Source organism: Streptomyces hyaluromycini (genome assembly GCF_002217755.1).
In the GTDB taxonomy this organism is placed as follows: Bacteria; Actinomycetota; Actinomycetes; order Streptomycetales; family Streptomycetaceae; genus Streptomyces; species Streptomyces hyaluromycini.
In genome coordinates this window covers 1-115,343 of sequence record NZ_BCFL01000035.1, presented here as the reverse complement: position 1 = coordinate 115,343, position 115,343 = coordinate 1, and the positions used below count along the sequence as shown (strand labels likewise).

The window sequence follows — 115,343 nt, the reverse complement described above, 5'->3', positions numbered from 1 at the left end:
CCGCAGAGCGTCCACCACCGCTCCCCTGTCGCGCACATCCGCGTGGCGCCAGTCGACACCATCGGGGACGGGCGGCGGCGTACGGTGGGCGGCGGGCAGGAGCGCGTCGAGCACGCGTACCTCGTGCCCGGCGCCGGTGAAAGCGCTGACGATGTGCGAGCCGATGAAGCCCGCACCTCCGGTGACCAGAATCAACATGCCCCGACGCTAAGCCTGGCTGTGCGAGTGCGGATGCCGGGACGGGAATCCGTCAGGAGTTCGTAAGCCTTCCGGACCTGCCGGACGCCGCGACGGTCAGCAGACCGAAGCCCACGGCGAACGCGAGCATGGTGAACACGCCGCGGGGCCAGAAGATGTGGCTGTCGAGGAACGACCAGCATGCCCCCAGCACCAGCACGGCACCGGGCAGCACCCGGACGCCGTGGCGCCACAGCAGTACCGCGCCGGCGGCGAGAGCGGCGAGCGTCAGCGCGTACACCCCTGCCCGGCCCAACTCGTCACCGGTCGAGAACAGCCACCCCACCGCCCCATGCACCCCATGGCTCGCCACCGTCCCGGCAGAGATACCGGCCACCGCGTCCAGCCCTGAGTAGTAGGCCGCGTAACCAAGACACCCGGCCCAGGTCACCACGGTGAGTGCGCCGTCGAGGTCACGCGCCGGTCTGCCCCACAGCGGCACCAGCAGGCCGAGCGCCAACAGAGGGAAGACGGGCAGCAGGGCGACATGCAGCGCCGCCCAATGAGCGGCCGTCGACGCCGTGAGATGCCGCGGGTGGACCAGGCCCGCCACAGCCAGAAGCAGGGGCGGCGCCATTACGAGGGCCACTGTACGAAGAGTTCGCATGGCGCCAACGTAGGAATGCCCTGAGCCGGGCGTGGCCCGTGCCGAAGGTGCGTAAGACACCCGTAAGACGCCATCGTTACGAAGGTGGACGCCGTCGGCTGCGACGGACCTCCTTCGCCACCACCAGCAGGGCCGTGACCGTAGCCACGCCCACCAGGGTCAGCAACCAGTTGCGCGGGTAGTCGAGCGGCAGCACCGTCGAGTTGGCCCGCGGCCCCGGCCGCAGCAGCACCGGCAGCGCCACCGCGGTCAGGGCGCCCGCCACGAGCAGCGCCCCACGGATCGGCCCCCGCACCCCACCACGGACCAGCACCAGCCCGACGAGCAGCACCAACGGCGCGATCAGCGCGTCGTGCAACACGACCGCCCCGCCGAGCCACTCCGCCACACCCATCAGGTCCTGCACGTCCAGCAGCAGGGACGCGCCGACACCCATCAGCGCCAGCCCGGCCGCGCCGGCCAGCAGTCGCAGCACCTTGGCCCTCATGACAGCACCTCCAGTCGGCCGACCCACTTGGTCTGCAGTACGCCCGGACGGTTCGGAGCGATCAGGCGCACCGGGTATCCGTGGTCGGGCGACAGCTCCTCACCGTTCAGCCGAAGTGCGAGCAGGGTCAGCGGGTCCCGGGCGTGCTCGTGACCCATCTCGGAGACCCGGTAACCGCCCCGGGTCTGCAACGACACCACTCGTACCCGCGCATGGACCGGGGCTCCCACCCGCTCCAGCAGGTCCACGACGCGCACGCCCGTCCAGTGCGCCGACTTGCTCCAGCCCTCCACGCAGGCGATCGGCAGCTCGACCTCGTGCTGGGGCAGTGCGCGCAACTCATCCAAGGTGAGTGTGTAGGGCTGCGGTCCGGCGACGGCCAGGCGGTAGCGCTCGGCGGGGATCAGGCCGACGCCGGCCGCGGCGGCGGTCCGGTTGACCGGCAGGCCCTCGGGACCATGGTCGGGGTGGCGGGGTGCGAGGAGGGTGAGGTCCTTCAACGGGGTGAAGGACTGCCCCACCGTGGTCACGGTGACGGCGCCGACCGCCGCTGCCACCGCCGCGAGCAGGGAGCGTCGATCGGGGCCGTCCTCGGCCGGAAGGGCCAGCGTGCCCGGCGAGCGACGACTCCAGTGTGCCGCGATCTCGGGTGCCTTGACCGCGATGTGCAGTACCAGCGCTCCTACCAGCAGCCAGGCCACGGCGTAGTGCACTTGCACGAAGGGGAAGGTCCACGGGTACCACTGGGCGGTGTTCAGCAGGCCGGTCGCCAGCTCGAAGAGGGCCGCCGCGACCAGGACGGCTACCGACACCCGTTCCAAGGCGTGCCGCACCGAGCGCACCGGGGGCCACTCGAACAAGCGGGGATACACCGTCCACAACTTGGCGAGCAGCAAAGGGATCGCCGCGATACCGGAAGCGACGTGGAGCCCCTGCGTGAACCGGTAACCCCACACCGGGCGGCTCGGCAGCTCGTTGGCCAGCCATCCCGGCGGGTGCTGCATGAAATGACTGATCAAACCGGTGCAGAAGCACACCGCGAACGCCAGGCCGAGCCACCGCCCGATCGAGGTCGCCGTGCGGGCATCGTGCAGTCTGCCCTTGAACACGGGCGGAAAGGAGCGCGATCTCATGCCTTCCATCCCACCCGGAGGAAGGCCGCCATGGAACGTCTGACCGCCTTACGGAACAGGGACGTCTTGCGGCCACGGGGCACGCACAACTTCCGCGGGACTCCGCCCGTCGCCGTCCTGACCACTGCGTGCGTCGGCGCATTCCCCCGTGTTCGGCATTCAACGCGCACGGAACCACCGAGAGGATCAACGGGCCGCGTCCTCTGCTTCTTTCGGGACCCCTCGACCGATGATCACGGCGCGCACCACAACTGGGTGGTGACCGGCCGACAACGCAGCCCTGCATCGCATCGCCTTCGCTCAAGCCACCACCCCGAGGCCCGCACCCACCTCCAGCGTCGCAAGGAAGCCGGCGAAACCGGCACCGAAGCGCAGGCCGGTCGAGAGCCCTGCTTCTGCCGCCGCGAGCACAGCGAGCGGAAATCTTGACGATCCCCTAACACTTCACTACCGGGTCGTTGACGTAACTTTGACGGTGGTGTGCCGGGAAGTCTGGTCGGCGAAGTGTCCTCAACGAGATCCGTCCGTCAGGACGTCCAGGAAGGTCTTCGCGTGACCCTCTCCAAGGCGGCTGCCGCCACCTCCGCGCCCGTGTCCACGGGCATGCGCACACCCCGCCGTTCAGTGCTCTTCTTCGCGTTCGCCTTCGCGGTGATCGCCGACCCGGTCTCCTCGGTTGCGTACGCCATCGAGGCCGCCCTGCGCGCCCTGCACGGCGACCTCGCGCTGCTGCTGCCCACGATGAGTCTGGTCATCGGGCTCGTCGTGGTCGTCACCGCGAACTACTGGCAGCTCGTACGGCGTTTCCCCAAGGGCGGCGGCGCGGCGGCCGCGGCCGGGCGGGCTTTCGGCGCCCGCTGGACGTTCCTGCCCATCGGTGCACTGGTCGTGGACTTCGTCCTGACCATCGGCATCTCGATCGCGGCCGCGGCCAGCGCGGTCATCGCCCTGTTCCCGGGCCTGGCCCCGATCCGGATCCCGCTCGCGCTCCTGCTGCTCCTGGTCGTGGCGGGACTGACCTGGTTCGGGCACGGCGGGCGGCTGCTGTTCGCCGTCATGACCGTGGCGTTCGTGCTCATCTCCGTCGCGGTACTCGTCCTGGGCTTCGCCTCGCCCCATGCCACCGGGCAGGCCCCCGCCACGGCCGACCCCGGCCGGCCCGCCGTACTCGCCGTCGTCCTGGCCTTCCCGGTCGCGATGGCGCTGGCCACCGGGATCGAGGCGCCCTCGACCGCCATCGCGCAGCTCGGCCAGCTCGACGACACACACCGCCGCCGCTTCGGCCGGGGCACGCTCGCGCTCCTGCTGATCATCGTCGGCGGCCTGACCCTGGCCCTGACCGCCCTCGCCGTACAGCTGCACGTCGGCATTCCCGGCGCCGACTCCACCCAGATCGCCGACATCGCACACGCCGCCGCGGGACCGGGCCGGCTCTACGACGCCTTCCAGCTGACCAGCGCCCTGCTGCTGCTCGCCGCCGCCAGCTCCTCCTTCCAGGCCGGCCCGGGGCTGCTGAAGGCACTGGCGGGGACGGCCGACCGGCCCGGAGTGCTGCCGCCGGTCCTCGGCCGGTCCAACCGGCACCACACCCCGTACTGGTCCGTGGTGGTGTACCTGGCCGCCGCCGCCCTGATCATCGTCGCCGCGGCCGGTCAGGAGCAGGAACTCGTCCTGTTCTACGCCGTCGCTGTCTTCGTCAGCTTCCTGGTCGGCCTCGTCGCCATGGCCCGCTTTGCCCGCCAGGAGCGGAAGACGGCCCTGGCCTGGCTGAACGGCCTGGCCGCCGTGGCCGTCGCTTTCACCCTCGCGGTGAACCTGCTGCGCGGCTGGCCCATGCTGTCCCTGGCCGCGGCCCTGCTCATCGCCGGTGGCTTGTACGCCCGATGGACGCAGGCGGGACGGCCCACCGGCATCGAGGACGTCGAGGCGCACGCCGAAGCCGACTGACCCACGAATCAGCGGGCCACCAGAACCGCGCAGACGGCATGCTGCACACAGTGCCGGCTGACCGGCTCCAGGAGCATCCCGGCGAACGCACCATGCCCATGGCTGCCGACGACCAGCAGCTCGGCGTGCCGGGCGGCCTCGATCAGCACGGGTGGCGGATGCCCCCGACGACTCGGCCACTTGCGAGGCGTATGACGACGCCGACGGAGGCGTCGGCGAGGACGCCCGCTGAGCCCGCCGCGCATCACCGCCTGGCGACTGAAGAACGAAAAGGGCGTCCTGGCCCGGGCCACTACCCGGAAGCACCGTGTGGTGGTGAACCCAGGGCTGATCTACGGCCGCTCCGGCGGCCTGACGCAGCCGTTCTTCGTCGAACCGGGGCGCCTGCGCCGTGCCCTGCATCGGGGACGGCTCCCACCACTGGGCGCTGGTCCAAGTCGACGACATCGCCGAGTTGTACGTCCTGGCCCTGAACGCCCCGGCCGGTTCCGTCTACGCCGGGGTCAGCCAGAACCTCCCGCTGGCGGACATCACCCGAACCCTCAGCCACGCCGCCCGGTGCCTGGGCAGGAACGAATGGCTGACCCGCGCGGAGCTCGCGCGGCTGCGGCGGGAGAACGCTCAGCTCAAGAAGGACAACAAGGAGCTGGCCATGGAGCGTGACGTGCTCAAACGCTGCATGGTCTTGTGGGTGAAGTAGCTGCGGCGGACCCGGCCGCCGTGGTCGGGGCGATCAGCGACTGCAAGACCGAGGAGAACATTCCGTATCGCATCGCCTGCCGGGCGCTCGGCGTGTCGGAGGCGTGGTTTTACAAGTGGCGCCGCAGACCGTCCGAGCCGACGAAACGCGAGATCAGACGCGCAGAGCTGACCGAGAGGATCCGCTGCTTCTTTGACCGCTCGGGCAAGACGTACGGCTCGCCGAGGATCACACTGGATCTGTGGGAGGAGGGCTGGCAGGTGTCGCAGAACACCGTCGCCGAGATCATGGCCGAGTTCGGCCTGCAGGGCCGCAAGCCGCCTCGCCGACGCCGCTCGCTCACCCGCCCCAGCAAGCGGAAGACCGCTCCTGACCTGGTGCGACGGATCATCCAGGAAGCGCGAGCCCGGACCGATCAGGAAGGCCGGGCCGCATAACCAACGTCTCTACGAAACCCGGGGATTGACAATCAGGCACTCCGGCCGATTCGTTGTGCCCTCAGGGAGCGGCCACGTCAGCCCCGTCGGTCGTTCGACCGTCTCATTCTCGGCGTCGGTGGGCCAGTGTCCCGGTTGTCTGCGAGGCCCGGGCCCACGACCGGCACCTACGTACCGTCTAGGGAGACGGGCGCGCAGGATGAGTCATCCGCGCTGGTCCGCCCCCTGACGGCGTACACGCGGCCGTCGTCGATTCATGCCGGGGACCGGTGTTCGGTTCCTTGCGGTGCGGGCTGCTGCCCGGCATCGCGGATGGCGCGGGCGGCGTTGATGAGTCCGATGTGGCTGAAGGCTTGAGGGAAGTTGCCGAGGGCCTCTCCCGTGGCGGGGTCGGTTTCCTCGGCGAGCAGGCCGACATCGTTGGCGTGTGCGAGGGCGGTCTGGAACACCTGCCGTGCTTGGACGACATGACCGGTCAGGGCGAGAGCGTGGGCGAGCCAGAAGGTGCACAGCAGGAAGGCTCCTTCCGCTTCCTCGATCTCGTCGCCGAGGTAGCGGCGGACCAGGCCGTTGCGGTCGGTGAGGTGGGAGGCGATGGCCAGCACGGTCGACAGGACGCGCGGGTCGTGCGGAGGCAGGAAGCCGACGATGGGCAGCATCAGCGCCGATGCGTCCAGCTCGTCACTGCCGAACGCCTGGGCGAAGGCCCCCAATCCGGCGTTCCAGCCGCGCTCTTCGACTGCTCGGCGGATGTTGTCCCGCTCATGCCGCCAGTGGGGTACGCGTTCGTCGGCCTGAAGCGCGGGGGCCATGGCAATGGCGCGGTCCAGGGCGACCCAGCACATCAGTTTCGAGTGCAGGAAGTGTCTGCTCGGTCCGCGTCTCTCCCAGATGCCCTGGTCGGGCTCGGTCCAGCGACGGGCGGCCGTGTCGGCCGCCTCGACCAGGAAGGCGCGGGTGGGTTGGTCCAGGTGCTCTCCGGGTGGGAGGGTCTCGTGGGCGGCGTCGAGGAGTTCGCCGTAGACGTCGAGCTGGCGTTGGCGCCAGGCGTCGTTCCCGGTGCGCACGGGGGTGCTGTCGCGCCAGCCGGCCAGGTGGGGCAGCAGCCGCTCGCTGAGGTCGTGTTCACCGCCGATGCCGTACATGATCTGCAGGTCCATGCCGCGGTGGAGCTGGGTTGCCGCAGCGCGGGCGAGAAATCCGAAGAACTTGTCCTTCTCCTTCTCGCAGGCAGCTGTGCCGAGTGCTTGGAGGGTGAAGCTCGCGTCGCGGACCCAGGTGTAGCGGTAGTCCCAGTTGCGTGTGCCGCCGGGGCGTTCGGGCAGTGAGGTGGTGGCCGCTGCCACGATGGCTCCCGTAGGGGCGAAGGTCAGTCCCCGCAGCACGCGTCCGCTGTGTGCCACCTCGTCCTGCCAGGGGCCGACGTAGCCGCGGTGCTGCCGGGACCACGAGCGCCAGCCTTCGATGGTGTCGTTCAGGCGCCGCCGGACGCGCCCCGCCCGCCAGCGCACCGGCTCGCTTCCCCACGCCGGCCCGACATGCAATGCGAAGCCGAGGCGGTCCGACGCCCGCAGGCTGAACCGGCCGTTCGCGGTGGAACCGCTCACCGTCAGCTCGACGGGGCTGGACAGCCGGAGCACGTGGGCGCCGCCGTACGCGGCAAGCCCGCCCCGGACCGGTGACAGGAGCGGATGGATCAGCCCGAACTCCGGGCGTGGCGCGTAGGCGATGTCGAGGCTCACCTGTCCTTCGGTGCAGGTGACCTGACGCAGCAGAATTCCGGGGGAAGCCTCGCCGAGTGCATGTCCACGCTCGCGCCGTCCCAGGGCGAGCGCGTCGCGTACAACTGCCGTTCCTCCAGTTGCCCGGAAGGTCGTCTCCAGGACGAGGGTCTCCTCGACGTAGCTGCGGCTGACGTCGGCGGGTCCGACGGTACGGATGGACCAGTGGCCGGCGTCCTCGTCGAGGAGCCGGGCGAAAATCGCCGGGCTGTCGAAGCGGGGAAGGCACAGCCAGTCCACCGAGCCCTCGGAGGTGACCAGCGCGGCCGAGCGGCAGTCGGACAGCAGGGCATGGTCACCGATCGGTCGCGCGCTCACCGACCGCAGCCCGTCTGCCCCGGACCCGGCCAGGACGGTCCGAGCCGCCGCCATCGGGGCAGGCCCACATCATGTGCCAGTCGGTGATCCATCACAGCCTCCCTGCGCAGCGAACTGACCTCACTCAAGCGGCACCACCGGCGGGCCGCACCTCCCGCCGCCGCTGTTGTCATGACCGAGTGCCACGATCCGACGAGGCCACCTGCTCGCTAGTCACCGGAGCCCGACCGATGTCCTCGCAACCGAATCGCCGATCCCCCGTCAGCTGGGACGCCCCCGGGCAGTGCACTGAGGGCTGAGCGCAAGGAAGCTCCGGTGATCGCTCCGCCACTCGTCGGTGACGCCGAGGCCGAGTTCTCGCGCGATGCGGCGGAGCGCCGGAGCGCCCAGACGTGCCCAGGGAAAAGGTGGACCCCGATGGCCATGGGTGTCTTCCACCCATGCGGTACAGCGCTCTGCCACGTCGATCTGCTCGACCTCGACGAGCAGGACACCCGTCGGTGCGATGAGCTGTGTACACCGTCGGAGCAGGGCCCGGGGGTCGCCGCCGATACCGATGTTCCCGTCGGCCAGCAGGAGGGTTTGCCAGGCTCCCTCACCAGGAAGGGGGGCGAACACCGACCGGCACAGTGCCGTCCCACCGAGAGCGATGGTGCGGGCGACCGCCCGCGGGGCAACGTCGATACCGACGGCGAAGATACTCCGGTGCAGGAGTGCCCTGCACAGCCGGCCCGGTCCGCAGCCGACGTCCAGAACGGGGCCGGCGCAGCGCTCCAGCAGGGTTTCGTCGGCCCTGGTGGGCTGTGCGTACCAGCGGTGCACCGGCAACCAGGTCCACCGTCCGTCCGTCAGCCGTAGGTACACCGGCCCGCCGCCGGTCCGCAGGGCCAGTGCGTAGGGGTCCCGGCGTGCGGGTCGGTTCTCCTCGGTCGTCACGGGGGGCCGTCACGATCGGGCGGTGGGCGTTCCTCGTCGGCGCGGGCGGCCAGGAGGACGCGGCGCAGTCTGAGTGCGAAGGTCAGCGCCGAGGCACCGAAGAGCACACCGGTGATCGCCAGCCATCGGCCGAGATAGACGCCTTCGTGCAGTCGCGTGTCGCCTTGGTAGGGGATCGCCAGATCCAGGACGAGGGGGAACCAGACCAGCAGCAGCACCCCGGACAGGAAGGCCGGGACACGCAGGTAGTTGATCCACGGCACCTGCGGTACGCCGCCCGAACGGTGCCGCAGGACGGAATGGGCGGACAGATCGGCGAGCGAGTACAGGGGCAGCAGGATCAGATCGTGGAGGATCGCCGCGCCCACGAACCAGATCGCCACGTCAATCGGCCTGACGGCGAACAGGCGCACCATGGCGTAGCCGGTGAGGGCGAGCGAGGCGATCAGGACGAGCAGGTGCAGGGGGCCGGAGCCGTACCAGCGGACGAATCGTGCCATGGTCACGCCCTGAAGGTGAGCCGGTGGACCCACTTGGTGTTGTTCACGCCGGGGTTGGCCGGGACGATGATGCGGGCCGGGTAGCCGTGATCGAGCGAGAGGGCCGCGCCGTTGACGCGGAGGGCGAGCAGCGCTCGGGGGTCGCGGATCTGGTTGCCGCGCAGCACCACCCTGGTGAAAGGGCCGGGCGGCTGGATGGACTGAACCAGGACGCTTGCGGCGTCAGGCATCCCGGCCAGGGCGGCGAGGTCGGCCAGCCGCAGGCCGCTCCAGTGCTGGTCCTCGGTGGACCATCCCTCCACGCAGGCGATCGGCAGTGCGGCGGCGTGCTGGGGCATCGCCAGGAGCTGCTCGCGGGTGAGGATCCGTGGCGCTCCGCGTCCGTGCACCTCCAGCCGCCAGCTCGGTCCGACGAGCGCGGGGGTGATGCCGACCTTCGCCGCCGTCTTGTTGATCTGGAAGCTGTTCGGGCCGCTGCCGGGGTCGCGGTTGTGCGGTGCGAGCAGTGCGGTGCCGCGCAGCCATCCGCCGATGCTCTGTCCGGCGGTCACGACGAGGAGGAGCAGCGATCCCGCGCCCACCGTGCCGAGTGCGCCGCGGCGGGTCATCGTCGGCGGGGCGGGGGCGGCCGCCACCAGGCCGTCGGGATCGGGGGGTTCGGGCGCGGTGTGGGCGAGGTCGGTGCGTAGTTCGGTGCTCAGGCTGCGCGAGCGCAGGGCGCGGGTCATCCGGCCGAGTCTGAGGCACACGTGGACGACGAAGGCGGCGATGAACACCCAGGCGCCGTAGAAGTGCAGGCGGTAGAACGAGCCCGGGAAGACGTAGTAGAGCTGGATGTTCAGGATGCCGGTGACGAATTCGAAGATGACGCCGCCGACCAGCATCAGCAGGGACAGCCGCTCCAGGCCGTGGGCGACGGAGCGTACCGGCAGCCATTCGAACAGCTTCGGGATCACCGACCACAGCTTGGCCAGCAGCACCGGGACGAGGACCACGCCCAGCGTCACATGCACGCCCTGGAGCAGCCGGTACAGCCAGTACGGGTGGGTGGGCCAGCTGAAGAGGTAGAAGCCCAGGATGCCCTTGTCGGGGGTCTCGTCGTTGAGGGGGCTCAGATCGGGGTTGTAGGCGGCGTAGGAGAGCAGTCCGGTGAGGAAGAGCAGCGGAATGCCGACCAGGAGGACCAGGCCGAACACCGAGGTCAGCCAGGGCCCGCGGATCGGACTGCGCCAGAACCCCGTCCGGAACGGCCCCGGGGGCGGAGGCAGCTGCCCGATGCGCTGCGCCGCCGCACGGGTACGGGCGGCGGCCACCGACACCGCAGCCGCCCCAGCGGTGCGCACACGCTGCAGCCGCTCCCTCACACGCTTCTCGGCTGGTTTTTGGCGTCGCGATCCACTCGATGGGGTCGAGCCCGACGGCCGTCCGCCACTTGCCATCGGCGTCTCCTCCCATCGGCGAGCGACTTCCGCGACGGGGCACGTCGCGACTGGTTTCTGAACGAACGAGGCTCATGCAGGCCGACGCGGGCCAGGTGAGCTGTCTGCTCCCCGGGGCGAGTGGATGCCCGGCCACTGGGGTCGCTATCGATGTTCGGGGTTTTCGTAGTCGCGGCGGCAGCCGGCGTCCCAGGCGGTGCGCTGGTTGCCGTAGGCGGGAATGCCGCCGAGGTCCTTCAGTGCCCGGGCCAGGTGCAGCAGGTTCCAGGTCATGAAGGTGGTGTTGCGGTTGGTGAAGTCGTTCTCCGGGCCGCCCGAGCCAGGATCGAGGTACGAGGGGCCGGGGCCCGCCTCACCGATCCAGCCGGCGTCCGCCTGGGGCGGGATGGTGTATCCGAGGTGCTGCAGGCTGTAGAGCACGTTCATGGCGCAGTGCTTGACGCCGTCCTCGTTGCCGGTGACCAGGCAGCCTCCGACGCGGCCGTAATAGGCGTACTGTCCCGCGTCGTTGAGCAGACTGGAGCAGGCGTAGAGACGTTCGATCACCTGCTTCGTCACGGAGCTGTTGTCGCCCAGCCAGATGGGGCCGGCCAGCACGAGAATGTCGGCCGCGAGGACCTGCTGGTAGAGGTCGGGCCAGGCGTCCCTCTCCCAGCCGTGCTCTCTCATGTCGGGCCACACACCGGTGGCGATGTCGTGGTCCACCGCCCGTACGACATCGACCTGCACGCCCTGGGCGTCCATGATGGCAGCGCTGCGGTCGATCAACCCCTGGGTGTTGCTCGTCTCCGGCGAGCGTTTGAGGGTGCAGTTGATCACCAGAGCACGCAGGTCGTCGTACCGGGCCGGCGGTGCGTCGGTGGTGGGCGACGAAGCGGTCACACAGTCCTCCCAGAGCCCTGCCGCCGCACGATGCGCGGCGGCACGTCCACATCCAGAGCCACCGTGCGGGCCGAACGCGGCAGCCGCCACCGCAGCGCACCCAGACGGACCTGGCATTGACCCGATGCGTGAGCTGAGGCTGCTCGGGTCGATACCCGCCGGCGGCCACCCCCGTTCGGCGCCGGATCAGTGGCCGGGGCAGGCGGGCGTGCCTACGTTCGTCTCATGGGCACCGAAGGCGCTAGCGAGTCGCGGGACACAGCAACAGTGGAGGACGTCGCACACCTGTTGGTGCGCTGTCTGCGGGCCGAGGGCGTGGAGTACGTCTTCGGAATCCCCGGCGAGGAGAACATCCGCTTCGTCGACGCGCTGAACGGCTCCGGGATCCGGTACGTCCTGGTGCGCCATGAGCAGGCTGCCTCGTTCATGGCGGAGATCTACGGGCGGCTGACCGGTCGGGCCGGGGTGTGTTCGGCGACGCTGGGGCCCGGCGCGATCAACCTGCTGCTGGGCACGGCGGACGCCATGACCAACAGCGCGCCGCTGGTGGCCCTGGCGGCTCAGGGGTCGCTGCGGCGTATCCACAAGGAGTCGCACCAGGTCATCGACCTCGTGTCGATGTTCGCTCCGGTGACCCAGTGGTCGGCCCGTATCGAGTGTCCGGACGCGGTGCCCGAGATGACACGCAAGGCGTTCAAGACCGCGCAGAGCGAGCGGCCCGGCGCCGTGTTCCTTGCCGTGCCCGAAGACATCGAAGCCGAACGGCCCGCCCAGCCGCTCGCGCCCCTGCAGATCGACGCGGTGCGTGCCGACGCGCCCTCTCCCTCCCAGATCGCACGGGCCGTCGAGGTGCTCGCCGCCGCACGGCACCCCGTCGTGCTGGCCGGCCACGGCGCCGCCAGGGCAGGCGCCTCGGCCGCCCTCGTACGCTTCGCCGAACAGTTGAACATCCCGGTCGCGACCACGTTCCACGGGAAGGGCGTCTTCCCCGACGACCACCCGAACGCCCTCGGCGCGGTCGGCTTCATGCGCCACGACTACGGCAACTTCGGCTTCGACACAGCCGACGTGCTGATCTGCGTGGGCTACGAGATCCAGGAGTTCGACCCGGCCAAGATCAACCCGAACGGTGACAAGCGGATCGTGCACGTGCACCGCTTCCCCGCCGAGGTGGACGCCCACTACCCGGTCACCGTGGGCGTGGAAGGCGACCTTTCGCAGGCGTTGGACGCACTGGCGGCGGCCCTGCCCGACGGACTCGGCTACGACCCGTCGAGCAGCGAGAAGATCCGTACGCTGCTCGACGAGGAACTACAGTACGGACGCGACAACGACGCCTTCCCGCTGGTGCCCCAGCGTGTGGTGCACGATGTCCGCACCGCCCTGGACCGCCGGGACATCGTGCTCGCCGACACCGGCGCCGGAAAAATGTGGATGGCCCGCCTGTACCCCACCTACGAACCGGACACCTGCCTGGTCTCCAACGGCCTGTCCACCATGGGCTTCGCACTGCCGGGCGCCGTCGCCGCCAAGCTCGCCCGGCCGGACCGACGAGTCCTGGCGATGATGGGCGACGGCTCGTTCCTGATGAACTCCCAGGAACTGGAGACCGCCGTCCGCGAACGCATCCCGCTCGTCGTCCTCGTCCTGGTGGACGAGGAATACGGCCTGATCACCTGGAAGATGGAACTCGAACTGGGCCGCCACAGCCACACCCGGTTCACCAACCCCGACCTGGTCGCCTACGCAGAAAGCTTCGGCGCACGCGGCTACGCGATCGAGGCCGCCGACCAACTGCTGCCCGTACTACGCCGCGCTCTCGACGACGACACGGTCTCCGTGATCGCCTGTCCGGTCGACTACTCCGAGAACCTGCGCCTGACCGACAGGCTGGGCAGCCTCCACGGCCCGTTCTGACACCTGGTCGACCACCCTGAACCGCAGTGCAAATTCACCCCCGTAACACTGGTGTGGCAGATGCCACCACCTCGCCACTTCTCTGTCCCTGAGAGAAATCTGGGAGAAGATCTTCTCCGGCCCCCTCGGCGACCACCCCAGACCGACGGCCCGGTTGCCCTACATAGCGGAGCGAGGGGAATCCCCTCGAAGATTCCCTTCGAGGCGAGGATCATGGCGGGATGGCTGCGTACCTATACGACCGGCTGGTGAAGGAGGACGAATACCGACAGCGCATCCGCCGCCATCGTCCCAGCTCACTGCTGCCACTGATCGCCGCGGCGGCAGCCCGCTACGGCGCACCTGAACAGCCACAGCCCTGTCTGAAAGGCCCGTCGATGAACTACACGCCCTGGGCTAAGGCAGTGCTAACGGGAATGCCCCGCCAGAACAGCGAGTTGCAGCACGAACTGTTCAGCCCCGAGCGCATCCGTGCCACCTGGAGTGGTACCGCGAGCGTCGAGGACGCCGCCCAGGCGTTCGGCATGTCGAGATCGAAGGGCTACGACCTTGTGCGTCGCGGGGAGTTCCCTTGCCACGTGCTGCTGATCGTCCGCGCAGCCCGCGTCGTCTCCGCCTCGCCCCTCCGCGTACTCGAAAGCGGTGAGCCCGAGTACAACGGAGCCGTCAGCACGAGCGCCAATCCATCCTGACCAGCCGCACGACGAAGCCCCGCCATAGACCGGCGGGGCTTCGTCGTGCTGTCACAGCCCCTATGAGCAGGGTGCCGACTGTAGCTGTTTGACCAGGTGGAAGACCTCGCGGGCAGCGTAGCGTTTGAGGCAACGGACGATTTCGCGTCGGGTCTTGCCCTCCTTGATCCGGCGCTCGTAGTAGTCCTGGGTACGCGCGTCGACCCGCAGACGGGTGAACACGATGCGGTGGAGCGCGGCGTTGGCCTGCCTATCGCCGCCGCGGTTGAGGCGACGGAACTGCCGGCGTCCCGAGGAACGCTCGACAGGGCTGACTCCGCACAGCGGGCGCGCTTCATGCTCCACTTGCGCCGCACCATCGCCGCCACAGCCGGAATCCCCCAACGCCTGCTCCACAAGGTCGCCCGCGTCTCGTACGCCAAGGTCGCCGAGTACCAGCGGCGCGGACTGATCCACTTCCATGCTGTGATCCGCCTCGACGGCCCCGCAGGCTCCTACCCCCCACCACCCGCATGGGCCACGCCCGAGACGTTGGCCGATGGCGTCCACACTGCCGCCGCCCGCGCCCACGTCGACGGCCCGGAAATCGACGGTCGGGCCTACTCCTTCAGCTTCGGCAAGGAGCTGGACGTCAAGGTCATCCAGTCCACCGCCTTCCAGCCCGGGACCACGATCACCGAGGGCAAGGTCGCCGGGTACGTGGCGAAGTACGCCACCAAGGGCGCCGAAAGCGCGGCTGGCACCCTCGACCGCCGACTGAAGCTGATCGCCGAACTCGGCCAGGAGACCATTCCCGAGCACGCCGCCCGCATGATCCGCACTGCTTGGGCCCTCGGCGCCCGCCGCGACCTCGCCCACCTGAAACTGCGGGCCTGGGCCCACATGCTCGGCTTCCGCGGCCACTTCTCCACCAAGACCCGCGCCTACTCCACCACCCTCGGAGCGCTCCGGGCCGCCCGCGCCGCCTGGCAGAGCCGTCACACCCCCGACCCCGAACCGACCACCCTCGTCCTCGCCCACTGGGCCTACGACGGCACCGGACTCACTCCCGACCACGAACGCCTCGCCGCACTCATCAGCGGCAGCGCGGCGCGCGAACAGGCGGTGACAGTCGGTGCGTGACGACGAACTCCTCACCGTCCCCGAGGCGATGGCCCGTCTCAAGATCGGCCGCTCCGCCCTCTACGACCTCCTGCGCACCCGCCGCCTGGCCTCCCTGACCATTGGCCGCGCCCGCCGCATCCCCGCCCACGCCCTCGCTGACTACGTTCAGCGCCACCTGGAAGAGGCCACCCGATGACCGCGCCCAAGCGCAAGAAGACTCGCGCCAACGGCGACGGAACCGTCTACCAGCGCAAGGACGGCCGCTGGGAAGCCGCCGGATACGTCCTCGCCCCCGGCAACACCCGCAAACGCGTCCGCGTCTACGGCAGCTCGCGCACTGAGGCGCTGGCCAAGCTGACCGAGAAGATCGCCGCCAGCAACCGCGGCGTCCCCATCGTCACCGCACAGGGCAGCCTCGCGGCGTACCTGACGTACTGGCTGGAGAACGTCGCCGCCCACCACCTCCGCGAGACCACCCACACCCGCTACACCGCCGTCGTCGAGCAGTACCTCATCCCTGGCCTCGGCCGGAAAAAGCTCGCCAAGCTCACCGCCAAGGACGTCCGCACATGGCTCAATGCTCTGCGGATCGTCTGCCAGTGCTGCGAACGCGGCACCGACGCGGGGCACGACCCGCAGGCCCAGGCCAGCCGCCGTCCGCGCTGCTGCGCGATCGGCCAGTGCTGCCGCAAGCGCCTCTCCCCGGTCACGCTCGCCTACATCCACTCCGTGCTCAAATCCGCCCTGGAACACGCCGTGAGAGAGGAGGAAATACCCCGCAACGTCGCCCGCAACGTCCGCACCGGAACACCCCGCCCCCGCCGCTTCAACCCACTCTCCGCCGACGAAGCCCGACGCTTCCTCACCGCCGCCCAAGGCCACCGTCACGCCGCCCTGTTCGAACTCGCCCTGCGCACCGGACTGCGCAAGGGCGAACTCCTCGGCCTGCGCTGGGAAGACCTCAACCTCGACGCCGGCACCGCCACCATCCGACGCACCCTCCAGCGCACCCGTACCGGCGGTCTGACCACCCTGCCGACCAAGACCATCAGCTCCGAACGCCGCATCGCGCTGCCTGTCTCCTGCGTCGCCTCGCTTCGCGCGCACCGCGGCCATCAGGCATGCGAGAAGAAGAAGGCGGGCGCGGACTGGCAGGGCAGCGGCCACGTCTTCACCCGGTCCGGCGGACACCCGATCGAACCCGCCACCCTCACACGCCACTTCAACGCCCTACTCCGCAACGCCCGCCTACGGCCCATCCGGTTCCACGACCTCCGCCACTCGACGGCAACCCTGCTCCTGGAGCAAGGCGTCGAACTCGTCGTCATCAAGGAACTCCTCGGCCACGCCCACATCGGCGTCACCGCAACTGTCTACGCCCACGTTCGCCTCCGACTCCAGCGCCAGGCCATCGACCTCCTCGGCCACACCCTCGGCAGCCTCAACGGCACCGCCGCCGAGGCCGACGACGGAGACGACCCGCCGCTTTATGCAGCTCCCGTCCGCTGACGTTGCCGTCAACTACTGCCGTCAGAGCCTCCAGGAACACCGTAGCGGCCCCATCGGTAACAAATCCGATGGGGCCGCTCGAAATCTGGACGCAATTACGGCTTAAGTGCCTTAGAAACCAAGAACTCCAGGAATTCCTGGTTCTCAGGAATCACTTCCCTAGTTTCGTGATCAAGAAAGGTCACCCGATCCAGACACGCGCCATTCTCGACCATGAATCCCCAAAGATCTCCAGTTCCAACTGGAGAAAATGCCACGAAATCAGCATCCCACCAGCGTTCAGTGTTGACGGACTGAAAGTCCTCTACACTTCCTTGCCGCGGACCCAGCGGGAAGATGTCGAGGAATCCGAATCCACCGCCACCCACGGTTGCCATGAAGCACCTATAGGAGAGAGGCAGGACTACTCGAAAGTTGGCCTCAATATCGGCGATTTCCTCTTCAGAGGCCCGCCACCCTTCAAAGCCTTCAAACCAGAATGGGTGAGTCGATCTGACCTGTTCAAGCAAGGTCTCAAACTCCGAGTAGTCCACTTCATTCCAGCCCTTCTAGCCGCCGTCAGGGGCCTCCCAGATCCTCCGCTGGCCAGTTATCGAACCATGCCTCCGGACCGTAGGCGCTTCCCCAGCCTTGCTCCATCGAACGATACCACCAGTGCAACTGTGTATCTTGGCGACGCATCGGGCCATCCACACCTTGATTAAAGGGGTTGCGGTGAATGTCTGCATTGAGGTGGAAATCCTGATCCAGCTCATGGATTGGCGCCCCAGGCATCTGGTCAGCATGGTGAATCTGAAGACGATCACCAAGCTGATTCGGGCGAAGTCCACGCGTTCCGCGCCCAATATCGTTCTTCGTCCAAGGCCCACTCACCCGCGTGGCATCATCCGCCGGGCCATACCCGGTTCCTTCTGCATCATCATAATTCCCCAGCTTGGGGCAGACATTGTGCACAAGAATTGGCGTACCGCCCGCCACCACATAGTACGTGTGGAGTTGCTGGACGGTGAGGTTCCAGCGATCTGCCGTACCGGGGGTGGGACGGGTCGCGACGACGTAGGCGTGACCGTTGGCGGCGGTGTTGAGGGCGTCGCCGCGGTGGAGTAGACCGGCGGGGACCCAGGTGTGGGTGGTGTCGTCCCAGAAGGGGTGCTTGGCGGTGGTGTGGAGGGTGGCGGTGTGGCCGTTCTTGGTGCGGATGGTCAGGTCGAGGAGGTCGTGGTCGTGGTTGATCCATACGTGCTGGACGGTGCGGGTGCCTTCGTGCTTTCCGGTCTCGGGGTCCGCGGCTTCGACCTTGTCGCCGGGTTTGATGTCACCAATGGGTTTGGTATGGCCGTTGGCTATGAGTGGGCGGTTCGTGAGTTGATGTCCGTTCCGGACTTGGTTACTGCTTCTTGCTGAAGGTGCCGGGCTCGGCTTCGGTGAGGATTCCTATTGTGACCAGGCGTTTCATCTTGGCGCGGGTGCGTTCGACGTGTTTCGGCAGGAGCTCGAAGTCGAGGGCCTGACAGATGTCGCGGGCTCTCAGCGGACCGGTGGTGTCGTTGAAGACGGCGAGGATGCGCGGGTAGTCCGGGTGCTCGGGCAGCTCCAGACTTCCTGCTGGGTCGACCGTCTGGGCCGGGATTCGGTCGGCGAGGCCGGTGATGGTCGTGCGGGTGATGGCGAGGTGTTCCAGGCGTAGCTCGGCCTCACGGAGTTGGGTCTGCAGGGCGTCGATCTGGGTGCGGAGATCGTCGGCCAGGGCCCGGGCGGCGTCTTCCTGAAGGTCGAGTGCCTGGAGGAGAGGGTTCAGGTTCACGCGCCGGCCGCCCGCGGATCGCGCCAGGTGAGCGTGTTCGTGTCGGTGAGCCGACGGGCTATGACGTGGGTCATGGCCCAGTAGACGCGTGAGGCGGAGGAGGCCGGGCGGTGTTCGTAGTCGCGGACCAGCCGCCGGTGCAGTATCAAGATCCCGAACGTCTGCTCCACCCGCCACCGTTTCGGTTGCGGAACGAATCCCTGCTCCTCAGGGTTCCGCTGGACGATCTCGACGTCGATACCGAGGGCGGCCCCGTGCGTGACGACCTGGTTTTTGAAGCCCTGGTCGACCAGGGCTTTGCTGACCGAGCCGCCGGCCGCGACGGCGACCTGGTCGAGCAGAGTGATGCCGGCGGCGTTGTCGTGGACGCTCGCGGCCAGCACGGTGACGGCGATCACCAGGCCGAGGACGTCCACGGCCAGTCCCCGCTTGCGGCCCGGTACCCGTTTCGCGGCGTCTTTGCCCGTCGTGGCCGCGGGGACCCCGGTGGCCGCCCGGACACTCTGGGTGTCCAGGATCACCAGGGTCGGGTCCTCTAATCGCCGGTTCCTCTCCCGCACCTGGCAGCGCAGGAGTTCATGGATCTGCTGGTCGGTGCCGTCGTCCCGCCAGGCGGCGAAGTAGTAGTACGTCGCGCTCTTCGGCGGCAGGTCGTTCGGCAGGAGAGCCCACTGACAGCCGGTCCGGGACTGGTAGAGGATCGAGTTCACGATCTCCCGCATCGAGTAGCGGCCCTGGTGGCCGCTGGCGGAACGGTGCCGGTTCTTCCAGGCCGTGAGCACCGGCTCGATCAACGCCCATTGCTCGTCCGTCAAGTCGCTCTGGTACGGCTTGCGTTCACTCACCCCACCGATCCCAGCAGGCCACCGGCATCGGACCGGCACGTTCCGCCTCCGTCCACACCATCAGGCGACACCAGAATGTCCCATATACTCACGAACCGCCCTCTCAGAGGGCGTTTATGCAGGTCAGGCCCTATATGTGGCTCTCATACCTGCCCCGCTCTGAGGGTTTTCATCCCGTAGGCGGCGAATGGCCTTCGCTGGAACGGAGAATCGGTCGTCCATCTCGTTCGCTTCCGTACCCGGAAGTCCGTCTGGTTTGAAGATGCCACGGAATCGCCTGATGGACAGCGGAACCGAGCCTTCCGGCTCGCCCGCGATCACGCTACCTCGTGAGCGAGCGCAAGCCGTACCCCAGCGACCTGTCCGACGCCCGATGGGCCCTGATCGAGCCGACGCTGACGGCCTGGAGAAAGGCACGGCTCGACCGCAGACCAACCGGGCAGCCGGCCAAGGTCGATTTACGCGACGTCTTCAACGCGATCCTCTACGTGAACCGCACGGGAATCCCCTGGAAATACCTCCCGCACGACTTCCCGAGCCATGGCACTGTCTATGCCTACTACGCCGCGTGGCGCGACGAAGGGATCTTCGTCCAGCTCAATTACGACCTGACGGGACTGGCCCGGGTGAAGGAGGGGCGCAAGCCCGAGCCGACCGCCTCCGTGATCGACACCCAAAGCGTGAAGACCTCCAGCAACGTGCCCCTGACCAGCCAGGGAACGGATGCGGCCAAGAAGATCGTCGGGAGGAAGCGCGGCATCCTCACCGACACGATCGGCCTCATCCTCGCCGTCACTGTCACCGCCGCCAGCCTGTCGGAGAACACTCTGGGAATGCGCCTCCTCGACCAGGCGAAGGAGAAGTACCCGACCATCTCCAAGAGTTGGGTCGACACCGGATTCAAGAACGCCGTCGTCGAACACGGTGCCCGACTCGGAATCGATGTCGAAGTCGTCAACAGAAAACCGGATACCCGTGGGTTTCACGTTGTGAAGAGGCGCTGGGTGGTCGAGCGGAGTATCGGTTGGATCATGATGCACCGCCGCCTCGCCCGCGACTACGAGACCCTCACCGCCAGCTCTGAAGCCATGATCCACATCGCCTCGGTCGACAACCTCGCCCGGCGCATAACGGACGAGACCACCCTCACCTGGCGAGGAACTTACTAGGGCATCAAGGGCAATCTGCCTACTTCAAACGCCCTCTCAGAACGCAGCAGCGGGCAGCTGGAGCAGCATGACGCTGATGGTCCAGTCACCCAACATGAACGACGCCTCCCAGTGGAACCAACTCGCCTACGGCGGCGGCGCCAGCATGTCGGTCACCTACAGCTACCGGCCCAGGCTCAAGAACGGCACCGGCACCCCGGCCATCAAGCCGTCCACGGTGAACCTGGGCAAGACGATGACCACCACCCACACTCCGACGCTGTCCGCGCGCGCGGTGGATCCCGATCTGGCCGGCGGCAGCGAGCTGGTGCGCATCGAGTACAACGTCTACAACTCCTCGGGCACCCTGATACACCAGGGCTTCGGACCCAGCACCGACTCCAAGAAACGCGCCCGGTACAACACCAACGGCAGCGACTGGACGACCCCGAACCTGCCCGATGGCACCTACACCTGGAAGGCCACCGCGCAGAACGCCGCGGGCTACTGGGCCGGAACCGGATCGGGCACCTGGACCAAGACCCAGACCTTCACCGTGGACACGACCGCGCCGCCCATGCCCACCATTACCTCCAGCCAGTTCCCGGCCGGACAGATCGGCGCCGCCTTCGGCGACAAGGGCACCTTCACACTCGGCAACAACCACACCAACAACATCACCGGTTACCTGTTCGCTCTGGACGCCACACTCGGAAACACCGTCTACAGCAGCAACAACGTCACGAAGTTGAACTCCACGACCAAAATCACGCCGGGCCAGGCGTACTACGTCACGTCGGACAACGGCCCCGGTACCGGAACGTCGGTCGTCAACGGCAGTGCCTCCCCCGCCTTCGCCCCTGGCACCACAGGTCCTCACAAGCTGTACGCCAAGGCGGTGGACCAGGCCGGCTCGACGTCCGTCCAGGCGACCTACGGCTTCTACGCCGGAACCAGCACCCCGACCTATGCCTACGGCGACAAGATGATCAGCGGCTGGACCGCGACCAACACCGACGGCACGACCACCACCGTGCCCAAGGCGACAGCCACCACCAAGGGCGGCCAGCTGATCAGCCAGGCCGCCGGCAGCGGCTACGAGTTCGCCGACGGCTACCAAGCCTGGCTCGCCAACAAAAGCACCACCTCAAAGGTCGTCTCCGGCGACAGCGCCACCTTCAGCTTCGACATCCCCAAAGACGGTCCATGGAGCTTCGGGGCCAACCTGACCAAGGCCAAGGACTACGGCATCTACCGGCTGGTCCTGGACGCGGGCAAGAGCACCCAGACAACACTGCTCAGCGGCTACGACGCCTACAGCTCCTACACCACCACCCACTTCGTCGACCTCGGCATGCCCAAGGACGCCAACGGCCAACTGCTCACCCTCAAACAGGGCGTGCACACCCTCACCCTCACCCTCACCGGCAACAACTCCAAGTCAGTAGGTTTCCAGGCGGGCATCGACGTGCTACGACTCGCCCCGGCACTGACCTGCGCAATCAACGACACCAGCAGCTGCCTGAACAACACCGCGACCAGCACCTTCACCACCACGACCAGCCCCGCCGACGCCGACGGATCCGGCAACAGCATCAACTCCGCCGACTTGACGAGCACCTCGGGCTGGCAGAGCGGCAAGACAGTGACCGTCGACGGCGCCACCATCACCCTGCCGAAGTTCGGCACCGGCACCTACGACAACATGCTGGCCTCCGGCCAGACCGTCACCCTGCCGGACACTGGCACAGTGAACACCGGTGACGCCCTGGTCTTCCTCGCCTTCGCCACCGGCGGCCCCGCCAAGGGCACCAACGGCACCATCACCTACGCCAATAACAACTGCCGCCCAGGCGGCGACCCCATCCAGCCTTACCAGCTGGACACTGTGCCCGACTGGCTCAGCGGCCCCGCCTCCGCTGCCGCGCTCACGCTGGTCCACGAAAACCATCACGACAACACCCAGACCAGCCCGACTGCCGGACCCAAGATCTACGCCATCAGCGTCCCGCTCCAATGCCCAGGTTCGGTCATCAGCAGCATCACCCTGCCTCTGTTCACCAACGGCGTCCAGCAGAACCAGCCGGCCCTGCACATCATCGATATGGGCATACGACCGATGGCCCTCACAGGCAGCGGATCCAGCACCCAGCACTGGGTCGGCACGTGGTCCTCCGCCCAGGACACCGCCAAGGTGCAGCAGTCCGGCGGCAGCACGGCCATTGCCAACGGGCAGCAGACCCTGCGCATCCCGGCACACGTCAGCATCGGTACCGACGACAGCAGCGGTGTGCGCATCCATCTGTCCAACGCCCTGGGCACCACACCCGTGACCTTCGACGCGGCCTCCGTGGCCCTGCAGGACACCACCACAGGCGGCGCCACGACGGCCGCGGCACCCACGCCCCTGGCCTTCGGCGGCCATGCGTCCGTCACCATCCCCGCAGGCGCCGACGTCACCAGCGACCCGGTGAACCTGGCCCTCGCGCAGCAGGGGACCGTGTTGGTAAGCCTGCAGGTGCACGGCTCGGTCTCGGCTTTGCCCGGTCACGCCACGGCGCAAACACCTGTGTGGATCAGCGACCCAGCAAACCGGACGCTTGACACCTCAGCCGCGAACTACACGCAGACGACGTACACCGGTCTGCCCTACGTGACCGGAATCGACGTCACCACCCCCACCTCCACGCCTACCGGCTCGGTGGTGCTCTACGGCGACCAGAACATCAACGGTGACACCGCAGGCAGCGGCAACAGCCCGTACCACCTCAGCGATGCCATCACCAACGCCCTGGTCAGCGACACCAACGGGGACAACTCTGTCGATTACGGCGTCCTCAACGCGGGCACCAACAGCGTCAGCCTGAGCAATAACCTGCTGCCACAGATCACCAACAACGCCACCCCGAGAAACGCGCTCAACCCACTGGACCGTAACGTCCTGTCCCAGGGCAATGTGCGCACCGTCCTCGTCTCCACCGGCGCCGCCGACCTGCTCAACTGCACCGGTACCGCCGACACCTGCGCCACAAGCGTCGAGAACGGCCTGCAGTCGCTCAACAGCCAGCTCATCTCGTACTACACCGACGACGGGCAGCCCTACGACGACCATCAGCCGGTGGCGGAGAACTCCAACATCACCGTCTACATCGCCACCATCCCGCCATTCACCGCCGCCCACCCGGGAACAGCGACGCAGGAAGCCGCACGCGAGCAGGTCAACAACCGTCTGACCGAAGACTTCTCGGGCCGGCTCATCGACTTCGCCGCGGCGGTCTCCACGGACGGCACGGCAACGTCCGCCACCGTCAAAGCCGCCGACCTGACCAACGGCAACCCTTCCAGCACCTACTACGACGACCTGGCCGCCCGCTACCTCGGCGACACCAACAACCCTGATGCGATCGCCATCGCGCCAAACCTGATCGTCCCAGTCGCCACCGGCAGCGACACCCCCGACAACGAATGGGACCTGGCCGCCGACGGAACCGACCAAAGCGGCGACAACCCGTTCACCGCGGTCGGCGGCTCGAGCTTCAACGCAGCCGGGCCCGACGCGGTCAATGCCCCCGCCGCCGCCACCTCCTTCGACGGCAGCACCGGCTTCCTGGAAAGCGACCACACCGCCGTCAACACCCTCGACGACTACACCGTCTCCGCGTGGGTCAAGCTCGACTCGGCAACCGGCCCCGCCACCGCCATCTGCGAAGGAACCAGCCAGCACCAGGCGTTCTACCTCGGCTACGACCGAGGCAACCAGGGCTGGATGTTCCAGACCACGACCACCAACGACGACACCTCCGACTTCCCCACCGCGGAAGGAGACGCCGGTACCGGAGCCCTGGGCACCTGGACCCACCTCCTCGTCACCTACACCGCACCCGTGGACGGCGACGACAGCACCGGCGTCATGTCCATCTACCAGAACGGCACCCTCATGGGGACCGCCACCAACCTCACCCCGCAGTACGACTCCTCCATGCCCCTCACCATCGGCGGCTGCGTCAACGACCCCACCGCCAACTCCCCGTACAACGCCTTCCCTGGCTCCGTCTCTGACGTCCAGGTCTACCCCTACGCCATGCCGGCCGGCGACGCCGACGCGGCCAGTGTGATCGTGCCCAACGGTTGGCAGAACGGCATGCCCGAGGACGACTGGAAACTCGCCGCCAACGGCACCGACACCGCCTCCCTCAACCCGCTCACCCCGACCGGCGGTGCCACCTTCAGCACCGACGCACCCAGCGGAATGTCCGGCAGCGTCTCATTCGACGGCAGCACCGGCTTCCTCAAAAGCAAGCAGAGCGCGGTCAACACCCTCGGCGACTACACCGTCTCCGCCTGGGTGAAGATCAACTCAGCCCTCGGCACCACCGCCGTCTGCCAGGGCACCACCCAACACCAGTCCTTCTACCTCTCCTACGACAAGCCCAGCGCCGCCTGGATGTTCCAGACCACCACCACCAACGACGAGAACTCCGACTTCCCCACCGCCGAAGGCGACCCCAACAGCGGCCCGACCGGCACCTGGACCCACCTCGTCGCCACCTTCCGGGCACCCGTCCCGGGAGGCTCCACCACCGGCAACATGGCCCTCTACCAGAACGGCACCCTCATCGGGACCGCCACCAACCTCAGCCCCCAGTACGACTCCTCCATGCCCCTCACCATCGGCGGCTGCATCAACAGCGCCTCCGCCACCACCCCGTACCTCGCCTTCCCAGGCTCCGTCGCCGACGTCCACATCTACCCCCGCACGCTCTCGGCGACCGAGATCAGCGCACTGCACTGACACCCCACGCCAGCCCAGGGCCCGCGCCGACTCCGACAGGAGCGGCGCGGGCCCGCCCACGTCCTCGGCGGCGGCCACACCCAGCCGGCGAACGGACCGACACCGTCGAGCGTCCCCGAAGACCAGCTTGCGGAGACCACCCACGAGATCACGCCCGCCAGCGCAACCCCCTAGCACAGGCGCGTTGCCGAAATCGAAGCGGCACACCACAGGCGCATCCACCGGGAAGCCGCCACAGAAGAGGCCCGCATCAAGTACGTCGAGACTCAGCGCGCGCTATCCACCATCGCGCCAGCCATGCCGCCGAGCCAGACCAAAACACAACCAGCCGACGGGGGCTTCGTCGCGCTGCCAGCTGTCACGGGCGAGTCACGAACCCCGTGGACACCCTCTCGGCACAGGATCTCAAAACTGGACATATATGCCCGCATAAGACTGGATGGACGGCTCTGGACGGCTTCTACGACATGTGCCAGGTGGTACCAAGCGACGGTCCCAAGATCAGGACCGGAGCGTCTTCTGGCCCGTCAAAGCGGTATTGGAGGGTGTTCGGTGGTGTCTCGCTCACCCGTCAGACCCTCTCATCTCTCACGAGACCTCACATGGCCGGTCCCAACCTAAGGGCTCTTGGCCCTCTCGCTACGACCGGCCCGGCACTGCCGGAACCCTCCGGGTCCAGGTATGTGTTCTCCGGCGCGTACACGTGATCGTGTCGACAGTGGATCCTCCGGGAGCGTGATCTCCCCCGGTCCCGGCGTCGAAGAGCTTCCTCACGCGTCACGGCTTCCGGGTGATGCGGGTTGCAGCAACGAGCGTGGTGGAATCCCCGTGGCACAGCGTGACTCACCTGAAAGCCTTCCGGGATCTCCCCAACCAGCAGCTGAAACCCCACATGGTGAACGAGTTCCGTCTTCTCCTGGTAGGCGACGGTGCGGTAGCCGGACGCGCCCTCCCGATTGCAGCTACCGGCCCACAGCCAGCAGCCGAACTCGGGTCCACCTCGATCTTGCGGGCGGATCGCGGCAGCCCTCCCCGTCCGACCTCCCACCCCGCTCCTCCGCGGTCCGGGTGGGACACCGCGCCGCACGCGGCACACCGAGCGGCGGGAGCGGATCGGCAGCGCGGAATCGGGCCACGCCGGGGGCGTCACGTGGCGTGCGGACGGGTCCGGTCCCGGCCGGCGGTCATCCGGGGTCCGGCCCGGTGGACGCGGTGGCTGTGAACGTGGTGCCACGGTTGTGAGGATGCGGTGGTCGCCGCACACCCCTGGGGTGAGTCCGCGCCCCGCCCCCGGCTGCGTCACGCCGCCCCCGGCCGACCGTCAGCCCTGGCGATCGCCGGCGTCGACCGCCCGTCGCCGGCCGGTCACGAGGAGGGCCCGTGGTATCTCGACCCCGTGCCGTTCCACTCCTCCGGGTCCGCGGCCCGGGAGTGGTGGTTCATCGTGCCGGACGACGGGTGGTTCGCCGCTCCGCCCACGGGGGAACCGACGATGACGGCGGCCAGGATGAACGGCAGCGCCAGGACGGCGGCAAGCAGGGACTGACGCAGCGGAACGCCGGATTTGCATCGCTTCACTTCATGTATCCGTTCTGGTGAGTTCTGCGCCGCGTGCCACCGGGCCCGCAGCGATTGGCCATGCTGGCAGGCCGTGATCAATGGGTGATCAATGTGCAGGTCGGGCGGTGAATCGGTGGCTGCTGCCCAATGCCCCGACGGCCGCCTCCGCGACGGGAGCACCTTCCCGCGGGCCGTGAACGACGTCATGGAGCGACGCTCCGGTCCGTCGTCAGGCCACCCATGATGTCCGCGTCGTCGGCCAGGATCGCCTGGTGCAGCGCATGCAACTGCCGTCCGGGGAAGATTCCCAGGTCGTCGGCGAGCAGCTGGTACGCCTCGCGATAGGTGGCCAGCGCGGCGTGGCGTTGGCCGGACCGCCACAGGGCCATCATGAGATCCGCGCGCAGTCGTTCCTGGTGCGGATGATCAGCGACCGTGGCGAGGAGTTCGGGAATTATCTCGAAGTGCTGACCGTCCGCGAGCTGCGCCTGGAAGTACTTCATCAGCAGTCCGAGCCGGAACTGTTCCAGCCTGGCCGCCTCGGCCTGCATGACCAGAGTGTGGGTGAGCCCGCTCAGAGGCTTGCCCCGCCACAGCCGGATCGCCTCACGCAGCAGCCTGCCGGCCTCCTTGGGCGCACCGTTGTGGAGGCTTTCCTGGCCGAGCTGCCACAGTTGCTGGCACCGCTCCAGGTCGACCTGATCGGACTCGGCCGTGAGCTGGTACCCGTCGCTGGTCGTGATCAGACGGACGCCGGTCGCGTAGGCGAACTGCCGGCGCAGGCGGCTCACGTACAGTTGGATGTTCTTCTTGGCGCTTGAGGGTGGTGCCTCTCCCCAGACAGCCTCGATGATGTCGTCGACCGAGACGTGCCGGTTGGCATGGAGACACAGGTAGGCGAAGAGGATCTGCGGCTTCGCTCCTCCCGGGGACACGGTGACACCGGACACGAGGATCTCGAGCGGCCCTAAGAGATTCAGCTGAGTGGGGCCGGTCTCGACCCCCGCGTCCGGGTCGGCGTCCGAACGGGACGTTCCGCCGCCCTGCCACGCTCTGCGCATGAGCTCCACTCCTACCCCCTTACGAGAAACAAGGACCATCCGGGGAAACGGCGACGCGTCCTGATGACGGGCCACGTGTCAGACGAGGGGCAGGGCATAGACTCATCCGGATTCCTATTTTATGAACTCATCGGCGACCCGGGGCGGCCACGAATTGATTTGCAGTATTCCCGTCGAGTAGGCGAGCGCGATCAGCGCCACCCGATTCGGCATGCCGAACTGCCGGAGCATGCGCGAGATGTGGTAATCGACGGTCTTGGGGCTGATGAATAAACGTGAGGCCAGGAATTCTGATGTCAGTCCTGCCGCGGTTCCTTCGAGGATTTTCGCCGCCATCTCACCGATGACCAGACTCTCGCTGACGGTCTTCGGCCCGGCGGGGTCCGTGGGGTGGAAGAGCTGTATGACCACGGCCCTGTTCGGCGAACTACCCCACAGGGCTGTCGCCGTGAGCACGGCCCTGAGCGGTGTGGCAGACCGTCGCCGCAGTGCTATGCGATGACTGAACTGGTCCCGGTCTCCGACGAGCAGCTGGTTCAGGTCGCGATCGAGAGCCTCGCGGAGGTCCGATTCTATGAGGTAGCGAAACGGCTTTCCGTACAGCTCCTCGCCCGACCCGCCGAACTGTCGGAAGAATTCAGGACTCCCGTACTGCATCTGGTGCTTGCGGTCGAGAAAAACCAAGACCTCTCTGTCCGTTGTCAGCGCAGAATGACCCATTCGTGCTCCTGTGGCTTTCGACTGCACCCTGCCGGCCCGATCGACGGCGACTCGCAGGGCAGACCTGTCGTAGGCGCCGCTGGGCATGGAGCGCTGCACGCGCCCGACCTGTTCGGTTACGGCCATACTGGCTCACGGCGATCAGCGCACGATCAGTGCGGAATCGATGGGTGCGGGCGCCGCCCGCACCCGGGTGCAGCGAGCGGAGCGGCACCGGGCGCCGGCGGACCGTCCGGTCCCCGGGCCGCTACGACGACGGGCCGGCCGGGGTCCTCGGACCGGTGCCCGGTGTCAGCACGGCTCCGGACGCCCGGTGGCGACCGGTGCGGCCTCCGGCGTCGGGACGCGCGGGATCACCGCGGATCGGCGTATCCGGCGGCCAGGTCACCGAGCGAGACCGGTGCACCGGGATCGGGCAGGGCGGCAAGCCTGGTCCGCCTCGCGTGGTCCACCAGGTCCTGGGGGGTCAGACCGGCCAGTGCCTTGCTCACGTGTTCGAGCATGGCGGTGGCGGCGGCGAGGACGGCTTCGTCGTCCAGGGGACGCGCTTCGACGTTCATCGCCCTGGCCGTGAGCTTCTGGAGGCTGCGGAACAGATCGCCCTTGTGGACCTCACGGATCGTCAGTGACAGGTGCACGGACAGGCCGCCGCTGCCGACTGCCTCGTGGGCGAAGGCGCGTGGGATGTACAGGACGTCCCCGGCATGCACGGTGGCGCGCAGCACCTCCGCCGGCTTCTCCCCTTCCACACTCCCCTCGCGCCATTCACCGTTCGCCGGTCCCTCGTAGACACGCCAGTCCTTGCTGCCGGCCAGTTGGAGAACGAGCACATCGGCGTCGTCGCGATGCAGTGGAGCTCCCTGGGCGCCGGGCGGGGTGACGAAGCAGAACGCCTCCACCGGCCGCTGGAGTTCGGCCGAGAGGCGGGCCAGCAGATCGCGGGTGGGGCGGTGCCACTGGTCGACCCGGTGCATGAGCAGGGTCGCGCCCTGCTCGATCAGTCCCCGTATCTTCTTCTGGTCGGCGAACCCCGGGTGGGAGACGCCTCGGACCGAACGTGCCGAGACGTAGGTGTCGGTGGGCAGGGGACCCTCGGCGCCGGTCATCTCCAGGTAGGGCTCGTGCAGGAAGCCGCTGGCGAGGGCGTCGTCCACGTCGGCCGGCGTGAAGGGACTGACGAGGGAGCCGTCGGGAGTGAAGACACCGGGACGGCGGCGCCAGTGGTCGGCGGCGAAGGCCGCCGGGTCGCCGACCCACCGGGACAGTGTCGTGGAGTGCGCAATGGTCATGTCGTGCGTTCCTCTCTGTGCTCGGACGATGTGCGCCGGGGCACGTGGGGCCGGAGAACGGGCAGGTCGCCCCGCTCGAAGCGCTGTTTCGTCTCGGAGATCCGCACCTTGCCGCTGGTCGTCACGGGAAGGCCGCCGGCGGGCAGCAGGGCGACCTCGGAGACGTACAGGTCGAGGACCTGGGCGAGCCGGCGCCGTACCTGGGCGGCCACCCGCGCGGGGGACGGTGCGCCGGAGCCGCCGGTCACTTCCGACACCAGGCACAGGAGTTCGCCGGCCGCCTCGTCCTCGACGGTGAAGGCGGCGCACCGGCCCGGTCTGAGGCCCGGTACGGCGGCACAGGCCGCGGTGATGTCCGCCGGGTGGAAGTTGCGGCCGCGGTGCACGAGTACGTCGTCCGTCCGTCCGAGGACGAACAGCTGGCCGCCGTCGAGGAACCCGAGGTCCCTGGTGGGATGCCAACGGGATCGCCGGACCGGCCTGCGCCAGTAGCCGCTGAAGAGTTGCGGGCCCCGGATGTGGATCTCTCCCACGCGGTGCGGGTCCTGGCGGCCGTCGCCGATGCGTACCCGGGTTCCCGGCAGCGGGACGCCCGAGGAGAGCAGGGTGGTGGAGGGGGTTCCCCGCCCGGCGCGGACCACGCGGCCCGCACGCAGTGCTTCGGTGCTGACGGCGAGGCGGAGCGGCGGGAGTTCGGGGGTGGTGGCGGTGACCGTGAGGGTCGCCTCCGCCATCCCGTACGAGGGACACAGGACCTCGGCCCGGAACCCCGCTGCCGCGAACCGGGCGGCGAACCGCTCGGCGGTGGCGGTGCGGACCACCTCACCCGCGCTGCGCGCGACCCGCCAGGCACGCAGGTCCAGGGTGGCCATCTCGTCGTCGGTGGTCTTGCGCGCGCACAGGTCGTACGCGAAGTCGGGAGCGCTGGACAGCGTGCCGCGGCAGACGGTGAGAGCGGAGAGCCATTCCGCCGGACGGCGGGCGAAGCGCTCGGTCGGCAGGAGCACGGACTCGTATCCGCTGAACAGCGGCCTGAGGATTCCGGTGATCAGACCCATGTCGTGGCTGAGCGGCACCCATGTCACGGCGACGTCGGCCGGGCTCTCGCGGTAGCAGACGGCCGCCTGGCGGCAACTCGACCGCAGGGCACGGTGATCGATGACGACGCCCTTGGGAGAGCCGGTCGATCCGGAGGTGTACTGGAGAAAGGCGGGTGTTCGCGGGCTCACCCGTACGTCGGGCGCGCCGCCGCGCTCCGGCACGGCGGCGGCGACCGCCGGCAGCTCCTCCCAGGTGCGGATCCTGACCCGCGTGGCGGAGTCCTCCAGCGCGGGGCGCACCGTGTCCCGCCACGCTTCCGTGGTGATCACGAGAGCCGGGCAGCAGTCCCGAACGACGGCACGCAGTCGCTGCTCGAACGCCTCCGCGCGCATCGTGCGCGGGCCCGGGGCGGGAACCGCGACGAGTCCGGTGCCGATCACGGCCAGCAGGACGGCGGCGAACGTCTCGTCGTTCGGCAGCACCAGGACCACCCGTTGTCCGGGTTCGGCGTCCAGGCCCCGCAGCGCGCGGGCGACGGTGTCCACCAGCCGGTCCAGTTCCCCGAAGGTCGTACGGCGCCGGATCTCCCCTTCGTCCCAGCTGGTCAGGGCGATGGCTTCCGGCCGCTGCCGGGCGTGGTGCCGGAGCCATCCGGTGGCTGTGACGGAGTCGTGGGCCGGTCCTTCGCTACCGGGGGCCACGCGGAGCGCTCCGGGCCAGGACGCCGAGATCGGCCCGCCTCAGCTTGCCGCTGGGCGTACGGGGCAGGGAGCCCGAAACCGCGAGCACGACGCGCGGACAGGGCAGGTCCAGTTCTTCCGCCGTGGCCTCGATGGCGGGCACCGGGTCCTGGAAGTCGGCACCGTGACCGTGTTCCACGAAGCACACCGGTCGGTCGCCGGCGCCGTCGAGGGCGGCGGCGTCGGTGACTCCGGGCAGCAACCGGATGTCGTGCTCCAGTCGCGCCATCCGGATCTCCCGCGGGCTCTCGGCCCGGCCGAGGACGAACAGATGTCCCTCGTCGTCGAGATGGCCCACGTCCCCGGTCTTCAGCACGCCGGTGTCGGTCGGATCCCGGTCGGCCGCCCGCAGCCGGATGTCTATGTCCCCGGTCTCGCCCGCGGGCACGGGCCGGCCCTCCCGCGAGATCTCGACGCGGATCCCCGGCAGGGGCCGTCCGACGGATCCGGGCCTGGCCAGCCACTCCGCCGTGGTGATCTCGGTGATGACACCGTGGGAGGTGCCGTAGTACTCGTGCAGGACCGGCCCGAACAGGTCGATGGCCGCGCGCTTGACCCCGGGTGGGCAGGCGGCTCCGCCGTGGAAGACGACCTGGAAGGGGTGGCTCGGTGCCGCGCCGGCCTCGACGAGGTCGGTCAGGCGGTCGGGGCTGAGCATGGCGCTGTCCGCACGGTGACGGTCCGCCAGTTCCGTGAAGGCGTCGCAGGACCAGCTTCGCTGGACGACGACCGTGCTGCCCGCCTGCAGCGCGTACAGGGCGGGGCCGAGAGTGCCCAAGTGGTAGGTGGGGTTGGCCATCAGGTGCGGGCCCCGGCCGGCTCCGGCGCCGTAGCGTTCGACGACCGCGACCCCGCGGTACGGCCTGCGTGGACGTGTCCGCGCCACGGCCTGCGGCAGTCCGGTGGTACCGGAGGTGGCGAACACGAGGCGGCCCGCGGCCGGCGGCGTCGCGGGCGTGGCGGGGCCGTCCGTCCGGGCCGTCAGCTGCGTGTCGGTCACGACCGGGCAGGGCAGGGCGGGTCCGTCGGCCCAGGGCCGCGCACTGATGTGTACGGCGGTGGACACCGAGGCGAGCAGGGACGGTCCCATGGGAATCCCGAGCAGCTCACGGTCGATGGGGAAGAGACCGAAGCCGTGTCGCAGCGCGGCCAGGGCCAGCGCGAAGAAGGCCGGTCCGGTGGGAATGTCGGTCGACACGACCGCGCCGTCCGGGATCCCGTGGGCGCGCAGCCCCCGGGCCAGGGCGTCCGCGCGGCCGGTGAGATCGCCGTAGGTGCTCTGCTCGCCGTCGGCGATCACGGCCACGCGGTCCGGGTGGGTCCGCGCGGTGGCCCAGGGGTCCCAGAGATAAGGCTTCATGATTCCTCAGTGCTTGGCTGTCGACGAGGCGGGAGAGGTCTGCGCGAGCGCGGCGGCGAGTGCCGCGAGGTCGGGGAGGCTGACGACCAGTTCGACATCGACCTCGACGCCCAGGCTCTCCTCCAGACGGAGGCTCAGTTCGACCGCGGTGATGGAGTCGCCGCCGAGGGCGAAGAAATCGTCCTCGGGCACGACCGGCCTGCCGAACACCTCGCTCACGGCGGTCAGTACCTCGTCGATCGGCGTGTCGGACATGGCGCCTTCTCTGCTGGGGGCGTGGGTCGGAATCGGGTACGGCGGGGAGGCGGACGGCCCTCACGGCTCCTGCCCGGTCATCCGGCGGGCACGGTGGCCGCCAGGCCGGCGAGCATGTCGTCCAGGACCGACTGTGCCAGCCGGCGGTCGGCCCGGTGCCCGTCGTAGAGGAGGTCGACGCACAGGCGGTCGCGGAACTCGGTGCACCGGAGGTGAAGTGCGAAGGTGTCGTGAAAGGTGATCCTGTGCAGCGGGTAGGCGTCAGCCGTGATGCGCAGACCGCCGATGTCGTCCGCGACCGCGGAGTTCCCTTCGAACCGGCGCAGGTTGACGTAGATGTCGCGGCTGACGGGTGCGCCGCCGGTCTCCTCCGCCTCCCGGGTCAGCGCGGTGAGGTCCTCGGCGTCGAGCCTCTGGTGCCGGAGCCCGTTGAGCAGTTGATCACGCACCTGTGTCCGCACGGAGAAGGCGTCGGCGCCGGCGTCGCGCAGGGTCAGCGGGCAGGAGCCGGCGAACATGCCCACCACGTCCGTGTCCCGGGACGCACGCGAGTCCATCGAGGTCCACAGTCCCACTTCGGACCTGCCGGTTCGAGTGGCAAGTGCGGTGACGAACAACCCGACCGCCGACTGCAGGACGGTGAAGCGGAACTCGGCGCACAGACCACGCAGCGCCGTGACCGTCACGGCCGGCAGTTCCGCGCTCACCATGCCTCCTTCCGCGGTGTCGGCCTCGGCGGGGCCGGTCCGGGGCCAGGAAACGCGGGTCATGAAGGCCAGGCGTTCCCGCCAGTTCGCCTGCGCCTGCTCGCGCAGCCGCTCGCTCGTCCGCTCCCGCTGCCGGACCGCCGCGTCGGCGAACGAGGGGGCGGTGTCCGGCGGGGACCCGCCGTCGCGCAGGGTCTGGTAGTCGCGCCAGACCTCATGCCCGAAGAGGTGATGGGCCCGGCCGTCGAAGACGAGGTTCTGGAAGGTGGCCAGCAGCGCGTGGTGGTTCTCGTCGTAGCGCAGCAGCCTGATGACGAACGGCCGTTGTGTGCCGTACGACCACGGGGTGACGCAGTCGCGGGACAGCAGGACCGAGGCGTAGTGGGAGAACTGTGCGGGCGAGGCGGCCTTCACCTTCACCCGTCGGACGACTTCCTCCTCGGCCTCGATGCCCCGGGTCCACTGCAACGGGTGCGGGCCCGGCACCGGATCCATCTGGAGGTGCAGGGCGTCGTGCCGGACCACGAAGGCGCGTACGGCCGCGGCGAGGGCGTCCGTGTCGAGGTCGCCCAGGATCTCGAACGCGAGCTGGGTGTTCTTGTGGGACCAGCCGCTGGAGAGGGTCTTGGTGTGGAACCACTCCTGCTCGTAGGTGAGGGGGAACGGGGTACGCACCCGTGAGGCCGTCAGGCGAGGCACAGGTACTCCGTTCCGCTCTCCTTGAGGACGGCGGGGGAACCCGCCTCGACGATGCGTCCGTCGCGCATGACGACGACCTGGTCCGCCTCGTCCATCACCGTCAGGCGGTGGGCTATGACGACGACGGTGATTCCCGCGTCCAGCAGCCCCCGCATGATGGATTCCTCGAGAGCCGGGTCGAGGGCGCTGGTCGCCTCGTCCAGGATGAGCAGTTCGGGCTTCTTCGCCAGCGCCCGGGCCAGCACGATCCGCTGGCGTTGTCCGCCCGACAGCCCGTGGCCGCCGGGGGCGACGAGGGTGTTGTACCCCATGGGCATGGCTTCGATCTCCTCGTGGATGTGCGCCAGCCCGACCGCCGTGATCAGATCCGACTTGCTGATGTCGTCGCCGCCGAAGAGGATGTTGTCCCGGATGGTGCCGCCGAAGAGGTGCGCGTTCTGGTTGACGTAGCCGATGCGCCGCCGGTAGGTGGGCCGGTCGAGTTCGGCCAGGTCGGTGCCGTCGACGGTCAGGGTGCCGCCGGTGGGTGTGTACAGTCCGGCCAGCAGCATGCCGAGGGTGGACTTCCCGGAGCCCGAACGGCCGATGACGGCCATGAACTGCCCTGGTTCGAGTTCGAAACTGACGCCGTCGAGGGTGGGCCGCGGAGCTCCCGGATAGCGGAAGCCGACCGCTTCGGCCTTGATCCGGCCAGGTCTGGCCACGCCGGTCCCGGCGAAGGCGCCCCGCGGTTCGGGGGCCGCTCGCAGGACGTCGTCGAGTTTGGCGAGGGTGGGCCGGACCGCGGCCAGCTGGGAGCCGGCGTCGAAGAGGCCTTCCAGCGGGATGAACAGGGCGATCGTCAGTGTCATGAAGCCCATGGCCTCGCCGAGCGAGTAGCGGTGGCTCAGGACCAGCCAGATCCCGGCGACCAGCACGATCAGGGGCGCGGCGAACTGCAGCGTGCGGCTGAGGGACGCGAACAGGGCGAGGTCGCGGCGGGCGCTCAGACGCTTGTTGACCTCATGGACCAGGGTGTGCGACCAGCGCTCCACCGCCCGGCCGTCCATGCCGGCGGCCTTGAGGGTGGTGATGCTCTCCAGCATCTCCACCAGTTCCTCCTGGGCCTTGGTCTGGCGTTCGAGGACTTCCTGGCTCAGTCCGGTCTGCCGGCGCCAGGTCAGCAGGAGGATGGCGGTCTGCACGACGACCAGCACGGTGACGAGAAGCGACAGGAGCGGGTTCGCGACGGCAATGGCGATCAGATAGACGACGATGAGCAGGCTGTCGAAGAGGGCCGAGACCGCGGTGAGGCTCAGGACCTGGACGAGCACGTTGCTGGTGCGGACCCGTAGCGCGAGATCACCTGAGTTGCGCACGGTGAAGAAGTCGTAGGGCAGGTCCGCCATATGCCCGACGATGCCCAGGGTGAGCCGTTTCTCGATGACGGCCTGGCGCCTGGTGACCAGAAACGATCGCGCCACTGACAGGGAGAAATAGAGGACGACCAGACCGGCCAGGATGGCGCAGGCCGTCCACGCTCCGCCGGTGGACCGGTTGCCGAGGACGCGTTCGACCAGGAATCCGGCGGTGAGCGGCAGGGCGAGTTCGAAGGCCATGAGTCCGGCGGAGGAGGCGAGGATCAGCGCCAGTTCCCGGCCGTGCGGCAGAAACTGCCGCAAGCGGTGCCAGGGGCCGGGGAGTTCACTGCCGCGTCGGCGCCGGCCGGAGCCGGCTTCGAGCGGCTGCTCGAACTCCAGGGCCACGCCCGTGAAGGACTCGGCGACCGTTGCCATGGTGAGCCTGCGGCGTCCATGGACAGGGTCGACGACATCCACATGGTCTTTGCCGGCTCCCTCCAGGACGACGAAGTGGTTGAAGTTCCAGAACAGGATCGAACCGGGGGACAGCCGCGCCAGGGCTTCCGTGCCGGCGCGTACGCCGCGGCCCTTGACGCCGTATTCGCGGGCGATCTCCAGGAGGGTGCGGGCCGATGCGCCATTGCGTCCGGAACCCGCACGCGCGCGGATCTCGTCGAGGGACACGTCCACGCCGTGGTGGCGCAGCACGGTCACGAGAGCGGCGGGACCGCAGTCGCTGACCTGGGTTTGGAAGCAGACCTGCAGCCGCGCTCCGCGTGTGCGTCGTCTGAACCGCTCGCGGACCGCCGTGATCCGCTCGGCTGCTCCCTTGGGCCGGGTCACGGCAGGAGCGTGACCGAAGACCGGTCCAAGGCCATCGCTCCTGCGATGGTGTTCGAGCGCCTCGGCGTTGAAACGCGAATCGCCAGGCATGAGTCCCTTCCCGTTGTGAGTCACTGGCCTGTCTGCCCGCGACAGGACGTCCGGACGTGAGCCGTCGGCCCGTCCGCCGAAGAAGCGCAGGCCCCCTCGGCGGACGGACCGCGGACTTCAGATCGTCAGATGACGCAGGTGAGGGAAATCCCGAACTGGCCGCCGACGATGTCGTCCAGCTCCTCTTCCGACAGGTCGGAAATGTCGATGTCGTCGAAGTTTTCCATGACTTCTCTCTTTCGCAGGGGCTTCTTCGCATCCGTGGATCGGATTCTGTAACCAGAGAACTGTGTCGAGCCACACCAAGAAATCACCGAAAAGCGATGCCCGGACGAAATCCACTACAGGCACCGAACCACCTGACGAGAGGAAGCACAGGGGATGTAATGCGTTCACTTCACGTCCGGATGACCGAACGACTGAACCGTAGAGAGCGACTTTCGATCAGTCAAGCCTCGATTTCCCGTCCGCCGACACTGTGAACTGAATAGGCTGGGCAGGAAGGGAAAGGTTCCGCATAAACGTCCACACTCATGGTCGCATGAAAATCGACTGGCAGAACGGCGGCCCGGAAAGACTAGTGGATTCCCTAGATCTTCGAGTTCCCCGCCCCGTTCGGGCGCCGGGCACGCGCACCTCCGGCCGCGGGACGCGGCCGGAGGTGACGCGGCCGTGACGACGGCCGCCGACAGGTCCCGGCCACTCGGGGGAACGCCGGCCGGCCCGCTCGGCCGGTCGCAATTGGCCCGGACGTGGCGCCCGTTGGCTCCCCGGCGATGCCGAGCGGAAACGCCCTGATTGGTAGACTCCCGCAGGCCATGGTCTCCTGCAGCCTCAGCCGGGAGATGCTCTGAGCATGCGCCGTATTCGTGGAGGAATGATCTCGGTGTTGACGATGCAAGAAGCACTGCTGGTGCTGAACAAGTACTGGACCGAACACGGGTGTCTGGTCGTTCAGCCCATGAACACCGAGGTGGGTGCGGGCACGCTCAACCCCGCTACGTTCCTGCGGGTCCAGGGACCGGAGCCGTGGCGTGTCGCATACGTGGAACCGAGCGTCCGGCCCGACGACTCACGTTACGGCGAGAACCCGAATCGGCTGCAGACCCATACGCAGTACCAGGTCATCCTCAAGCCCGAGCCCGGAAACGCGCAGGAGCTTTTCCTGGGCAGTCTGCAGGCACTGGGCATCGACACGGCCGCACATGACATTCGCTTCGTCGAGGACAACTGGGCGTCCCCGGCGCTGGGCGCCTGGGGGCTCGGCTGGGAAGTATGGCTCGATGGTCTGGAGATCACCCAGTTCACATACTTTCAGCAGGCAGGCGGCATCACCCTCGACCCGGTGTCCGTCGAGATCACCTACGGCATGGAACGCATCCTGATGGCGCTTCAGGGCGTCAATCACTTCAAGGACCTCAAGTACGCGCCGGGTGTCACCTACGGCGAGGCGTTCGGCCAGGCCGAGTACGAGATGAGCCGCTACTACCTCGACGAGGCCGACCTGGAGACCCAGCGGAGCCTTTTCGAGGCCTACGCGGGCGAGGCGCGCCGCATGCTCGACGCGCGTCTTCCCGTTCCCGCGTACTCCTTCGTCCTCAAGTGCTCGCACGCGTTCAACGTGCTCGACGCGCGGGGCGCCATCTCCACCACGGAGCGGGCACGTTCCTTCGCCCGGATGCGCGGGTTGGCCCACGAGGTCGCCGAGTTGTGGGTCGCACGGCGCGAGGAACTCGGTTTCCCTCTGGGCCGCGTGTCGAGCAGCGACTCCGCCCCGGCCGACACCGCGGTGAGCGAGGCTCCGGGCCGGGCGGCGGCCGCGGAACCCGTCGGGGCCGAGCAGGGCACGGTGACCCCGCCGGCCGAACCGGGGCCGGCCACCCTCGTGGTCGAGATCGGCGTGGAGGAGATGCCGCCGGCCGAGGTCACCCGGACCTCGCAGGCGGTGCGCACCGCGTTGACGGAGAAACTGGGCGCAACCCGGCTGGGACACGGTGAGATCAGGGTCGACGCCAGCCCCCGACGCGTGGTGGCCACCGTCCTCGGCGTGGAACCCCGCGAGGCCGACTACGAACAGACCGTGCGCGGGCCCCGGGTCTCGGCGGCGTTCGACGCGGAGGGAAACCCCACCAAGGCGGCCATCGGCTTCGCCAGGAGTAACGGCGCCGAACCGGCGGACCTCGGTCGCGTCACCGTCGGGGCCAACGAGCATGTCGCGCTCACCCGGCAGGTCGTCGGGCGCTCGGCCGAGGACGTCCTCTCCGCTCTCCTCTCGGAGGTCGTGACCGGACTTCGCTCCGAGAAGAACATGCGGTGGAACGCTCCGCGGCTCTCCTTCACCCGTCCGATCCGCTGGATCATGGCTCTGCTGGGAGAGCGGGTCGTCCCTTTCACGGTGTCCAGCCTGACGTCGGGACGTACGACGCAGGTTCACCGTGACGCGGTGCCCCCCACGGCGGAGGTGCCGACGGCCGACGGGTACCTGCCCTTTCTGAAGGAGCACGGAATCCTCGCGGACGCCGCGGAGCGGCGGCGCCTCGTGGTGGACGGCGCGGCGCGACTCGCCGAGGCCGTGGGCGGGCACATCCAGACGGAGCAGTACGGCGCGCTGATCGACGAGATCACCAACCTGGTCGAGTCCCCCACCCCGATCCTCGGGAACTTCGACCCGAAGTACCTCACGCTGCCCGCGGACATCCTCGTCACCGTCATGCGCAAGCACCAGCGCTACCTTCCCGTGGTGGACGCCGACGGCAGCATGCTGCCCCACTTCGTCGCGGTGGCCAACGGAACGTGCGACCACGACGTCGTCCGCCACGGCAACGAGGCGGTGCTGCGCGCCCGGTACGAGGACGCCTCCTTCTTCTGGAAGGCGGATCTGGAGACCCCGCTGAGCGAGATGAGAGAGAAGACGCACCTCCTCACGTTCGAGGAGCGTCTCGGCTCCATGGCGGACCGCGCCGACCGCATCTCGGCCATCGCCCGCCGGCTGGCGAAGGTCATCGGCCTGTCCGGCACGGACCACGACGTCCTGGAACGGGCCGCGGTCCTGACCAAGTTCGACCTCGGCTCCCAGATGGTCACCGAACTGTCCAGCCTCGCGGGCATCATGGCGCGCGAATACGCCGTGCGCGCGGGCGAGAGCCAGGCGGTGGCGCAGGCCCTCTACGAGAACGAACTGCCGCGTTTCGCCGGCGACGCGTTGCCCGAAACCCTGCCGGGGGCCCTGCTGGCCCTGGCGGACCGGCTCGATCTGCTGGTCGGACTCTTCGCGATCGGGGCCGAACCCACGGGCAGCTCGGATGCGTTCGGGCTGCGCCGCTCCGCGCTGGGCGTGGTCAACATCCTCCTCAGCAGGAGCGACCTGGCCGCGATCAGGCTCGGCCAGGCGCTGGCCGTCGCGGCGGAGCACCAGGCCGTCACGGTCGAGCAGAAGCATCTGGAGGACGCGGCCCAGTTCGTGCTGCGCCGCTTCGAGCAGCAGCTGATCGAGCTGGGGCACTCCACCACCGACGTCCGCGCGGTGCTGGTGCGCGGCGACTCGCCGCGGCTGGCCACGCGGACCCTGGAGGAGCTGGAAGGCCTGCAGGGTGACGACCGGTTCGCCACCGTTCTCGCGGCGTTCCAGCGGGTACGGCGCATCGTGCCGGCCGGGCTGGAGGCGGTGTACGACCCGGAGCGGCTCCATGAGCCCGCCGAGCAGGCTCTGCACGCCGCCCTGGTCAAGTGCCGGCAGGTCCTCGACGGGGAGACCTCGCTCGTCCGCTTCAACGCGGAGACGGGCGAGCTGGTCGACGCGGTGAACATCTTCTTCGACAACATCCTGGTGATGTCCGAGGACCCCGCAGTCCGGGCCAACAGGCTGGGCCTGCTCGCCGGAGTGCGCGACCTCGCGGAGGGCATCGTCGACTGGGAGTCACTGGTCTGAGAGGTCCGGCCGACCACTGACGGTTCATGAGCGGGTGCCCGTACGGGCACCCGCTCATGTGTTCCCCGGAGCCGGTCTCCCCTGCCCCGCAATCCCGGCGGCCTCACGTTGTATGCACATTTTCGAGGATGAACCGACGCGATTGATAGGCTGGTTGACAGCCGACGGCGGTCGGCTGGCCACTTCAGCGCACAGGTGATCGATCCAAGCGTGAGCCGATCCCCACGGTGAGTTCGTGACCATGGTGGTGACGACGGCGTTCGGAGTGGTCGGGCAAGGAGGGCCTGGGCGAGGTGACGGAAGAACTGCTCTTCGCCGTTCTCGGGGCGGTTCGTGCCTACCGGGGCGACGCGGAACTGCACCTCGGTCCACCCCAGCTCCGGGCCATGCTGGCGGTCCTGCTCCTGCGACCGGGGCACACCGCGTCGAAGACACAGCTGGTGGACGCGTTGTGGGGTCCCACGCCCCCCAGCAAGGCCACCACCACGATCCGCACCTACGCCTGGCAGTTGCGCAGACTCCTGGAACCGGACCGCTCCACGCCGAGCGTGCTCGTGTCGGTCGGCGACGGCTACCGCCTGGTCGTCCCCCCGTCCTCGCTCGACGTGGGGCAGGCCGAAACGCTCACTCGTGAGGCGGCGCAGGCACGTGCCTCGGGGCGGCTGGAGGAGGCGAGCGACGGGCTGGTCCGCGCACTCGACCTGTGGCAGGGAGAGACTCTGGCCGGAGTGCCCGGCCCCTTCGCCATGCGGCAGCGTGACCGGCTCGAGGAATTACGCATCGCTCTGCTGGAGGAACGTTTCGACGTCGACCTGGCCCTCGGCCGCCATCGCCAGGTCATTCCCGACCTGGCGGACCTCACGGCCGTACACCCCCTGCGCGAGCGTCCGTACGGCCTGTTGATGCGCGCGCTCTACGGGGCGGGCAGACAGGCCGACGCGCTCGCGGTGTTCAGCGGTGTCAGGAAGCTGCTGCTGGAGGAGCAGGGCATCGATCCCGGGCCTGAGCTGACCGCCGTCTACCGGCAGGTCCTGGAGAACGATCCGGCCCTCTCCATAGCGGCCGTCGAGGAACCCGCGGTGCCCGACGAACCGAAGCCGGCCGAGCCCCTCCCCGCGGCCGCCCGGGACCGGGAACCGCTGCCCGTTCCGGCACAGCTTCCGCCGCTGCTTCCCGACTTCGCCGGCCGCACCGACGCCGTCAGCGACATGCACACCCTGCTGACGACGCCCGGACGGCGAGCACCGACCGTCGTGGCGATAGCCGGGATGGGCGGCAGCGGGAAGACCTCACTGGCCCTGTTCACGGCCCACGGCGTACGGCACGCCTACCCGGACGGGCAGCTCTACGCCGATCTGCGTGGAGCGGACGACAACCCCGCCGAGCCCGCCGGCGTCCTGACGGGGTTCCTGCTGTCGCTGGGCGTCGCCGCCGAGGCCGTACCAGAGACCCTCGAAGACCGTTGCAAACTCTTCCGTTCGATGCTGGACGGCCACAGGGTGCTGATCGTCCTGGACAACGCACGTGACGCGTCGCAGGTCCTGGACCTGATGCCCGGATCGGTCGGCTGCGGAGTCATCGTCACCGGCAGGTCCCGTCTCTTCGGTCTGCCGGTCACCAAACAGCTCAGCATAGACACCTTCAGGCCCGAGGAGGCCCTCTCGCTGCTCGGCGCGGTCATCGGGCACGAACGGCTCGACGCGGAACGGGAACAGGCGCTCGAACTGCTCCGGCTGTGCGGATTCCTGCCGCTGGCCATCCGGATCGTGGCCACCAGGCTGGCGTCCCGGCCGCGGTGGGCCATCGCGACACTGACCGCCCGGCTCGCCAACGAGCAGCGACGCATCGAGGAACTGCGCGTGGGTGACGTGTCGATCCACGCGGTCTTCGAACTCGGCTACCGGCAACTGCCGCCCGAGCAGGCCCGCGCCTTCCGGCTGCTCGCCGTCCCGGGGTCCCTGGACTTCGGTCTGCCGGTGGCCGCGGCCGCACTCGCGACGGACGAGGAGACGGCGGAGGAACTGCTGGAAGCCCTGGTGGACGCCGCCATGCTGGAGTCCCCCGAACCGGGCCGCTACCGCTACCACGACCTGCTCCGCGCCTTCGCCCAGTGGGCGGAGCCGGAACACCAGGACGACACCCGGCAGGCCTTCGGCAGACTGCTCGACTACCTGCTGGCCACCGCGTGCAACGCCTTCGCGCAGGCCGTGCCCGGAGACCCGGTGGCGAACTCCCTCGGCCCGCTGCGGTCCCAGGGGCTGCACTTCGGCGACGTCCACACGGCGCGTTCCTGGATCACCGGCGAGATCGGACTGGTGACGGCGGCCGCGCTGCACACCGTCGGACGGCGGACGGAGCCCTACGACGGCCAGTTGCGGACCGCCGTCGACCTGGTCATCGCGGTCAGCCCCTTCTGCGCCGACGTCCGGTTCGAGGGGCTGCGGTCCGCCGCACTGGAGCTCGCGCGGGAGGCCGAGCTAAGGGGCGACCAACGGGTTCTGGGCCGGGCGCAGTTGCTGTGCTGCAGCATCGCCCTGCAGGCCGCCCGCCCGTCCGACACCGAGGAGCACGCGCGCCTGGCCGTCACGGCGTCGAGGAACACGAAGGACACGGTCATCCTCCGGCAGGCGCTCAACAACCTCGGTGTGGCGGTCATGTTTCTGCATCGATACGACGAGGCGGTGGAGTGCTTCGACGAGGCGATCGCACTCGCCCGTGTCCTCGGCCACAGGTCCGGCGAGGCGGCGACCACCATCAACGCCGCGCTCGCCCGCGTGCGCAGCGGCCGGGCCGCCGAGGCGATCCCGGCCTGCGAGACGACGCTGGTGACCCTGCGGTCCATGGGCGACCTTCCGGGGATCGCCTACGCGTTGTACGTGCTGGCTCTGGCGCTGCACGAACACGAGCGGTTCGACGACGCCGTCGCCCGCTACACCGAGTGCCTCGCGGTCTGCCGGTCCGCCGGCATCCGGGGGCGTGAGGCCCACGCCCTGTACCGGCTCGCCGAAACCCTCCGCAGGACAGGGCGGTACGACGAGGCGGTGCGGTACGCCACCGAGGCCGTGGCCCGGTGCGAACAGGTCGGAGCCGTACGGGACCACGCCTACGCGTTGATGGTCCTGGGCCGGGCCGAGGCCGATCGCGGCGGCGTCGACACCGCCCGTGTCCAGCTCGGCAAGGCGCACGAACTCTTCACCGGTCTCGGCCTGCCCGATGCCAACGATGTCAGCCGGATCCTCGATCATCTGCCGGGCGGCTCCGCACCGACGGACGAACCGTGACGGTACCGGTCGCCGGCCCATATCGGCACATCGCGTCACGTCACTGAAATCCCCCTCGCGATGGAGCGGGAATACCGAAAAGGCGAGGCGCACGTCGAATATACCAGGGATGGACCACGTATATTCCCCGGCGTGCGAGAGTGAGCGCCAGCGGTCGCAATATGCGCACAAAAAGCCGTGGAGCAATCAGTAATTCAGCTCCGGGGCCGCGCGGACCGAATTCGGCCCTTTCTTAGGAGGCGTTTGAATGCCCAAACCTCGCGAACAGAAGGACAACCACCTCATCTACGCCGACGCCGTGGGGTCGCGCGGTAAGTCGGGCGTGTGGTTCGGCGAGCGCGAAGACTTCAAGGCCAAGCAGGTCAGCGTGATGGACGCCGTCAAGGAGCGGATCGAGTGGGTGCCGGTCGAGGACGCCGTCATGGCGATCAGCCTTGACCCGCCCGGCATCGTTCTCATGGCGCCCAACCCGTCGCTGCCCGGCATCATCGTCCTCGCCGACGGTGCGACGTCCGAGAACACCGAGCATCTCAAGAAGCACTACACCGAGATCGTTCAGGGTGTCCTGAAGGACGCGAACATCGCGCAAGAAGACTGATCGATCCATCCTGCTGCGGTGTCATCGGCAAGCGACGGTGGCACCGCAGCGGGCTTCTCGCTGTGCGGTTCGTTCCGACGCATGGCTGGTTCCGTTTCTTTAGGAGTTCACCGTGACGAACGATGCCGATCGACTCTGGAACAAGTATTTGCTTGTCGCTCAGGGGGCGGAGGGTATTGTTTTTGATCCCGTCTCCCTGGGGAGCGCGAGTCTCACCGCCGATGAGATGAAGCGGATCCGCGACGACGAGCCCCAGATCCTGGCGGAGATGAAACAGCTGGGCTTCACTTCCGAGCCGCCGTCCGCACCTCAGCGTGATCTCATCTTCGACCGGCTCAACGGGCTGGGGATGACCGGAAAGCCGCCGCGGATCAGCGGATACCGCATCGTGGTGACCGACCGCTGCAACATGACCTGCACGTACTGCTTCGTGGACACCAACACGGGCGCCGACGACATCACCATCCCCGACCTCCGCGAAGGGCTCGAGTACCTCTTCGAGCAGAACGCCGGCCAGGAGGAGGTCACCATTCAGTGGTTCGGCGGTGAGCCGACCACCCGGTTCGACCTCATGCAGTACGGAGACGAGTACGCTCTCGAACTCGCCGAGAAGCACGGCGTGGGGCGTGTGCAGTTCACCGTCGTCACCAACGGTGTCCTGATCAAGGACCCCATGATCGAGCACTTCAAGAAGTTCAAGTACGGCGTGGGCGTCTCCTTCGACGGGGCTCCGGACGACAACAAGGTCGAGCGGTTCCTGCTGTCGGGCAAGCCCGCCGACCAGCGGATCCACCGGAACATCCAGCGGCTGATCGATGCCGGGGTGCACGTGGGCTGCAACCTCACCCCCACGCCGATCAATGTGAGCAACCTGCCGGACACCGTCGAGTACGTGCTGTCCCTCGGCATCAACTTCATCTACGTCAACACCCCCATTCCGATCTCCGGCCGCTGGCACGTCGACGGCGAGGCGCTGTGCCGCGCGGTGTTCCGTTCGCGGCTTCTGGCGCTGTCCCGCGGTGCCATGCTGTTCTCCTCGCTCGACCGCATCTATCAGGCCCTGGACACCCGCCTGCCGAAGATGTACGAGCACATCCAGCAGGACGGCGGCCTGAACGCGGCTCTGCTGTCCCGCGGGCGCATCTCCATCCTCGACCTGAACTGGCGCGACGATTCGTTCGTCTTCCCGATCAGCCGGCTTCGGGAGCAGCCTGAGCTGCTGGCGGGAGCCGCCAAGAACCTCCTGCCGGCGAAGCAGTGCGGAGAGTGCCCCGCCGCCGCCGTCTGCGGTGGTCCGTCCCGCAACGACGTCTCGCTCCGGAACAACCCCGAGCCCGATCCGCAGATGTGCGACTTCTTCCAGGTGGGTCTCGAACTCGCCCTGACCGACCACACGGGGTTGCAGTGACCGACAGCCTCGGAGCACTCCGCGGAGTGCTCGTCTCGACCGCCGACAACTGCGAAGTGAACTGCCGGTTCTGCTTCCGGGCCGATGTCGGACGCGACGTCCTGAGCCTCAGCACCTACGCCCGGGCACTGTCGCGGCTCCACGAACTCGGCGTTGACGAGCTGTGCTTGTCCGGCGGCGAGCCGACCGACCACCCGGAGTTCCGTCAACTCGTGCGCGTCGCTCTTCAGTTCGGGTTCCGCACCTCGGTGGTCACCGCCGCCAGGACCGGCCCGCGACTCGATGCCCTCGCCGGTGTCGCCGGCATGCTCAGTCACGTCACCGTCTCCGCCGACAGCCGCAGAGCGGACGAGATCGGCCGCACCGGCCGCACGATCTCCTCGACGGCGAAGGTCTTCGAGGCGTTGGGACACCGTCGGGCGAGCCTGCATGTCACCGCATACGAGCTGGACGAAGACGACCTGAAGGCCATCGTCTCGGTGGTCGAGACGGCCGATGTCCCGGTGGAGGTAAGCCCGCTGCTGCCGTCGCCGACGTTCCGTTTCGAGAATCCCCACCTCAAGCGCGACCTGGCGTTGATCGACACCTTCTTCGGCATGTCGGAGCAGCTGAGGACAGTGGTGTCGGACTACCACGAGTGGCTGCGCGGCCCGGTCGTCCGGTCCTGCCAGTCCGCGCGGCTGTACCTGTCCGCGGACGGCTTCCTGCGCCGCTGCCCCTACGACAGCTCTCAGCAGGTGTCGGTCTTCGCGACGCGGCAGGAGATCGGCGAGGCGCTCGAGCAGTCGTTCTGCGAACCACCGACCACCGGTCTGGCCTGCATGGCGATCTGCCGTTCGGAATCCCACGAAGGGTGAGTCGTCCATGAACACGATGCAGGATCAGCCGTCCGTGGTGATCGGCACCATGCGCTGCTCGGGGTCCTTCAACGGCCTGATGGTGCTGGGGCGCGACGCGGACGAGGGCCGGGAGTTCGTCGAGGGTGCGATCGCCCAGGGCTTCACCACGTTCGACACCTCGCCCGTGTATGCCCGCGGGAGAGCGGAGGAGGACCTCGGCGCGCACCTTCCCGGCGACGCGTCGGTCTGGACCAAGGTCGGGATCGACACCACCACTCCCCTGCCCACCCTGGACTACAGCCTCGAAGGAATGACCAAGTCGCTGCAGGGAAGCCTGAAGCGGCTCGGGCGGGACCGCGTCGAGGTCGCCTTCGTGCACAATCCGGAGCCGAGGCGGGTGTCGGACATCGACTTCGCCGGGTTCGCCGGGCACTGCTCACGGACGGGGCAGGCGGATCTGGTGGGCGTCAGTGTGCTGCTGCCGGACGTGAGTCTGCCGCAGATCGCCGGCAGGCTGCCCGCCGGCAGCGTGGTCATGTGCGAGGCGGACCAGCTGGATCCGCAGGACACGAACGTGACGCGCCTCCTCGCCGACTACCGTCTCGTGGTCCGCAGTCTCTTCTCGGGCGGCTCTCGGCTGCGGGCGGTACCGCCCGAGCGCAGGGCGGAGGCGATCGCCGCCAGGATCTCCGAGATCCACGAGATCTACCGCCCCGAAGCCGTGGTCATCGGCCCTCGGACCAAGGAGCAGCTGGATGACTACGAGGCGGGGCCGGCCTGGCTCGCGTCCGCTGCTCGGCACTCCGCACCCGGGCGGTCCCATGTCACTCGATGAGGCGGAGGTCGCGCAGCAGCTGCGGGTGTTCGGATTCGCCCGCCTCCGGGGGGCCGCCGCGGACACCGTGGAGGAACTGCAGCGTGCTTTCGGCCGGCTGATCGATCTGCCGGCGGACGGTACGCCGAACGAGAGAGTCACCAGGTTCGACGCCCTCAACGAGATGCCCGAGCTGGGGCTGATCTCCGGATCGGCGTGGGTGGGCGCGATCTGCGCGGCGTTCTTCGAACGCAACCACCAGGTCATCACCAGCGATGCCAACGCGCTCGTCGGCGACTCGTACTGGCACTCGGACGGTTTCTACACCACGCCGTTCCTGCGTTTCGTTCTGTACCTGGACGCCACCGCGCACGACACGGGTGCCCTGCGTTTCCTTCCCGGTTCACATCAAGCCGACAACGGCTGGCTCGGGGAACCGACCCAGCACGTCATCAGGCACGGGGAGGACCTCGGTCTCACCGGTGGCGACGTTCCGGCGGTGGTCGTCGAGTCCGAGCCCGGCGACGTCATCGTCTTCGACACGAACGTCCTGCACTCGGCATGGCACGGCGACATACGACGGCAGCTGGCGTTCAACTGTGTCGGTGACCCGGTGACCGAGACCGAGCAGCGCGACACGCGTCGCTACTTCCTCAACCGCTACGTCTCCGGATCGGTGTCAATCGGATGAGACTCACCTCTTTGTCGGTGACCGACGCCGAGGTCACCCGCTTCAGGACGTTCGGGTTCCTTCACCTGCGCGGTGTGCAGAACGACGTCGTGCCGGCCGTCGCCGACGCCTTCGAAGACGTCTTCGACAACTTCCCGCAGGTCGGCCGGCAGGGGCGGGCGGGCGTCGCCCGGATCGCCGAGCGCAGCGAGGTGCTCCAGAAGGTGCTCCTGGCCGACGACCGGTGTCCTCAGGTGGCACGTCGGCTGCTGGGCACGGATGTCGTCTACGTCGGCGGCGACGGAGTCCGCTACGACGGTGCCACCTACTGGCACCGGGACGGGAACCACCGCGCTCTGCGGCTCCTCAAGATCGTCCAGTATCTGGAGCCGCTCGACGGCGGCACCGGAGCGCTGCGGTTCATTCCCGGCACCCACCGCAGAGGCGGGAGCTGGGACTCGTTCGCCGCGGAGATGGAGAACCCGATGCGTCGCCTCGGGATGCGGCCCGAGGAGGTGCCTGCCTTCACCGTCGACTCCTCCCCCGGTGACCTCATCGCCTTCGATCCGCACTCCTACCATGCGTCGTTCGGCGGTGCCGACAAGCGGCGGCAGATCACCACGACGTATGCGGCCGTGCCGGAGTCGGCGGAAGCGCGTCAGGAGCTGACGAGCTATCTGCTCGCCGACCGATCGCTCCTGTAGCCCCTCCCCCGGTACTCCGTCAGGCTTATGAAGCGCGTGAATTGAACGGGTTGGTTTGTGATGGACAACGTAACGGCGGAGACCACGGTGCCGCAGATCCCGACGGACCGGGAAGCGGAACCGGTCAAGTGGTTCGACGAACTGCGTGAGTCGCACGGTGTGCACTGGGACGAGAGCACGAACACGTGGTACGTGACGCGATACGACGACGTGTACGACCTTCTGCCTGATCCCCGGCTCGGCGCCCAGGTGGAAACCTACTGCCCGCCCTCGCTGACGGAAGAGCAGGAGAACACCTACTGGCGGGTGACGGAGTTCATCGACCGCTGGCCCGTGTTCTCCGATCCGCCGCGGCACACCGGTATGCGGCGTCTGCTCCTGCCGCTGTTCACGCCCGCCGCCGTTCGGCAGATGGTCGCCGCGATGACGGATTCCGTCGCGGCGACGAGTCCCGCGGTGACGCCTGACAGGCTGTTCGCCGATGTCGTCAGGCCGGCTCTGGCAGCCGGCCTGAGCGACCTCCTGGACGAGGAGCCGGACGGCCTGGCACAGCTCGCGGACTGCGCCACCCGGATCCTGGCCGTAGGGCCGATCGAGACGTACGACCCCGGCATCGGGCGGCTCGCGGAAGAGGCCCTGGACGAGCTGACCGGGCTCGTCGCGCAGCGCTGCGCGGCTCCCCGGGGGGTCCTCGCCTCGGCGCTGAGCCGCGCTCTGTCCGACGGGACGCTGGATCTTCTGGACGCGACCGCGATATACGCCCAGCTGGTGAGTGGCGCGCTGGAACCCACCGCGGCGGCTGTCGCACGCCTGTTGGAGGCGTTGACCGGCCCGGAGAGCGCCGCCGTCGACCTGAAGGAAGACGTCGACGGAGCCGTGGACGAGGCGCTGCGGCTGGTCACGCCCTTCCACTTGGCCACCAGGCGCGCGCTGTCCGATCTGACCCTGCACGGTCACACCGTACGGGCCGAGTCGCGCGTGGTCCTCGTACTCGTGGCGGCCAACCGCGACCCGAGGCGGTTCGCCGACCCGGGCACCTTCCGTGCGGACAGGACCGGGGCTCGCCATGTCGCCTTCGGGCGGGGCCGGCACGCGTGTCTGGCCGCCGGACTCACGCGGCAGGTCATGAGGGAGATGATGCTGCAACTCGCGTCGACCGGCCTGTTGGAGGAGCTGCCTCGGCTGACCGCGGTGTGGAAGGGGGACTTCGGAGCGCGTTTCGCCGACGACCTCGTGGTCACGCGGGACACCTGAGGCAGGCCCCAGGGGCGCGGACCGGGCCGTCGCGGTCCTCTGTGCCGTGACGAGCGCCGGCAGGGTCGTGTGGACCGGCGACCGTCGCCCCTCGTCGGCCCGCTCCGCCGGCTCCTGAACCGCAGCGACGCGGCGGTCCGCGTTCCCGTCGATCCCCGCTTCCAGACAAGGCATCACGATGATGGTCGAACCGAACAGCCTGACAGCCCTGCGCCCGGACAGCTTTCAGCCTGATGCGGAAAGTTCGGAGGCCGGACACGCCAGAAGTTTCGAGGAGACGTGGGACTTCCTGAAACCACTGCTGCCCCGCGTCCCCGTCACGCGCGTGTACGACACCACCCCCCTGGATTACATCAGCTCCCCCGTGTGGTCGGCCGTGACCCCTCTGGCCAAAGACCTGATGGTGAGCGCGGGAAAGGGGGCGACGCCGATCGCGGCGAAGCTCAGCGCCGTCATGGAGGCGATCGAGCGCGTCTCGGCCGAGGAGATTCCGGCCCGCCGGATCGTCAGGGGTTCCTACGAGGAACTCGCTCCCGCCGCTGCGGTCGACCCGGAGGACTTCAGCCTGCCGCAGGACACGACGTACCGGCCCGACGCCGTTTTCTCCTGGACGGGGGCGTACGACCTGGCGCAGGGGGGCCATCATCTGGTGCCGACCGACCTCGTCCTCAATCCCTCCACGGAAGGCATGACGGCTCGGATCGAGACCAACGGGCTCGCCTCCGGAAATACGTATTCAGAGGCGGTCCTCCACGCGGTCGGTGAGCTTGTCGAGCGCGACGCGGTGTCGGAGGAAGCGTTCTACTCCGCTCACCACGACCCGGTTTTCTCTCCTCGTCGACCTTTGAGGGTCATATCTCCGGAGTCGGTTCCAGCCGGAACCGCGAAGGAACTCATCGACGCGCTGACCGGTCAGGGTCTGGTTGTCCGGATACAGGATCTGACCAACGTGATCGACATTCCGGTCATCCGGGTCGTCCTTTTCGACGACGGCTACTTCGGGCAGGAGGGCAAGGTGACCTGCTTCCCCGGGTACGGGGCCGACCTCCAGCCCGAACGGGCGCTGCTTCGCGCTCTCACCGAGGCGTGCCAAGGTCACGCCGGCTTCGCCACGGGTGCGCGAGAGGTGTTCGAGACCGGGCGCGCGCGGCGCAGGCCGGCCGAGTTGAAGCGGCTCGACTCTCTCTACCGGAACCCCGGCTCCCTGGCGTTCCCGCAGGCCAAGGACTGCAGCGGCAGCATCCTGCAGAACATACGCACGGTCGTCGGCCGGCTGCGGGACGCAGGACACGAAAAGTGCCTGGTGACAGAACTCAGCCGCGAGGATCTCGGCGTGCCGGTGGTTCGTGTCCTGGTTCCGGGCCTCGCGTCTCCCTACGGTGAGAGTTCGCGCACCCCTACCCTCCGCCTGCTGGAATCGGTGATCTGAGCCATGAGAACCACCATATTCACCGGGCCGTCCCTGCCGCCGGGCGAGGCACGGGCCCTGCTGCCGCAGGCGCACGTCCTTCCCCCCGCGAAACGCGGCGACGTCTACCGGGCCAGAGAAAGCGGAAGCTCCCGGATCCTCATCATCGACGGATCGTTTTCGCAGGTGCTCCCGGTGTCACCGCGAGAGGTCGTCGAGGTGGCTCGCGACGGCGCTCAGATCGTCGGGGCGTCCAGTATGGGGGCCATACGGGCCGCGGAATGCTGGCCCGTCGGCGTCCACGGTGTCGGAGCCGTCTACCGGATGTACCGGTCCGGCCTCTTCGATTCGGACGACCCCGTGGTGGTCGCGACGGATCCCGACGACGACCACTCGGCGGTGAGCGTCGCCCTGGTCAATATCCGCGCGGCGATCAGAAAGCTGTACGGTCTCAAGCTGATCACCCGGTCCCAGGGTGTGGAGCTTCACCGGGTCGCCGCCGAATCGTACTATCCCGACCGGGTCTGGCGGCTTCTGTTCAAGAAGGCCGGGATCGACGACCCGACTGGCGTGATAGGTGAAGTCGCAGCCTCCGTCGACATCAAGAGGGTGGACGCACTGAGGGCTGTTCGCTTTCTTTCGCTCCTGCCCGACGGGACACCTGCCGATGGAACCGACCGCCGATTCAGCCAAGGGCCGCGATACTCCTCGCACGACCCGCATCTCGGCCACAGCCGTGAAGAACTCGATCTGTCACTCCCTCCGTTCATATTCGGAACCGGCCGGTATCAGAAATACATCCGGTTCCTGCTGGCCGGACAGCTCGATTTCGCAGGACTGACCACCGGGAGCGAGTCGAAGCTGTCCCGGAATTCCTCGGTCGAGCCGGCTCTCGCGGGCCTCTTCCTGGACATTCCGTCGCTGTCCGCAAACCTGATGGACAAGATTCATCATTTCAGGCAGTTCGAGACGGAAGTGATGCTGTGGCATGCGGTTCACCGGCTGAAGGATCACAAGACGAGCCGCACGGAGGTGACACCCCCGCATGAGACCAAGGTCAGGGACTCGATAGCGAAGGCCCACGGCTATGACAATTGGGACGCGCTGACAACCGACTTGCGTGACGACGCTCTGCCCAGCGGGGTCCCCCTCGACTGGATCGAGGAAGCCTGTCACGACTTGGCTCTCGCCAGGTCCTGACACCCCCGGAACCGCCGGGCGGCGACACCGACGGAGGCCGGCGACAGGAAAGCACGGACCTCTGGAGGTCGCCCGCCGCCCCGAGTCCGGTCGGCGCGCCCACCGGATCCAGGTCGGAGGTGCCTCTGAGCCACCAGCGGACGTGAGACGGGGCGAGGACCGCACGGGACACGGGACCGGATGGCGAAGCGGCGGTGCACGGTCGGCTTCGATGCTCCGAAGCACGGTGGCGAGGTCCGCCAGGCGCAACCGCTGACGAGCAGGCGGCCTCGCCAACTCCCGCAGACCGTCCGGAACGATCCATCCTCAACGCCCCTCCCCATGCCCAGCCCAACAATCAACTGACCATGTAGGACACGGTCTTGGACGCGTAGGCGAGTGCAATCGCAAAGCAGGCGCCCGCTCGATTCCAGTCCTGGGCCGCCGTGTCTGCCCCCCGGCAACGGCAGCCATGGGGCGGGGCGTTCACGAGTGGGGATGACCTGCACGGCCGCAGAGCGTTGCGTCAGGTGTGAATCGCGTACAGGAAGTCGTCCCGGCTGCCGACGTACACGATCCCGTCCGCCACCACGGGCGTCGAACACACCTCGCCGCGAGTCTCCAGCCGCCAGCGTTCCTCACCCATCGCGACCAGGCCTTCGTCGTTGCCCACATACACGCTTCCGCCGGCCACCGTCGGCGTCTGTCGAACGCCCCCGCGGGGAAAGACGTCCCATCGCCTGCTGCCGGTGGCCGTGTCCAGGGCCAGCACATGGCCGCCCACGGCCGTGTACAGGACACCATGGGCCACTGCCGGCGGTGGATTGCCGGATGTGCGGTGGTCCGCCACCCTGACGTTCCACACCGGTCGGCCGGTGAGCCCGTCCACCGCCCACATCCTGCCGTCGTGTGAAGCGGCGTACACGAGGTGGTCCGCCACCGCCGGCGTCGACATCTTCGACCAGCGCGGTCTCCACTTCCACCGCACGTCGCCGGTCGCGGCGTCCACCGCCGTCAGACAGCCGGCGTTGTCGGCGAAATACACCACCCCGACGCCGGCCACCGGCGATGATGCGATCCCGGAGTCGTCGCGCAGTGTCCAACGTCGCTGTCCGGAGTCCGCGTCGACCGCCACCAGACCGAAGAAGCGGTCGAGGACATAGACGGCGCCGTCGGCCATCGCCGGCGTCCGGTAGAGCACGCCCCCGCCGGGCACCCTCCACAGCGTTCTGTCGCCGACGTCGACACAGGTCATGGCTTCCCCCTCCCCGCACAACACCATTCGCCCTTTGGCGTTCGTCTTACGCCCTGCGGGCGACCACACCGCGGAGGCCGGCAACGCACCGAACCCTGACATGTCGCGTTTGAGGAGCGCAACCGTGAATCCACGTGGCCCCAGAGCCAGTTGGCCGCGCCCGGCCTCCAGGGCCACGGCCGAGGGTGCCGGAGACGCAACCCGGTGAACGGCTGAGCGCGTTCACTGTCTGGTGAGGGGGAGGCCGAGGACTCCGCGGTCGTGTCCGACGATCAGGTCCGGACCCGCGGTGGCCAGACAGGTGAGCGCCACATCCAGGGCGATGTGCCCCACCGCGCCGGTCTCCGGTTCCCATACCCGCAGCCGGTGACCGTGACGGGTGCCGGTGACCAGGACCGTGCGTCCGCCGTGCAGGGTGGTGCCAGTGATGACCGGCAGGCCGGCGGTGCCTGTGTCGACGGGCAGACCGATCGGGGCACCGGTGGCAAGGTCCCACAGCATGACCACGCCGCGGTCGTCTCCCGTGGCCAGCACGGTTCGGTCGGGTGTGGGCACGGCCGCCGCAGCTGCCACACGGTGGTCGGCATCGGCGAGCGCACGTGCGCTCAGCTGCACGGCCGCGCCCGGCTCCCAGGGGTCGTCGACGGCCGGATCCCACACATGAAGGCGGCCCGCGGTGTCCGAGGCCGCGATCAGCGTGTGGCCGGCGGAGATCGGGACGGCGACGATCGACTGGATCGGACTGCCATAGGGGTTGAGGCGCCCGACGCACTCACCGGTGTCCGGATCCCACAGCCGGACCGCGCCTCGGGGGGTGGCGGTGACGAGCAGGGTTCGGCCGTCGGGGACGGTCGCGGTACACATTCCGGTCACCCCGCCGGGCCAGTCGCCGGCCGGTTCGCGAACCGGCTGCCCGGTGACAGGGTTCCACACGGCGATCGTCCCGGTGTCGCCTCCGCTCGCCAGAAGGACGTGGCCGTCGGGCATGGGCAGGGCCGTCATCGAGCGGATACGGTCACGATGTCCTGGCAGCGGGTCATGGACGAGCCGGCCGTCGGCCACGTCCCACAGGCACACCACGCCCCTGTCCCCGGCGCCTGCCACGAGCGTCGGCCGACCGGGGCGGGACACCACCGCCAGTGAGTCGACACCCCCGAACGAACCGGGCGCGGAATCGGCGAACTCCGATATAGGGCCCCAGGGTGTGCCGTCGGCCGCGAGCACCGCGTTCTCGTCCCGCCGGAACCGAGTCGCCGCCTCACCTGTTCGCCCGGCCGCCGCCGACTCCACCGTGGCAGCCGACCCGTCGGAGTCCGTCCACGCCTCCGTCGGACGGTGCCGAGGGCGCGCACCGTCCGGGTTCTCCGCCAGGCCGTCGGCGATCGTCCACGTCTGCTCGCAGTCCCAGCAGCGGAAGTGTCCGGTGAGCGACATCAGTTGGCGGGCCGATTCCCTTGCGGCCGGTTCCGGAGTGCCCCTGACCGCGACCAGGCCGGCGACCAGGCACAGGACGGCCTGCCCCGGCGTTTCGGGAGGTACCCCGGCCGCCGCGACCTCGCGTGCCACCCGCAGGAAGGGCTCCCACCCCTCCCCCAGTGCCTCCTCCTGCAATGCCGCGGCGACCTCACCCCAGGGATGCTCTCCCTCACGGACATGAGCGGGATCAGGCAACTCCGGAGCCTCGAAAGACGGACGCACCGGGTCCACGAAGAAATCGGGGATCTCGGTGTCGCTCTCGCACCCGGGACACACCAGCTGAAGGCCGCTTTCCCGGGGATCCTGAAGCCGCCACAGCGCTTCGCCCGTGTGGTGGCCGGCGAAGGCCACGCAGGAGAGCACGAGGTGGGCGCAGACCTGCGCGGGAGCGTCGGCGGCAAGGAGGCTCCGTGTGGCCGCCCCCTCGGCCGCCCGCAGTGCGGCGCTGAACCCTGCTTCGAGATCGGCCGGGACGGGGGGCCTGTCCTCCGCGGTCACGATGCATCCCAGGTCCACCCAGAAGTCCACGGACTGCCCCGGAGGCAGGGCCGCTGCCGCCTCGACGAGATGCGGCAGGGCCGCGTAGGCGCCGTCGGAGACGGTCCCGTCGTCCAGCAGACCACCGGCCAGGCAGGTCCAGGTCTGTCTCCACGCATCGCCGTCCTCGGTGTCAGCCACGGAGGCCAACTGCTCCACGAGAGCTTCCACCTCCTCGGCTTTCACACCGTCGAGGTCACGCCAACGAGGGCTGTGCAAGGGCAGCTTCGGAATCATGGAACGAGTCTCGCAGCCGGCACCGACAGTCGGGTGGCTGTGCCGTGGCCCGGCGGACGAGGTGATGTACGGCTCGGCAGGTTGTCGTCCCTCGCCGCGGATCAGCTCGCCGCGGATCAGCTCGTCATGGATCAGCTCGTCATCCGATCGGCGACCACTGCCACTGAACGGGGCACGATCCGCTCCAAGGCCGGCAGGACAGGGGCTCAGCCGCCGAGAACCACGGCCTGCGCGGCGAGCCTGCGGGCGTGGGAAGGCTCGGACAGCTCGACGAGTGCGGCCAGTGCGCGGGCTCGTGTCGCGCGGTAGGCGATCGAGCGGACGAGGGTCTCGGCCCGGCCCGGATCGCCGCGCCGGGCCGTCTCCCGGGCGACCGCGAGCAGTGCCTCGCCCTGTGCCCAGCGGTCGTTGATCGAGTGGACGAGGGCCTCGGCCCGGCCCGGATCGCCGCGCCGGGCCAGCTCCCGGACCACTTCGATCAGCGCCCTGGCCTGTGCCCGGCGGTCGGTGATCGCGTGGGCGAGAGCCTCGGCCCCGACCGTGTCGCCGGAGCGGGCCAGCTCGCCGACGACCTCCGCCTGCCGTGCCGCGGACAGATCGGGGTCGAGCCGGCCGGCGAGGGCCATGGCCCGCTCGACCTGCCCATGCCGGGCCAGCAGGAGTGTCACGGACCTCAGCAGAATGTCGTGATCACGGCCGTCGCCGGTATCGAGCAGTGTCTCGGCCCGGCCGGCCAGGGCCAGGGCCACGTCCTGGTCGGCGGCTTCGGCGACCGCGTCCAGCACACATGCCATGTCCCAGGCGTCGAGCGGGGATCCGGGGGAGAACGGGCGAGCGGCTGCGAACGGTCCGGGGTCCGGGTCTCCTTCCGGGACCGTGTCCTGGTCGGCGGCTTCGCCGGGCGCCCACCCGCATACCGTGCCCCCGGCCCCGGCGGCGGGTCCGGGCGGGCGCAGGAGAGCGTCGAGCCGGTCAAGGTCTCCCGCAAGCGCCTCGCGGGCCAACACCTCCGCCAGGGGCCGTGGCTTGGACCACCCTGTCGAGTTGCGGGACCGGGTGAGGTCCGCCACGCGGTCGGCGAGTGCGGCGGCCCGGTCCTGGTCGCCGGTGGCGACGGCCACCTCCACGAGGAGGGCGAGCACCTGTTCCGTCCCGTCGACGGGGTAGGAACTCACCTCGTCGTCGGCGCGAGCGGCGAACCTGAGCGCCTCGTCGATGTCGCCGCTGTCCGCCACCGCCTTCGCCAGCAGGGCCCAGGCCCTCCCCCAGTTGTGCGGGTAGCGGATCCGCTCCGCCAGAGCGACGGCTCTGCCGCGCTCACCGGCACGGGCCCACGCCGGCACGAGGGCGACCAGTGCCTGGTCCCGCAGCTGCCGCAGGGGAATCGACTCGGCCGGCGCCTGGGCGCCGCGCAGGTCTCCCGCGCCCGCCGCGGCCTGCACCAGCTCCAGCTCCAGCTCCAGCTCCAGCTCCAGTAGCTCCGTACCCTGCTTGAGCTCGTCACTGATCGTGTACGCCAGTTCGGCCGCGCGGACGAGGTGGCCGGTGCGGGCGAGCGCACTCGGGAACCACCCGCTGGTGAGACCGGTGCCCGGGTCCCCGCCCGCCGACAGCCGCAGAAGCGCCAGCAGGCAGGGCTCGAAGCCCCCTTGCGCGATGTCGCCTCCCACGTCGCCCTCCGGTGCCAGGCCGCGACGCCGCTCCCGTTCCCGCGTCATGAAAAGCTCTGGCCCCCACTGGGCCAACCCCTCTGGCATGCCTGGTGCCCCCTTGGTGAAGCCCCCCGGCTGCGCACCCGCGCAGGCGGCCCAACGGTACTGGTGGGACTCCGTCAGACTACTGACGCGCGAGAACTCAGCAGGGGCACGGAAGAAGTCACGCGTACCTGGGTCCGCCGTCGTCGGCTTCGTCGCCGGCCGGCATGGACCGGGAGGGCGCCGCCATCGGGTACGCGGAGTTGGTAAGGCTCGCATCCGGGTGCGTTCGCCACCGCGTCAAAGCCCGCGCGGACGTCCGTTTCCGCGACCCCCGGCACCAGCAGCACCGGAGCCCGCACATGACGTCGCAACCCGTGGTCAACCGCAGTCTGAGCAGCCAGGGCCGGTGGTGGCCGGCGGTCATCGCCGCCGCAGCCGGTGCCCTGCCAGGCGTGGAGCAGACGGACGTACGCATCACCGGCCGCCGTGCCCACCCCCTCACCCGCGTCAGACTCACTCTCACCGCTCAGGCGGCACCCGGCACCGTCCTCGATGCCCGGTGCGAAGGCCCGCTCCGCACCGCCCGTCGGTGCACCGGTTCCTCTCGCGTGCCCACCGAGGTCCGCCCGTAAGTCGCCGGCCACACACCGCATCGCACGGAGTAAGGAGAAGACCACCCACCCCCGTGTCGCACCTTCTTACGGTCTCTCGCCGTTCGCTGAGGCGCTGGCACCACTCCCCCCTGGAGAGACCATGATCATTCTCGGCCTCATTCTGCTCGTCATCGGCTTCGTCACCGGGATATCCATCCTGTGGACCATCGGGATCATCCTGGCAGTCGTCGGAGCCGTCCTGTGGATCGTCGGCGGGATGGGACACGCCGTCGCCGGTCGACGCCACTACTGGTAATCGCCCCACGGCGTACCCCTCTGACCTGCTGTGCAGCGCCCGACTCGGCTTCGGCTGACTCAGGCGCTGCCTCGTTGTCGGCCCTCGCCGGTCACCCGGAGGTTCAGTCGGAGGGCGGAAGCAGTGTGCCCAGCGGCCCGAGGTCCAGGTTGAGGTCCTCCATGGTCAGTCCGTACTGGGCGCACAGGTCGCTCATGCGGTCGTGGAGGAGCATGAGTGTCGCGCCCAGGCGTTCTTCCTGTTCGTCGGTGAGGTCTCCTTGGTCGACGCGGTGCAGGGCCTGTCGTTCCATGAGCTGGCGCAGCAGTTCCACGAGGGTGAGGACGAGCCTGAGGAGGTCCCGTTCGACGGTGTCGCGGTCGGAGCTGATCCGCCGAGCCGGGGAACGCGGGCCCTTTCCGGCCGGCGGGTCGAGGTCGCGTGGGGCGGCGGGCAGCAGCCGGAAGGCGCGGGCGGCGGCCTCCGCGACTTCGTCGGCGCGGCACGACGGCCGGCGCTCACCCTCGGCTGTCATGGTCGCCGCCACGCAGCTGGCCGGTGCTCGTCCATGGCGAGGGGTTCTGCTCGCTGATGGACACGATCAGGGCACGCAGTGAGACGCGTACCAGATCGATGTCCGCGATGGACAGCACGACGTCACCGGTGAGGACGACCCCACCGGTCAGCAGCCGGTCCGGCAGGTCGATGAGAGCGACCTGCCGCTGGGGCAGGCGCTCCGCTTCGGGTGGCCGGCCGGGCGTGCTCACGGGGGCGCTCCCTCCGCGGTACCGCCGGACTCACCGGGCGGCATGGCGAAGGAGTACGGAGCCCAGGGGCCGGTGGCCTCGACCCGTACCCCGTCCAGCCCGTCGGCGGCGTGCGTCGCCGGACGGAGCCCGGAGCGGGCCGGCGGGAAAGCGAGGATCCGTCGCCCAGACGACGTTTGACTCGGCTGCTCGGGATCACTCGCGTTGGAGTGCGGCACAGGCTGCGACCCCAAATCCGAGAGAGGGAATCTCATGAACACCCCTGGTGGCAAAGACACACCTCCGGTAGCCGGCGAGACGCGGAAACGGTCCGCGGAGCAGCGGAACGTCACCACGCCCACACCGCGAGATGTCCGGGACAAGGCAAAGGCCAAGGAGGGAAACGAGCCCGATATCCAGACCGAAGACACCTCTTGACCGCCGGTTGCCGCGTCTCTGGCACCCGCTTCTTTCCCGCCACCCCGTTTTACTGCCCGCCAGGGGGTACTCGGGATAGGTGCAGGATTTCCCACGGAGCTAGGGCCTGTCTGACAATTCCCGTCGTCGCCCGGAGGGCGGCCTCGCGGCGTCAGGTGCGTGCTCTCGGCGTGCCGGGCGTAGGCCCTCGTACTGGACGTACTTGGGTCTGCGCCCGGTGCGGCGAGAGTGCGTGCATGGCGTCGCGAGGCAGACGGGAATTGTCAGACAGGCCCTAGGAGAGTGAACGGAAATGTCCGGAAGGCAAAAGGCAAAGGGCAAGATGGAAGAGGCCACGGGAAAGACCAAGGAGGCGGTCGGCCGTACCGTCGGCAACGAGCGGATGATAGTCGAAGGGCAGGCCAAGAAATCGAAGGGTGCGGCCCGTCAGGCCAAGGAGAAGACGAAGGACGTTTTCAAGCACTGACAAGGGGCGCGTGCGGCTTCGCCTGGAGCGGTACGGATCACCGGGTCAGGACAGCGGGTTGACGCCTTCGATGACCTGCCATCCGGAGGCCAGGGTGCCCGTCTTGAGATGCTGGACGCCCTCTCCTCGGAGCGTCACGAAGGCGGTGAGGCCGGTGTCGAGTGCTGCCACTCGATGCCTGAAGAAGACGGTCTGCGTCAGCTTCAGGTCGATCGCTTGGGCTGAACCGCTGAGCCGGTTGAAGCGGGCACCGCGACGGACCGGTCCCCGCAGGCAGCGCACGCTGAGTGTGACCTGTTCGAGGGATGCGACGATGACCCGGTCGATCTGCAGCTCTACGCTGTGACGACGGCTGCCGGGACCGGGGATCCCGCTCACGCGGCTGCCTCGATCGCCTTCTTCGGCGGGGCGTTCGTGACATTTCGAAGGGAGCCGGACCGGGTGGAGCCCCCGTCGGTGACTACGCTGAGCACAGGCGTGCCTTCCCGACCCGCGCCGCGAGCGCGGGCCCACTCGGTGACCATCGAAGTCCCGCATGGAATCAGTGCGGACCCGGAGAAGAACAAGAAGACCAGAGGCACAGATTTAACACTGTCGGCGACCCGCCATATCTTCCGGCGGGCCGCCGGCCGTCTCCCGACACCCTGACCCACAACCGAGCCACCGCCGAACACCGCACCGCACGACTCGCCGCCACAGGCAGGCCCCCCGTCGGCACCAACCGGCAGACCGCACAAGACGCTACCGACGACCCGTGGCAGGTGGTGCCGAGCGAGGGGCCGAGCCGGTCGGCGGATCCTCGGGGGGACTCGGGACAATCGTGGCCATGACCGACCGAATGTCCAATGCCGAGAACCGGATCACCAGGATCGAGGGGCTGCTGGAGAGCGGCGAGCACGATGTGGTGCCCGCGTGGCGCAGGGCGACGCAGGGCGAGCCGCGGTGGGCGGTGACCGCCGTGATCCTGGTGGCGATCGCCCTCCAGCTGATGCTGCCGCACCGGCTCGCCTTCCAGCCGTACTGGGCCCTGCCGGTCCTGGAGGCGGTGCTGCTGGCCGGCCTCATCGCCGGCAACCCCCGGCGGGTGGAGCCGCGTACCCGGTGGCTGCGGGTGCTGGGACTGGTGCTGATGGGGGTGATCAGCCTGGCCAACGGCTGGGCGGCGGTCCGGCTGGTGGCCGGTCTCGTGAACGGCACCGAGGGCGATGACGCCGGGCCGCTGCTGCTGACCGGGGGCGGCATCTGGCTGACGAACGTCATCGTGTTCGCCCTCTGGTACTGGGAGTGGGACCGTGGCGGGCCGATGGCGCGGGTCCTCGGCCGGGACCAGTTCGCGGACTTCCTCTTCGTGCAGATGCAGAGTCCGGAGACCGCGCCGCCGGACTGGGAGCCGAGCTTTCTCGACTATCTGTACCTGTCCTTCACCAACTCCACCGCCTTCAGCCCGACCGACGTGATGCCGTTGTCGCACTGGGCCAAGATGCTGATGATGCTGCAGTCCTCGGTGTCGCTGGTGACGGTGGTCCTGGTGGTGGCACGGGCCGTCAACATCCTGCACTGACGGCACTGACGGCACTGACCGCGCAGACGGCACAGGCGGCCGGGCTGCCTTAGGTTCGTCTCCATGAGCGAAGACTCCTTGCGCCTCGTCACGGTCGAGCGCACCTCGACCGGCCGCTTCACCGCGACGAACGCCCGTGGCGGCACGATCGCCTTCGGTACCGGCGACGGCACGGAATTCACCCCGGTGGAACTGCTGCTCGCCGCGCTCGGGGGCTGTACGGCGGCGGACGTCGACGTGTCCACGAGCCGTCACGTGGCACCCACCGCCTTCACCGTCACCGTCAGCGGCCACAAGGTGGCCGACGAGGGCGGAAACCGGATGACGGACCTCGCGGTCGCCTTCTCCGTCACCTTCCCGGAGGGCGCGTCCGGCGACCGCGCCCGCGCGATCCTGCCGCGAGCGGTCGCCGTCTCCCACGACCGGCTGTGCACGGTCAGCCGCACGGTCGAGGCGGGGACGCCGGTCGCCGTGTCGGTGAATGGCGAAGCTCGGCATCAAGGGATGACATTCCGAACGGCCCGAACTGTCACCGAGTGATGGCCAAGGGGTTACCGTTCGAACCAACTCTCTTTCCAGCACGCCCAGTTGACACAGGATGGCGTTAGCGTTCGACCTACGGCCCCCAGCGGAGGGCCGCTCGGCGGTCTGCTGGGGGGTTGAGCGTGGTGGGACGGAGAGCGGTCCTGTCCGCGGCGGCGGTGGCACTGCTGCTCTCGGGCTGCACGAACGGCGGGCACGGCGACGACGAGGCGACGCAGAAGGACACGGCCGGAAAGGGTTCCGGTACGGCGGGCGGCCCGACTGCCTCGGGGAGCGCGAGTGCCTCCCCGTCCGCGTCGAGCCGGCCGTACACACTGGCCGAGGCCGCCGCGCCGAAGACGCGGGCCGAGGCCGTGGCGTTCGTCCGCGGGCTCGCGGTGCAGCCCGACTACTTCGGCCCCGGGTACCGCAGACGGGACCCGTACGAACAGGGTCCGACCAGCTGGGCCGTGCTCGGCGAGGACTGCCTGTGGCGCCGCGAGGCGCTCCCGTCCACCGTGCTGGCCAGTCTGACCAGGTCGTTCGTCCGGCCGGGCACCGACGGCACGGGCGCGGTGTACGTGTCCCTCACCGTCACCGTGCACATCTCGACGCGCGAGGCCCGCCGGGACATGGCGTCCTCGCTGGACGAACCGCTGCGCTGCCCGCAGGAACGGCTCAACGCGACCGACACCGTGCAGAAGATGACCTCACGCGGCGACCCGTTCGACGAACAGCGCAACGCCACCACCGACGACGACCTCACCGAGTTCGGACAGTACGTCGTCGACGGTGACGCGAAGCCGCGCCGCTTCGACTGGTTCAAGCACCGGCTCGGCCCGGTGACCGTGGCGGCGACCGTGCGGCATGCCGCCGGTGAGAGCGATGAGGAGCAGACGGCCCTCACCGACGCCGCGCTGACGGGCGTCGGCTATGTGACGGCGGACGTGGACCGCTACGGCCGCGACCTGGCCTCCACCGCTCCGTCCGGCACTCCGTCCACCGCTCCGTCCACCGCTCCGTCCACCGAGGTGAAGGGAGCGGGCGATGAGTGAGGCGCTGCGTCCGTCCGACCCGTCGTCGGTCGGGGGCTTCCGACTGCTGCGGCGGCTCGGCGCCGGCGGTATGGGCGTGGTCTATCTGGGCCGTTCCGAGACGGGTGCGCTGGCCGCCGTGAAGGTGATCCAGGCGCAGAGCGCCGCCGACGACGGCTTCCGGGCCCGGTTCGCGCGGGAGGCGGAGCTGGCGGCCCGGGTCGACAGCCCCTGGGTGGTACCGGTGCTCGGCGCGGACGCCGCGGCCCGCGAGCCGTGGCTGGCGACCGGGTTCGTGGCGGGTCCCTCGCTCGCGGAGGCGGTCGGCGCGCACGGACCGCTGCCACCGGCCGCCGTACGCGTGCTGGGCTCGCTGCTCGGCGAGGCGCTGGCCGCCGTGCACGCGGCGGGACTCGTCCACCGGGACGTGAAGCCGGGCAATGTGCTGCTCGCGGTCGACGGCCCGCGGCTGATCGACTTCGGCATCGCGCGGTCCGCCGACGACACCGCCCTGACCGCCTCCGGCATGGTGGTCGGCACCCCGGGCTTCCTCGCCCCCGAGCAGGCGCGCGGCGAGGCGGCCACAGCGGCGAGCGACGTCTTCGCGCTGGGCTGTGTGCTGGCGTACGCGGGCACGGGCCGCCCGCCGTTCGGCACCGGCGCCCCGGACGCGCTGCTCTACCGCACGGTGCACGACGAGCCCGACCTCGACGGCGTCACCGGCGGACTCCGCGAGACGCTGGACGCCTGCCTCGCCAAGGACCCCGGCGAGCGGCCGGGCGCCGGGGACCTGCGGCTGCGGCTAGCCGAGGACTTTCCGTTACGGCCGCCCGCCGGCGCCCCGGAGTCGCCGTCGGCCTGGCTGCCGGACCCGGTCGCCCGCATGGTGGCGGCCCGGTCGGCGGAGAGCCTCGCCCTGCCGGACATCGAGCCCACGGTGGTCGACGACCCCGGCACCGGGCAGCCGGCCCGCCCCTCCCGGCGGCGCCTGCTGCTGGCCGGGGGCGCGGTGCTGCTGGCGGGCGGCGGTACCGGGGCAGCGCTCTGGGCGGCGGGCCGCGACGACGGCTCGGGGAAGAAGACGGCGGCCCGGCCGTCGTACGTGCTCGGTGTGCAGGTGACGAAGAGCGGGGCGGCGGCGCCCCTGGCGCGGGCCTGTGAACGGGCCGCGCGGCTGGCCGTCGCCCAGCACAACGCGACCGCGGGCCGCGCCTTCGACCTGGGCGTACGGGTCCTCGACGACCACGGCACCGTCGACGGGGCCACCGCGGTCGCCCACGAACTGGCCGCGGACCGCGCTGTCGTGGCCGTGCTCGGCCCGGTCACCGAGCTGACGCTGCGGGCTGCCTCACGCGTCTACGCGTCGGCGAAGCTCACCCACATCTCCAGCACCACCGGGCAGAACGACTACTACGTCTGGTCGCCGACCGTCACCTTCCAGACCGGCACGGGCCAGCAGGCGGCCGGCACCGCGATCGCCCTGCACGCGCTGGTGGGCGGCCTGGTCGCCCCGGCGGGCGTCGTCATCGACCGCTCCGGGGGCTCCGTCGAGTACGACCAGGGCAGTGTCCTGGCCACCCAGTGGTGGGGTGCGCTGCAGTCCCAGGTGGTCCCGGAGGTCGTCGCCGAGGACACCGACGACGCCCCGGCCGCCGTGGCCTCCGTCCTCTCAAGCAAGGTCCACGACTTCGTGTACCTGGGCCCGCTGGACGCGACGGTCCGGGCGGCCCGGCAGCTGTCCGAGGCGGGCTTCACCGGACCGCGCTGGATGTCCCATCTCCTCTACGGCTCCGACTTCCCGAAGCTCGCGGGCGCGGCGGGCGAGGGCTGGTTCGCGGTCACGCCCGCCGTCGACGCGAGCGCGCTGAAGACCAAGGCGGCCGAGCGGTTCACGGCGGCCTGGCGCAAGCGGTACGGCGGCATCCCGGACCCGTACGGCGCCGAGGCGTACGACAGCGTCCGGATGGTGCTGCGCGAGTTCGCCCGGACCGTACCGTCCGGCGGCGGCCGCCCCGACCGGCTCGCCCTCGCGCTGCGTCTCCACAAGGCCACCTACCAGGGCATCGCGCGCACCTACACCTTCAACGACTACAACCAGTTCAACGCCGACGCGCGGACCATGGGCGGTGAGACCTACGTCCACCAGGTGCACGACGGGCGGTTCCGGCAGGTCGGACCGATCCTGGCCAAACAGACGAAGGGGTAGCGGAGGTGGAGCGGCTCCAGGCCGGCGACCCCTCGTCGGTCGGCGGCCACCGGCTGGTGGGCCGGCTCGGGGCCGGCGGCATGGGTGTGGTGTACCTGGCCCGGTCGCCGCACGGCGCCTGGGTGGCGCTGAAGGTGATCCGCGAGGAGTACGCCGGGGACCCCGGCTTCCGGGCCCGGTTCCGCCGGGAGACGGAGCTGGCGTCCCGGCTCGCCAGCCGCTGGACGGTACCCGTGCTCACCGCCGACGCGGACGCCCGCGCGCCCTGGCTGGCCACCGCCTACGTGCCCGGTCTGCCGCTGTCCGAGGCGCTCGCGCTGTACGGCCCCTGGCCGCCCGCACAGCTCCGGACCCTGGGCGCCGCCCTCGCCGCGGCCCTGGACGACGTGCACCGCGCCGGACTGGTCCACCGTGACGTGAAACCCGCGAACGTCCTGCTCGCCGCCGACGGACCGCGCCTGATCGACTTCGGCATCGCCCGCGCCGTGGGCGCCACGGCACTCACCACGGACGGCTCGGTCATCGGCTCCCCCGGCTATCTGTCACCGGAACAGGCCCGCGGCAGGACGGTGGGACCTCCCAGCGACGTCTTCTCCCTGGGGTGTGTACTCGCCCATACGGCCACCGGACGGCCGCCGTTCGGCACCGGGGGCGCGGCGGCGGTCCTGTACCGGACGGTCCGCGAGAACCCGGACCTGACCGGCCTTCCCGAGGAGCTCGCCCCGACGCTGCGCGCCTGCCTGGCCAAGCGGCCGGACGACCGCCCCACGGTTTCCCGACTGCTTTCCGGCTTCGGCGAGTTCACCGCGGAGTCATGGCTGCCGGCGGGCCTGCCGGCACTGGTCGCGGACCGTGCCGCGCGCGTCCTCGACCTGCCGGTGCCGGAGCCCACCGCCCTTTCCGAGGTGCCCTTCGCCGACGCCCCGCCCGCCCCGTCCCGGCGGTGGCTGCTGATCGCCTCGGCGGCGGCCGGCGTCGGCGCGGTGGGCGGCGGCACCGCCTGGTGGCGCTGGGCGCGGTCCGGGACACCGGGGTCCGGCAGGGGCCCGCTGCCGACCCGTACGATCGCGCTGCTCGGCGACCTGTCCACCGCTGTCGTCCAGGCCCAGGCGCGCGGGGCAGCGTTGGCGGTCGACGAGCACAACGCCCGCTCCGACCGGACCTTCGACCTGGCGCTGCGCACGGCCGACGACCAGGGCACCGCGGCGGGTTCGGCGACCGCGGCCGCCCGGCTCGTCGCCTCCCGGGACGTGTACGCGGTGATCGGCGCCGGCACCGACACGGCCGTGCCCGCCGCCGTGCCGGTGTGCACGGCGGCGGGGCTCTGCCTGCTGATCACCCGCGCCGACACGGACGCGCTCGACGTCACGAACACCACCAGCTCCCTGGTCCTGCGCAGCACCCGGACCGCGGGGCCCGGCTCCGTCGTGAGATACCTCAACCGGGTGGTACGGCCCGCCCGGACCGTCGTCGTGCACGACCTCACGGACGCCGACGAGGGCGAGCCCACCGTCCGGATCGTCACCGTGTACGGGGATCTGCTGGTGGGCACCGTCGAGGTGGCCCAGGTCGCCAAGGGCGACGGCTTCACCGACGTGGCCCACGGCCTCGCCGCCCATCCGGACACGGCCGTCCTCTTCGCGGGCGGCCTCCCGGCCCGCGCCGCCGCCTGCGCCCAGGCCCTGACCGACACCGGGCACCGCGGCTTCCGCGGCGGCGACGAGCACATCCTCGGCACGCCCTTCCTGAAGGCGGGCGGGGGCTGGTGGATCAGCACGGGGTACTGCGACCCGACCGCCGACCCGAAGACCCGGACGTTCGCCGCCGCCTACCGCACCCGCTACCGCACGGCACCGCCCCGCTGGGCGGCCGAGGCGTACGACGCCGTCGGCTACGCCGCCCACGGCCTCGCCGCGCCCGGCGGCGACCAACGCGAGTCCCTGCGCGCGGAGCTGCTGCGCAAGCCCTGGCAGGGCATCACCCGCAGGTACAGCTACGAGAGCCAGTCCCAGTACCTGGAGACCGGCCAGGACGGGGGCTGGTTCCTCTACCGCGTGGAGGACGGCAGGGCCCGGTTCATGGCCCGGTACGACGACATCGGGAAGAAGAAGTCGTAGGCCCTCCGGCGGGGACGCCGGACCAGCGGACTAGAGGTCGTCCGATGCGCCGAGGCCGGTCAGCGCGCCCACCGGGTCCAGGTCGGGGGTGCCTCTGGGCCACCAGTCGTCGTGGCCCGGCTCCGACTCGTAGGCGTACCACAGGCCGTCGCGGCCGAAGCGGAGCTGGAGATGGCCGCCGGGGTGGGTGAGGTGGTTGCGCGACGGCCGGAAGGCCGGGAGGTCGGCGGCGAGCAGCAGCGGCCGGGCCCGGTCGAAGCGGCCGGCCGGCGGGTCCCAGGGCTCTTCCAGCACGGCCAGCCCCTCCAGACCGCCCTGGCGCCAGGCGGCGACCGCGCGCGCCAGGTCGCCCGGGGTGCGGCCCACGGCGTCGGCGAGCGTGGCGTAGAGGGCACGGGTGGACGCGGTGAGGCCGGACCCGGGGCGGGCCGCGGCGAGCCGCACCGCGTCCTGCCAGAGGGTGAGTTCGCCGACCGGGTCGTGTCCGGTGGTGAGCACGGCGTGGGCGCGGGCCGCCGCGTCGGTGGCCAGCTGGTCCAGCGCGAACGGGTCCGGGCCGCCGGGCACCCCCGGATAGACCGGGGGCTGCTCGGGGTGCGCCGGAACCGCCAACGGGGGTGGCAGCGGCGGCAGTCGGCGCGGGGCGAGGGCCTCGGTGGCCCGGATGCCCGGCAGCGAGGCCGGCTGCCGATCCCGGGCCGCGCGGGCGGCACTGCGCCGGGACAGCGCGTCGAGCACCTCGCGCTCCCCGCGGCCGCGCAGCAGGAGCAGCACGAACGGGTCGGCGTCCAGCAGCCGCGCGGTCTGGTAGCAGAGGGCGGCCGCGTGCTTGCAGGGGTGACCGAAGTCCGGGCAGCTGCACCGGGGTTCGAGCTCGCCGGGCTCCGGCAGCAGCGGCACCCCGCTGTCGGCGAGGGTCTGCGGCAGCTCCTTGTCGAGCAGCGCGGCGATGTCGGCGGGCCGGTCGGCGGCGGCCTCCAGCAGCCGCTCCCACTCGTCCTCGCCGAAGGTCCGCAGCCGCAGCTGCACGCGGTACGGCCGGGGCCGGCTCCCCTGCACATACGCCAGGACCATTCCCGGGGTCACGGTGATGGCGTCCACATGCCCGCGCTCGGCGTAACCCCGCCCGCGCCCGAGCCGCTTGACGTCCAACGCGCCCTCTTCCAGCGCCCGTACCCAGGCGTTGCCCCACCAGGTCTCCGCGAAGCCGGAAGCGGAGGCGGAGGCGGAGGCGGAGGCGCGGGGCGAGAGGGAAGGAAAGGTGCGGCGGAGTTCGGTGTCGCGGTGCGGGGTGGCCATGGTGGAAGGGAGGCGGGGACCGGTCGGTGTGCTCCCGGTGGAGGGGGCGGAGAGCGCGGCGGGGACGGGAGCGGGGGTGTTCGGCTCGGGTCGGTGTGAGGCCTTGGCGGGAGCAGGCGACTCGGCCGACGCGGGGCGCCGCGAGGGAGCGGCGGGCGCGTCCCCAGGCCGCTCGGGAAGCGCCGAGGCCGAGGCGCGCAGCGGAGCCGCATCGATGGCCCGGGGAGGCCGCCCGACCGTGGGCCGCGCGCCCTCGGGGTGTTCCGTCGGAGGTTCCTGATCCGCCCGGACGCCGGTCTGCTCCGGCTCATCCGGCTCATCCGGCTCGGTCTCGTCCCTCGGCATCCGGAAGGCGGTCGTCAGGAACTGCTTCAGGTCACGGGCGGTGCGGCCGCGAGCCGCGGACGCCGGGGCCGGTGAGGGCGTCGGCGGTCGCCCTACCGCGCGGGGCGGGGACTGTTCCGGAGCCTCCGCCGCAGCGGCCTCCTCGGCCCGCCTCGCCTCCGCACGCGCCGCCCGCAGCGCTGCCCGCGCGACATCACCGGGACGACCGCCCGGCCGGACGGCAGCAAAGGCGCCGGTGTCGGCATGGTCGGCATGGTCGGTCCGGTCGGCACCGGCACCGGCCTCGGCCTCGGCCTCGGGTTCCGGCTCGGGGCCGGGCTCGGCATCCCGCTGCTCCGCCTCCTTCGCGGCGGCAGCCACCCGCAGCGCCAGACGCGCGGCGTCCCCCGGCCTCGGCTCCCGCTCCGCGCACTCCCCCGGTGCCGCGCCCTCGGCTCCGTTCTCCGCCCCGCGCCCCCGTGCCGCCCGCAGCGCACGCCGTGCCGCGTCCCCGGGCCGCTGCTCGCCGTCGCCGCTCATGACGTCCTCCGCAACGACACCAGGTCGGACAGCTCGCGGTCCGTCAGCTCGGTCAGGGCGGACTCGCCGGAGCCCAGGATCGCGTCGGCGAGGGCCCGCTTCGCCTCCAGCATCTCGGCGATGCGGTCCTCGACGGTGCCCTCCGTGACGAGGCGGTGGACCTGCACCGGCTGGGTCTGGCCGATGCGGTACGCGCGGTCGGTGGCCTGTTCCTCCACCGCCGGGTTCCACCAGCGGTCGAAGTGGACGACATGGCCGGCGCGGGTGAGGTTGAGGCCGGTGCCCGCGGCCTTCAGGGACAGCACGAGGACCGGGGTCGCACCGCTCTGGAAGCGGTCCACCATGCGCTCCCGCTCCGGCACCGGTGTGCCGCCGTGCAGCAGGTCGACCGGGACCGCGCGGGCCTGGAGGTGCGCGGTGATCATGCGGGCCATGCCGACGTACTGCGTGAAGACGAGGGCCGAGCCGTCCTCGGCGAGCACGGTGTCCAGCAGCTCGTCGAGCAGGGTGAGTTTGCCGGAACGCGCGGCCAGGCCCTCGATGCGGGACTCCTCCTTGAGATACAGCCCGGGGTGGTCGCAGATCTGCTTCAGGGCGCCGAGGAGCTTGAGCACCAGGCCGCGGCGCGCGATGCCGTCCGCCGTCTCGATGGCGAGCAGCGACTCGCGCACCACCGCCTCGTACAGCGCGGCCTGCTCGCGGGTGAGCGGGACGGGGTGGTCGGTCTCCGTCTTCGGCGGGAGTTCGGGGACGATGCCGGGGTCGGACTTCTTGCGGCGCAGCAGGAAGGGGCGGACCAGGCGGGCAAGCCGGCCCACCGCCTCCTCGTCCTCACCGTTCTCGACGGCCCGCGCATGCCGGGCGCGGAAGGACTTGAGCGGGCCGAGGAGTCCGGGGGTGGTCCAGTCGAGGAGGGCCCAGAGCTCGGAGAGGTTGTTCTCCACGGGGGTGCCGGTGAGGGCCACGCGCGCGGGGGTCGGGATGGTGCGCAGGGCTTTCGCGGTGGCCGAGTAGGGGTTTTTGACGTGCTGTGCCTCGTCGGCGACGACCATGCTCCAGGGCTGTTCGGCGAGCCGGGGCGCGGTGGCGCGCATGGTGCCGTACGTGGTGAGGACGAAGCCGCCGGCGAGGCCGTCCAGGGTGCGGTCGGGGCCGTGGAAGCGGCGGACCGGGACGCCGGGCGCGAACCGGGCGATCTCCCGCTGCCAGTTGCCGAGCAGCGAGGCCGGGCAGACCACCAGGGTCGGCTCGGTGCGGGCCCGCTTCAGGTGCAGGGCGATGACGGTGATCGTCTTGCCGAGGCCCATGTCGTCGGCGAGGCAGCCGCCGAGGCCGAGGGAGGTCATCAGGTCGAGCCAGGCCAGGCCCCGGAGCTGGTAGTCGCGCAGGGTGGCGTGCAGACCGGCGGGCGGCTCGGCCGGCCGGATACCGGCCGTGAGGCGGTCGCGCAGGGCCGCGAGGACGCCGACGGGGACCGCCTCGACGGTCTCGCCGTCCACCTCGGCCTCGCCGGTGAGCGCCACGGAGAGCGCGTCGACCGGGTCGAGCAGACCCAGTTCGCGCTTGCGCGCCTTGCGGACGAGGGCGGGGTCGACGAGCACCCAGCGGTCCCGCAGCCGTACGACCGGACGGTGGGCCTCGGCGAGGGCGTCCATCTCGGCGTCGCTGAGCGGATCGCCGCCGAGCGCCAGCTGCCAGCGGAACTGGAGCAGTTCCTCGCTCTCGAAGAAGCCCGTGCCGTCGGTGGCCGAGCCGGGCGCGGGCCGGACCACGGCCGCGGCGGTCAGGTCCTGTGCCAGGTCCCGGGGCCAGTGCACGGCGACCCCGGCCGCGGCGAGCCGGGTCGCCGCCACCCCGAGCAGCTCCCCCAGCTCCTCCTCGGAGAGCGCGAGCACGTCCGGCACGTCCTGCTCCGCCAGCCGGTCCAGCGGCGGCCACACCCGCGCGGCCCGGCGTACGGCGAGTGCCGCGTCCACGCGCGCGCGGGGGCCGAAGGCGGCGTCGGAGGCCCCCGACCACAGCGCCGCCGCGTCGGTCACCAGGGTCGGGTCGGCCAGGCTGTGCACCTGGACGATCGCCGCGCCCGCGCGGGGCGCGCCTTCTCCGTCGTCGAACAGGTCGTACGCCGACAGGTCCAGGCGCAGCGAGATCCGCACGCCCGCGTCCATGCCGGCGGCGACCTCCGCGGCCCACTCGTGGGCGTCGGGCAGCCGCTGGGCTTCGCGGGCGGCGAAGGGCCGGCCCGAGGTGTGCGGGGCGGCCGGGGTGCGGGGCAGGGTGTCGGCGACCGCGTCCAGGAAGGAGCGGATCAGGGCTTCCGGCTGGGGCAGCAGGAGCGGGCCGGGGCCGGGCAGCGGGACGGCATGGCCCTCGGGAGGCAGGGCGGCGGCCACCGCGCGCAGGTGGGCGATGTCGGCGGGCTCCAGGGGGCCGGCCCGCCAGGCGTCGTGACCGGCCGGGGTGAGGCCGGGCAGCAGCCGGCCGCGGGCGGCCAGCCGCAGTGCGTGCAGGGCGGCGGCGCCCCAGCAGGCGGTGGCGGGATGGGCGGCCGGGTCGCGGCGGGCCCGGACGAGCAGCGGGAGTGCGTCGGCGAGCGGCAGGGTGAGCGCGGGCACCTGCCGGCGGCGGACACCGGCGGCGCCGTGCGGTCGTACGACCGTCAGCTCCTCGGTCGCGGCGGCGGGCAGCGGGTCCCCGTCGGGGTCCCAGAAGGCCATCCGGCCCTGGCGGGGGAGGTCGGCGGGCAGATAGACCGCCGCCAGGCGCACCGGTACGCCCGCCTCGGCCTCGGCCGTCGTGCCGCTCATACGTTCTGCCCCCCCTCCCGCCCACATGTCGGATCAGACGTCTTCGACTGTACGGGCGGGGTCTGACAGTCGGCCCCGGCGACCGGCCGGGGCGGGTCGTCACGGGACGGTGCGCGAGACGACGTAGATCATCGGGTAGTTCGGGTCGGCCGTGTTCACCACCACGTCCTGGGTGGGCGCCGGGTTCTTCTGCTTGTGTGTCAGGCCCGACCAGGATCCGGGGCCGGTGAACTTCCAGCCGGAGATCTTCTGGTCGCGGGAGCCGATGCTGATGTCGTCCTTCTTGAGCGCGTCCCGGTTGACGCCCATGCCCTCAAGGAAGCTGTCCAGTCCGGCACTGTTGGTGCGGAACTGGACGTAGAGACGGCTGGTCTTCCAGTTGTTCGTCTCGTAGTAGGCGATCGTGTCGGCCGGGTGCGGGACCGGCACCTGGTAGAGGCGCCGCTGCACCTTCGACGGCCAGCCCGCGGTGAGGCCGGTCGCCGAGTACTTGGACTCCTTGTCCTTGCCGCTGTTGCGGCTCTGGGCGGCGGAGATCACCAGATAGCCGGCCGGTACGCCGATGAGCAGCCCGATGATCAGCAGCGTCAGCGCCCTGCGCTTGGCCTTGTGACCCGGGGTCTCGGGCGGGCGCTGCGGTTCCTCCGGGGACGCGGCCTGACGGGGCAGCGAAGCGGTCATGCGGTGTCCCGGGTGCGGCGGGCCTCCGCGAACCGCTCGTAGCGCTCGTACCGCTCGACGCGGCGCCGCTTGGCGCGCCGGAACCGGCGGGCGACCAGGCGGGCGAGGTCGGCGGCCCCGACCATGCCGGCCTCGGGGCCCAGCTGGGCACGCGCGATCCGGGCCTCGGGGCGGTAGCCGCGGCCGGTCAGCTGGCGCTTGAACGCGTCCCGGGCGGGGCCGATCAGCAGGTCGTCGGCGGCGCTGACGCCACCGCCGATCACGAAGCAGGACGGGTCGAGGGCGGCGGCGAGGTTGGCGATGCCGACGCCGAGCCACTGGCCGATGTCCTGGAGCAGCTCGATGCACATCGCGTCGCCCTCGCGGGCCAGCTCGGTGATCATCGGGCCGGTGATCTCGTTGATGTTGCCCTTGACGTGCTCGATGATCCCGTACGCCACCGGGGAGTCGGCCGCCGCCAGCTCCTTGGCCTCCCGGACCAGCGCGTTGCCCGAGCTGTACTGCTCCCAGCAGCCGCGGTTGCCGCACGGGCAGCGGTGACCGCCGGGCACGACCTGCATATGGCCGAACTCGCCTGCGACGCCGTACTTGCCGCGCTTGACCTGGCCGTCCTCCAGGATCGCGCCGCCGATGCCGGTGCCGAGCGTGATCATGACCAGGTGGTCCTCGCCGCGGCCGGCGCCGAAACGCCACTCCGCCCAGGCGGCGGTGTTGGCGTCGTTGTCGACGAGGACGGGGACCGAGAGCCGGCCGGAGAGGCGGTCGCGCAGCGGTTCGTTCCGCCAGGACAGGTGCGGCGCGAACAGCACCCGGTTGCGGTCGGCGTCGACCCAGCCGGCGGCGCCGATGCCGACGGCGTGCACGTCGTGCCGGTCGGACAGGTCCAGGACCAGCTCGACGATCGTGTCCTCGACGACCTTCGGGCTCTTGGACTTGTCCGGGGTCTCCGTGCGGAGCTTCTCCAGGATGTTGCCGTCGGCGTCCACGACGCCCGCCATGACCTTGGTGCCGCCGATGTCGATACCGACCGTGGGCACCCGGGGTGCCGTCAGGTGGGAGCGGCGTTCCCGGGTGCCGACGGTCCGCAGGACCGGGGCTCGGCGGGAGCCGATGGGGGCGGTGAGGTCGCGGTAGGTGCTCATCGGGCTCGATTCTGCCGTACGCGTGCGTGTAGTGCCGTTCGGGGGAGATAAGGAGGGGTGCGCGCCATTGCCGGGTGCGGGTATGTCGTGGCTGGTCGCGCCCACGCGGCGGAGCCGCACATGTCACAGCCCCGCGCCCCTTTCAGGGGCACCACGGCTCGCGGCGCAGAAAGTCCAGGTCGTTTCCGGCTGCCACCTGCCGGGTCAGCTCACACAACGGTCACATTGTCCGGACATTACGACCAGAACCGCGGTGCCTTCAGGACCGTACGAGCAGCTGGAACTCGAAGGAGTAGCGGGTCGGCCGGTAGATGTGGTCGCCGAACTCGACGGCGCGGCCGGTGTCGTCGTACGTGGTGCGCTGCATGGTGAGCAGCGGGGCACCCTCCGGCTCGGCGAGCCGCTCCGCCTCGGCGGCCGTGGCGCCGCGCGCGCCGATGGACTGGCGGGCGCTGTGCAGGGTGATCCCGGCGGTCCGCATGAGCCGGTACAGGCCGGTCGCCTCCAGCTGGGCGGTGTCCAGGCCGAGCAGACCGGGGGGCAGGTAGTTGGTCAGGTACGCCATCGGCTCGCCGTGCGCCAGCCGCAGCCGCTCGATCCGGTGCACCTCGGCGCCCTCCGCGACCCCGAGCGCGGCGGCGACCTCGGCGGACGCCGGGACCACCGTGTTGACCAGCACGTTCGTCGCGGGGCGCTGACCGGCCGACTCCAGGTCGTCGTAGAGGCTGCTGAGTTCCAGCGGGCGCTTGACCTGGCTGTGCACGACCTGGGTGCCGACGCCCCGACGGCGGACGAGCAGGCCCTTGTCCACGAGGGACTGGATGGCCTGGCGGACGGTCGGGCGGGACAGGCCGAGCCGCGCGGCGAGCTCGATCTCGTTGCCCAGCAGGCTGCCGGGGGTGAGCGAGCCGTGCTCGATGGCCGCTTCCAGCTGCTGGGCGAGCTGGAAGTACAACGGCACCGGGGAACTCCGGTCCACACTGAGGTCGAGCGTCATGGTCGGGTCCACATCTGGTTTCGGCACGGGGCCGAGCGTATCCCTGTGACGGGTTGACGGGAAGTTGTGTAGTTCGATTGTCCGGACATACGGATTGACAGCGCACGGGGTGCACCAGCACCTTGTTCCCATGCGCATCGGGGTCATCGGGACGGGCCGCATCGGCACCATTCACGCGAACACGCTCAGCCGTAATCGCGAGGTCGGATCGCTGATCCTCACGGACGTGGATCCCCGGCGGGCCCAGGATCTGGCGCACCGGCTCGGGGAGACGGCGGCGCCCGGGACGGACGAGATCTTCCAGTGGGGCGTGGACGCCGTGGTGATCACCGCCGCCACCTCGGCCCATGCCGACCTGATCGGCCGGGCCGCGCGCTCCGGGCTGCCGGTCTTCTGCGAGAAGCCGATCGCCCTCGACCTGCCGGGCACCCTGCTTGCCCTGGCGGAGGTGGAGAAGGCCGGGACGGTGCTGCAGATGGGCTTCCAGCGGCGCTTCGACAAGGGGTACGTCGGTGCGCGGGAGGCGGTGCGCTCGGGCCGGCTCGGGCGGCTGCACACGGTACGGGCGCTGACCTCCGACCAGTCCCCGCCCCCGCCGGAGTGGCTGCCGCTGTCCGGCGGGCTGTTCCGGGACACGCTGATCCATGACTTCGACGTGCTGCGCTGGGTGACCGGCCGCGAGGTCGTGGACGTGTACGCGACCGGTTCGGACGCCGGGCCCGCGATGTTCCGCGAGGCCGGTGACGTCGACACGGGCGCGGCGGTGCTCACCCTGGACGACGGCACGCTGGCCACGGCCACCGCGGCCCGGCTGAACGGCGCCGGGTACGACGTGCGGATGGAGCTGGCCGGCGAGCGGGACACCGTGGTGGTCGGGCTGGACGACCGTACGCCGGTGGCCTCGACCGAGCCGACCGGGCCGCCGCCCGCGGACAAGCCGTGGCCCGGCTTCCTGGAGCGGTTCGGGCCCGCCTACGAGGCCGAGCTGTGCGCCTTCGTCGACGTGGTGCGGGGCCAGCTGGCCAACCCCTGCGACGGGCGCGAGGCGCTCCAGGCGCTGCGGATCGCGGAGGCCTGCGAGATCTCCCGGCACGAGCACCGGCCGGTGGCACTCGCGGAGGTCCCGGACCGCCTGACCTGACCTGCCTGACCGACCCGGTCGACCTCGGCCGCGCGTGCGGCTACCAGCGCACCGGGAGGCTGCGCACCCCTCTCATCAGGGTGCCCGGCAGCCACTCCCCGTGCGGGCCGTCCAGGGCCAGGCCCGGGGCGCGCTCCAGGAGGGTGCGCAGGGCGATCCGGCCCTCCAGGCGGGCCAGGGGTGCGCCCAGGCAGTAGTGGATGCCGTGGCCGAAGGCGAGGTGGCCGCGGTGGTCGCGGCGGATGTCGAAGCGGTCGGGTTCGGGATAGCGGTCCGCGTCGCGGTCGGCGCCGGCGAGGCTGATCATCACGGGGTCGCCCCGGTCGATGGCGGTGCCGGCGATCTCCAGAGGCTCGGCGGCGTACCGGTACGTGGCGTTCTCCACCGGGCCCTCCCAGCGCAGGGTCTCCTCGACCGCGCCGTCCAAGAGGCTCATGTCGGCGCGCAGGGCGGCGAGTTGGTCGGGGTGGGTGAGCAGGGCGAGGACGCCGTTGCCGATGAGGTTGACGGTGGTCTCGTGGCCGGCGATCAGCAGGACGAAGGCCATGCCGCGCAGTTCCCCGACGGAGAGCCGGTCGCCGTCCTCGGCGGTGGTGCGGATCAGGTCGCTGAGCAGGTCGCCGCTCGGGCCGGCGCAGCGCTTGTCCTCGATCAGCTCCGCCAGATAGTCGGCGAGCGCGACGAAGGCGTCGTACTCGCTGCCCGGATGGCTGGACGCGACCACCTCGTTGGACAGTTTCCGAAACCGCGCGCGGTCCAGCTCGGGGACGCCGAGCAGCTCGCTGATCACCGTGATCGGCAGCGGGTAGGCGAGGGCGTCGACCAGGTCGGCACGGCCGCGCGGGAGCATCTCGTCGAGCAGCCGGTCGGTGATCTCCTGGATTCTCGGCTCGAGACCGGCCACCCGGCGGGCGGTGAACGCGCGCGTGATCAGGCCGCGCAGCCTGGTGTGCTGGGGCGGGTCGGCGAGCAGCAGGTACTTGCCGATCAGTTCCTCGTCGAGGAACTTGAAGCCGATCTTCTCGGTGTCCTTGACCAGTCTGGGGTCGGCGAGCGCCGCGCGCCCCTCCTCGTAGCCCACGACCAGCCAGGTCTCGTGGTACTGGTCGGGCAGGGGCCACCGCACCCGGTGCACCGGGCCGCGCTCGCGCAGTCGCGCGTACACGGTGTGCGGGTCCGTGCGCAGACCGTCGCCGTACTCGCCGAGGTCGGTCACCTGCATGCTCTGCTCCCCCTTCAGGAGGTCCCCGAGGCCGTCCCGTATCCGGAGAACGCGCGGGCCGCCCCACAGGTGCCCCAAAGGCGCCCTATTCCTCCGGCAATCCCGCGTCGTACGCCAGCAGGGCGATCTGGACGCGGTTGTTGAGGCCGAGCTTGGCCAGGATGCGGGAGACGTGGGTCTTGACGGTGGCGACGCTCATGAAGAGGCCGGTGGCGATCTCGGCGTTGGCGAGGCCCCGGCCGACCGCGACGGCGACCTCGCGCTCGCGGTCGTTGAGGGCGGCGAGCCGCTCACGCGCGCGTGCCTGCCGGGTGTCGGCCCGGGTGCCGGCCGCGTGCCGCATCAGCTGCCGGGTGACGGCGGGCGACAGCACGGGGTCGCCGGCCGCGACCCGGCGCACCGCGGCGACGATCTCGGCGGGCGGGGTGTCCTTGAGGACGAACCCGGCGGCTCCCGCGCGCAGGGCGTGCAGCACCTGTTCGTCGGCGTGGAAGGTGGTCAGGACGACGACCTGCGGGGCGTCGGCACGCGCGCGCAGCCGCTCGGTGGCGGTGAGCCCGTCCACGGACGGCATGCGGATGTCCATCAGGACGACGTCCGGGTGGGTGCGGTCCACGAGCGCCTCGACCTCGTCGCCGTCGGCGCCCTCGCCGACGATCTCGATGTCTCCGGCACCGCCCATCATGAGGGCCAGCCCCGCCCGCACCAGCGGATCGTCGTCGACGAGCAGCAGTCTGATCGAGGTCATGGCTCCTACGTGGTCAGGCGGGTACGGCGTCACGTGTTCGGTCGTCTTCAGGCGGCCGGCCAGGGCAGCCAGGCCCGCACCTCGAAGCCGCCGTCGCCGGTGGCCCGGTGCTCCAGCCGTCCCCCGGCCAGCGTGGCGCGTTCGGTCAGGCCGATCAAGCCTTGGCCCGAGCCGGGGACGTGCGGGGCCTCCGTCGCGGGGGCGGGGTTGTGCACGGTGATGTCCAGGCCGTCGCCCTGGGCGCCGGTGACGCGGACGGTGACCTCGGCGCCGGGGGCGTGCTTGCGGGCGTTGGTGAGGCCCTCCTGGGCGATGCGGTAGGCGGTGCGGCCGACGGAGGCGGGGACGGCGGCCGGGTCGCCGACGTGGTTGTCGAGGATGACCTTCATGCCGGCCTGGCGGGACTCGGCGGCCAGCGCGTCCAGGGCCGCGAGGGTCGGCTGCGGCCGGCCGCCCGCCTCGTCGCCGTCGGCGGCGCGCAGCACGCCGATGATCTCGCGCAGGTCCTGGAGGGCCTCGTGGGCGCTCTCCCGGATGACCCCGGCCGCCCGGGCGATCTCCTCCTGGGGCGCGTCGGGCCGGAACTCCAGCGCCCCGGCGTGCACGCTGAGCAGGGTCAGCCGGTGGGCGAGGACGTCGTGCATCTCGCGGGCGATGGCCTCCCGGGCCAGCCGCTGGGCCCGCTCGGCGCGCAGGCCGGCCTCGGTCTCGGCCCGTCGGGCCCGGTCGCGCAGGCTGACCATCAGCTGCCGCTTGGAGCGCACGAACATGCCGAGGCTGACGACCAGGAGGCTGAACAGCACGACGAGGATGACGACGGCCAGGTAGGGCAGGTCGGGGTCGGGGCGCAGCCAGTAGAAGAGCGGGACCAGTGCGAGGGTGACGCCGCCGATCCAGGCGACGTACCGGAACGGGCGGTGCACGGCGAGGGTGAACAGCGCGACCATGGCGGCGCCGCCCGCGGTGTCGGAGACGAAGCCGACCGGGATCATCGCGATGGCCAGGCCCGTCGGCCAGCGGCGGCGCAGCCAGACCGCGCCGCAGGCCAGCCCGCCGATCAGCTGGTCGACGACGGCGAGGCCGTGCGAGACGTTCGGGTCCTGGCGCATCGTGTTGGCCGCCGCCGCTCCGAGGAGGACGGCCAGCAGGAAACAGCTGAAGTCGACGAGCCAGTCGCGCGCGGTGCGCCGGGGCCGCCGGCCGGCCTGACCGGCGTCGGGGTCGGGGTCGAGTTCATGGATCACAGCGGAGGGGAAGAGCCACCGCCGCCCCTCGAACGTCCGTATGGAAAGGTCACCGCTCACGGTCGACAAATCTACGCATGACCGGCCCGCGGCACCTACCCGAGCACGGGATCGTCGACCAAAGTTGCGCTCGCGTGGACTTTCGGTGTGCCACGCGCGCGTGCGGAGAGTCTTCCGGCGGGTACGACTCGCCCCACGGCCGATGGCATGGGGGGAGGCCGCGGGGCGAGGGTCGTACCGTGAAACAGCTGCTTGAACTGCTCGGATTCGTTGCTCTGGTGCAGGGTGTGCTGGGCCTGCTGCACGAGTTCACCCACTGGCGGGTGAGCCTCCTGCAACGGCTCGGCTTCCTCGACGGCTACGGCGTCTACGCGAGCGTCGCGCTGATCGTGCTGGCGTGCGCGCTGTTCGCCGTCGCGGGGAGCCGGAGGTCCGGCTGAACGCGGACCGGAGGTCCGGCTGAACGCGGACCGGACCTCCGGCTGGTCGCGCTGTTCCTGACGACGGACGAGCCGGCGTCGACGTGCCGGCGTCGACGTGCCGGCGTCGACGTGCCGGCGTCGACGTGCCGGCGTCGACGTGCCGGTATCGCTGGGCCGACTCGGTCAGCGGCTCAGCAGTCGAAGTCGATCAGGTTGAACGTGACGTAGTGGTCCGCCGTGTAGTAGTCCTCCTCGTACTCCTGGCCGGTCACGATCCGCCGTGCGCCGCGGGTGGAGGAACCGGGCGTCTTCACGGTGTACTCGTGGTAGTAGCCGCTGGACTGGCTCGGCAGCACGCCCTCCTGGTTGCGGAAGACGACCCCGTCCTGCGAGTACGGGAACGGGCCGCCCGACGCGATCAGGTCGAGCGTGTCGTACGCCTGCGACGGCAGGGCGCTGTAGCAGATACTGCCGACCGAGCTGGCAGCGGCGTCCGCGGTGGCGGCGGAGACGGTACCGCCGACGAGGAGGGCGGACAGCAGGGCGCCGGCGGCCCCGATGCGGGTGATTCGTGGGGGGAATCTCATGGCTCCATGATGACGCGCGTAGAGTGTGGCATGTCAATGACAAGTCCGAAGAATTTCCCGGCCGGTCCCCCGAGTTTTCAGGGAATTAACCTGGGGCCCGAGGCCCCCACGGGCGGCCCCAGGCCCGGGGGAGGATCGGGGCCTGGCCGCTAGGCGTTCGCCTCGGCGATGTACGAGCCGTACTCGGGACGGCCCGCGATGTCGTACGACCGGATGGAGACGCCTGACGTGGTGATCCGCCCGCCGGTGTGCCGGAACTTCGTCGGCACGGCGCCCTCCTGGAAGAAGCGGCGGCCGGAGCCCAGCACGACCGGGAACGTCACCAGGTGGAGGGTGTCGACCAGGCCGAGGTCCAGCAGGGAGCGGACCAGCGCGCCGCCGCCGGGCGCCTGGTAGACGCCGTCGAGGGTGACGAACATGGTGGAGACGAGTCTGCCCATGAGGGGTGCCTGCTTCCCGGGCTGCGGTCTGTTGTCATCAGCTCAGACCCCCGGGGCGCCGGCAACTCATCGCTCGGCCGGTCTCCGGTGTGCCCTCACCCCGCGTGGGTCGAGAACAGTCCGCCGGTCGGGCCCTGCTTGTCGCCGCCCTGCGCCTTCTTCAGCGCGTTGGCGAGGCTCTCGATGGTGAGCGACTGGAGGATCACCCGGCCGTTGCCCTCCAGGGTGGCCAGGGAGAGGCCCTCACCGCCGAAGACGGCGTTCATGACGCCCTGGCGGTTGAGGCCGCCGACACGCTGGACGCCGTACTGGATGCCCTCCTCGAAGGCGACGACGCAGCCCGTGTCGACCTCGATACGGCCGCCGAAGTCGGCGGGGTTCAGGTCGATGAAGTTGCCCGCGCCGGCGATGATCACTGTGCCGTGGCCGGTGAACTTCTCCAGGATGAAGCCCTCGCCGCCGCTCATTCCGGTGCGGCCGCCGGAGAAGGCGATGCCGAACTCCACGGTGGACTCGGCGGCGACGAAGGCGTCCTTCTCGGCGAACCACGCGCGCGTGCCGTTCAGCTCCAGGGCGCGCATCTCGCCCGGGAGCACGCCCGCGAAGCCGACGGTGCCCTCGCCGCCCTGGGAGGTGAAGTACTGGAACGCCAGCGACTCACCGGCGAGCATGCGCTGGCCGACCTGCATGGCGGTGCCCATGGCCTGGCGCAGCATGCCGCCCATGCCGCCACCGCCGCCCTGCGACTGGCCGTTGCCCGACGGGCCGCTCAGCCGGGTCTCCATGGTCACGTTCGTCGTCTTGAACAGGAACTTGCCGGCCTCGCAGTACACGGTCTGGCCGGGGTGCAGGTTGACGACCGCCATCTGCATGGCGTTGCCGACGATTTCTTGCTGAAGAGTCACGGCAGAAGAACGTAGCCGACGGTCCGACGGTTCCCCTCGCCCACCCACCCACCCGACTCGGTCACCTGAGCAGCGAGACCTCAAAAGAGCAAGACACCCCCCTCGAAGAGCATCCCGCTCCCGGCCCCCACCAATCTCCCGCGCGGGGCGGGGCACCTACACGGAGACCGCGGCCATGCATCGAGACACCCCCGCCCCGCGCCCGGCCCCGACAACACGTCCCCGACCGCCTCATCCCGACCGCCCTCCCCGGCCGGTCATCCCGACTCCCCAACCGCCCCACCCGGACGACCCCTGCCGCCCCGTCCAGACCAAACCCAACCGACGGTCCCGGCTCCCCCAGCCGCCCCACCCGAACGACCCCAGCCACCCCACCCCGACCAAACCCAACCGACCATCCCGGCTCCCCCGACCGCCCCACCTGGACGGCCCCGGCTGTCCCCTCCCGGCAGCCCCGGCCGCCCCGCCCCGCCAGCCTCGGACGTTGCGTTCTGTCGTCGCTTTTCGAGTTCGGCCTGTGAGAAGGCGAGGCGGGTGGGTGGGCGAAAGGGTGTCAGGACAGTTCGCGGTGTCTTGTGGTCAGGGCCGTTGCTCCCGCTTCCGTCGGCGAGCCGTACAGCCGCAGCCGGGAGATTCCGCCGTCCGGGAAGATGTCCACGCGCGCGTGCGTGCCTACGGCGGGGGTCGGCAGGACGAAGCGGTGGTTCGTGTCCGGCTGGAGGCGGGTGCGCGGGAGGATCTCCCGCCAGTCGCCGTCCTCGCCGTCCTCGCCGTCCTCGCCGTCCTTGACCGCCACCGACGCCCAGCCCGCGCTGTTGCCCTTCAGGTACGCCGTGTCGATCTCGATCGCGCGGATCTGGGACTGGGCGGCGAGCCGGTAGCGGATCCAGTCGTTGCCCTGGTCGCGGCGGCGCCGCGTCTCCCAGCCGTCGTCCATCTTGCGGGAACGGCCCGGCTGGATGGTGTTGGTGGCCGGCGAGTAGAAGAGGTCGGAGGCGTCCTCGACCCGGCCGCCGTTCTCCAGGGCGACCACGTCGAAGGTGCCGAGCACGGCGAGCCACTCGGGGGCGGGCACGACCTCGCCGTACACGCGCAGGCGCGCGATGCCGCCGTCGGGGTGCTGGTTGACGCGGAGGTGGGTGAAGCGCTGTTCGACGGAGACCGTGAAGCCGTTCGCCGCGTGGCCGCCGACGGGGGTGCGGGGGACGAGCGTCGTCCATTTCACGTCGTCGCCGAGGAGTTCCGCCGGGGACGGCGAGCCGGCGACCGATGTGGCCTCGACCGACACCGCCTGCGGGTAGTTGCCGCGGAAGTGGGCCGTGTCCACGACGATGCCGCGAACGACGCCGGCGGCGCCGAGCCGGACCAGTGCCCAGTCGTGGTCCTCGGCGGTGGGCCAGGGATGACCGGCCGAGGCCCCGCGGCGGCGGCGCGTCTCCCAGCCGTCCATGATCTTGCCCTTGTGCCCGAAGTGCTCGGGGTCGAACTCGGCCCGCCCCGGCACCAGCAGGTTCTCCCGCTGGGCGAAGAACTCGTCGTTGGCGGCGACGACCCCGGCACCGAGCTGCCGGGCGGCGAGGTCGGCGTACCGGGTGAAGGGGAAGTCGGCGGTGCGGTAGTCCGCGTACGGGTCGCCGCCGGAATAGGGGTGCGCGTCGCCGGTGAAGGTCGGGATCGCCGTCAAAGGTGTTCCTTTCGGTGTCGGCCGCTGCGGGTGCGGGAGGCAGGAGAAGGAGTCAGGGGGTGCGGGTGAGGAGGTGGCCCTTCGGGGGCGTGAACTCGCCGTCCGCGACGATGCGTTCGCCGCGCAGCCAGGTGGACTTCACGACGCCGTGCAGGGTCTTGCCGGCGTACGCGGTGACCGGGTTGCGGTGCTGGAGGCCCGCCGGGTCGACGGTGAAGGTCTCGTCGGGCGCGAGGACGGCGAAGTCGGCGTCCCGGCCGGCCGCGATGGCGCCCTTGCGGTCGTCGAGGCCGACGAGCGCGGCCGTGCGGGCCGACATCCAGCGGACCACGTCCTCAAGACCGTGGCCGCGCCTACGGGCTTCCGTCCATACGGCGGCGAGGCTGAGCTGGAGGCCGGAGATACCGCCCCACGCGGTCGCGAAGTCGCTCGTCTTGAGGTCGGCCGTGGAGGGCGAGTGGTCGGTGACCACGCAGTCGACGGTGCCGTCGGCCAGCGCCTGCCAGAGCAGGTCCTGGTTGGCCGCCTCGCGGATGGGCGGGCAGCACTTGAACTCGCTGGCGCCGTCCGGGACTTCCTCGGCGGTGAGGGTGAGGTAGTGCGGGCAGGTCTCGACGGTGAGGCGGACGCCGTCCGCCTTGGCCGCCGCGATCAGCGGCAGTGCGTCGGACGAGGACAGGTGCAGGACGTGCACGCGCGCGTGCAGGCGTTTCGCCCGGGCGATCAGCTGGGCGATCGCCGTGTCCTCCGCGTCGCGCGGGCGGGAGGCGAGGAAGTCGGCGTACTTCGGCCCGCCCTGTTGCGGGGCGGCCTCCAGGTGGTGGGGGTCCTCGGCGTGCACGATCAGCAGGCCGTCGAAGGAGGCGATCTCCGCCAGCGACCGGGCCAGCTGCTCCTGGTCGAGATGCGGGAACTCGTCGACGCCGGACGGCGACAGGAACGCCTTGAAGCCGAAGACGCCGGCCTCGTGCAGCGGGCGCAGGTCCTTGACGTTGTCGGGCAGCGCGCCGCCCCAGAAGCCGACGTCGATGTGCGCCTTGTCGGCCGCGACCTGCCGCTTGACGCGGAGGTTCTCCACGGTCGTGGTCGGCGGGAGGGAGTTGAGCGGCATGTCGACCAGGGTGGTGATGCCGCCGGCCGCCGCGGCGCGGGTCGCGGTCCAGAAGCCCTCCCACTCGGTGCGGCCGGGGTCGTTCACGTGGACGTGGGTGTCGACCAGGCCGGGCAGCAGGACGTCGTCGCCGAAGTCCTCCAGGCGGGTGCCCTCCGGGACGGGGGCGTCGTAGGGCAGTACGGCCGTGATCGTCCCGGCGGACACGGCGACCGAGGCGGCCCGCGTCCCCTCCGGGGTGATGACGCGCGTCGAGCGCAGCACCAGTTCAGCGTCGGACACCCGGACCCCTCTCTCTGCCGCCGTTTTACTTCCGGGAAACGGGATTTACACCCACGTAACGGAATTCAACGTTCTGTTGAAGGAGTCTTCACTCCCGCTCCCGCGCCGTCAAGGGCACACTGCTTCTCAGGGCCTCACAGGCGCCCACTCTGGACGTTTCCACAAAGCGGAATTACAATTCCGGCAAGCAGAACGTAGCTACGCACGACCAGGGAGTCAACCGACTGACGGGTAGGCTTCTGCCCTTCCCGCCAGCCCCGAAAGGAACGCGCCGTGCCGACGTCCAGCGCCAGCACCACCGACTCCGCCAGGTCCGGCGGCGGGGTCCAGTCCCTTGAGCGCGCCTTCGATCTGCTGGAGCGGATGGCGGACGCGGGCGGCGAGGTGGGTCTCAGCGAGCTGTCCGCGAGCAGCGGGCTGCCGTTGCCGACGATCCACCGGCTCATGCGCACGCTGGTCGTCTGCGGCTATGTGCGCCAGCAGTCGAACCGGCGGTACGCGCTCGGGCCCCGGCTGATCCGCCTCGGCGAGTCGGCGTCCCGGCTGCTGGGCACATGGGCGCGGCCGCACCTCGCGCGGCTGGTCGAGGAGACCGGGGAGACGGCGAACATGGCGCTGCTCGACGGGGACGAGATCGTGTACGTGGCGCAGGTGCCGTCGAAGCACAGCATGCGGATGTTCACCGAGGTGGGCCGGCGGGTGTTGCCGCATTCCACGGGGGTGGGGAAGGCGTTGCTGGCGAATGTGCCGGACGCCGAGGTGCGGGCGCTGCTGGGGCGGACCGGGATGCCCGCGGCGACCGAGAGGACGATCACCACCCCGGAGGGGTTCCTGGACGCCCTGGCGGAGGTGCGGCGGCTGGGGTACGCCGTGGACGACAACGAGCAGGAGGTGGGGGTGCGGTGTCTTGCCGTGTCCGTGCCTGATTCGCCGACCGCGGCCGCCATTTCGATCTCCGGGCCTGCGGGGCGGGTCACGGAGGCGGCGGTCGAGAAGATCGTGCCGGTGCTGCAGCAGGTGGCTGTTGAGTTGTCCGAGGCGTTGGTGAGTTCAGGAGCCTGAGGGGCAGGGCCGACAGGAGCGTTGGCGAGTGCGGGTGCGTGGGGGCCGGTCGCGCAGTTCCCCGCGCCCCTAGGTGAACAACCGCGCCCTTCGTCTTCAGGCTCTCGGGGTCTCCCCGAACAGGTCCACCGCCTGGCGCACGTCAGACAGGCCCCGGGACAGGGCGCTCATCGAGCCGATCGCGCCCGCTATCAGTAACAGGGAGCGGCGCAGGCGGGGGATCTCCGGGATGCCGCCCGTCGCCATCGCCGCCAGGGCCGCCAGTTCGTCCTCGGCTATCGCGCGGTCCGGGAACTCGGCCGGATGTGCGGCCAGTTCGCGGCGCAGCCGGGAGACCGCCGTGCGTAGTTCCGTCACCCTCGGATCCTCGTCCTTGCCGGTCACTGGCCTCTGCCCCAAGCTCCGCAACACAGCTCTCCCCCCCTCGCCAGGTGCCCAGGACGGTGGTCGGGCGCCCGGGGACGCGGGTCAGTAAACGCCCTCCCGTACGGAAAGCGCTACAGCGCGGACGGAATTTCAGCCCTTCGGAACCGCCCGCCGGCCCCGGCGTCGGGTATGCAGGACGCATGACGGACACGCATGACCGGATCGCCGGGCTGCTGCTCGCCGCCGGCGGTGGCAGACGGCTCGGCGGGCGGCCCAAGGCGCTGCTGACGCATCGGGGCCGGCCGCTGGTGGAGTACGCGGCCGGGGTGCTGCGCGCGGGCGGCTGCGGGCCGGTGCACGTGGTTCTGGGGGCCCGTGCGGACGACGTGCGGGAGCGGGCCGAGCTGGGCGGCTGCGTGGTCGTGGAGAACCCGGACTGGGCGCAGGGCATGGGGTCCTCGCTGCGGGTGGGGCTGGAGTCGCTCGCCGGGGCGGGGGTGCGGGCGGCCCTGGTGTCGCTGGTGGACCAGCCGGGGATCGGCGCGGCGGCGGTCGCGCGGGTCGTCACCGGTTTCCGGGACGAGTCGTCGCTGGTGTCGGCCGCCTACGACGGGGTGCGCGGGCATCCCGTGCTGTTCGGCGCCCGGCACTGGGCGGGGATCGCCGCGAGCGCGACCGGCGACCGGGGCGCCCGCGCCTACCTCAAGGCCCACGAGGACGCGATCACGCTCGTCGAGTGCGGGGATGTGGCCGAGCCGTACGACATCGACACGGAAGCGGACCTGGGCCACCTTGAGTGAGCGGGATGGCACTGAGCGCCGCCTTTGCTCGACTCGGAGAATCTCGACATCAACAAACCATTGAACTTCCACGATGAGGAAACTAGTATCCACTGTTCAGAAGCGCCTGGCCCTGTTCGGGGTGCGCTTCGCTCTACCCGGAACGACTGGCACCCGGTGCCACCGCTGAAGGAAGTGACAGCTCATGTCCGCACCAGCGCCGTCTCCGCCGGCCATCGTCGACGCCGCGCCCCTGCCCCGGCAGGAGGAGGTCCTCACCGACGCGGCGCTCGCCTTCGTGGCCGAGCTGCACCGGCGGTTCTCGCCGCGCCGTGCCGAACTCCTCGCCCGCCGCGCCGAGCGCCGCGCCGAGATCGCCCGTACCTCGACCCTGGACTTCCTCCCGGAGACCGCCGCCGTCCGCGCGGACGACTCCTGGCGGGTGGCGCCCTCCCCCGCGGCGCTGAACGACCGCCGGGTCGAGATCACCGGTCCCACCGACCGCAAGATGACCATCAACGCGCTCAACTCGGGCGCCCGGATCTGGCTCGCGGACTTCGAGGACGCCTCCGCGCCGACCTGGGAGAACGTCGTCCTGGGTCAGCTGAACCTGATCGACGCCTACACCCGGACCATCGACTTCACGGACCCGGCGAGCGGCAAGTCGTACGCGCTGCGCCCGGACGAGGAGCTCGCGACGGTCGTCATGCGGCCGCGCGGCTGGCACCTGAACGAGCGGCACGTGGAGGTCGACGGCGAGCAGGTGCCCGGCGCCTTCGTCGACTTCGGGCTCTACTTCTTCCACAACGCGCAGCGGCTGCTCGACCTCGGCAAGGGACCGTACTTCTACCTCCCGAAGACCGAGTCGCACCTCGAAGCCCGGCTCTGGAACGACGTGTTCGTCTTCGCGCAGGACTACGTCGGCATCCCGCAGGGCACCGTCCGCGCCACCGTGCTGATCGAGACGATCACGGCCGCGTACGAGATGGAGGAGATCCTCTACGAACTGCGCGACCACGCCTCCGGGTTGAACGCCGGCCGCTGGGACTACCTCTTCTCCATCGTCAAGAACTTCCGTGACGGCGGGCCCCGGTTCGTCCTCCCGGACCGCAACGCCGTCACGATGACCGCCCCGTTCATGCGGGCGTACACCGAACTCCTCGTCCGCACCTGCCACAAGCGCGGCGCGCACGCGATCGGCGGCATGGCGGCCTTCATCCCGTCCCGCCGGGACGCCGAGGTCAACAAGGTCGCCTTCGAGAAGGTGCGCGCCGACAAGGACCGCGAGGCGAACGACGGTTTCGACGGCTCCTGGGTCGCCCACCCCGACCTGGTCCCGATCGCCATGGAGTCCTTCGACCGGGTCCTCGGCGACAAACCCAACCAGAAGGACCGGCTGCGCGAGGACGTCCACGTCGAGGCCGCCGACCTGATCGCGGTCGACTCGCTGAAGGCGAAGCCGACCTACGCAGGTCTGGTCAACGCCGTGCAGGTGGGCATCCGTTACATCGAGGCGTGGCTGCGCGGCCTCGGCGCGGTGGCCATCTTCAACCTCATGGAGGACGCGGCCACCGCCGAGATCTCGCGGTCGCAGATCTGGCAGTGGATCAACGCCGGTGTCGAGTTCGAGAACGGCGAGAAGGCCACGCCGGAGCTGGCCCGCAGGATCGCCGCCGAGGAACTCGCCGCCATCCGCGCGGAGACCGGCGACGAGGCCTTCGCGGCCGGCCACTGGCAGCAGGCCCACGACCTGCTGCTCACCGTCGCCCTCGACGACAACTACGCGGACTTCCTGACGCTGCCCGCGTACGAGCAGCTGCGCGGCTGACCTACTCCGGCGCCGGCCTGTCCGAGTGGCCCAGGGACTTCCCCGGGGCCACTCGGTCGCGTACGGCCTGCTTCACGGCGGTGGGCTCGGGGAAGCCCTGTTCGCGCCGGTCCCACACGACCTCGTCACCGACCCGTACGACGAAGATCCCGCCCTTGCCCGGCTTCAGCGCCAGCTCGGTCAGCTCGGTCTCGAAGGTGGTCAGCAGTTCCTGCGCCAGCCAGGCCGCCCGCGGCAGCCAGCGGCACTGGGTGCAGTACTCGATCTCGACGCGCCGGCTCTCACTCATCCGGGCATGGTAACCGAAGGTGATCACCCGGGGAGATCACCGGCGAAGCGGCAGGCGGCCGGGTCGGGCGGCAGGCCGAGGGGCGGGCGCGCGGCCGGACCGGAAGCGGCTCGCCGGTGGGGACGACCCGGTCTCGTCACGCCGGCTGCCGGTCAGCCGAGGTGTACCGACCAGTCCTGCTGGGCCGCGGGCTTGCCGTGCAGGTCGGGAACCCGCTTCAGCCAGTCCGGGCGGCCCTGCCGGGTCCTGGCCGCGCGGGCGGCCTCCTCGTCCGCGAGCTGGTCGCGGCTCGGGAAGTCGGTGGGGAGCCACTCGGCGGAGGCCCGCACCCGGGCCAGCAGATAGCCGACGTAGGCCTCGCGCATCTCGTCGGGCGTGCCGAAGTCGGTGAGCCAGGCGTCCGGAACCTCGGCGAGGACGTCCCGGAGCAGCTTCTCGGTCACCCTGGGCGCGAGTTCGGCGTCGGCGGCCCGGGTGTCGGGGCCGTACCGGCCGAGGGCGTGATGACGGAAGTCGTACGCCTTCCCGGGGGCCGAGGTGTCCCAGCGGTGGTGGAAGACGAGGGCGGCGCCGTGGTCGATGAGCCACAGGCGCGGGGGTGCGATGCCGAGGGTCGGCCAGACCATGAGGTTGGAACTGTGCACTGTGCGGTCGACGTTGACGGTGAGCGCGTCCAGCCAGACGATCCGGCCCGCCTCCAGCGGATCCACCGGGAAGACCTCGGCGATCTGCGGGGTGAAGTCCTCGGCACCGGGCAGGAAGTCCATCCCGAGGTTGACTCCGGTGCTGGCCGCGTGCAGGTCGCGCACCTCCTGGTGCGGCTCGTCCCCGGCGATCGCCGGGTCGAAGTGCACCAGGACCAGCTCGGGGAACCGCAGCCCGAGCGCCCGCGCCAGCTCCCCCACGATCACCTCGGCGACCAGCGCCTTGTGCCCCTGCGCGGACCCGGTGAACTTCACGACGTACGTGCCGAGGTCGTCGGCCTCGACGACTGCGGGGACGGAGCCGCCCGACCTCAAGGGGGCGATATAGCGAGTTGCAGCGACACATCTCAGCATTTTCTTAGGCCACTCCACTCTTCAACCTTGCAATCCACGCCCACCCTTGAGGGCGCCCAGGAGTGGAAATGGCCGGCCATCAGCCCTGGGGAGAATCTGGGGAGTTTCGAATGGCATGCGGATCTCCCTGCCTCCCCAGCAGCCCGTCAATGGCCGTCCGGCCCTTGCTTCCGGCCTCCGGCATGAAGTGAGCATAGTAACCGAGGGTGATTGCTGGCGAGGAGTGCCCGAGCCACCGAGCCACGGTCACGACGGACTCTCCCGCCTCCAGCATGATGGAGGCGTAGGTGTGCCGCAGCACATGAAAGCCGTCCTTCGGCGCCGCCTCCCACTGCCACTTCTTCGCCCCCTCGGCGCGCGGCGGGATAATCCCGGCTTTGGCCAACGCGGGCTTCCACGTGTAGGTGTTCCACGTGTTCACCGCGATCGCGTTGCCGAACCGCGTGGTCAGCAACAGGGAGAACTTCCTCGGCTGCCCCTCCGGCTTCCCCCATGGAAGCTCCACCTCCACCGGCGGAAACGCTTCGACATGACGCTTGAGCTCCTCGGCCACCGAGGGGGGCATATCGACGACACGAGTCTTCTTCCCCTTCGGCAAGGCAAAGTACAGCCTCCCCTTGATCGCCTGGACTTGGCGGCGGACATGGAGGACACCTCTCGCGTAGTCGATGTCCTCCGGGCTCACCCCGCACACCTCGCCCTGGCGGAGTCCGCACCCCAGACCGAGGACGACGGTTATCCGGTTGCGCGGGCTGATGACGTCACGGACTCGCAGCGCTGTCCCCAGCAGCCAAGCCTCACGGCGCTCCTGAGTCGCCTTGGGCCACCGCACGGACTTCGCGTGCATCGGGTTGCTCGCGAGCCGCTTGTCGTCGACGGCCGCCTCCAGAATGGAGGAGAGCTCGGACAGGATGCCGCGCTGGTAGTCGACCGAGGAGACGGTTGACTCCAACGTGGCTATGTACGCGCGCAGATCCGCCGCCGTGATGTTCCTCAGGGGCAGTCGGCCCAGGTGCGGAATGATGTGCAGGCGCGCTCTCCGCTCCTGATTGTCCTGGGTCTTCGGAACACCGCCCCTGCCGGGCGCCCAGTGCATCGCGATGTAGTCCGCCAGCGTGATGGATCCGTCGCGCGGGTCAACGAACTCGCCGCGCTCCTCGTCTGTAGCCGCCCGCCGAAGCCACGCCTTGGCATCCTCCAGGACGTCGAAGGATCGGTCCCGAACGCCAGGTATGCCGGCGACCTTGTACCGCTTCCCCTTGCCGTAGCGAGCGGTCTTCTCTCTTTGCCCGGTTACCGGGTCCTTCTTCTTTATCCAGCGGTCTTCTATGTAGCCGGCCAGGTGGAGCTCCTTTTCCGAGGGGGTGCAGGGTGCGCGACGGCGTTTGGCGGGTCAGGCGACGGGGCGGCTGCGTTGCTCCGGCGCTCCGCTCAGCGGGTTCAGCGCCGGGTTGGAGCGGGAATCCGCCTGCTCCTGTTCACGAATCCAGGCATCGAGGGCTTCCCGCCGGTACATGACACGGCCACGAGGGCCCATACGGAAGCTCGGCGGTCCCTGCCGACGATGGCGCCAGACATAGAGGGTGTGGGGTGAGAGGCCGAGGTAATCGGCGGCGTCCTTCACAGTCAGGAAGGCCGTGCGTACGACTGCGGAGGAAGCAGTGGGGCTAGCAAGGGTCGTGCAGGCATCGGAGGTTCTCTGTGAGGTACGGGAGAGGGGAGCCCGGCTGGGCGGAAACCGGTGCTCCGCCCAGCCGTTGCCTGTCGTGAGGCAGGGAAGAATCGCGGACAAGCCGCGACTCGGAGTACCGCTACGGACGTCGCGCGGTCGGAGTCGGCTCGCTCGGCAGGTCAGGAAGGGCCAGGGCAGCTTCGAGTCGATCCCAAGGGATTTCGTCCCGTGTCGGCTTGCGAAGGCAGTACGCGAAGCGTTCGGCGAGACGAGGAGCCCTCATTCCGGCGCATTCGGCCACCGCAAGGATGTGCGCTGCCGTCTGGTCACCGTTCTTCAGCCACGCCGCGATGCATGCGTCACGAAGAGCCGAAACATGCCTACCGAGCGGCGAGTTGAGTTCATGCGCTTGCAGAACCGCCGCCCGCGTTTGCCGCCAAGTCTTCCGGTAGACCTAGGCGGTCAGCGGTCGTCCGTTGTCGAGAACGAACATCGCGTCATCAGGGCGGAGATCGCGCCGGATGGTCTCCTCCTTCAAGATCGCCGTCAACTCGCGGCAGACGGGAACACGCCGTACGGCGCCCGCGCGGTCCAAATCCTTCTCGCGGCGGTCTTGTGCCTGCGGGTGGACCAGAAGCCAACCGGCGCCGTCTTCTGCGAGTTCCACGTCTCGAACGCGCAGCGCCAGGGCTTCCTCCGGGTGCAGTGCCGCGAGAGCGATGGAGGCCAGGAAGGCCCGTAGAACGAGGCCGCTCTGTGGCTGTTGGGGTCCCGGTAGTTCTCGCCGAAAAAACAACGCTAAGCCGTGGGACAGCCCCTGATCTGGGCTGATCTCGGGGAAGCGGCGCGGTGACCATGGGCGGCTCGGTAGCGTCGCCGCCATGCTGAGTGCCGACGAGCCGTCGCTGAACGACCTGAACGACGAGCAGATCCAGAAGCTCCTGGGCGAGGTCGCCCCGAAGGTGAAGGAGCTGATGGAGGGGGTCACCCTCGCGATCGACTACTACAAGGAGGGCGGCTACGACCGGGAGACATGGAACCGGATCTGCGACGGGCTCGCGCACGAGGCGATGAACCTGATGATGGCGCTGTCCGCTCCAGCCCACCCGTATCTGGCCCGGGACTGCGAGCGGGCCGTACGGGAGGCTGCGGGCATCACGCCGCGCGAGGGCGGGATGCGCGAGGCGCTTCAGCAGCAGGTCGCCATGGGGCTGCTGATGACCGTGGTCACGGTCGGCCAGCAGATGATGGTCGAGCCCGAGGAGTGGCCGGACGACCTTCCGGCCGCGGTGCTCGGCGCGGTGCGGTCCTCGAAGCGGATCAAGGCCGATCCGACCATGGCGAACCTGCGCGATCAGGGAGCGGGCCCCGTGTGACGGGCGCCGGAGAGTACCTCAACCCCCGTTCTGCTGGCGCCAGTTCGGGGGTTTCCGTCTGCCCGTTCGGCCTGGCCGGGTACCGGTGGTGCCGTCCGCGTTGATCGAGTGGGTGGGAGGGGCCGATGGCCACGCGGGTGTTCTCGGATGAGGAACTGGAGGGCTTACGGTCCTTCCCGGCGATCGGCAAGGACGAGCTGATCCGCTATTTCACCCTCACCCCGGCCGACGAGGCGTTCCTGCGGAAGTTCCGCCGGTCCCAGAATGTTTTGGGCGCCGCCGTGCAGTTGTCCACGCTGCCCTGGCTGGGCTTCGTCCCCGACGACGTGCCCGCCGCTCCGCCCGCGGCGGTTGGCCGGCTGGCCCGCCAGCTCGGGCTCGCCGTGGCCGATCTGGCGGGCTACGGCGAGCGGGAGCAGACCCGTACCGACCATCTGCGCCAGGTCGCCGAGTTCCTGTCGTGGAAGCCGGCGAAGGTGCTGGAGCTCAAGGAGCTGGATGAGTTCCTGCTGGCGCGGGCGATGGAGCACGACTCCCCGTCGCTGCTGTTCCGGCTGGGGTGCGAGTACCTGCGTGCGGCGAAGGTGATCCGGCCGGGTGTCGTCTCGCTGCTGGAGAAGGTTGCCACCGCCCGCGAGGCCGCCGAGCGGGAGACCCACGCCCGTGTGGCCCATCTGTTGGCCCCCGAGCGGGCCCGCGGTCTGGACGGGCTGCTGGTCGTCGATCCGAAGCTGCGGTCCTCGCGGCTGCACTGGCTGGGCACTGGACCGGTGCAGGCGTCGCCCAACAGCGTGGGTGGCGAGGTCGACAAGCTGAGGTTCCTGCGCGGCCTGGACGCCGACACGCTCGACCTGTCCGCGCTGCCCGCCGAACGCCGCCGCCACCTCGCCCAGATCGGGCGTCGGCTGACCGCGCAGGCCCTGGTGCGGCGCGAGCCGAACCGGCGCCATCCGATCCTGCTCACGCTGCTGGCGCAGTCCGCGGTCGACGTCCTCGACTCCGTGGTGCAGCTGTTCGACCAGACGCTGTCGGGTTCGGAGTCCCGGGCCCGAATCAAGCTGCGCGACGAGCTCGCCGAGCGGGCCAAGCTGTCGGAGGGACGGCTCGCGCTGCTGGACGAGATCCTGCCCGTCCTCGCGGACGTCGGCATCGCGGACGAGGAGGTCGGCGCGCTGCTGCGCGAGAAGATCGGCATGGACCGCATCCGTGCCGCCCACGCCGGCGCCACCATCAGGTTGCCGAAAGACCATGGGCACCTGGCGCTGCTAGCCGGCTCCTACAGCTACATACGGCAGTTCGCGCCGAAGGTGCTGGAGGTGGTGCGGTTCGCCGGCGGCACGGACGCGAAGCCGCTGATCGAGGCGCTCACGATCCTGCGGGAGCTGAACGCCACCGGCGCCCGCAACGTCCCCGACGGCGCCCCGACTGTGTTCGTGCCGTCCCGGTGGCAGGGCTACCTCGATTAGGCCGCGGCGAAGGGGGATGCGACCGCCTACCGGCACTACTGGGAGCTGTGCACGCTGCTGAGCCTGCGCGACGGGCTGCGCTCGGGCGACGTGTACGTGCCCGGTTCGCGCCGCTACGACAACCCGGCCGCCTACCTGTTCAAGCCCGCCCAGTGGGAGGCGCACCGCGCGGAGTTCTGCCGCCTGGTCGGCAAGAGCCCCGACTTCTCGGAGGCTCTGCCGCTGGTGATGGACGAACTCGACGAGGCCCTTACCGACCTGGAGAGCACGCTCCAGCGCGGCGACGGGCCCGTGCGGCTAAACGATGACGGGGAGCTGGTCATCTCCCCGCTGACGGCGGAGGACATCCCGTCCGAGGCCGAGGAGCTGCATGCGGAGCTGGAGCGGATGCTGCCGAATGTGCCGATCGCCTCGCTGCTGGTGGAGATGGACCGGCACACCGGTTTCCTGGACTGCTTCACCCATGCCGGCGGCAAGCAGGCCCGTTCCCCGCAGCTGAAGAGGAACCTGATCGCCTGTCTGATCGGGCTCTCGACGAATCTCGGGCTGCACGGGATGGCCGCGTCCTGCGGTATCCCCTACGACGTGCTGGCGTGGACGGCGGAGTGGTACATCCGGGAGGAGACGCTGCGCGAAGCGAACATCTGCCTGGTCAACTACCACCACCAGCTGCCGGTGACGGCCATGTTCGGCTCCGGCACCCTGTCCTCCTCGGACGGGCAGCGGTTCCCCACACGCGGAAAGTCGATCACCGCCCGGCACCTGAACAAGTACTTCGTCTCGGAGGGCATCTCCACCTACACCCACGTCTCCGACCAGCACTCCACCTTCGGCACCAAGGTCATCGTGGCCACGCACCGCGAGGCCCACTACGTGCTGGACGAGATCCTGGGCAACGCCACCGACCTGCCGATCACCGAGCACGCCACCGACACGCACGGCGTCACCCTGGTCAACTTCGGCCTCTTCGACCTGGTAGGCAAACAGCTCTCCCCGCGCATCCGCGACCTGGGCAAGATCACCCTGTACCGGATGGGCGCCAAGGCCGACTACGAGGAGCGGTTCCCGACCGCGGGGCCGCTGCTGACGAAGAAGGCCAACCTCGACCTGGTCGCCGACCACTGGGACGACCTGCTGCGTCTCGCCGGGTCGCTGAAGTACGGCCAGGCCACCGCCTCCCTGATCGTCGGCAAGCTCTCCGCCTCCTCCCGGCAGAACGCCCTGGCCGCCGCGCTCAAGGAGTACGGGGCGATCCGCAGAACGATCTACGCGGCCAAGTACCTGTCGGACGAGGGCTACCGGCGCAAGATCGCCCGCCAACTGAACAAGGGCGAGTCCCTGCACGCCCTGCGCCGCCAGCTCCACTACGCCCGTGAAGGCAAAGTCACCCGCCGTCAGCCCGAGCAGCAGAACGAGCAGGCATGGTGCCTGACCGTCGTGACCAACAGCGTGGTCTGCTGGCACACGGAGTACATGGGCCTGGCCGTCGGCGAACTGCGCGGCGCCAGCCGCGAGGTGGACGCCGAGGTCCTGGCGCACATCTCCCCGGCCCGCAGCTCGGTGGTCAACTACTACGGCTCGATCACCGTCGACTACGAGCACGAACTCGCACAGCTCGACGAGAAGGGACACAGGCCGCTGCGGACCGCAGGCACGGACGATCCCGGAGCCGGGCTGGGGTCCGAGTAGGAACGGACCAGGAAACCGGTGTTGCTGTCAGAAGTTTTGACAGGCCGTGATCGGCCGAATCCCTTCGATCCGAAGGCGCCGGTGACCAGCGGAACGGCGGAGGCCTTCGGCATCTCCCAAGTTGGAAGCCCCTTGGATTTGAAGCCCGGATGGCTTGCTGCGGGCCTTTGGTCACCAGGGCGTTGAGAACGATCCTCGTGAGGTCGGGTCAGTTCTGTGCGTGCGGATCGTCCTCAGCAGGTACGAAAACCCAGCCCATGGATTCCATGGTCTCCGTCTCCCACATCTCGAAGAGCAGCGGCAGGTCTGTCGAACGCCGGGCGGGATCGCCGATCCAGCGGATCAGGTCACTCGCGGCCGGGCGGCCGCTGTCGCAGCCCTCGCACAGTTCCAGCAGCACGCCCGGCGCCGGCGCTCTCCAGTGCAGCAGCAGCTTCCGTGTGCACCGCGAGCACGGCACCGGTATCTCCTTCTCGCGGCGCCCGCCGACTACGCCGTCCATGCCTGCGAATTCCTCGTCCGTCACCGAGTCGAGGTGCCCGTCGATGTTGGGCGTGCGCCAGAAGGAACCGTCGGGACGGACGAAGTAGCGCCACTCGAAAGACATAGCAGTTCTCCTTTGGGACAGGTTGGTGCAATGCGCCACGATGTGCCCGTTCCTGGATCACCGTCAAGCGCCGCACACCTTCAGACCGGCCGTTACTGGTGGGCTCGCCTATTCAACTGTCGCCAGTTCTCCGTGAAGCCTGGTCTGCTGGTGACCGTAGGCGACAGCGATGGTGATGCCGGATGCGGCGACGGACGGGCCCCGCCTGCCTGAACTGGCGGCGCCCGGTTCCGTCTTGTGACTACAGGGCGATGTACTCGCGGATCTTGCCGCGCACCATCGGGCGAGGGCTGTCGACGTTGAAGGGCAACGTCGGGAACATCTGCCTCACCTCTGCCGGGGACAGCGCCGGGCCCACCGGCAGCGCGACCTTCCCCTCTTCTTCACGCCACTCGCCGTCCTCGATTTCCCGCACCCGTGCCACCTTTCCCTCAACGACATACACGACCGCACGCAGGGTCTCGCGCTTGTCCTGGGCAACGGCGAACCACTCGCTGTCGGCTCTGAGCTGGGCCGCGCTGTCCTCTCCCTGGCCGGTCTCTCCGAAGAGACGTCCCTTGTCGTCGACCTTCTCTGTGTTCGTGCCGCGGTAGACCACCATGACGATGCCGCTGGTGCCGCGCTCGCGCTGCCGAACGGTCTTCGGGTCCAGCCCGAGCAACTCGGCGGCCTCGGTGACTCCGCTGGCAGCGCTGACGATGGCGCGCATGACCTCGGCCTGCTCCTCCCGCAGCGCTGCTTGCCGAGTCTCGATCTCCCGCAGTTGGCCCAACAGATTTCGCATACGACCTCCCCTTGATGGCGCGGAGCTTCCTCCGTGTCATCAAGGGTGAAGGATGCAGTCCACCCTGTCAATGATGCGGATTGCGCTGGACGTCATTCTGGGCCCGGGGGCATGAGTGACACTGGGCTCGTCGCCCGGCGGCGAGCTGCTACGGAGGGTGATCCGCCAGTACGTGGCGGACGGCTCGGAGTGGCCTTCAGTACTGGGTACAGCCATTAGCGCTAAGCAGTTGATCTTGGGCATGCGTGTCCGGCCGACGGGTTGGTAAAGAAGCCAGTTTGGGCCTGTAGGGCCCTTCACGGACTAGGCTGGGTGGGCCGTCCCGGGTGACCTCCCCCGTGCCACCCGGGACGATTTTCGCGTGTCCTGGTCAGCGAGGACTCCAGGACAGATCGGCGCGTTGCCGCTTCGGGCGGAGGCGCCCGGAGCGTGATCAGTCCCTAAAGGGGATCGGGGGCAGTTCCCACTCGGTGCCTGTCGGTGACTCGTCGCGCCATTGCTGGACCCGCTGGAAGGTGATCCGCAGGATCTGGCCTGCGTCCCTTTGGCTGAAGTGCCGCAGCAGGGTTCTCACGGTCAGTGCCGTCGCCGACCGCCGCGCTTCCTCTGCGGCTTCCGCGGAACGCTGTGCGGCGCCCAGCGTCCGCAGGGACTCCCACACGTCCGCGGGCAGCTCCTGGAGGAGGAGGCGGACGGTGAAGGCGTCCGCCTCGCGACCGAGTTCCTGCGCGATCTGCTGGCGGACGTTGCGCTCGGCGGCCGTCAGGCTCTTCGCCTGGGTCTGCACCTGCGGCAGGTCGGGCACCTCCAGGACCCAGCGTTCCGCGCTGCGCCGGGCCGTCACCTGGTAGGTGTCGGTGATCTGGGTCGCGAGCTGCGCCAGCAGCCGCTTGCGCGCCATGCCGTCGCTGACCCTGGTGCCGTGCCGGTTGCGGAGGCTGCCCACGGCGTTGTGGCGGGGGCGCTCGGCGAGGATCGCGGTGAGCTCGGCCTGCTCCGCGGCCTCACGCGTGTCGAACCAGTCGACCTCCCTCGTGGCGACCTGGGGCCACCACGTGTCGCGCTTGTCTCGGGCGTGCTGGGCCCAGCGGCTGCGCGGATCGACGGCTATGCCCACGTAGAGCAGGGTGTCCGCGGTGTCGTACAGGCGGTACAAGGCGGTACGGCCGGGCTCGCCGGGCGTGTCAGGGGGTTTCACGGCCTTTCCCTACCATGCGGCACTGACAGCCGTTCCTTCGACCCGGCTTCGTACGACGAGCTCGCTCTGCTTCCCAGGCTGGCCCTGTGTGGTGGGGTGCCGTTAACGAGCGGCGAACCAGGTGACAAGTAACCCGCTAGTAGCTTTCAGATCGAAGATCGGCCCCCTCGCCGGGACGTAGCGAGGGGGCTGAGTGGTGTGTGCTGGTGTTCAGGCCGCGGCCGGTTCCGGCTCGGGGTCGGTGGGGGCGGGGACCGCGAACTGGAGGCGGCTGTCCACAGCGACTTGAGCAAAGACGCCGCACACTCCCCCCCTCGGCGGCGTGTCCGATTCACCCAAAAGCCCTGCGCCGCCCTTGTAGCCCACCCGAATTCGCTGGGTGTGTCTCGCGCAGCGCGCGCTACATCGCGACGGGGTCTCGGGAGTGGACGAGTACCAGCGACGCAGGTCTGGCGTGTTAGCCGATCGCGGTGCAGATGGCGTAGACAGTACTTGGCACGTTCACCTGATAGTTGTTGGCCGCTGTGGGATCCAGCACAACTGACCATGTGTCGTATGCCCCGCCGATGCCGGATTGCGTGGGGGCGGATTTCCGCACGTAGTCACGCTTGGCCGGGTCTCCCTGGAAGGGAAGCTGGTAACCGCCACCTGTCAGGACCGTCCCGGACGGGCACTTGGCGCTGCCCGCAAGGTTGTCGATCTGGCCGGTCACGATCGTGGTCGTCAGCTTCGGTGCCGCAGCACAGGTTGTCGCGCCGCTCTGGCTGATGGACTTCAGAGCTGTCGTGCAGCTCCCTATCGTCTTTCGCTGGAGCGAGGACGAGTCCAGCCCGTCGAGAGAGTCCGAGTTCAGGCGGGTGACCTTGGTTGAAGAGGACACCGCGAGAGGCGGAGTACCCGTCTTTGAGCTCAGGCTCAGGGCCGTGCCGTTGCTGTTCGACAAGCTGGTGACGGTAGTCGCCGCGTTGGAGCGGCCGAGGACGAAGGTTCCACCTGTCGCAGCCGCAGCCGTCCCGGTGCCGGCCACAAACAACGCGAGGTAGGCCACGATTGTGGCATGTCTGGGGCGGTGAATGCGGATTTTCATGGAGGCTCCCGGCTCTCTGCATCGACGCGGTCTGATATTCAAGCACCGTTGGCCTCGATTCCTCAGCGGGTCCGGCGCCTGACCGGTCTGGTGGTTCGCCCTTATGCGGAACGGGAACCCTCCCCGGCTCCGAGCAGCAGGAACACGCGGTTCAGGGAGGCAGGCCCCCCGTCCCCGGTCGGAGACCCGGTAGCACGGCCTCCCGCCGACCCTCGCGGCCTCCTCCCTCCCAGGGCGCTCCTAGAATCCGCACACAACCAGCAAAGGGGTGGGGATGGGACACGAGCAACAGCAGGGCCTCGACACGCCTGCCAGACCAGAGGAACAGCAGCACCGAGCCATGCTGCGGATCGCGCTCACCGCCGCAGCGATCGTTGTAGTCATGGGGGCCGGAATAGCCATCGGATTCGCGGCAGCCGGTACTGACGGAGACGGCACCGATACGGCGCTGGACTACGCCCGCCGCGCCTGCAAGGGCATCAACCTCGACTCGCCGGGCAGGGCAGCCGACAGCCAGGAGGATGCCGCTAACCAGGCGCGGTTGTGGAGCCAGTCCGCGGACGACGCCGCTCGCGCCGCACGTCTGGATCCCGCCTGGAACGAACTCGCTCGCGCCACCGACGCCCAATACCGTGCATGGAACCTCAGCGCCCAGGGCGCCGACCAGACTGAAATCGATGCAGCACTAGCCCAGATAACCACCCATCCCTATGAACCCGAGTGCCGAAAGGCACTGGTCCGCTGACGGCCCACGTCGACCCGTGGCTGCAGCACCGGAAGGCTGCCGCAAGCCTGAAGAGCGGTCCCTGTCGCCCCGCCACCACGAGGCCCGGGCGCTGCGGCAGGGGTTGGGCGCCCGGACCGCCTGCCGCGCGGCGTGAGTCAAGCCGTTCGCTGCTGGGCCTGGCGCTTACGGAACTGACGCTCCGCCCACCAGCGGTCCACGCGGTACCACTTGGGTTCGTACCCGAGGTCATGGCGGGCCACGTCCAGGAACGCCCCCTGCGCGGCGACGAACGCTCTATACGCCGCATCGAACTCGCCCTTGGGCGTGTCGAGGCCCGGCATGGCCCGCGCCGCAGTCTCCGCGGCCTCGATCACGTACGCGGGTGCGCAGAGTCGCACGCCGTTCACCGCGCAGGCAAGCTCGTTGCCGGACTCAGTGAGCCTGGGGAGCAGCTCGGCTAGAAACGGCTCCGCTGCCTTCCCGGCTTCCTCCCTCATCTTGTAGAACCAGGTGGCGTTCAGGCCGACATGCGTCAACGCGTCGAGTAGACGGCGGTACGCCTGGGCGCGGTCCTCCGAGCTGCCTGTCCTTGCCACGCCGACGGGCCGGTAACGGCTCAGTGCAGAGCTTATGACCTTGCTTCCGGCACGCACGCCTTGGCTGACGATCGGATCCATCCGATGGGCATACCACAGGAAGCAGCGCGTGCAGGGGCAGACCCGTCTCGGAAGGCAAACGGGGTGGCGCCGAGGTGAGCCCAGAAGCCGCCAATAGTTGATCTTGGAGACGTCAGCCCTTCCGCCGGGCGGCGGGGTCGCGTTCGGCGACGTGCCGGGCGACCGCGTCGACGCCGGGGCGGGCATACCGCTCCAGGGAGCGGACGGAGACGTGGCGGGAACGGGCCAGCAGCATCGGGGTGGAGGTGCCGCCCTCGGCATCGTGCGTGAGCGCACTGTGGCGGAGCCGGTGCAACGTCCAGCCGTCCAGGTCCTCGATGTCGTCGGGCGAGGCGAGCGGGTTGGCCAGCAGCCGGGTGTTCTCCTCGAAGATCTCCTCAGCCCGGCGGTAGGACAGCCTCGCGCGGCCTGCACCGCCTATGCGTGGTCGACCAGTCCGCTTCCCGATGGACTCCGGCTCCTGCTCGACGGGCGCGGCATCGAGATCGACGACTGACTGTGGGGTGCCAAGGCGGGCCCGATGCCCCGAGTGGATCGGGCATCATCGACCGCATGTCCTACTGGCGCTTCAACTCCGAACGGCTCCGCGAAGCCCGCACGGCCCGTGGATGGTCCCTCGCGGAACTGGCCCGGCGCTCCGGTCTGCGCCCTCCGGCCCTGTCTGCGATCGAGACCCGACGGGATCCATGCCGAGAACGCTCTGCCCGTGCGATAGCCGCGGCTCTCGAACTGCCGCTGCAAGACGTCGCCGCCCCGTACAAACGGTCCCAGCCGCGGCAGCTCCCAGTGGAGACGTGGCCCACGGCAGAGGACTTCCGGCGTCTGGAGGAGCAGTGTGCTGTCGTCGGCGCGTTCGGGTTCCACCTTGCCGAGAAGGCCGGAGCGGCGGCGAGCGATGACGAAGTCAGCGCATTCCTGATGGCAGACGCCAAGGTGCTCGTGCGCCTCTTCGCTGACGCCCGGACCCGGGGCGTGGTGCCGGCCATTGTCGACTTCACCGCGCTGCATGACTACCAGGGCGCCGAGTGGCACTCCGCTTCCACGAGGTTGACGCCCGATCGCCGCCGCGCGCTGGTCGACATCTTCTGCGGCTTCAACCTCGATGTGGGCACGCTGAGCCATGAGCCGGGCGTGCGGGCCGCTGCCGTGGCGGTCGCTGACTGGTTGGGGGGTCACTAACCCTCCGTACGGTGAAGCGAGAACTTTCGTGTGTGCCGGATGCGGAGGTGTCAGCCGCGATGTTCTTCCGTGGCCGCCTCGTTGGGCACGTCCGTGAGGCGGGCGATGGCCTGCGAGAAGGCGGCGCGGGGCTGGGGCGCGATCTCGTAGGCGACGGCCCGGTGCCGGTGGGGGTCGGCCGGGTCGTACACCGCGGTGATGGGCTCCGGAATGCTCTTCGGCCACCAGCCCTCGCGTACGCCGCGGCGCAGGGCGAAGCCGTGGGCGGTGCGGCAGCCGCGCACCGAGATGAGCCGGGTACGCAGGTCGGCGACGGTGGCCGAACCGGCGTCGGTGACCAGCGCGGCGAACAGGCGGGCGCCGGCGGGCAGCACGGTCAGGTACCGCTCGGCACGCTCGGCCGTCCACACCTCCTCGCCGGTGTCGTCGGCGGTGTCCGCGCCGTACGGGCCGAAGGGCCCGATACTTTCCGGGCCGGTGCCGATCTGAGGGGCGCCGCCCTTCTGCCGGTGTGCTCCGCCGATCATTCGCCCGCCCCTGCTCCGAGGACCTGGTGCTGAAGGCGGTCCCTCAGTTCGGGGTCGGTGCCGCTGCCGGGCCGGTGACCCGGGCGCCAACCGGTCGCCGGGGACCGATGACCTCCGCCTCGGTCCGCGCGTCCTGCTCCTCGGCCTCGGCGAGGGCCCGGTAGACCGAGGCGACCGAGGGCGACTGTCCAGCGTTCTTGCCGGTCTTGATGGTCAGCTTGCCCGCGATCTCCGGGACGGGGACGCCCTTCGCCTTCAGCGCGAGGGCGAAGGTGAGCATGTCGTCGTCGATGACCTTCGGGCGTCCGCCGTGGTTGCCCTTCGCGGCGGCGCTCACCTGGCCCTCCAGGGTCTTCTCGCGGATGTAGTTGCGGTCTAGCTGGGCGGCGACGGCCAGGACGGCGAAGAACATGGCGCCCATGCCGTTGGGGTCGTGGATGCCGGTGAGCGGGCCGGTGAGGAGTTCGAGCTGCACGCCGGCGGCCTGGAGCTGGGCGGACAGCATCATCAGCTCGGCGGCGTTGCGCGCGAGGCGCTTGAGCTCGTGGACGGTGAGGATGACCTCCGTCTCGGGGGCGGCCTCCTTGATGTCGTACGCCAGCTTCAGCGCCTTCTCCAGCTCGGGGCGCACCTTCACCCGGGTGGAGATCTTCTCGGAGAAGATCCGCTTGCAGACCGGTCCGAGGGCGTCGAGCTGGGACTGGAGTTCCTGCTGGGCGGTCGAGCAGCGGGCGTACCCGATCCGGATCGCCTGCGCGGCCGGCGCCGCCTCGGCCGCCTCGACCGGCGGGCCCTGCGTCCACGGACGGCCGGGACCCCGGTCCTCGGGGACGAGGACTTCGAGTTCCTCGCGCAGCGCGGGGACGAGGATGAAGCGGGGGGTGTGGTACTTGGTCGCGGTCTTCCCGCCGCGGGTGCGGCAGGTACTGCCCGCCGGGACCTCGCACTTCGGACAGTCGTTCCGTTCTACCGCATCTGCGACTTGATCGGGCGTCAGATCCATCCCGGCAGTCTGTCAGAACTGCTTCGCAGAACCTCTTGGTTTTGAGAGGTCTTTTGCGAATGGCGACCTGCGGAAACGTGATCACCGGAGGCCGCTCTCAGAACTCGCACAGATGGTCATTTGTGAGAGTTCGAGGGCGGGTTGCAGTTCGTCAGATCTGTCGTGCAGATCTGATTGACGGATCTGCACGATAGATCCATGCTTTAGATCTGATTAGCTCCCGCCTCGGGGGCCTTGGAGAAGTGGGAAGAGGCATGAGCAAGCAGACTTTGACGACGATTCAGATCGCGGGTGCGCTGTGCGTCCAGCGGGGCACGCGCATGCTTCAGGCGTTCGCCGATGCCTTCACGGTGTCGCAGCACCAAGAGGTCGACGTCTTCGACCCGGACAGCGGCGAGGGATACCAGCGGGCGCCTGTCACGGCCCGTGTCCGCAAGGCCGCCCGGTACTACGACGAGAAGAAGGGGCGGATGCCGAACCCCCTGCTCGTCAACATCCGCAAGATCGACGTGGATGAGGAGCGGGTGGTCGTCGTGGTGGACGGCGATCAGGCGGGATACGAGAACGCGGTACTCGAAGGCGGCAACTGGATCGGTACCGGCCGTATCGAGTTCACCGACGACGTGTCGCTGTGGATCTACGACGGCCAGCACCGGGCGGGTGGCCTGAACCAACTGCTCGGTGAGCAGGAGCACTTCGAGGACTTCCCCGTTCCGATCAGCCTCACCCTGGGCCTCGACCCGGGAGAGGAGATGCGGGAGTTCTACGAGGTCAACACCAACGCCGCCAGCGTCAAGACCGACCTCGCCTGGCAGTTGCTGACCAAGATGGCAGAGGACGACCCCGAACTGCGGGAGATGCTCGCCGCCGAGGACAAGGACTGGATCACCCGCGCCTACGCCGTTGTGGACGAGCTGGAGAAGCTGGACGGCCCCTGGCAGGGCCGGTTCCAGGAGGCCAACCGCCGCAAGACACGGGGCGACGGTGTGACCATTCCCAAACCGCAGTTCGCCCGTTCCCTCAAGCCGGTGCTCGACATGCCGTCATTCAAGCGCGCCGATGCCTCGATCGTGGCGGCCGTTCTCAACGCCTACTGGGCGGGGATCAAGCAGGTCATGCCGGAGCCCTTCGACGAGGCGCAGGACTTCGTCCTCCAGAAGGGCAGCGGTGCTGTCGCACTGCACCGCGTGCTGCCGCAGGTGATCGAAGTGGTCCGCAGCAACGGAGGAGGGCTCGGCCGGCCCGACGAGTACGCGAAGGTCATGAAGGACCTGCCCACTCTGGAAGGCGAGTCTGTCGACAACGACGGCCTGCTGTCGACCCGCTCGGGTGCCGACTTCTGGCGGGTGGGCTCGGTCGCCTCCGGGTTCAGCGGTGACGCCGGCAGGAGGCGGCTGAGCCTGCTCATCCAGAGCCGTCTGCCCTCACCGGCGGAGACCATCCAGCTGTGACATGAGGTCGGCGGCAGCCTGCGGGCGGCCGCCGACCTCATCCCCGCGGGGCTCGACCAGCGTGCTTGCCGCGCGGTCGAGCCCCGCGGGGAGTCTGGCGGTGGGAGACTGCGGCGGTGTCGGGATTCGCGAGGGATACGAAGTACTACGGCGACCGCTTGGTGTACGAGCCGCTTCAGAGCAAGTGGGACCGCTACCACGCCACGCACTGCGGGTGCGGCCAGGACCTCACCGCGCACGCCGTCCCGGCCGGGTTCACCGTGATCCCCCGGGGCACGTCCGGCTACTACGGGCTGGTCGGCCCCGGCCTGACCGAGGGCGTGGACGAGTCGGCGCTGACGGCGAACGCGCTGTGGGAAGCGGTCACCGGCAAGCCCGGCGCCCAGACCTGGTACGAGAGCGTGCACGTCACCTGCCGCAGCCCGGAGGCCGAGGCGAGGCGGAAGGCGGAGAACGAGCGGGTCTACGGCCCGCGGCGGGAGCAGGCCGCGAAGGCGAAGACGGAGCCGGCCACCGCCGCGCAGCTGAAGTACCTCGCCACTCTGCGGAGAAGGCGGACCGGGAGCGGTTCGACGCCGCGTTCGCCGAGGCGGTCAAGGGCACCGGGATCACGCCGCGTGTCCCCAGCGAGCGGACCGCGACGGCTGCGAACCGGCTGACCAAGGCGGCGGCCCGCACGCTGATCAGCGCCCTGGCCGACGGCTGAGCCTGCCGCTACCGCGCGGCCGGACCATGATCAACGGCTTAGCGTTGTTTTTTCGGCGAGAACTACCGGGACCCCCTGTTCGGCGACCCAGTCCAGGATCGCGAAGCACTGCCGATCGGTAAGGTGAAACGTTTCTTCGCTAACAACTGCAGCCACGGGATGGCTCCTTGGGGTGAGTCGTGGGGATAGACACGGCCGTCCGGTCATCACTGCGAATCGCACAGCGACCGGACTTCTCCAATGGTCCGGAGAATCGCCGGTTTGGGTAACCGGCGATCCCGTGCTATGTTGCGCCGCTCACGCACACACTCTTCCGCGAGCTGATCTAGGTTCGCTTGCCTCGCCGCACGTTTCCAGTCCCTGCCGGGATCAATGTGTCTGCCGTCGGCGAACCACCATGCTGACGCCGGAATCACCAGGGTCCGTCCATCGAGCACTCAGCCCTGAACGAGCTTAAGCACCGGAATGGAGCAGGTGTCTTCTAAGCGCCTGCTCTATCTCCTCACCCTGAACATGGCGCTTATCGTGCATGCTCGAACACGGCCCCGAACTTGATGAATTTTTCGACTGTTCGTGGTCGCGAGCTCCGCCAGCGCGGTGCGCAGCGGTCCACCTCCGCGTCGACGGGAAGCATAATGTGGATGCCAGCGTCGAGGCACGCGAGGTCGTCCTTACCGTCAACGCGGGAGTGATCCGTCCATCCGGACGGTGACATTGATCCGGGGCGCGTCCTTCCCGCCGACGCGGGGGTGTTCCGTTCGACGAGCTCGGCCGGTACGTCATGGGCGAGCCCTTCCCGCCGATGCGGGAGTGTTCCGTAGCCCGGGTTGCGGTGCCGGCGGTTCACCGCGTGGTCCCCGCCGACACGGGAGTGTTCCGTTGTGCCGCGTGAGCACCCCACCCTGCGGTCCGTCCTTCCCGCCGACGCGGGGGTCTTCCGTTGCACTCACGAAAGCCCGAGGCTAGTACTCGACGATGACCGGCGATCCGTTCTCATCCAGGCCGAGCGAGTCGATCCGGCCCCCGTGTACGGGCCCAGTGCTGTACTCGCTCGCCAGGAACCGGACGCCCAGTAGCGTCTCCATGTGCGCCTCGACGATGCCCTGCACATCGGCCTCGACCTCAGCAAGACGCGGCGTGACCTCGGTCACGCCGCTTCTCGTTGTGTCCGTACGAAACAACTTCAAGTTGACCACCCCCCGTTTCCGCGTAGGGGATCGACAACGTCGAGCGGGCCAAGATTTGTTTCCGCAACGGCCACCAAGCCTGCGAAGAACGTGTGCCGGACGGTCGCGCGGTGAGTCAGTGAACCGTCGCGCAGAGACACAGCACCCCCGCATACCAGCGGGCCACACAGACATCCAGCACGAATCCAGCACGGTAAAAATCAAGGGGCTATTCCCCGGAAAATCTTAATCAGATTTGGCGATCCTTGCTTCTGCGTCAAACAATTGGCGAGCGTTGTTGAGTTGGTGCAGCTTTTTTCGAATCGATTCGGCACCGGAGTGACCGTGGTGCTCTGCGATTCCCATGCCCTCAGTCCATGCTGCGCGGGCCTCGTCCGGATGGCCGGCACAGAGATAGGTGTCTCCGAGACTTTCGAGTGTGTCCACTATGAACCAAGTTGTGCCACCGTGCTTCCGGTGGAGGCTGAGGGAATTGCGGAAGCTGACCACGGCTTCGTCGAACTCGCCCAGGTGGTGGTGTGCGTGCCCGATACTGTCCCACGTCCCCGCCGCGTTGGTGACATCACCAACTTCCAGGTGCAAGGGTAGTGCCTGTCGGCAGAAATCAAGTGCTTGTTGGTTTTGTCCCAGCCTTGAGTGGTACCACCCGACGGAACCAAGGGCGGCTGCTAGCGTTCTTCGGCTGTTATTGTTTCCAATGTCGTGGGCCTGAGATATCTCAAGGGATCGCTGGGCCGCGTTCAGGGCCGCGTCCAGATCGTCTTGCTGCTCCGCAACCCAGGCCAAGGTGATATAGAAACCGGGGCGGGTGCTAATCTCGCCCGACTCAGTGAGCATAGCGATGGCCCGTTCAGCGTGGGTCCGTGCCACGTCGTAGCGGCCCTGTCCTGACGCTGCCACGGCTAGACCCTGATGAGCGTCGGCTTGGGCTTCGTGGTCGCCCAGCCGACGCGCCGCATCCATACCGGCCAGCCGAACAGCTTCCAAGTCGTCCCAGAGGCCACGCTGGTACAGGTGGTTGGCGATTGCCCAGGCAAGTTGCCAGGCATGAACGTCGAACCGATGTTTGGCTGCATCGTCGATAGCTGCGATCAGGATGGCCTGCTCAGCGGCAAACCAGGCCACTGCGTCTGCGGCGTTTCCGGCAAAATCCTCGGGGCGCACGCCCTCAGCGGCAGGCATCAGGGTGATTGGTGCCCGCGCAAGGTTGATCAGTGTGGATGCCTGATGGGCGGTGTGTAGGTAGTGGTCGAGCATCCTGTTTCGGGCAGCCTGGGTCTGCTGCGAGGACTCGGCAGTCTCTGCGAGTTCAGTGGCGTAGGCGCGTAGCAGGTCGTGGGAGGCGAAACGGCCCGGAGTAACTTCATCTATAAGGTGGGCCTGAGTGAGCTCCGACAACAACTTCCTTGTATGGGAGGCAGAATGGCCCGCGAGGCTGCTGATGGCGGGTTGGGTGATGTCGGGGCCGGGGTGCAGGGCGAGCAGCCGGAACAGGCGGGCGGCATCTGGCGTGAGGGCGTGGTACGACCAGGAGAAGACAGCACGCACATTGGCCGCGTCGTCTCCGTCGTGGAACGCGTCCAGACGGTCGGCGTTGTGGTGTAGTTCGGCCGCTATCGCTGCCAGCGGAAAGGCAGGCCGGCCCATTGCGCGGGCAGCAATAACGGCCAGGGCTAGAGGTAGGCGTGCGCATCGGGTGATGATCTCCTCGACTGCGGCCGGCTCAGCTTCGACGCGCTGCTGTCCAAGACGGCAGATCAGAAGCGCACGAGCTTCTGGTGTGGAGAGCACGTCGAGGTACACAGGGTGAGCGCCGTCCGTGGCCACCAGCCCTGAGAGTCGGTTGCGGCTGGTAACGATAGCCAGACTGCCCGGCGCCCCCGGCAGCAGAGGCCTCACCTGTGCCGCATCGCGGGCATTGTCGAGGAGGAGGAGTACCCGCTTACCTGTCAGCAGGGTACGGTAGCGAGCTGCGAGCGCGTCGGTACCCTGTGGCACGGTACTTGCATCGACACCCAGTGAGTCAAGGATCGTCCGCAACGCATGCTCCGGTGACACTGGTTGACCGGCAGGGTCGAAACCTCGCAGATTCAAATACAGTTGACCGTCCGGAAAATGGTCAGCAACGTGTCGCGCCCAGCGCACCGCGAAAGTTGTTTTACCCACTCCCGCCATGCCTGCGATAGCGCTTACTACCACGGTACCAGCCAAAGGTAACCGGGCTACCTCCGCTAGTTCAGCATCTCGACCAACAAAAACCGGAAGGTCAGCCGGTAGCTGGGTCGGGATCGAGACTTCTAGGAGGCGCTCGGGTTCTGCTGGCGTAGACGAGGCAACAAGCCCCGCATCGGCACGCAAAATGCGCTGATACATCACCTGCAGCGCCTGGCCAGGGTCGACCCCCAGTTCTTCTGCCAACAGACTCTGCACTTCACGGTAGGTCTCAAGAGCTGCCGCCTGCCTCCCCGACCGGTAAAGAGCAAGCATCAGTAATTCCCGAAACCGCTCGTCCAGCGGGTGCTCGGCGACCAGCCCGGTGAGCTCGGCAACTGCTTTTTCATGGGCGCCGAGGTCGAGCTCGAGTGTGAGGCGGGTCGCCTCGGCGAACAGCCGTAACTCACCGAGCTGCTGCCGCTGACTTTGCATGGACTCAACTCGAACACCGGCCAGTGGCGTCCCCTGCCACAACCCGATCGCATCTCGCAGATACTCCACTGCGTTTTCGACGTCTCCCGCACGCCGCGCATTGCCAGCTTGGTCCAGTAAGGCACGAAAAGCACCGAGGTCCAGATTGTCCCGTGAAGTGGACAGCTGGTAGCCGCCCCCGGCGAGACGGATCACGGATGATGCGGCGTTCGAGGAGGGCTCCAGCGCTTTCCTCAATCCATGGATGTACATCCGAAGAATCCCGGGCGCGGAAGCCGGGGGGCTGGTTCCCCAAACCGCGTCGGCAAGCTCACCGATTGACACCTGTGAACCCTCTGCCAGCAGCAGCGCCCCGAGCACGGCCCGCTGTTGAGGCGGCCCGAGCTCGACTTCGTTCGAACCACGCCACGCCCTCACTTCGCCCAGTATCGCGAACCTTAGTGGCTCTCCCAACGGTCCTCCTCTGAAAAATGGGTACCAAAGATGACAGGCTCATCAAAATGTCCAGCCGACAACGTAGTTAATCGGGACTTTAGACTACTGAGGATTAACCTCGCACTTTCACGAAGCGAGCTGTCCGACCAGTGATCAAGAAAGCAGAGAGTGCCTCTGAACAGCGAGAATGAGGATTGCTGAGGTCTTTGTTCCTGCCACTGTCGGAGGCGCTTCCCAGGTGAACAAGCGTATCGAGTCCTACCTCCACGTCCGCTACACCCCGCAGCGGTTGCAAGTTCCGGGATCGCGCAGATCGTCCGCGCCCAGAGCGAGTTGACGTGGCAACAGCACAGGTACGAGACCGGTGATCATCAGGGTGTCTACGCCAGCTGATCACATCGAGATCCCGTGCCTGTCGTTCGCGGCCACACCGATTTCGCCGGCCGCGGCACCGGGTCGGCGCCGCGGCCGGCGATCGTGGTGGACGGCAAGGCGCTGTCCGGCTTCGGGCACCGACAGCAGCGCCACCGGCACCTGTTGTCCGCCGTCGCCCACGCCCCCACCGTCACCCTGGCCCAGCGGAAGCCGACTCGTGATGGCTCTGCCGAGACCGGAGCTGCTACGACTGCTCGACCGCGAGCAGGTTGTTCACGTCGTCAGTCCGAACCGGCGTTGAAGGCACCTTACGCACGCCGAGAGCGCAGGGGCGCGGGGTTGGGCCGGCGGTAGGGGGAACCGATCACCTTGCCTGGAGATTTCTGGATCATTGAGCGTTTTCAGAGTGGTCACTGATCGGGTGACGGCGACGAGGCCGCAACGCACGAGGCACCCGTGCCGTTGAGGGAGGTGTTCGAAGTCTCAACTCGTCAGCGCAGGTGCCTCGTTGGTCTGCTTTCCTGCCGCACTCGACCTGACTCATGCGATGGTCGAGTGAGTCTCAATGATGGTGTCAAGCCGATTGGGGGGCTGGTGGGGTGGGCGTGAAGTGCCTCTTGTCACGGAGTGTGGCCCAGAGGACGTCGACTCGGCGGCGAGCGAGGGCGAGTAGTGCCTGGGTGTGGATCAGTCCTTCGGCGCGCTTTTTGAGGTAGTAGTCCCGGGACGGGGATGGCGTCCCGCCGAGTGGTGTAGTTACCGGTCGAGTCGATTCGGTTTCTGTTGTGGTGGGAGCTGGTGGTCGTCCGCGGCCGGTTGCGGTGTGAGGAGTTCGGCCATGGAGGCTTCGGAGAGGTAGCGGCGGTCGAAGACCTGCCATTCGTCGTGGAGTTCGGCTAGGACCGCGGCGGCGAGCCGTTCCAGCGCGGCAGGGTTGGGGAAGACCTGGACCACGTCGGCCCGTCGTTTGATCTCCCGGTTCAGCCGTTCCAGAGGATTGGTGGACCAGATCTTCTTCCAGTGGGCCGACGGGAAGTCCGCGAAGGCGGTGATGTCGACTGCGGCGTCCAGCAGCATCGCCTTGACCTGCGGGAACTGGCGTCCGAGCATGTCGGCGACCACGTCCAGCTGGGTGCGGACCGCCTCACCGGTCGTCTGCGCGAAGATGGTGCGGATGGTCGCGGCGACCATCTCTCCCGAACCCCTTTCGATCACGCTGAAGACGTCCCGCACGAAGTGAACCCGGCACCTTTGCCAGGCCGCGCCAAGGAAGACGGTGCGGATCGCGGCCACCAGACCGCTGTGGCTGTCGGAGATGACCAGTTGGACGTTGTCCAGGCCCCGGGCCCGTAACGAGCGCAGGAACTTCGTCCAGAACGGCTTCGACTCGCTGTCGCCGACCATCAGCCCGAGGATCTCGCGATGGCCAGTGACGGAGATCCCGGTCGCGATGACCACCGCCTGGGAGACGATCCGGTGGTTGACCCGGGCCTTGCAGTAGGTGGCGTCCAGGAACACGTAGGGGAAGACGGTGTGATCCAGCGGCCGTTCCTTGAACGCCGTCAGTTCGGCGTCGAGCTCGCCGCAGATCCTCGACACCTCCGACTTCGAGATGCCGCTGTCCGCGCCCAGGGCTTTGACCAGGTCATCGACCGACCGCGTCGAGACCCCGTGCACGTATGCCTCCATCACCACGGCGAACAGCGCCCGGTCGATGCGCCGGCGCCGTTCCAACAGCGAGGGGAAGAACGACCCGGTCCGCACTTTCGGGATCTTCAGATCGAGGTCGCCGGCCTGGGTGGTCAGCAGCCTCTCCCGGTGACCGTTACGCCACGTCGTGCGCTGGTCGGAGTGCTCGCGCGGGGCGGCACCAATGGTCTCGGTGGCCTCGGCCTCGATGAGCTCCTGCAGGATGCGTTCGCACAGCACCCTGATCGTCTCAACTCCGTCGGCCGTACGTAGTGACTCCAGCAGCCGCATCAGGTCAGACTGGGACAAGGCCATCGTGTGCTCCTCCGGTCGAACTGCCCGTTCACCAGGGAGACTTGCGCGATGGCCTGCCCTTGTTCAGGGAGCATTCACCGACTGCGGATGCACGCCCCGGGCAGACGCCCGCGCCTTCACGACCCTCGACCGACTACACCACTTCGCGGGACACCATCGGGACGGGCCGGGGCGCATCATGGCGGTTTGGGCGGCCATGTAGAAGACGTGTCGCATGCGGCGGTGGTAGCGCTTGGGCCGGTGGTGGTTGCCGGTCCGGCGGCCGGAGTCGCGCGGCACCGGGGCCAGTCCCGCGTGAGCGGCCAGCCGGCCGGCGTCTGCGTAGCTGGACAGGTCTCCGACGATGGCGAGAAACTCGGCCCCGAGGACGGGCCCCATACCCGGCAGCGATTCGATGACTTCGGCGCGCTCGTCGAGGCGGAACGCCTCGCGGATCTCCCGGTCGGTGTCTTTGATCCATTCGTCGAGCATGAGGAGCTGGTGGGCGAGGTCGCTCACGAGTTTGGCGGCTCGCTTTTCGCCCGGCAGAGCTGTCACCTGGGATTGGGCAGCTTCGAGCGCACGGGCGGCGACCTCGTCTGCACCACGGACCGCACGTCGTGCCAGCCAGTCCGCGAGCTGCCTGACGCCGGCTCGCTGCAGGGCGGCCGGGGTCTGGTACTCGGTCAGCATGACGACCGGTCCCTTGGCCGCTGAGTAGTCGAAGGCCCGCTCCAGAGCAGGGCAGATGCCGACCAGGGCATCGCGCAGGCGGTTGATCAGTCGCACCCGGTCGGCGATCAGATCGGCTCGATGTGCGGTGAGCAACTGGAGATCAGCCACGGACTCGTTCGGCAGATTCAGGAGGGTGAAGTCCCGACGCATACGCGCGGTGTCGGCGATGACCAGGGCGTCCTTGGCGTCGGTCTTCCCTTCGCCGCGGTAGGCGCCGGACATGCGGTTGACCGTACGGCCAGGCACGTACACCACGCTCTGGCCGTTGGCGATTAACAGTGCAAGCAGCAACGTCGAGGCCCGGCCGCAGATGTCGACCGCCCATCGAACTCGTCAGCCATCTCGCACGCTGCCACGATCAGGTCCAGGATCTCGTCCTCACCATTGACGACCTTCCTCGAGAGCACCTTTTCTCCGGTGGCGTTGACTCCGACAGCCCAGTGATGCGCCTTACCAGCGTCGATGCCAACCCAGACCTGCTCATGACGTTCCGTCACCGCCGTCGCTCCGTTCCCCAGCAAGCAGCACCTTCAGGGTCCGGGAACGCTCCGCCGCCCAGCCCTTAACCAGCGATGACCGCAGTTCTCAATCAGCGGCCGGAGCGTCCCGGAGAACCGGGCAGCCACTCACTCGGAGCCATCAACGGCAGGTCACCATCAGCTACACCCAGTCCTCCCGGACCGTCACCATTC

Annotated in this window: 99 protein-coding genes and 5 pseudogenes (1 of these 104 running past the window's edge); 41 read left to right on the top strand and 63 right to left on the bottom strand. The window is 69.4% G+C overall.

Annotated features, from left to right (window positions below; genetic code table 11):
- The 4 genes from SSP29_RS45910 to SSP29_RS45895 all read right to left on the bottom strand — a co-directional run.
- Positions 1 to 198, bottom strand: partial view of an NAD-dependent epimerase/dehydratase family protein gene (locus SSP29_RS45910; protein WP_089106935.1) — the 5' end (the start) only. It extends 855 nt beyond the left edge of the window; only the first 198 of its 1,053 coding nucleotides appear in the window; its start codon is at positions 196 to 198; its stop codon lies off the left edge, out of view.
- Positions 199 to 250: 52 nt separating this feature from the next.
- Entirely contained in the window at positions 251 to 814 is a 564-nt protein-coding gene (locus SSP29_RS45905) for a hypothetical protein (protein ID WP_150136226.1), read from the bottom strand.
- Between the two features lie 106 nt (positions 815 to 920).
- Entirely contained in the window at positions 921 to 1,331 is a 411-nt protein-coding gene (locus SSP29_RS45900; RefSeq protein ID WP_089106933.1) for a hypothetical protein, read from the bottom strand.
- Complete coding sequence (locus SSP29_RS45895) at positions 1,328 to 2,464, bottom strand: molybdopterin-dependent oxidoreductase (protein WP_089106932.1); 1,137 nt, start codon at positions 2,462 to 2,464, stop codon at positions 1,328 to 1,330. The genes SSP29_RS45900 and SSP29_RS45895 overlap by 4 nt, the downstream gene beginning before the upstream one ends.
- Positions 2,465 to 3,016: 552 nt before the next feature.
- Between SSP29_RS45895 and SSP29_RS45890 the strand changes: the two genes are divergently transcribed.
- Positions 3,017 to 4,411 carry an APC family permease gene (locus SSP29_RS45890; RefSeq protein WP_150136224.1) on the top strand — a complete coding sequence of 465 codons (1,395 nt, stop codon included), beginning with the start codon at positions 3,017 to 3,019 and terminating at the stop codon, positions 4,409 to 4,411.
- Positions 4,412 to 4,419: 8 nt separating this feature from the next.
- Here the strand turns inward: SSP29_RS45890 and SSP29_RS61640 are convergent, their stop codons facing one another.
- On the bottom strand, positions 4,420 to 4,656 hold the full coding sequence (locus tag SSP29_RS61640) for a universal stress protein (RefSeq protein WP_089106970.1): 237 nt from the start codon (positions 4,654 to 4,656) through the stop codon (positions 4,420 to 4,422).
- A gap of 146 nt (positions 4,657 to 4,802) precedes the next feature.
- Between SSP29_RS61640 and SSP29_RS45880 the strand changes: the two genes are divergently transcribed.
- Positions 4,803 to 5,111 carry a hypothetical protein gene (locus SSP29_RS45880; protein WP_089106931.1) on the top strand — a complete coding sequence of 103 codons (309 nt, stop codon included), beginning with the start codon at positions 4,803 to 4,805 and terminating at the stop codon, positions 5,109 to 5,111.
- Positions 5,112 to 5,131: 20 nt separating this feature from the next.
- On the top strand, positions 5,132 to 5,548 hold the full coding sequence (locus SSP29_RS45875) for an IS3 family transposase (protein WP_167450167.1): 417 nt from the start codon (positions 5,132 to 5,134) through the stop codon (positions 5,546 to 5,548).
- 254 nt (positions 5,549 to 5,802) lie between these two features.
- On the opposite strand, the gene SSP29_RS45870 is transcribed toward SSP29_RS45875, so the two are convergent.
- From SSP29_RS45870 to SSP29_RS45850, 5 genes are all read right to left on the bottom strand, one after another.
- Positions 5,803 to 7,647, bottom strand: a complete 1,845-nt coding sequence (locus SSP29_RS45870) for a glycoside hydrolase family 15 protein (protein WP_089106969.1) — start codon at positions 7,645 to 7,647, stop codon at positions 5,803 to 5,805.
- Positions 7,648 to 7,908: 261 nt separating this feature from the next.
- Positions 7,909 to 8,583 carry a class I SAM-dependent methyltransferase gene (locus SSP29_RS45865; RefSeq protein ID WP_089106929.1) on the bottom strand — a complete coding sequence of 225 codons (675 nt, stop codon included), beginning with the start codon at positions 8,581 to 8,583 and terminating at the stop codon, positions 7,909 to 7,911.
- Entirely contained in the window at positions 8,580 to 9,083 is a 504-nt protein-coding gene (locus SSP29_RS45860; RefSeq protein WP_089106928.1) for a hypothetical protein, read from the bottom strand. The genes SSP29_RS45865 and SSP29_RS45860 overlap by 4 nt, the downstream gene beginning before the upstream one ends.
- Before the next feature lie 2 nt (positions 9,084 to 9,085).
- On the bottom strand, positions 9,086 to 10,426 hold the full coding sequence (locus tag SSP29_RS45855; RefSeq protein WP_245883542.1) for a molybdopterin-dependent oxidoreductase: 1,341 nt from the start codon (positions 10,424 to 10,426) through the stop codon (positions 9,086 to 9,088).
- A 240-nt stretch (positions 10,427 to 10,666) separates the two neighbouring features.
- Positions 10,667 to 11,404 carry a flavodoxin family protein gene (locus SSP29_RS45850; RefSeq protein WP_089106927.1) on the bottom strand — a complete coding sequence of 246 codons (738 nt, stop codon included), beginning with the start codon at positions 11,402 to 11,404 and terminating at the stop codon, positions 10,667 to 10,669.
- A gap of 225 nt (positions 11,405 to 11,629) precedes the next feature.
- Here SSP29_RS45850 and SSP29_RS45845 point away from each other — a divergent pair, with 225 nt between their 5' ends.
- Together SSP29_RS45845 and SSP29_RS60630 are read left to right on the top strand one after the other, a co-directional pair.
- Positions 11,630 to 13,321, top strand: a complete 1,692-nt coding sequence (locus SSP29_RS45845; protein ID WP_089106926.1) for an acetolactate synthase large subunit — start codon at positions 11,630 to 11,632, stop codon at positions 13,319 to 13,321.
- 248 nt (positions 13,322 to 13,569) lie between these two features.
- The gene (locus tag SSP29_RS60630; RefSeq protein WP_150136219.1) at positions 13,570 to 14,013 is read left to right on the top strand and encodes a helix-turn-helix transcriptional regulator; all 444 of its coding nucleotides are present in this window, start codon (positions 13,570 to 13,572) and stop codon (positions 14,011 to 14,013) included.
- Positions 14,014 to 14,073: 60 nt separating this feature from the next.
- Here SSP29_RS60630 and SSP29_RS45835 read toward each other — a convergent pair.
- Positions 14,074 to 14,343, bottom strand: a pseudogene (locus tag SSP29_RS45835) (transposase); the annotation flags it as partial.
- Positions 14,344 to 14,349: 6 nt separating this feature from the next.
- On the opposite strand from SSP29_RS45835, the gene SSP29_RS45830 reads away from it, so the two are divergent.
- From SSP29_RS45830 to SSP29_RS45820, 3 genes are read left to right on the top strand one after another with little or no spacing between them, the layout of a single operon-like run.
- Entirely contained in the window at positions 14,350 to 15,135 is a 786-nt protein-coding gene (locus SSP29_RS45830) for a replication initiator (protein ID WP_174856064.1), read from the top strand.
- Positions 15,128 to 15,313, top strand: coding sequence for a helix-turn-helix domain-containing protein (locus SSP29_RS45825; RefSeq protein ID WP_089106925.1), 186 nt, complete (start codon positions 15,128 to 15,130; stop codon positions 15,311 to 15,313). The genes SSP29_RS45830 and SSP29_RS45825 overlap by 8 nt, the downstream gene beginning before the upstream one ends.
- The gene (locus tag SSP29_RS45820; protein ID WP_089106924.1) at positions 15,310 to 16,626 is read left to right on the top strand and encodes a tyrosine-type recombinase/integrase; all 1,317 of its coding nucleotides are present in this window, start codon (positions 15,310 to 15,312) and stop codon (positions 16,624 to 16,626) included. The genes SSP29_RS45825 and SSP29_RS45820 overlap by 4 nt, the downstream gene beginning before the upstream one ends.
- A gap of 95 nt (positions 16,627 to 16,721) precedes the next feature.
- Here the strand turns inward: SSP29_RS45820 and SSP29_RS45815 are convergent, their stop codons facing one another.
- From SSP29_RS45815 to SSP29_RS45800, 4 genes are all read right to left on the bottom strand, one after another.
- On the bottom strand, positions 16,722 to 17,159 hold the full coding sequence (locus SSP29_RS45815) for an SMI1/KNR4 family protein (RefSeq protein ID WP_089106923.1): 438 nt from the start codon (positions 17,157 to 17,159) through the stop codon (positions 16,722 to 16,724).
- A 25-nt stretch (positions 17,160 to 17,184) separates the two neighbouring features.
- A complete protein-coding gene (locus SSP29_RS45810; RefSeq protein WP_245883549.1) occupies positions 17,185 to 17,940 on the bottom strand; it encodes a polymorphic toxin-type HINT domain-containing protein in 756 nt (251 codons plus the stop codon).
- A gap of 73 nt (positions 17,941 to 18,013) precedes the next feature.
- Positions 18,014 to 18,430 carry a hypothetical protein gene (locus tag SSP29_RS45805; RefSeq protein WP_089106921.1) on the bottom strand — a complete coding sequence of 139 codons (417 nt, stop codon included), beginning with the start codon at positions 18,428 to 18,430 and terminating at the stop codon, positions 18,014 to 18,016.
- Positions 18,427 to 19,275 (bottom strand): IS5 family transposase, encoded by an 849-nt coding sequence (locus SSP29_RS45800; RefSeq protein ID WP_089106920.1) that lies wholly within the window; start codon positions 19,273 to 19,275, stop codon positions 18,427 to 18,429. Before SSP29_RS45800 ends, SSP29_RS45805 begins: the two co-directional genes overlap by 4 nt.
- Positions 19,276 to 19,604: 329 nt before the next feature.
- Between SSP29_RS45800 and SSP29_RS45795 the strand changes: the two genes are divergently transcribed.
- Together SSP29_RS45795 and SSP29_RS60625 are read left to right on the top strand one after the other, a co-directional pair.
- Entirely contained in the window at positions 19,605 to 20,444 is an 840-nt protein-coding gene (locus tag SSP29_RS45795; RefSeq protein ID WP_089106919.1) for an IS5 family transposase, read from the top strand.
- 67 nt (positions 20,445 to 20,511) lie between these two features.
- Entirely contained in the window at positions 20,512 to 25,215 is a 4,704-nt protein-coding gene (locus SSP29_RS60625; RefSeq protein ID WP_150136215.1) for a LamG-like jellyroll fold domain-containing protein, read from the top strand.
- Positions 25,216 to 26,580: 1,365 nt separating this feature from the next.
- On the opposite strand, the gene SSP29_RS45785 is transcribed toward SSP29_RS60625, so the two are convergent.
- The 9 genes from SSP29_RS45785 to SSP29_RS45745 form a co-directional block, all read right to left on the bottom strand.
- Complete coding sequence (locus tag SSP29_RS45785) at positions 26,581 to 26,793, bottom strand: hypothetical protein (RefSeq protein ID WP_089106918.1); 213 nt, start codon at positions 26,791 to 26,793, stop codon at positions 26,581 to 26,583.
- 185 nt (positions 26,794 to 26,978) lie between these two features.
- A complete protein-coding gene (locus SSP29_RS45780) occupies positions 26,979 to 27,836 on the bottom strand; it encodes an AfsR/SARP family transcriptional regulator (RefSeq protein ID WP_167450166.1) in 858 nt (285 codons plus the stop codon).
- A 114-nt stretch (positions 27,837 to 27,950) separates the two neighbouring features.
- Entirely contained in the window at positions 27,951 to 28,682 is a 732-nt protein-coding gene (locus SSP29_RS45775; RefSeq protein WP_089106916.1) for a helix-turn-helix transcriptional regulator, read from the bottom strand.
- A gap of 227 nt (positions 28,683 to 28,909) precedes the next feature.
- A complete protein-coding gene (locus SSP29_RS45770; protein ID WP_089106915.1) occupies positions 28,910 to 29,845 on the bottom strand; it encodes a JmjC domain-containing protein in 936 nt (311 codons plus the stop codon).
- Positions 29,842 to 31,587 carry an AMP-binding protein gene (locus SSP29_RS45765; RefSeq protein WP_089106914.1) on the bottom strand — a complete coding sequence of 582 codons (1,746 nt, stop codon included), beginning with the start codon at positions 31,585 to 31,587 and terminating at the stop codon, positions 29,842 to 29,844. The genes SSP29_RS45770 and SSP29_RS45765 overlap by 4 nt, the downstream gene beginning before the upstream one ends.
- A complete protein-coding gene (locus SSP29_RS45760; protein WP_089106913.1) occupies positions 31,574 to 32,986 on the bottom strand; it encodes a class I adenylate-forming enzyme family protein in 1,413 nt (470 codons plus the stop codon). Before SSP29_RS45760 ends, SSP29_RS45765 begins: the two co-directional genes overlap by 14 nt.
- A 6-nt stretch (positions 32,987 to 32,992) precedes the next feature.
- Positions 32,993 to 33,241: an acyl carrier protein gene (locus SSP29_RS45755; RefSeq protein ID WP_089106912.1), complete on the bottom strand. Its 249-nt coding sequence runs from the start codon at positions 33,239 to 33,241 to the stop codon at positions 32,993 to 32,995.
- 77 nt (positions 33,242 to 33,318) lie between these two features.
- Entirely contained in the window at positions 33,319 to 34,647 is a 1,329-nt protein-coding gene (locus SSP29_RS45750; protein WP_167450165.1) for a condensation domain-containing protein, read from the bottom strand.
- Positions 34,635 to 36,830: a peptidase domain-containing ABC transporter gene (locus SSP29_RS45745; RefSeq protein WP_167450164.1), complete on the bottom strand. Its 2,196-nt coding sequence runs from the start codon at positions 36,828 to 36,830 to the stop codon at positions 34,635 to 34,637. The genes SSP29_RS45750 and SSP29_RS45745 overlap by 13 nt, the downstream gene beginning before the upstream one ends.
- A gap of 985 nt (positions 36,831 to 37,815) precedes the next feature.
- Between SSP29_RS45745 and SSP29_RS45740 the strand changes: the two genes are divergently transcribed.
- The 11 genes from SSP29_RS45740 (at position 37,816) to SSP29_RS45690 (ending at position 53,024) form a co-directional block, all read left to right on the top strand.
- Positions 37,816 to 40,848, top strand: a complete 3,033-nt coding sequence (locus SSP29_RS45740; protein ID WP_089106965.1) for a glycine--tRNA ligase — start codon at positions 37,816 to 37,818, stop codon at positions 40,846 to 40,848.
- A gap of 293 nt (positions 40,849 to 41,141) precedes the next feature.
- Complete coding sequence (locus SSP29_RS45735) at positions 41,142 to 44,129, top strand: AfsR/SARP family transcriptional regulator (protein ID WP_150136213.1); 2,988 nt, start codon at positions 41,142 to 41,144, stop codon at positions 44,127 to 44,129.
- A 247-nt stretch (positions 44,130 to 44,376) separates the two neighbouring features.
- On the top strand, positions 44,377 to 44,727 hold the full coding sequence (locus tag SSP29_RS45730; RefSeq protein ID WP_075029623.1) for a hypothetical protein: 351 nt from the start codon (positions 44,377 to 44,379) through the stop codon (positions 44,725 to 44,727).
- A gap of 226 nt (positions 44,728 to 44,953) precedes the next feature.
- Complete coding sequence (locus tag SSP29_RS45725; RefSeq protein ID WP_089106909.1) at positions 44,954 to 46,135, top strand: radical SAM protein; 1,182 nt, start codon at positions 44,954 to 44,956, stop codon at positions 46,133 to 46,135.
- Positions 46,132 to 46,992, top strand: a complete 861-nt coding sequence (locus tag SSP29_RS45720) for a radical SAM protein (protein WP_167450163.1) — start codon at positions 46,132 to 46,134, stop codon at positions 46,990 to 46,992. Before SSP29_RS45725 ends, SSP29_RS45720 begins: the two co-directional genes overlap by 4 nt.
- 7 nt (positions 46,993 to 46,999) lie before the next feature.
- Positions 47,000 to 47,809, top strand: coding sequence for an aldo/keto reductase family protein (locus SSP29_RS45715; protein WP_089106907.1), 810 nt, complete (start codon positions 47,000 to 47,002; stop codon positions 47,807 to 47,809).
- A complete protein-coding gene (locus tag SSP29_RS45710) occupies positions 47,796 to 48,479 on the top strand; it encodes a phytanoyl-CoA dioxygenase family protein (protein WP_167450162.1) in 684 nt (227 codons plus the stop codon). Before SSP29_RS45715 ends, SSP29_RS45710 begins: the two co-directional genes overlap by 14 nt.
- Positions 48,476 to 49,162, top strand: coding sequence for a phytanoyl-CoA dioxygenase family protein (locus SSP29_RS45705; protein ID WP_089106905.1), 687 nt, complete (start codon positions 48,476 to 48,478; stop codon positions 49,160 to 49,162). Before SSP29_RS45710 ends, SSP29_RS45705 begins: the two co-directional genes overlap by 4 nt.
- Positions 49,163 to 49,222: 60 nt before the next feature.
- Positions 49,223 to 50,416, top strand: coding sequence for a cytochrome P450 (locus SSP29_RS45700; RefSeq protein WP_089106904.1), 1,194 nt, complete (start codon positions 49,223 to 49,225; stop codon positions 50,414 to 50,416).
- Positions 50,417 to 50,594: 178 nt separating this feature from the next.
- Entirely contained in the window at positions 50,595 to 51,845 is a 1,251-nt protein-coding gene (locus SSP29_RS45695) for a YcaO-like family protein (RefSeq protein ID WP_089106903.1), read from the top strand.
- 3 nt (positions 51,846 to 51,848) lie between these two features.
- The gene (locus SSP29_RS45690) at positions 51,849 to 53,024 is read left to right on the top strand and encodes a TfuA-like protein (RefSeq protein WP_089106902.1); all 1,176 of its coding nucleotides are present in this window, start codon (positions 51,849 to 51,851) and stop codon (positions 53,022 to 53,024) included.
- 505 nt (positions 53,025 to 53,529) lie between these two features.
- On the opposite strand, the gene SSP29_RS45680 is transcribed toward SSP29_RS45690, so the two are convergent.
- The 3 genes from SSP29_RS45680 to SSP29_RS52400 all read right to left on the bottom strand — a co-directional run bounded on the left by SSP29_RS45680 (position 53,530) and on the right by SSP29_RS52400 (position 58,226).
- Positions 53,530 to 54,435: an outer membrane protein assembly factor BamB family protein gene (locus tag SSP29_RS45680; protein ID WP_145969042.1), complete on the bottom strand. Its 906-nt coding sequence runs from the start codon at positions 54,433 to 54,435 to the stop codon at positions 53,530 to 53,532.
- 45 nt (positions 54,436 to 54,480) lie between these two features.
- Entirely contained in the window at positions 54,481 to 56,508 is a 2,028-nt protein-coding gene (locus SSP29_RS45675; RefSeq protein WP_150136211.1) for a WD40 repeat domain-containing protein, read from the bottom strand.
- Between the two features lie 206 nt (positions 56,509 to 56,714).
- Positions 56,715 to 58,226: a hypothetical protein gene (locus SSP29_RS52400; protein ID WP_145969041.1), complete on the bottom strand. Its 1,512-nt coding sequence runs from the start codon at positions 58,224 to 58,226 to the stop codon at positions 56,715 to 56,717.
- 338 nt (positions 58,227 to 58,564) lie between these two features.
- Between SSP29_RS52400 and SSP29_RS45665 the strand changes: the two genes are divergently transcribed.
- Both SSP29_RS45665 and SSP29_RS58950 read left to right on the top strand, forming a co-directional pair.
- Entirely contained in the window at positions 58,565 to 58,837 is a 273-nt protein-coding gene (locus tag SSP29_RS45665; protein ID WP_089106897.1) for a hypothetical protein, read from the top strand.
- Positions 58,838 to 58,958: 121 nt separating this feature from the next.
- Positions 58,959 to 59,114, top strand: coding sequence for a DUF6131 family protein (locus tag SSP29_RS58950; protein ID WP_089106896.1), 156 nt, complete (start codon positions 58,959 to 58,961; stop codon positions 59,112 to 59,114).
- 103 nt (positions 59,115 to 59,217) lie between these two features.
- On the opposite strand, the gene SSP29_RS45655 is transcribed toward SSP29_RS58950, so the two are convergent.
- Positions 59,218 to 59,628, bottom strand: coding sequence for a gas vesicle protein K (locus tag SSP29_RS45655; protein ID WP_089106963.1), 411 nt, complete (start codon positions 59,626 to 59,628; stop codon positions 59,218 to 59,220).
- A complete protein-coding gene (locus tag SSP29_RS45650) occupies positions 59,612 to 59,860 on the bottom strand; it encodes a gas vesicle protein (protein WP_089106895.1) in 249 nt (82 codons plus the stop codon). Before SSP29_RS45650 ends, SSP29_RS45655 begins: the two co-directional genes overlap by 17 nt.
- A gap of 709 nt (positions 59,861 to 60,569) precedes the next feature.
- Between SSP29_RS45650 and SSP29_RS45645 the strand changes: the two genes are divergently transcribed.
- Positions 60,570 to 60,743 carry a CsbD family protein gene (locus tag SSP29_RS45645; protein ID WP_089106894.1) on the top strand — a complete coding sequence of 58 codons (174 nt, stop codon included), beginning with the start codon at positions 60,570 to 60,572 and terminating at the stop codon, positions 60,741 to 60,743.
- A 45-nt stretch (positions 60,744 to 60,788) separates the two neighbouring features.
- Here SSP29_RS45645 and SSP29_RS45640 read toward each other — a convergent pair whose 3' ends face one another.
- On the bottom strand, positions 60,789 to 61,121 hold the full coding sequence (locus SSP29_RS45640; protein ID WP_089106893.1) for a hypothetical protein: 333 nt from the start codon (positions 61,119 to 61,121) through the stop codon (positions 60,789 to 60,791).
- 448 nt (positions 61,122 to 61,569) lie between these two features.
- On the opposite strand from SSP29_RS45640, the gene SSP29_RS45635 reads away from it, so the two are divergent.
- The 5 genes from SSP29_RS45635 (at position 61,570) to SSP29_RS45615 (ending at position 68,183) form a co-directional block, all read left to right on the top strand.
- Complete coding sequence (locus SSP29_RS45635; RefSeq protein ID WP_089106892.1) at positions 61,570 to 62,304, top strand: hypothetical protein; 735 nt, start codon at positions 61,570 to 61,572, stop codon at positions 62,302 to 62,304.
- Between the two features lie 63 nt (positions 62,305 to 62,367).
- Entirely contained in the window at positions 62,368 to 62,844 is a 477-nt protein-coding gene (locus tag SSP29_RS45630; RefSeq protein WP_089106891.1) for an OsmC family protein, read from the top strand.
- Between the two features lie 125 nt (positions 62,845 to 62,969).
- Positions 62,970 to 63,881 (top strand): hypothetical protein, encoded by a 912-nt coding sequence (locus SSP29_RS45625; RefSeq protein ID WP_150136210.1) that lies wholly within the window; start codon positions 62,970 to 62,972, stop codon positions 63,879 to 63,881.
- Positions 63,874 to 66,066 (top strand): bifunctional serine/threonine-protein kinase/ABC transporter substrate-binding protein, encoded by a 2,193-nt coding sequence (locus SSP29_RS45620; RefSeq protein WP_089106890.1) that lies wholly within the window; start codon positions 63,874 to 63,876, stop codon positions 66,064 to 66,066. The genes SSP29_RS45625 and SSP29_RS45620 overlap by 8 nt, the downstream gene beginning before the upstream one ends.
- A 5-nt stretch (positions 66,067 to 66,071) precedes the next feature.
- Positions 66,072 to 68,183 (top strand): bifunctional serine/threonine-protein kinase/ABC transporter substrate-binding protein, encoded by a 2,112-nt coding sequence (locus SSP29_RS45615; RefSeq protein ID WP_089106889.1) that lies wholly within the window; start codon positions 66,072 to 66,074, stop codon positions 68,181 to 68,183.
- Between the two features lie 30 nt (positions 68,184 to 68,213).
- On the opposite strand, the gene SSP29_RS45610 is transcribed toward SSP29_RS45615, so the two are convergent.
- The 5 genes from SSP29_RS45610 to SSP29_RS45590 all read right to left on the bottom strand — a co-directional run bounded on the left by SSP29_RS45610 (position 68,214) and on the right by SSP29_RS45590 (position 75,973).
- Entirely contained in the window at positions 68,214 to 70,346 is a 2,133-nt protein-coding gene (locus SSP29_RS45610; protein WP_089106888.1) for an SWIM zinc finger family protein, read from the bottom strand.
- On the bottom strand, positions 70,343 to 73,153 hold the full coding sequence (locus tag SSP29_RS45605; protein WP_089106887.1) for an SCO1167/SCO6262 family helicase: 2,811 nt from the start codon (positions 73,151 to 73,153) through the stop codon (positions 70,343 to 70,345). The genes SSP29_RS45610 and SSP29_RS45605 overlap by 4 nt, the downstream gene beginning before the upstream one ends.
- 99 nt (positions 73,154 to 73,252) lie before the next feature.
- Positions 73,253 to 73,834, bottom strand: a complete 582-nt coding sequence (locus SSP29_RS45600) for a sugar kinase (RefSeq protein ID WP_089106886.1) — start codon at positions 73,832 to 73,834, stop codon at positions 73,253 to 73,255.
- Positions 73,831 to 74,976: an ROK family glucokinase gene (locus tag SSP29_RS45595; RefSeq protein ID WP_089106885.1), complete on the bottom strand. Its 1,146-nt coding sequence runs from the start codon at positions 74,974 to 74,976 to the stop codon at positions 73,831 to 73,833. Before SSP29_RS45595 ends, SSP29_RS45600 begins: the two co-directional genes overlap by 4 nt.
- 259 nt (positions 74,977 to 75,235) lie before the next feature.
- On the bottom strand, positions 75,236 to 75,973 hold the full coding sequence (locus SSP29_RS45590) for a GntR family transcriptional regulator (protein WP_089106961.1): 738 nt from the start codon (positions 75,971 to 75,973) through the stop codon (positions 75,236 to 75,238).
- 130 nt (positions 75,974 to 76,103) lie between these two features.
- On the opposite strand from SSP29_RS45590, the gene SSP29_RS45585 reads away from it, so the two are divergent.
- Positions 76,104 to 77,114, top strand: a complete 1,011-nt coding sequence (locus SSP29_RS45585; RefSeq protein WP_089106884.1) for a Gfo/Idh/MocA family protein — start codon at positions 76,104 to 76,106, stop codon at positions 77,112 to 77,114.
- 40 nt (positions 77,115 to 77,154) lie between these two features.
- Here the strand turns inward: SSP29_RS45585 and SSP29_RS45580 are convergent, their stop codons facing one another.
- The 3 genes from SSP29_RS45580 to SSP29_RS45570 form a co-directional block, all read right to left on the bottom strand.
- Positions 77,155 to 78,336, bottom strand: a complete 1,182-nt coding sequence (locus tag SSP29_RS45580; RefSeq protein ID WP_150136207.1) for a cytochrome P450 family protein — start codon at positions 78,334 to 78,336, stop codon at positions 77,155 to 77,157.
- A gap of 85 nt (positions 78,337 to 78,421) precedes the next feature.
- On the bottom strand, positions 78,422 to 79,084 hold the full coding sequence (locus SSP29_RS45575; RefSeq protein WP_089106883.1) for a response regulator: 663 nt from the start codon (positions 79,082 to 79,084) through the stop codon (positions 78,422 to 78,424).
- Between the two features lie 47 nt (positions 79,085 to 79,131).
- Positions 79,132 to 80,397 carry a sensor histidine kinase gene (locus SSP29_RS45570; RefSeq protein WP_089106882.1) on the bottom strand — a complete coding sequence of 422 codons (1,266 nt, stop codon included), beginning with the start codon at positions 80,395 to 80,397 and terminating at the stop codon, positions 79,132 to 79,134.
- Positions 80,398 to 80,567: 170 nt separating this feature from the next.
- Between SSP29_RS45570 and SSP29_RS45565 the strand changes: the two genes are divergently transcribed.
- Complete coding sequence (locus SSP29_RS45565) at positions 80,568 to 80,768, top strand: hypothetical protein (RefSeq protein WP_089106881.1); 201 nt, start codon at positions 80,568 to 80,570, stop codon at positions 80,766 to 80,768.
- 173 nt (positions 80,769 to 80,941) lie between these two features.
- Here SSP29_RS45565 and SSP29_RS45560 read toward each other — a convergent pair whose 3' ends face one another.
- The 5 genes from SSP29_RS45560 to allB all read right to left on the bottom strand — a co-directional run bounded on the left by SSP29_RS45560 (position 80,942) and on the right by allB (position 85,759).
- Positions 80,942 to 81,337 carry a ribonuclease domain-containing protein gene (locus tag SSP29_RS45560; RefSeq protein ID WP_089106880.1) on the bottom strand — a complete coding sequence of 132 codons (396 nt, stop codon included), beginning with the start codon at positions 81,335 to 81,337 and terminating at the stop codon, positions 80,942 to 80,944.
- Between the two features lie 149 nt (positions 81,338 to 81,486).
- Positions 81,487 to 81,777 carry a dihydrofolate reductase family protein gene (locus SSP29_RS45555; RefSeq protein ID WP_089106879.1) on the bottom strand — a complete coding sequence of 97 codons (291 nt, stop codon included), beginning with the start codon at positions 81,775 to 81,777 and terminating at the stop codon, positions 81,487 to 81,489.
- A gap of 95 nt (positions 81,778 to 81,872) precedes the next feature.
- Complete coding sequence (locus SSP29_RS45550; protein ID WP_089106878.1) at positions 81,873 to 82,682, bottom strand: AIM24 family protein; 810 nt, start codon at positions 82,680 to 82,682, stop codon at positions 81,873 to 81,875.
- A 553-nt stretch (positions 82,683 to 83,235) separates the two neighbouring features.
- Positions 83,236 to 84,366, bottom strand: coding sequence for an allantoicase (gene alc, locus SSP29_RS45545; RefSeq protein WP_089106877.1), 1,131 nt, complete (start codon positions 84,364 to 84,366; stop codon positions 83,236 to 83,238).
- Between the two features lie 52 nt (positions 84,367 to 84,418).
- A complete protein-coding gene (allB, locus tag SSP29_RS45540) occupies positions 84,419 to 85,759 on the bottom strand; it encodes an allantoinase AllB (protein ID WP_089106876.1) in 1,341 nt (446 codons plus the stop codon).
- A 273-nt stretch (positions 85,760 to 86,032) separates the two neighbouring features.
- On the opposite strand from allB, the gene SSP29_RS45535 reads away from it, so the two are divergent.
- Complete coding sequence (locus SSP29_RS45535; RefSeq protein WP_089106875.1) at positions 86,033 to 86,821, top strand: IclR family transcriptional regulator; 789 nt, start codon at positions 86,033 to 86,035, stop codon at positions 86,819 to 86,821.
- Positions 86,822 to 86,917: 96 nt separating this feature from the next.
- On the opposite strand, the gene SSP29_RS45530 is transcribed toward SSP29_RS45535, so the two are convergent.
- Positions 86,918 to 87,232, bottom strand: coding sequence for a DUF5955 family protein (locus SSP29_RS45530; RefSeq protein WP_089106874.1), 315 nt, complete (start codon positions 87,230 to 87,232; stop codon positions 86,918 to 86,920).
- A 155-nt stretch (positions 87,233 to 87,387) separates the two neighbouring features.
- On the opposite strand from SSP29_RS45530, the gene SSP29_RS45525 reads away from it, so the two are divergent.
- Positions 87,388 to 87,987, top strand: a complete 600-nt coding sequence (locus tag SSP29_RS45525; protein WP_089106873.1) for a nucleotidyltransferase family protein — start codon at positions 87,388 to 87,390, stop codon at positions 87,985 to 87,987.
- Between the two features lie 184 nt (positions 87,988 to 88,171).
- Positions 88,172 to 89,794: a malate synthase A gene (gene aceB / locus SSP29_RS45520; protein WP_089106872.1), complete on the top strand. Its 1,623-nt coding sequence runs from the start codon at positions 88,172 to 88,174 to the stop codon at positions 89,792 to 89,794.
- Position 89,795: 1 nt separating this feature from the next.
- Here aceB and SSP29_RS45515 read toward each other — a convergent pair whose 3' ends face one another.
- The 5 genes from SSP29_RS45515 to SSP29_RS52720 all read right to left on the bottom strand — a co-directional run bounded on the left by SSP29_RS45515 (position 89,796) and on the right by SSP29_RS52720 (position 93,480).
- Positions 89,796 to 90,083: an Rdx family protein gene (locus SSP29_RS45515; protein ID WP_089106959.1), complete on the bottom strand. Its 288-nt coding sequence runs from the start codon at positions 90,081 to 90,083 to the stop codon at positions 89,796 to 89,798.
- A 152-nt stretch (positions 90,084 to 90,235) separates the two neighbouring features.
- Positions 90,236 to 91,141 (bottom strand): HipA family kinase, encoded by a 906-nt coding sequence (locus tag SSP29_RS45510; protein ID WP_089106871.1) that lies wholly within the window; start codon positions 91,139 to 91,141, stop codon positions 90,236 to 90,238.
- 79 nt (positions 91,142 to 91,220) lie between these two features.
- Complete coding sequence (locus SSP29_RS45505; RefSeq protein ID WP_150136202.1) at positions 91,221 to 92,237, bottom strand: tyrosine-type recombinase/integrase; 1,017 nt, start codon at positions 92,235 to 92,237, stop codon at positions 91,221 to 91,223.
- Between the two features lie 297 nt (positions 92,238 to 92,534).
- Positions 92,535 to 92,765, bottom strand: a complete 231-nt coding sequence (locus SSP29_RS57735) for a helix-turn-helix transcriptional regulator (protein ID WP_245883541.1) — start codon at positions 92,763 to 92,765, stop codon at positions 92,535 to 92,537.
- Between the two features lie 502 nt (positions 92,766 to 93,267).
- On the bottom strand, positions 93,268 to 93,480 hold the full coding sequence (locus SSP29_RS52720) for a hypothetical protein (RefSeq protein ID WP_145969040.1): 213 nt from the start codon (positions 93,478 to 93,480) through the stop codon (positions 93,268 to 93,270).
- Between the two features lie 214 nt (positions 93,481 to 93,694).
- On the opposite strand from SSP29_RS52720, the gene SSP29_RS45490 reads away from it, so the two are divergent.
- From SSP29_RS45490 to SSP29_RS59440, 3 genes and pseudogenes are all read left to right on the top strand, one after another.
- Positions 93,695 to 94,189, top strand: coding sequence for a hypothetical protein (locus SSP29_RS45490; protein WP_089106868.1), 495 nt, complete (start codon positions 93,695 to 93,697; stop codon positions 94,187 to 94,189).
- Positions 94,190 to 94,314: 125 nt separating this feature from the next.
- On the top strand, positions 94,315 to 95,655 hold the full coding sequence (locus SSP29_RS59445; RefSeq protein WP_150136201.1) for a DUF4158 domain-containing protein: 1,341 nt from the start codon (positions 94,315 to 94,317) through the stop codon (positions 95,653 to 95,655).
- A gap of 27 nt (positions 95,656 to 95,682) precedes the next feature.
- Positions 95,683 to 97,344, top strand: a pseudogene (locus SSP29_RS59440) (Tn3 family transposase); the annotation flags it as partial.
- 208 nt (positions 97,345 to 97,552) lie between these two features.
- Here the strand turns inward: SSP29_RS59440 and SSP29_RS45480 are convergent.
- The 4 genes from SSP29_RS45480 to SSP29_RS52715 form a co-directional block, all read right to left on the bottom strand.
- Positions 97,553 to 97,951, bottom strand: coding sequence for a DUF6300 family protein (locus tag SSP29_RS45480; protein ID WP_089106867.1), 399 nt, complete (start codon positions 97,949 to 97,951; stop codon positions 97,553 to 97,555).
- Between the two features lie 241 nt (positions 97,952 to 98,192).
- Positions 98,193 to 98,660, bottom strand: a complete 468-nt coding sequence (locus tag SSP29_RS45475) for a hypothetical protein (RefSeq protein WP_145969039.1) — start codon at positions 98,658 to 98,660, stop codon at positions 98,193 to 98,195.
- A gap of 508 nt (positions 98,661 to 99,168) precedes the next feature.
- Entirely contained in the window at positions 99,169 to 99,933 is a 765-nt protein-coding gene (locus SSP29_RS45470) for a GIY-YIG nuclease family protein (protein ID WP_089106865.1), read from the bottom strand.
- 457 nt (positions 99,934 to 100,390) lie between these two features.
- Positions 100,391 to 101,020 carry a hypothetical protein gene (locus SSP29_RS52715; protein ID WP_145969038.1) on the bottom strand — a complete coding sequence of 210 codons (630 nt, stop codon included), beginning with the start codon at positions 101,018 to 101,020 and terminating at the stop codon, positions 100,391 to 100,393.
- A 274-nt stretch (positions 101,021 to 101,294) separates the two neighbouring features.
- Between SSP29_RS52715 and SSP29_RS45460 the strand changes: the two genes are divergently transcribed.
- On the top strand, positions 101,295 to 101,765 hold the full coding sequence (locus SSP29_RS45460; protein ID WP_145969037.1) for a hypothetical protein: 471 nt from the start codon (positions 101,295 to 101,297) through the stop codon (positions 101,763 to 101,765).
- Positions 101,766 to 101,902: 137 nt separating this feature from the next.
- Here SSP29_RS45460 and SSP29_RS59435 read toward each other — a convergent pair whose 3' ends face one another.
- A complete protein-coding gene (locus tag SSP29_RS59435; RefSeq protein WP_150136199.1) occupies positions 101,903 to 102,424 on the bottom strand; it encodes a hypothetical protein in 522 nt (173 codons plus the stop codon).
- 112 nt (positions 102,425 to 102,536) lie between these two features.
- Entirely contained in the window at positions 102,537 to 102,719 is a 183-nt protein-coding gene (locus SSP29_RS59430) for a site-specific integrase (protein ID WP_089106861.1), read from the bottom strand.
- Positions 102,720 to 102,976: 257 nt separating this feature from the next.
- Here SSP29_RS59430 and SSP29_RS45440 point away from each other — a divergent pair, with 257 nt between their 5' ends.
- The gene (locus tag SSP29_RS45440) at positions 102,977 to 103,603 is read left to right on the top strand and encodes a helix-turn-helix domain-containing protein (protein ID WP_089106859.1); all 627 of its coding nucleotides are present in this window, start codon (positions 102,977 to 102,979) and stop codon (positions 103,601 to 103,603) included.
- A gap of 50 nt (positions 103,604 to 103,653) precedes the next feature.
- Here SSP29_RS45440 and SSP29_RS45435 read toward each other — a convergent pair whose 3' ends face one another.
- Together SSP29_RS45435 and SSP29_RS45430 are read right to left on the bottom strand one after the other, a co-directional pair.
- Positions 103,654 to 104,130 carry a hypothetical protein gene (locus SSP29_RS45435; RefSeq protein WP_089106858.1) on the bottom strand — a complete coding sequence of 159 codons (477 nt, stop codon included), beginning with the start codon at positions 104,128 to 104,130 and terminating at the stop codon, positions 103,654 to 103,656.
- 43 nt (positions 104,131 to 104,173) lie between these two features.
- Positions 104,174 to 105,133: a recombinase family protein gene (locus SSP29_RS45430; RefSeq protein WP_150136198.1), complete on the bottom strand. Its 960-nt coding sequence runs from the start codon at positions 105,131 to 105,133 to the stop codon at positions 104,174 to 104,176.
- 254 nt (positions 105,134 to 105,387) lie between these two features.
- Between SSP29_RS45430 and SSP29_RS45425 the strand changes: the two genes are divergently transcribed.
- Entirely contained in the window at positions 105,388 to 106,584 is a 1,197-nt protein-coding gene (locus SSP29_RS45425) for a DGQHR domain-containing protein (RefSeq protein ID WP_089106857.1), read from the top strand.
- Between the two features lie 116 nt (positions 106,585 to 106,700).
- On the top strand, positions 106,701 to 107,243 hold the full coding sequence (locus SSP29_RS60620) for a hypothetical protein (RefSeq protein ID WP_150136197.1): 543 nt from the start codon (positions 106,701 to 106,703) through the stop codon (positions 107,241 to 107,243).
- A gap of 1,012 nt (positions 107,244 to 108,255) precedes the next feature.
- On the opposite strand, the pseudogene SSP29_RS45415 reads toward SSP29_RS60620, so the two are convergent.
- The 6 genes and pseudogenes from SSP29_RS45415 to SSP29_RS45400 form a co-directional block, all read right to left on the bottom strand.
- Positions 108,256 to 108,486 (bottom strand): annotated as a pseudogene (locus SSP29_RS45415) (DUF5655 domain-containing protein); the annotation flags it as partial.
- Positions 108,487 to 108,702: 216 nt separating this feature from the next.
- Positions 108,703 to 111,540: an AfsR/SARP family transcriptional regulator gene (locus SSP29_RS45410; protein WP_245883540.1), complete on the bottom strand. Its 2,838-nt coding sequence runs from the start codon at positions 111,538 to 111,540 to the stop codon at positions 108,703 to 108,705.
- 411 nt (positions 111,541 to 111,951) lie between these two features.
- The gene (locus SSP29_RS58945) at positions 111,952 to 112,113 is read right to left on the bottom strand and encodes a hypothetical protein (protein WP_167450161.1); all 162 of its coding nucleotides are present in this window, start codon (positions 112,111 to 112,113) and stop codon (positions 111,952 to 111,954) included.
- Positions 112,114 to 112,507: 394 nt separating this feature from the next.
- Positions 112,508 to 112,663 (bottom strand): annotated as a pseudogene (locus SSP29_RS57715) (IS110 family transposase); the annotation flags it as partial.
- Between the two features lie 26 nt (positions 112,664 to 112,689).
- Positions 112,690 to 113,937 (bottom strand): IS256 family transposase, encoded by a 1,248-nt coding sequence (locus SSP29_RS45405; protein WP_089106855.1) that lies wholly within the window; start codon positions 113,935 to 113,937, stop codon positions 112,690 to 112,692.
- A gap of 156 nt (positions 113,938 to 114,093) precedes the next feature.
- Positions 114,094 to 115,148: pseudogene (locus SSP29_RS45400) on the bottom strand (IS110 family RNA-guided transposase); the annotation flags it as partial.
- Positions 115,149 to 115,343 lie beyond the last annotated feature (195 nt).

Excerpts from the sequence above, each read along its gene's own strand:
- SSP29_RS45695 (WP_089106903.1), top strand. The coding sequence starts at position 50,595 with ATGATGGTCGAACCGAACAGCCTGACAGCCCTGCGCCCGGACAGCTTT.
- SSP29_RS45730 (WP_075029623.1), top strand. The coding sequence starts at position 44,377 with ATGCCCAAACCTCGCGAACAGAAGGACAACCACCTCATCTACGCCGAC.
- SSP29_RS45725 (WP_089106909.1), top strand. The coding sequence starts at position 44,954 with ATGAAGCGGATCCGCGACGACGAGCCCCAGATCCTGGCGGAGATGAAA.
- SSP29_RS45700 (WP_089106904.1), top strand. The coding sequence starts at position 49,223 with ATGGACAACGTAACGGCGGAGACCACGGTGCCGCAGATCCCGACGGAC.
- SSP29_RS45755 (WP_089106912.1), bottom strand. The coding sequence starts at position 33,241 with ATGTCCGACACGCCGATCGACGAGGTACTGACCGCCGTGAGCGAGGTG.
- SSP29_RS45515 (WP_089106959.1), bottom strand. The coding sequence starts at position 90,083 with ATGAGTGAGAGCCGGCGCGTCGAGATCGAGTACTGCACCCAGTGCCGC.
- SSP29_RS45510 (WP_089106871.1), bottom strand. The coding sequence starts at position 91,141 with ATGCTGAGATGTGTCGCTGCAACTCGCTATATCGCCCCCTTGAGGTCG.
- SSP29_RS45860 (WP_089106928.1), bottom strand. The coding sequence starts at position 9,083 with ATGGCACGATTCGTCCGCTGGTACGGCTCCGGCCCCCTGCACCTGCTC.
- SSP29_RS60625 (WP_150136215.1), top strand. The coding sequence starts at position 20,512 with ATGACGCTGATGGTCCAGTCACCCAACATGAACGACGCCTCCCAGTGG.
- SSP29_RS45690 (WP_089106902.1), top strand. The coding sequence starts at position 51,849 with ATGAGAACCACCATATTCACCGGGCCGTCCCTGCCGCCGGGCGAGGCA.
- SSP29_RS52400 (WP_145969041.1), bottom strand. The coding sequence starts at position 58,226 with ATGACGCGGGAACGGGAGCGGCGTCGCGGCCTGGCACCGGAGGGCGAC.
- SSP29_RS45440 (WP_089106859.1), top strand. The coding sequence starts at position 102,977 with ATGTCCTACTGGCGCTTCAACTCCGAACGGCTCCGCGAAGCCCGCACG.
- SSP29_RS45600 (WP_089106886.1), bottom strand. The coding sequence starts at position 73,834 with ATGACCGCTTCGCTGCCCCGTCAGGCCGCGTCCCCGGAGGAACCGCAG.
- SSP29_RS45655 (WP_089106963.1), bottom strand. The coding sequence starts at position 59,628 with ATGACAGCCGAGGGTGAGCGCCGGCCGTCGTGCCGCGCCGACGAAGTC.
- SSP29_RS45605 (WP_089106887.1), bottom strand. The coding sequence starts at position 73,153 with ATGAGCGGCACGACGGCCGAGGCCGAGGCGGGCGTACCGGTGCGCCTG.
- SSP29_RS45645 (WP_089106894.1), top strand. The coding sequence starts at position 60,570 with ATGTCCGGAAGGCAAAAGGCAAAGGGCAAGATGGAAGAGGCCACGGGA.
- SSP29_RS45425 (WP_089106857.1), top strand. The coding sequence starts at position 105,388 with ATGAGCAAGCAGACTTTGACGACGATTCAGATCGCGGGTGCGCTGTGC.
- SSP29_RS45475 (WP_145969039.1), bottom strand. The coding sequence starts at position 98,660 with ATGCGCGCCATCGTCAGCGCTGCCAGCGGAGTCACCGAGGCCGCCGAG.
- SSP29_RS45560 (WP_089106880.1), bottom strand. The coding sequence starts at position 81,337 with ATGAGATTCCCCCCACGAATCACCCGCATCGGGGCCGCCGGCGCCCTG.
- SSP29_RS45505 (WP_150136202.1), bottom strand. The coding sequence starts at position 92,237 with ATGCACTGGGCGCCCGGCAGGGGCGGTGTTCCGAAGACCCAGGACAAT.
- SSP29_RS45820 (WP_089106924.1), top strand. The coding sequence starts at position 15,310 with ATGACCGCGCCCAAGCGCAAGAAGACTCGCGCCAACGGCGACGGAACC.
- SSP29_RS45780 (WP_167450166.1), bottom strand. The coding sequence starts at position 27,836 with ATGCGCAGAGCGTGGCAGGGCGGCGGAACGTCCCGTTCGGACGCCGAC.
- SSP29_RS45595 (WP_089106885.1), bottom strand. The coding sequence starts at position 74,976 with ATGAGCACCTACCGCGACCTCACCGCCCCCATCGGCTCCCGCCGAGCC.
- SSP29_RS45555 (WP_089106879.1), bottom strand. The coding sequence starts at position 81,777 with ATGGGCAGACTCGTCTCCACCATGTTCGTCACCCTCGACGGCGTCTAC.
- SSP29_RS45635 (WP_089106892.1), top strand. The coding sequence starts at position 61,570 with ATGACCGACCGAATGTCCAATGCCGAGAACCGGATCACCAGGATCGAG.
- SSP29_RS45895 (WP_089106932.1), bottom strand. The coding sequence starts at position 2,464 with ATGAGATCGCGCTCCTTTCCGCCCGTGTTCAAGGGCAGACTGCACGAT.
- SSP29_RS45900 (WP_089106933.1), bottom strand. The coding sequence starts at position 1,331 with ATGAGGGCCAAGGTGCTGCGACTGCTGGCCGGCGCGGCCGGGCTGGCG.
- SSP29_RS45610 (WP_089106888.1), bottom strand. The coding sequence starts at position 70,346 with ATGAGCGGCGACGGCGAGCAGCGGCCCGGGGACGCGGCACGGCGTGCG.
- SSP29_RS45830 (WP_174856064.1), top strand. The coding sequence starts at position 14,350 with ATGCTCCACTTGCGCCGCACCATCGCCGCCACAGCCGGAATCCCCCAA.
- SSP29_RS45760 (WP_089106913.1), bottom strand. The coding sequence starts at position 32,986 with ATGAAGCCTTATCTCTGGGACCCCTGGGCCACCGCGCGGACCCACCCG.
- SSP29_RS45905 (WP_150136226.1), bottom strand. The coding sequence starts at position 814 with ATGGCGCCGCCCCTGCTTCTGGCTGTGGCGGGCCTGGTCCACCCGCGG.
- SSP29_RS45590 (WP_089106961.1), bottom strand. The coding sequence starts at position 75,973 with ATGACGCTCGACCTCAGTGTGGACCGGAGTTCCCCGGTGCCGTTGTAC.
- SSP29_RS59435 (WP_150136199.1), bottom strand. The coding sequence starts at position 102,424 with ATGGATCCGATCGTCAGCCAAGGCGTGCGTGCCGGAAGCAAGGTCATA.
- SSP29_RS45435 (WP_089106858.1), bottom strand. The coding sequence starts at position 104,130 with ATGATCGGCGGAGCACACCGGCAGAAGGGCGGCGCCCCTCAGATCGGC.
- SSP29_RS45460 (WP_145969037.1), top strand. The coding sequence starts at position 101,295 with ATGGGACACGAGCAACAGCAGGGCCTCGACACGCCTGCCAGACCAGAG.
- SSP29_RS58950 (WP_089106896.1), top strand. The coding sequence starts at position 58,959 with ATGATCATTCTCGGCCTCATTCTGCTCGTCATCGGCTTCGTCACCGGG.
- aceB (WP_089106872.1), top strand. The coding sequence starts at position 88,172 with ATGTCCGCACCAGCGCCGTCTCCGCCGGCCATCGTCGACGCCGCGCCC.
- SSP29_RS45630 (WP_089106891.1), top strand. The coding sequence starts at position 62,368 with ATGAGCGAAGACTCCTTGCGCCTCGTCACGGTCGAGCGCACCTCGACC.
- SSP29_RS45665 (WP_089106897.1), top strand. The coding sequence starts at position 58,565 with ATGACGTCGCAACCCGTGGTCAACCGCAGTCTGAGCAGCCAGGGCCGG.
- SSP29_RS45430 (WP_150136198.1), bottom strand. The coding sequence starts at position 105,133 with ATGGATCTGACGCCCGATCAAGTCGCAGATGCGGTAGAACGGAACGAC.
- SSP29_RS45715 (WP_089106907.1), top strand. The coding sequence starts at position 47,000 with ATGAACACGATGCAGGATCAGCCGTCCGTGGTGATCGGCACCATGCGC.
- SSP29_RS45770 (WP_089106915.1), bottom strand. The coding sequence starts at position 29,845 with ATGACCATTGCGCACTCCACGACACTGTCCCGGTGGGTCGGCGACCCG.
- SSP29_RS45710 (WP_167450162.1), top strand. The coding sequence starts at position 47,796 with ATGTCACTCGATGAGGCGGAGGTCGCGCAGCAGCTGCGGGTGTTCGGA.
- SSP29_RS45775 (WP_089106916.1), bottom strand. The coding sequence starts at position 28,682 with ATGGCCGTAACCGAACAGGTCGGGCGCGTGCAGCGCTCCATGCCCAGC.
- SSP29_RS45620 (WP_089106890.1), top strand. The coding sequence starts at position 63,874 with ATGAGTGAGGCGCTGCGTCCGTCCGACCCGTCGTCGGTCGGGGGCTTC.
- SSP29_RS45585 (WP_089106884.1), top strand. The coding sequence starts at position 76,104 with ATGCGCATCGGGGTCATCGGGACGGGCCGCATCGGCACCATTCACGCG.
- SSP29_RS45845 (WP_089106926.1), top strand. The coding sequence starts at position 11,630 with ATGGGCACCGAAGGCGCTAGCGAGTCGCGGGACACAGCAACAGTGGAG.
- SSP29_RS45490 (WP_089106868.1), top strand. The coding sequence starts at position 93,695 with ATGCTGAGTGCCGACGAGCCGTCGCTGAACGACCTGAACGACGAGCAG.
- SSP29_RS61640 (WP_089106970.1), bottom strand. The coding sequence starts at position 4,656 with ATGCGCGGCGGGCTCAGCGGGCGTCCTCGCCGACGCCTCCGTCGGCGT.
- SSP29_RS45675 (WP_150136211.1), bottom strand. The coding sequence starts at position 56,508 with ATGATTCCGAAGCTGCCCTTGCACAGCCCTCGTTGGCGTGACCTCGAC.
- SSP29_RS59445 (WP_150136201.1), top strand. The coding sequence starts at position 94,315 with ATGGCCACGCGGGTGTTCTCGGATGAGGAACTGGAGGGCTTACGGTCC.
- SSP29_RS52715 (WP_145969038.1), bottom strand. The coding sequence starts at position 101,020 with ATGAAAATCCGCATTCACCGCCCCAGACATGCCACAATCGTGGCCTAC.
- SSP29_RS45480 (WP_089106867.1), bottom strand. The coding sequence starts at position 97,951 with ATGTCTTTCGAGTGGCGCTACTTCGTCCGTCCCGACGGTTCCTTCTGG.
- SSP29_RS45405 (WP_089106855.1), bottom strand. The coding sequence starts at position 113,937 with ATGGCCTTGTCCCAGTCTGACCTGATGCGGCTGCTGGAGTCACTACGT.
- SSP29_RS45575 (WP_089106883.1), bottom strand. The coding sequence starts at position 79,084 with ATGACCTCGATCAGACTGCTGCTCGTCGACGACGATCCGCTGGTGCGG.
- SSP29_RS45740 (WP_089106965.1), top strand. The coding sequence starts at position 37,816 with ATGCAAGAAGCACTGCTGGTGCTGAACAAGTACTGGACCGAACACGGG.
- SSP29_RS45525 (WP_089106873.1), top strand. The coding sequence starts at position 87,388 with ATGACGGACACGCATGACCGGATCGCCGGGCTGCTGCTCGCCGCCGGC.
- SSP29_RS45580 (WP_150136207.1), bottom strand. The coding sequence starts at position 78,336 with ATGCAGGTGACCGACCTCGGCGAGTACGGCGACGGTCTGCGCACGGAC.
- SSP29_RS45705 (WP_089106905.1), top strand. The coding sequence starts at position 48,476 with ATGAGACTCACCTCTTTGTCGGTGACCGACGCCGAGGTCACCCGCTTC.